Annotated in this window: 101 protein-coding genes, 5 tRNA genes and 2 pseudogenes (2 of these 108 only partly in view); 64 read left to right on the top strand and 44 right to left on the bottom strand. The window is 60.2% G+C overall.

The features are described from left to right. The 4 genes from BN3002_RS07705 to BN3002_RS07690 form a co-directional block, all read right to left on the bottom strand. Positions 1–683: the 5' portion of an ABC transporter permease gene (locus BN3002_RS07705; RefSeq protein WP_058237366.1), read on the bottom strand. It extends 145 nt beyond the left edge of the window; 683 of the gene's 828 nt are visible here — the first part of the coding sequence; the start codon lies at positions 681–683; the stop codon falls past the left edge of the window. Next, positions 680–1,711, bottom strand: coding sequence for an ABC transporter ATP-binding protein (locus BN3002_RS07700; protein ID WP_058237365.1), 1,032 nt, complete (start codon positions 1,709–1,711; stop codon positions 680–682). Before BN3002_RS07700 ends, BN3002_RS07705 begins: the two co-directional genes overlap by 4 nt. Before the next feature lie 162 nt (positions 1,712–1,873). After that, positions 1,874–2,665, bottom strand: a complete 792-nt coding sequence (locus BN3002_RS07695) for an SDR family oxidoreductase (RefSeq protein ID WP_058237364.1) — start codon at positions 2,663–2,665, stop codon at positions 1,874–1,876. Then, a complete protein-coding gene (locus BN3002_RS07690) occupies positions 2,666–3,079 on the bottom strand; it encodes a hypothetical protein (protein ID WP_058237363.1) in 414 nt (137 codons plus the stop codon). A 128-nt stretch (positions 3,080–3,207) separates the two neighbouring features. On the opposite strand from BN3002_RS07690, the gene BN3002_RS07685 reads away from it, so the two are divergent. Further along, on the top strand, positions 3,208–4,005 hold the full coding sequence (locus BN3002_RS07685; RefSeq protein WP_058237362.1) for an SDR family oxidoreductase: 798 nt from the start codon (positions 3,208–3,210) through the stop codon (positions 4,003–4,005). Positions 4,006–4,013: 8 nt separating this feature from the next. On the opposite strand, the gene BN3002_RS07680 is transcribed toward BN3002_RS07685, so the two are convergent. Further along, positions 4,014–4,769, bottom strand: a complete 756-nt coding sequence (locus BN3002_RS07680) for a trimeric intracellular cation channel family protein (protein ID WP_257525576.1) — start codon at positions 4,767–4,769, stop codon at positions 4,014–4,016. Between the two features lie 309 nt (positions 4,770–5,078). Here BN3002_RS07680 and BN3002_RS07675 point away from each other — a divergent pair, with 309 nt between their 5' ends. Both BN3002_RS07675 and ald read left to right on the top strand, forming a co-directional pair. Beyond that, entirely contained in the window at positions 5,079–6,491 is a 1,413-nt protein-coding gene (locus tag BN3002_RS07675; RefSeq protein WP_074026271.1) for an aldehyde dehydrogenase family protein, read from the top strand. An 18-nt stretch (positions 6,492–6,509) separates the two neighbouring features. After that, positions 6,510–7,628, top strand: coding sequence for an alanine dehydrogenase (gene ald / locus BN3002_RS07670; RefSeq protein ID WP_058237360.1), 1,119 nt, complete (start codon positions 6,510–6,512; stop codon positions 7,626–7,628). A gap of 657 nt (positions 7,629–8,285) precedes the next feature. Here the strand turns inward: ald and BN3002_RS07665 are convergent. The 5 genes from BN3002_RS07665 to BN3002_RS07645 all read right to left on the bottom strand — a co-directional run bounded on the left by BN3002_RS07665 (position 8,286) and on the right by BN3002_RS07645 (position 13,162). After that, a complete protein-coding gene (locus tag BN3002_RS07665; protein WP_058237359.1) occupies positions 8,286–9,071 on the bottom strand; it encodes a hypothetical protein in 786 nt (261 codons plus the stop codon). An 11-nt stretch (positions 9,072–9,082) separates the two neighbouring features. Then, on the bottom strand, positions 9,083–10,087 hold the full coding sequence (locus tag BN3002_RS07660) for a transketolase family protein (RefSeq protein WP_058237358.1): 1,005 nt from the start codon (positions 10,085–10,087) through the stop codon (positions 9,083–9,085). 1 nt (position 10,088) lies between these two features. Continuing rightward, complete coding sequence (locus BN3002_RS07655) at positions 10,089–10,952, bottom strand: transketolase (RefSeq protein WP_058237357.1); 864 nt, start codon at positions 10,950–10,952, stop codon at positions 10,089–10,091. Positions 10,953–11,128: 176 nt separating this feature from the next. Beyond that, positions 11,129–12,388 (bottom strand): aspartate aminotransferase family protein, encoded by a 1,260-nt coding sequence (locus BN3002_RS07650; protein ID WP_058237356.1) that lies wholly within the window; start codon positions 12,386–12,388, stop codon positions 11,129–11,131. A gap of 12 nt (positions 12,389–12,400) precedes the next feature. After that, a complete protein-coding gene (locus BN3002_RS07645) occupies positions 12,401–13,162 on the bottom strand; it encodes a hypothetical protein (protein ID WP_154955715.1) in 762 nt (253 codons plus the stop codon). 454 nt (positions 13,163–13,616) lie between these two features. On the opposite strand from BN3002_RS07645, the gene BN3002_RS07640 reads away from it, so the two are divergent. The 3 genes from BN3002_RS07640 to BN3002_RS07630 are packed head-to-tail and all read left to right on the top strand — an operon-like array spanning position 13,617 to position 16,982. Continuing rightward, positions 13,617–14,648 carry an efflux RND transporter periplasmic adaptor subunit gene (locus tag BN3002_RS07640; RefSeq protein ID WP_058237354.1) on the top strand — a complete coding sequence of 344 codons (1,032 nt, stop codon included), beginning with the start codon at positions 13,617–13,619 and terminating at the stop codon, positions 14,646–14,648. A gap of 1 nt (position 14,649) precedes the next feature. Further along, complete coding sequence (locus BN3002_RS07635) at positions 14,650–15,558, top strand: ABC transporter ATP-binding protein (protein WP_082628688.1); 909 nt, start codon at positions 14,650–14,652, stop codon at positions 15,556–15,558. Then, positions 15,555–16,982 (top strand): ABC transporter permease, encoded by a 1,428-nt coding sequence (locus BN3002_RS07630; protein ID WP_058237353.1) that lies wholly within the window; start codon positions 15,555–15,557, stop codon positions 16,980–16,982. The genes BN3002_RS07635 and BN3002_RS07630 overlap by 4 nt, the downstream gene beginning before the upstream one ends. Positions 16,983–17,068: 86 nt before the next feature. Here the strand turns inward: BN3002_RS07630 and BN3002_RS07625 are convergent, their stop codons facing one another. Next, the gene (locus BN3002_RS07625) at positions 17,069–17,953 is read right to left on the bottom strand and encodes an HhH-GPD family protein (protein ID WP_058237352.1); all 885 of its coding nucleotides are present in this window, start codon (positions 17,951–17,953) and stop codon (positions 17,069–17,071) included. 66 nt (positions 17,954–18,019) lie between these two features. Here BN3002_RS07625 and dcd point away from each other — a divergent pair, with 66 nt between their 5' ends. Both dcd and BN3002_RS07615 read left to right on the top strand, forming a co-directional pair. Continuing rightward, positions 18,020–18,613: a dCTP deaminase gene (gene dcd / locus BN3002_RS07620; protein ID WP_058237351.1), complete on the top strand. Its 594-nt coding sequence runs from the start codon at positions 18,020–18,022 to the stop codon at positions 18,611–18,613. Further along, on the top strand, positions 18,606–19,949 hold the full coding sequence (locus BN3002_RS07615; protein WP_058237350.1) for a hypothetical protein: 1,344 nt from the start codon (positions 18,606–18,608) through the stop codon (positions 19,947–19,949). Before dcd ends, BN3002_RS07615 begins: the two co-directional genes overlap by 8 nt. Before the next feature lie 27 nt (positions 19,950–19,976). Here BN3002_RS07615 and BN3002_RS07610 read toward each other — a convergent pair whose 3' ends face one another. Beyond that, a complete protein-coding gene (locus BN3002_RS07610) occupies positions 19,977–22,268 on the bottom strand; it encodes a (Fe-S)-binding protein (protein WP_058237349.1) in 2,292 nt (763 codons plus the stop codon). Between the two features lie 254 nt (positions 22,269–22,522). Here BN3002_RS07610 and BN3002_RS07605 point away from each other — a divergent pair, with 254 nt between their 5' ends. The 8 genes from BN3002_RS07605 to purM all read left to right on the top strand — a co-directional run bounded on the left by BN3002_RS07605 (position 22,523) and on the right by purM (position 32,941). Then, entirely contained in the window at positions 22,523–25,486 is a 2,964-nt protein-coding gene (locus BN3002_RS07605) for a Na+/H+ antiporter subunit A (RefSeq protein ID WP_058237348.1), read from the top strand. After that, on the top strand, positions 25,486–26,004 hold the full coding sequence (locus BN3002_RS07600) for a Na(+)/H(+) antiporter subunit C (protein WP_058237347.1): 519 nt from the start codon (positions 25,486–25,488) through the stop codon (positions 26,002–26,004). The genes BN3002_RS07605 and BN3002_RS07600 overlap by 1 nt, the downstream gene beginning before the upstream one ends. Beyond that, on the top strand, positions 26,001–27,914 hold the full coding sequence (locus BN3002_RS07595) for a Na+/H+ antiporter subunit D (protein ID WP_074026213.1): 1,914 nt from the start codon (positions 26,001–26,003) through the stop codon (positions 27,912–27,914). Before BN3002_RS07600 ends, BN3002_RS07595 begins: the two co-directional genes overlap by 4 nt. Beyond that, positions 27,911–28,969, top strand: a complete 1,059-nt coding sequence (locus tag BN3002_RS07590) for a Na+/H+ antiporter subunit E (protein ID WP_058237346.1) — start codon at positions 27,911–27,913, stop codon at positions 28,967–28,969. Before BN3002_RS07595 ends, BN3002_RS07590 begins: the two co-directional genes overlap by 4 nt. Beyond that, positions 28,966–29,445, top strand: coding sequence for an MrpF/PhaF family protein (locus BN3002_RS07585; RefSeq protein WP_058237345.1), 480 nt, complete (start codon positions 28,966–28,968; stop codon positions 29,443–29,445). The genes BN3002_RS07590 and BN3002_RS07585 overlap by 4 nt, the downstream gene beginning before the upstream one ends. After that, on the top strand, positions 29,445–29,798 hold the full coding sequence (mnhG, locus tag BN3002_RS07580; protein WP_058237344.1) for a monovalent cation/H(+) antiporter subunit G: 354 nt from the start codon (positions 29,445–29,447) through the stop codon (positions 29,796–29,798). The genes BN3002_RS07585 and mnhG overlap by 1 nt, the downstream gene beginning before the upstream one ends. A 152-nt stretch (positions 29,799–29,950) precedes the next feature. Continuing rightward, positions 29,951–31,696, top strand: coding sequence for an amidophosphoribosyltransferase (purF, locus tag BN3002_RS07575; protein WP_058237343.1), 1,746 nt, complete (start codon positions 29,951–29,953; stop codon positions 31,694–31,696). A gap of 27 nt (positions 31,697–31,723) precedes the next feature. Continuing rightward, positions 31,724–32,941, top strand: a complete 1,218-nt coding sequence (gene purM / locus BN3002_RS07570) for a phosphoribosylformylglycinamidine cyclo-ligase (protein WP_058237342.1) — start codon at positions 31,724–31,726, stop codon at positions 32,939–32,941. A 535-nt stretch (positions 32,942–33,476) separates the two neighbouring features. On the opposite strand, the gene BN3002_RS07565 is transcribed toward purM, so the two are convergent. The 4 genes from BN3002_RS07565 to BN3002_RS10785 all read right to left on the bottom strand — a co-directional run bounded on the left by BN3002_RS07565 (position 33,477) and on the right by BN3002_RS10785 (position 35,386). Next, entirely contained in the window at positions 33,477–33,755 is a 279-nt protein-coding gene (locus BN3002_RS07565) for a DUF3073 domain-containing protein (RefSeq protein WP_058237904.1), read from the bottom strand. A gap of 173 nt (positions 33,756–33,928) precedes the next feature. Next, entirely contained in the window at positions 33,929–34,237 is a 309-nt protein-coding gene (locus BN3002_RS07560) for a DUF3618 domain-containing protein (RefSeq protein WP_058237341.1), read from the bottom strand. Continuing rightward, entirely contained in the window at positions 34,234–34,722 is a 489-nt protein-coding gene (locus BN3002_RS07555) for a phage holin family protein (protein WP_082628598.1), read from the bottom strand. Before BN3002_RS07555 ends, BN3002_RS07560 begins: the two co-directional genes overlap by 4 nt. Before the next feature lie 289 nt (positions 34,723–35,011). Further along, the gene (locus BN3002_RS10785) at positions 35,012–35,386 is read right to left on the bottom strand and encodes a hypothetical protein (protein WP_257525575.1); all 375 of its coding nucleotides are present in this window, start codon (positions 35,384–35,386) and stop codon (positions 35,012–35,014) included. Here BN3002_RS10785 and BN3002_RS11485 point away from each other — a divergent pair. Further along, positions 35,327–35,545, top strand: a pseudogene (locus BN3002_RS11485) (YdeI/OmpD-associated family protein); the annotation flags it as partial. The gene BN3002_RS10785 and the pseudogene BN3002_RS11485 overlap by 60 nt on opposite strands. 44 nt (positions 35,546–35,589) lie before the next feature. Here BN3002_RS11485 and BN3002_RS07545 read toward each other — a convergent pair. Further along, positions 35,590–36,558, bottom strand: coding sequence for a Sir2 family NAD-dependent protein deacetylase (locus BN3002_RS07545; RefSeq protein WP_117394373.1), 969 nt, complete (start codon positions 36,556–36,558; stop codon positions 35,590–35,592). A 141-nt stretch (positions 36,559–36,699) separates the two neighbouring features. On the opposite strand from BN3002_RS07545, the gene BN3002_RS07540 reads away from it, so the two are divergent. After that, the gene (locus BN3002_RS07540) at positions 36,700–38,091 is read left to right on the top strand and encodes a DUF2254 domain-containing protein (RefSeq protein ID WP_058237339.1); all 1,392 of its coding nucleotides are present in this window, start codon (positions 36,700–36,702) and stop codon (positions 38,089–38,091) included. Between the two features lie 59 nt (positions 38,092–38,150). Here BN3002_RS07540 and BN3002_RS07535 read toward each other — a convergent pair. The 3 genes from BN3002_RS07535 to BN3002_RS07525 all read right to left on the bottom strand — a co-directional run bounded on the left by BN3002_RS07535 (position 38,151) and on the right by BN3002_RS07525 (position 38,471). After that, positions 38,151–38,226, bottom strand: a tRNA-Phe gene (locus BN3002_RS07535). 25 nt (positions 38,227–38,251) lie between these two features. Next, positions 38,252–38,325, bottom strand: a tRNA-Asp gene (locus BN3002_RS07530). A gap of 73 nt (positions 38,326–38,398) precedes the next feature. Further along, positions 38,399–38,471 (bottom strand) — tRNA-Glu (locus tag BN3002_RS07525). A 128-nt stretch (positions 38,472–38,599) separates the two neighbouring features. Between BN3002_RS07525 and BN3002_RS07520 the strand changes: the two genes are divergently transcribed. The 4 genes from BN3002_RS07520 to BN3002_RS07505 all read left to right on the top strand — a co-directional run bounded on the left by BN3002_RS07520 (position 38,600) and on the right by BN3002_RS07505 (position 42,641). Continuing rightward, positions 38,600–40,708, top strand: a complete 2,109-nt coding sequence (locus BN3002_RS07520; RefSeq protein ID WP_058237338.1) for a mechanosensitive ion channel family protein — start codon at positions 38,600–38,602, stop codon at positions 40,706–40,708. A gap of 109 nt (positions 40,709–40,817) precedes the next feature. After that, complete coding sequence (gene msrB, locus BN3002_RS11325) at positions 40,818–41,222, top strand: peptide-methionine (R)-S-oxide reductase MsrB (protein ID WP_058237901.1); 405 nt, start codon at positions 40,818–40,820, stop codon at positions 41,220–41,222. Beyond that, positions 41,222–42,169 carry an EamA family transporter gene (locus BN3002_RS07510; RefSeq protein ID WP_082628596.1) on the top strand — a complete coding sequence of 316 codons (948 nt, stop codon included), beginning with the start codon at positions 41,222–41,224 and terminating at the stop codon, positions 42,167–42,169. The genes msrB and BN3002_RS07510 overlap by 1 nt, the downstream gene beginning before the upstream one ends. A gap of 214 nt (positions 42,170–42,383) precedes the next feature. Then, the gene (locus BN3002_RS07505; RefSeq protein WP_058237337.1) at positions 42,384–42,641 is read left to right on the top strand and encodes a GlsB/YeaQ/YmgE family stress response membrane protein; all 258 of its coding nucleotides are present in this window, start codon (positions 42,384–42,386) and stop codon (positions 42,639–42,641) included. Positions 42,642–43,538: 897 nt separating this feature from the next. Here BN3002_RS07505 and BN3002_RS07500 read toward each other — a convergent pair. Continuing rightward, a tRNA-Lys gene (locus BN3002_RS07500) sits at positions 43,539–43,614 on the bottom strand. A 173-nt stretch (positions 43,615–43,787) separates the two neighbouring features. On the opposite strand from BN3002_RS07500, the gene BN3002_RS07495 reads away from it, so the two are divergent. From BN3002_RS07495 to pstB, 7 genes are all read left to right on the top strand, one after another. Continuing rightward, a complete protein-coding gene (locus BN3002_RS07495) occupies positions 43,788–44,423 on the top strand; it encodes a hypothetical protein (RefSeq protein ID WP_058237336.1) in 636 nt (211 codons plus the stop codon). Between the two features lie 21 nt (positions 44,424–44,444). Continuing rightward, a complete protein-coding gene (locus tag BN3002_RS07490) occupies positions 44,445–46,907 on the top strand; it encodes an RNA degradosome polyphosphate kinase (RefSeq protein WP_058237335.1) in 2,463 nt (820 codons plus the stop codon). Positions 46,908–47,028: 121 nt separating this feature from the next. Then, a complete protein-coding gene (locus BN3002_RS07485; RefSeq protein ID WP_058237334.1) occupies positions 47,029–48,072 on the top strand; it encodes an NUDIX hydrolase in 1,044 nt (347 codons plus the stop codon). A 232-nt stretch (positions 48,073–48,304) separates the two neighbouring features. Further along, on the top strand, positions 48,305–49,447 hold the full coding sequence (gene pstS, locus BN3002_RS07480; protein ID WP_058237333.1) for a phosphate ABC transporter substrate-binding protein PstS: 1,143 nt from the start codon (positions 48,305–48,307) through the stop codon (positions 49,445–49,447). 14 nt (positions 49,448–49,461) lie between these two features. Next, entirely contained in the window at positions 49,462–50,430 is a 969-nt protein-coding gene (pstC, locus tag BN3002_RS07475; protein ID WP_058237332.1) for a phosphate ABC transporter permease subunit PstC, read from the top strand. Then, positions 50,430–51,416 (top strand): phosphate ABC transporter permease PstA, encoded by a 987-nt coding sequence (pstA, locus tag BN3002_RS07470; protein WP_082628595.1) that lies wholly within the window; start codon positions 50,430–50,432, stop codon positions 51,414–51,416. Before pstC ends, pstA begins: the two co-directional genes overlap by 1 nt. A 135-nt stretch (positions 51,417–51,551) precedes the next feature. Further along, on the top strand, positions 51,552–52,331 hold the full coding sequence (pstB, locus tag BN3002_RS07465; RefSeq protein WP_058237898.1) for a phosphate ABC transporter ATP-binding protein PstB: 780 nt from the start codon (positions 51,552–51,554) through the stop codon (positions 52,329–52,331). Between the two features lie 188 nt (positions 52,332–52,519). On the opposite strand, the gene BN3002_RS07460 is transcribed toward pstB, so the two are convergent. The 3 genes from BN3002_RS07460 to BN3002_RS07450 form a co-directional block, all read right to left on the bottom strand. Then, the gene (locus BN3002_RS07460) at positions 52,520–53,008 is read right to left on the bottom strand and encodes a septum formation family protein (RefSeq protein ID WP_058237331.1); all 489 of its coding nucleotides are present in this window, start codon (positions 53,006–53,008) and stop codon (positions 52,520–52,522) included. A 238-nt stretch (positions 53,009–53,246) separates the two neighbouring features. After that, a complete protein-coding gene (locus tag BN3002_RS07455) occupies positions 53,247–54,311 on the bottom strand; it encodes an inorganic phosphate transporter (RefSeq protein WP_058237330.1) in 1,065 nt (354 codons plus the stop codon). Positions 54,312–54,315: 4 nt separating this feature from the next. Beyond that, positions 54,316–54,945: a DUF47 domain-containing protein gene (locus BN3002_RS07450; protein WP_058237329.1), complete on the bottom strand. Its 630-nt coding sequence runs from the start codon at positions 54,943–54,945 to the stop codon at positions 54,316–54,318. A gap of 320 nt (positions 54,946–55,265) precedes the next feature. Between BN3002_RS07450 and BN3002_RS07445 the strand changes: the two genes are divergently transcribed. From BN3002_RS07445 to BN3002_RS07425, 5 genes are all read left to right on the top strand, one after another. Beyond that, complete coding sequence (locus tag BN3002_RS07445) at positions 55,266–57,095, top strand: phosphoenolpyruvate carboxykinase (GTP) (RefSeq protein WP_058237328.1); 1,830 nt, start codon at positions 55,266–55,268, stop codon at positions 57,093–57,095. Between the two features lie 218 nt (positions 57,096–57,313). Beyond that, positions 57,314–58,312 (top strand): AAA family ATPase, encoded by a 999-nt coding sequence (locus BN3002_RS07440; protein WP_058237327.1) that lies wholly within the window; start codon positions 57,314–57,316, stop codon positions 58,310–58,312. Between the two features lie 21 nt (positions 58,313–58,333). Next, on the top strand, positions 58,334–59,227 hold the full coding sequence (locus tag BN3002_RS07435; RefSeq protein ID WP_058237326.1) for a DUF58 domain-containing protein: 894 nt from the start codon (positions 58,334–58,336) through the stop codon (positions 59,225–59,227). Then, positions 59,217–59,675 (top strand): hypothetical protein, encoded by a 459-nt coding sequence (locus BN3002_RS07430; protein WP_058237325.1) that lies wholly within the window; start codon positions 59,217–59,219, stop codon positions 59,673–59,675. Before BN3002_RS07435 ends, BN3002_RS07430 begins: the two co-directional genes overlap by 11 nt. After that, positions 59,672–60,727 (top strand): vWA domain-containing protein, encoded by a 1,056-nt coding sequence (locus tag BN3002_RS07425; protein ID WP_058237324.1) that lies wholly within the window; start codon positions 59,672–59,674, stop codon positions 60,725–60,727. Before BN3002_RS07430 ends, BN3002_RS07425 begins: the two co-directional genes overlap by 4 nt. 112 nt (positions 60,728–60,839) lie before the next feature. On the opposite strand, the gene BN3002_RS07420 is transcribed toward BN3002_RS07425, so the two are convergent. Beyond that, the gene (locus tag BN3002_RS07420) at positions 60,840–62,303 is read right to left on the bottom strand and encodes a carboxylesterase family protein (protein ID WP_082628594.1); all 1,464 of its coding nucleotides are present in this window, start codon (positions 62,301–62,303) and stop codon (positions 60,840–60,842) included. A 101-nt stretch (positions 62,304–62,404) separates the two neighbouring features. Here BN3002_RS07420 and BN3002_RS07415 point away from each other — a divergent pair, with 101 nt between their 5' ends. From BN3002_RS07415 to purL, 8 genes are all read left to right on the top strand, one after another. Continuing rightward, positions 62,405–63,064: a TetR/AcrR family transcriptional regulator gene (locus BN3002_RS07415; RefSeq protein WP_157886394.1), complete on the top strand. Its 660-nt coding sequence runs from the start codon at positions 62,405–62,407 to the stop codon at positions 63,062–63,064. A gap of 295 nt (positions 63,065–63,359) precedes the next feature. Continuing rightward, positions 63,360–64,358, top strand: a complete 999-nt coding sequence (locus BN3002_RS07410; RefSeq protein ID WP_058237321.1) for a VWA domain-containing protein — start codon at positions 63,360–63,362, stop codon at positions 64,356–64,358. Next, positions 64,348–65,550, top strand: coding sequence for a tetratricopeptide repeat protein (locus BN3002_RS07405; RefSeq protein WP_058237320.1), 1,203 nt, complete (start codon positions 64,348–64,350; stop codon positions 65,548–65,550). The genes BN3002_RS07410 and BN3002_RS07405 overlap by 11 nt, the downstream gene beginning before the upstream one ends. 265 nt (positions 65,551–65,815) lie before the next feature. Further along, positions 65,816–67,153: a phosphoribosylamine--glycine ligase gene (gene purD, locus BN3002_RS07400; protein ID WP_058237319.1), complete on the top strand. Its 1,338-nt coding sequence runs from the start codon at positions 65,816–65,818 to the stop codon at positions 67,151–67,153. 46 nt (positions 67,154–67,199) lie between these two features. Continuing rightward, positions 67,200–68,099, top strand: coding sequence for a phosphoribosylaminoimidazolesuccinocarboxamide synthase (locus BN3002_RS07395; RefSeq protein WP_058237318.1), 900 nt, complete (start codon positions 67,200–67,202; stop codon positions 68,097–68,099). A 58-nt stretch (positions 68,100–68,157) separates the two neighbouring features. Further along, on the top strand, positions 68,158–68,436 hold the full coding sequence (locus BN3002_RS07390; protein WP_058237317.1) for a phosphoribosylformylglycinamidine synthase subunit PurS: 279 nt from the start codon (positions 68,158–68,160) through the stop codon (positions 68,434–68,436). Between the two features lie 8 nt (positions 68,437–68,444). Continuing rightward, a complete protein-coding gene (gene purQ, locus BN3002_RS07385; protein WP_257525574.1) occupies positions 68,445–69,179 on the top strand; it encodes a phosphoribosylformylglycinamidine synthase subunit PurQ in 735 nt (244 codons plus the stop codon). Positions 69,180–69,335: 156 nt separating this feature from the next. Then, positions 69,336–71,735 carry a phosphoribosylformylglycinamidine synthase subunit PurL gene (purL, locus tag BN3002_RS07380; protein ID WP_058237315.1) on the top strand — a complete coding sequence of 800 codons (2,400 nt, stop codon included), beginning with the start codon at positions 69,336–69,338 and terminating at the stop codon, positions 71,733–71,735. 93 nt (positions 71,736–71,828) lie between these two features. On the opposite strand, the gene BN3002_RS07375 is transcribed toward purL, so the two are convergent. Then, the gene (locus BN3002_RS07375; RefSeq protein WP_257525573.1) at positions 71,829–72,563 is read right to left on the bottom strand and encodes a GntR family transcriptional regulator; all 735 of its coding nucleotides are present in this window, start codon (positions 72,561–72,563) and stop codon (positions 71,829–71,831) included. Positions 72,564–72,764: 201 nt separating this feature from the next. On the opposite strand from BN3002_RS07375, the gene BN3002_RS07370 reads away from it, so the two are divergent. Continuing rightward, positions 72,765–73,661, top strand: coding sequence for an ABC transporter permease (locus tag BN3002_RS07370; RefSeq protein WP_058237313.1), 897 nt, complete (start codon positions 72,765–72,767; stop codon positions 73,659–73,661). A gap of 208 nt (positions 73,662–73,869) precedes the next feature. Here the strand turns inward: BN3002_RS07370 and BN3002_RS07365 are convergent. The 3 genes from BN3002_RS07365 to BN3002_RS07355 all read right to left on the bottom strand — a co-directional run bounded on the left by BN3002_RS07365 (position 73,870) and on the right by BN3002_RS07355 (position 75,671). Continuing rightward, positions 73,870–73,945 (bottom strand) — tRNA-Ala (locus BN3002_RS07365). A gap of 52 nt (positions 73,946–73,997) precedes the next feature. Continuing rightward, positions 73,998–74,534 (bottom strand): L-serine ammonia-lyase, iron-sulfur-dependent, subunit alpha, encoded by a 537-nt coding sequence (locus BN3002_RS07360; RefSeq protein WP_371935783.1) that lies wholly within the window; start codon positions 74,532–74,534, stop codon positions 73,998–74,000. Positions 74,535–74,621: 87 nt separating this feature from the next. Next, the gene (locus tag BN3002_RS07355) at positions 74,622–75,671 is read right to left on the bottom strand and encodes a zinc-binding dehydrogenase (protein WP_058237312.1); all 1,050 of its coding nucleotides are present in this window, start codon (positions 75,669–75,671) and stop codon (positions 74,622–74,624) included. Between the two features lie 160 nt (positions 75,672–75,831). On the opposite strand from BN3002_RS07355, the pseudogene BN3002_RS11480 reads away from it, so the two are divergent. The 3 genes and pseudogenes from BN3002_RS11480 to BN3002_RS11430 form a co-directional block, all read left to right on the top strand. Next, a pseudogene (locus tag BN3002_RS11480) lies at positions 75,832–76,038 on the top strand (NAD(P)H-dependent oxidoreductase); the annotation flags it as partial. A 78-nt stretch (positions 76,039–76,116) separates the two neighbouring features. Next, a complete protein-coding gene (locus BN3002_RS07350) occupies positions 76,117–76,494 on the top strand; it encodes a sterol carrier family protein (RefSeq protein ID WP_157843536.1) in 378 nt (125 codons plus the stop codon). A 12-nt stretch (positions 76,495–76,506) separates the two neighbouring features. Beyond that, a complete protein-coding gene (locus tag BN3002_RS11430) occupies positions 76,507–78,891 on the top strand; it encodes an AAA family ATPase (RefSeq protein ID WP_074026210.1) in 2,385 nt (794 codons plus the stop codon). Here BN3002_RS11430 and BN3002_RS07340 read toward each other — a convergent pair. Both BN3002_RS07340 and BN3002_RS07335 read right to left on the bottom strand, forming a co-directional pair. Then, the gene (locus BN3002_RS07340) at positions 78,880–80,583 is read right to left on the bottom strand and encodes a phosphoenolpyruvate--protein phosphotransferase (RefSeq protein ID WP_058237310.1); all 1,704 of its coding nucleotides are present in this window, start codon (positions 80,581–80,583) and stop codon (positions 78,880–78,882) included. The genes BN3002_RS11430 and BN3002_RS07340 overlap by 12 nt on opposite strands. A gap of 71 nt (positions 80,584–80,654) precedes the next feature. Then, positions 80,655–80,903, bottom strand: coding sequence for a DUF4235 domain-containing protein (locus BN3002_RS07335; RefSeq protein WP_058237309.1), 249 nt, complete (start codon positions 80,901–80,903; stop codon positions 80,655–80,657). Between the two features lie 214 nt (positions 80,904–81,117). Here BN3002_RS07335 and BN3002_RS07330 point away from each other — a divergent pair, with 214 nt between their 5' ends. Then, positions 81,118–82,614 carry a type 2 periplasmic-binding domain-containing protein gene (locus tag BN3002_RS07330; RefSeq protein WP_257525572.1) on the top strand — a complete coding sequence of 499 codons (1,497 nt, stop codon included), beginning with the start codon at positions 81,118–81,120 and terminating at the stop codon, positions 82,612–82,614. Positions 82,615–83,421: 807 nt separating this feature from the next. On the opposite strand, the gene BN3002_RS11160 is transcribed toward BN3002_RS07330, so the two are convergent. Together BN3002_RS11160 and BN3002_RS07325 are read right to left on the bottom strand one after the other, a co-directional pair. Beyond that, positions 83,422–83,577, bottom strand: a complete 156-nt coding sequence (locus BN3002_RS11160; protein ID WP_157843524.1) for a hypothetical protein — start codon at positions 83,575–83,577, stop codon at positions 83,422–83,424. 245 nt (positions 83,578–83,822) lie between these two features. Further along, complete coding sequence (locus BN3002_RS07325) at positions 83,823–85,148, bottom strand: DUF4921 family protein (protein WP_058237307.1); 1,326 nt, start codon at positions 85,146–85,148, stop codon at positions 83,823–83,825. Between the two features lie 225 nt (positions 85,149–85,373). On the opposite strand from BN3002_RS07325, the gene BN3002_RS07320 reads away from it, so the two are divergent. Further along, a complete protein-coding gene (locus BN3002_RS07320; RefSeq protein WP_058237306.1) occupies positions 85,374–86,582 on the top strand; it encodes an oxidoreductase in 1,209 nt (402 codons plus the stop codon). On the opposite strand, the gene BN3002_RS07315 is transcribed toward BN3002_RS07320, so the two are convergent. Continuing rightward, positions 86,579–86,995 (bottom strand): ACT domain-containing protein, encoded by a 417-nt coding sequence (locus BN3002_RS07315; protein ID WP_058237305.1) that lies wholly within the window; start codon positions 86,993–86,995, stop codon positions 86,579–86,581. The genes BN3002_RS07320 and BN3002_RS07315 overlap by 4 nt on opposite strands. Before the next feature lie 322 nt (positions 86,996–87,317). On the opposite strand from BN3002_RS07315, the gene BN3002_RS07310 reads away from it, so the two are divergent. Then, positions 87,318–87,776, top strand: a complete 459-nt coding sequence (locus BN3002_RS07310; protein WP_058237304.1) for an Hsp20/alpha crystallin family protein — start codon at positions 87,318–87,320, stop codon at positions 87,774–87,776. A gap of 171 nt (positions 87,777–87,947) precedes the next feature. On the opposite strand, the gene BN3002_RS07305 is transcribed toward BN3002_RS07310, so the two are convergent. From BN3002_RS07305 to BN3002_RS07290, 4 genes are all read right to left on the bottom strand, one after another. After that, positions 87,948–88,751 (bottom strand): LmeA family phospholipid-binding protein, encoded by an 804-nt coding sequence (locus BN3002_RS07305; RefSeq protein ID WP_058237303.1) that lies wholly within the window; start codon positions 88,749–88,751, stop codon positions 87,948–87,950. Next, entirely contained in the window at positions 88,748–89,626 is an 879-nt protein-coding gene (locus BN3002_RS07300) for an aldo/keto reductase (RefSeq protein ID WP_117394372.1), read from the bottom strand. Before BN3002_RS07300 ends, BN3002_RS07305 begins: the two co-directional genes overlap by 4 nt. 85 nt (positions 89,627–89,711) lie before the next feature. Further along, a complete protein-coding gene (locus BN3002_RS07295; RefSeq protein ID WP_058237302.1) occupies positions 89,712–91,775 on the bottom strand; it encodes an ABC transporter ATP-binding protein in 2,064 nt (687 codons plus the stop codon). After that, positions 91,772–93,601, bottom strand: a complete 1,830-nt coding sequence (locus tag BN3002_RS07290; RefSeq protein WP_058237301.1) for an ABC transporter ATP-binding protein — start codon at positions 93,599–93,601, stop codon at positions 91,772–91,774. Before BN3002_RS07290 ends, BN3002_RS07295 begins: the two co-directional genes overlap by 4 nt. Positions 93,602–93,749: 148 nt before the next feature. Here BN3002_RS07290 and BN3002_RS07285 point away from each other — a divergent pair, with 148 nt between their 5' ends. Next, positions 93,750–94,505, top strand: a complete 756-nt coding sequence (locus tag BN3002_RS07285) for a hypothetical protein (protein WP_058237300.1) — start codon at positions 93,750–93,752, stop codon at positions 94,503–94,505. 34 nt (positions 94,506–94,539) lie between these two features. Here BN3002_RS07285 and BN3002_RS07280 read toward each other — a convergent pair whose 3' ends face one another. After that, positions 94,540–95,010 (bottom strand): RNA-binding S4 domain-containing protein, encoded by a 471-nt coding sequence (locus tag BN3002_RS07280; protein ID WP_082628591.1) that lies wholly within the window; start codon positions 95,008–95,010, stop codon positions 94,540–94,542. 177 nt (positions 95,011–95,187) lie between these two features. On the opposite strand from BN3002_RS07280, the gene BN3002_RS07275 reads away from it, so the two are divergent. The 3 genes from BN3002_RS07275 (at position 95,188) to BN3002_RS07265 (ending at position 96,894) form a co-directional block, all read left to right on the top strand. After that, complete coding sequence (locus tag BN3002_RS07275; protein WP_058237894.1) at positions 95,188–95,664, top strand: ribose-5-phosphate isomerase; 477 nt, start codon at positions 95,188–95,190, stop codon at positions 95,662–95,664. Between the two features lie 29 nt (positions 95,665–95,693). Beyond that, positions 95,694–96,218 (top strand): NUDIX hydrolase, encoded by a 525-nt coding sequence (locus BN3002_RS07270; protein ID WP_058237299.1) that lies wholly within the window; start codon positions 95,694–95,696, stop codon positions 96,216–96,218. Between the two features lie 238 nt (positions 96,219–96,456). Then, the gene (locus tag BN3002_RS07265; protein WP_058237298.1) at positions 96,457–96,894 is read left to right on the top strand and encodes an Ohr family peroxiredoxin; all 438 of its coding nucleotides are present in this window, start codon (positions 96,457–96,459) and stop codon (positions 96,892–96,894) included. Between the two features lie 317 nt (positions 96,895–97,211). Here BN3002_RS07265 and BN3002_RS07260 read toward each other — a convergent pair whose 3' ends face one another. Next, positions 97,212–98,522 (bottom strand): M18 family aminopeptidase, encoded by a 1,311-nt coding sequence (locus BN3002_RS07260; RefSeq protein WP_058237297.1) that lies wholly within the window; start codon positions 98,520–98,522, stop codon positions 97,212–97,214. Positions 98,523–98,675: 153 nt separating this feature from the next. Between BN3002_RS07260 and BN3002_RS11425 the strand changes: the two genes are divergently transcribed. Continuing rightward, on the top strand, positions 98,676–99,056 hold the full coding sequence (locus BN3002_RS11425) for a MarR family winged helix-turn-helix transcriptional regulator (protein WP_307781421.1): 381 nt from the start codon (positions 98,676–98,678) through the stop codon (positions 99,054–99,056). Between the two features lie 33 nt (positions 99,057–99,089). On the opposite strand, the gene BN3002_RS07250 is transcribed toward BN3002_RS11425, so the two are convergent. The 3 genes from BN3002_RS07250 to BN3002_RS07240 all read right to left on the bottom strand — a co-directional run bounded on the left by BN3002_RS07250 (position 99,090) and on the right by BN3002_RS07240 (position 101,817). Beyond that, a complete protein-coding gene (locus tag BN3002_RS07250) occupies positions 99,090–99,545 on the bottom strand; it encodes a GNAT family N-acetyltransferase (RefSeq protein ID WP_058237295.1) in 456 nt (151 codons plus the stop codon). Positions 99,546–99,756: 211 nt separating this feature from the next. Further along, positions 99,757–100,539 (bottom strand): CPBP family intramembrane glutamic endopeptidase, encoded by a 783-nt coding sequence (locus BN3002_RS07245; protein ID WP_058237294.1) that lies wholly within the window; start codon positions 100,537–100,539, stop codon positions 99,757–99,759. A gap of 315 nt (positions 100,540–100,854) precedes the next feature. Next, positions 100,855–101,817 carry an RsmD family RNA methyltransferase gene (locus tag BN3002_RS07240; RefSeq protein ID WP_307781420.1) on the bottom strand — a complete coding sequence of 321 codons (963 nt, stop codon included), beginning with the start codon at positions 101,815–101,817 and terminating at the stop codon, positions 100,855–100,857. A 402-nt stretch (positions 101,818–102,219) separates the two neighbouring features. Here BN3002_RS07240 and dnaK point away from each other — a divergent pair, with 402 nt between their 5' ends. The 9 genes from dnaK (at position 102,220) to BN3002_RS07195 (ending at position 113,513) form a co-directional block, all read left to right on the top strand. Then, the gene (gene dnaK, locus BN3002_RS07235) at positions 102,220–104,103 is read left to right on the top strand and encodes a molecular chaperone DnaK (protein ID WP_058237292.1); all 1,884 of its coding nucleotides are present in this window, start codon (positions 102,220–102,222) and stop codon (positions 104,101–104,103) included. Beyond that, the gene (locus BN3002_RS11555) at positions 104,100–104,966 is read left to right on the top strand and encodes a nucleotide exchange factor GrpE (RefSeq protein WP_413772601.1); all 867 of its coding nucleotides are present in this window, start codon (positions 104,100–104,102) and stop codon (positions 104,964–104,966) included. Before dnaK ends, BN3002_RS11555 begins: the two co-directional genes overlap by 4 nt. A 79-nt stretch (positions 104,967–105,045) precedes the next feature. Then, positions 105,046–106,095, top strand: a complete 1,050-nt coding sequence (locus BN3002_RS07225) for a DnaJ C-terminal domain-containing protein (RefSeq protein ID WP_058237291.1) — start codon at positions 105,046–105,048, stop codon at positions 106,093–106,095. Positions 106,096–106,098: 3 nt separating this feature from the next. Beyond that, the gene (locus BN3002_RS07220; RefSeq protein ID WP_058237290.1) at positions 106,099–106,632 is read left to right on the top strand and encodes a heat shock protein transcriptional repressor HspR; all 534 of its coding nucleotides are present in this window, start codon (positions 106,099–106,101) and stop codon (positions 106,630–106,632) included. Positions 106,633–106,806: 174 nt separating this feature from the next. Further along, complete coding sequence (locus BN3002_RS07215) at positions 106,807–108,171, top strand: Mur ligase family protein (RefSeq protein ID WP_074026209.1); 1,365 nt, start codon at positions 106,807–106,809, stop codon at positions 108,169–108,171. Further along, positions 108,164–108,910 (top strand): type 1 glutamine amidotransferase, encoded by a 747-nt coding sequence (locus BN3002_RS07210; RefSeq protein ID WP_058237289.1) that lies wholly within the window; start codon positions 108,164–108,166, stop codon positions 108,908–108,910. Before BN3002_RS07215 ends, BN3002_RS07210 begins: the two co-directional genes overlap by 8 nt. Positions 108,911–109,059: 149 nt before the next feature. Continuing rightward, entirely contained in the window at positions 109,060–111,759 is a 2,700-nt protein-coding gene (gene clpB, locus BN3002_RS07205; RefSeq protein ID WP_082628590.1) for an ATP-dependent chaperone ClpB, read from the top strand. Positions 111,760–111,956: 197 nt separating this feature from the next. Beyond that, positions 111,957–112,697 carry a TetR/AcrR family transcriptional regulator gene (locus BN3002_RS07200; protein ID WP_074026269.1) on the top strand — a complete coding sequence of 247 codons (741 nt, stop codon included), beginning with the start codon at positions 111,957–111,959 and terminating at the stop codon, positions 112,695–112,697. 21 nt (positions 112,698–112,718) lie between these two features. Beyond that, positions 112,719–113,513, top strand: a complete 795-nt coding sequence (locus BN3002_RS07195; RefSeq protein WP_058237891.1) for a serine hydrolase domain-containing protein — start codon at positions 112,719–112,721, stop codon at positions 113,511–113,513. A 133-nt stretch (positions 113,514–113,646) separates the two neighbouring features. On the opposite strand, the gene BN3002_RS07190 is transcribed toward BN3002_RS07195, so the two are convergent. After that, positions 113,647–114,534, bottom strand: coding sequence for an exodeoxyribonuclease III (locus BN3002_RS07190; protein ID WP_058237287.1), 888 nt, complete (start codon positions 114,532–114,534; stop codon positions 113,647–113,649). Between the two features lie 106 nt (positions 114,535–114,640). Here BN3002_RS07190 and BN3002_RS07185 point away from each other — a divergent pair, with 106 nt between their 5' ends. Beyond that, positions 114,641–115,343, top strand: the 5' portion of a protein-coding gene (locus BN3002_RS07185) for an SDR family NAD(P)-dependent oxidoreductase (RefSeq protein WP_058237286.1). Its footprint extends 77 nt past the window's final position; the window shows 703 of its 780 coding nt (coding positions 1–703); the start codon lies at positions 114,641–114,643; its stop codon lies beyond the right edge, outside the window.

Here is a 115,343-nt window from a genome sequence, read left to right as displayed (position 1 = left end):
ATCCCATACATTGGTGTGTACTTCGCGACTTTCTGGACCAATGAGCCCATCTGCTCCATCGGTATGAACATGCCGGACAGGAATGCACTGACCAGCACCGTCATTGAGACGATGAAGTTCGCGGCGTTCTCACCGACAAGCTGGCCAACCGCGAATCCGAATGCCGCCAGGGGAAAACTGCACACGACAATCAACGCGAACGTCACAACCCAGGTAATTCCTGACATTTCAGCGCCGGTGAGTGCCCCTACACCATAGGTCACCAGTGCAGCCAGAGCGCCGACCAGAATTGCCGCACAGATCTGAGCCCACAGGTATGTTGACAGGCTCATTGGAGTCAGTGCCAGTGTGCGCCACCATCCGGTTCGACGTTGCAGCGCGGTGTTGCATGTTGCGCTTGCAGCCGATATGAGCGCTCCGTAGCATGTCAGACCGGCCAGAATGGCTGCCTGAATGTTCGCGTGCCCCACGCTGGTATCTGAGTATTCCTTGCCAACTGCGAACAGGAAATACATCAGAATGGGGATGCCGATGGAACCGCCGATGAACCACGGGTTGCGCAGCGTGTTATCACGCAACGCCATCATGAACTGTGCACCCAGTCCTTTGAGCGGCGGGGGAACAGGTCGGTCTGTCAGGTCTTGTTTCGTCAGGGTATGTGTCGTTGCGGCGTGCGTGCTCATGAATCTGACTCCTCCGTGTTCGCGCCGGTCAGGCGGGTGAACATTTCATCCAGGCTGGTTCGTTTCATTTGGAAATCCTTGATGCCTGCGGTGTTCAGTACCGCAAGAGCAGCCGGTTCAAGCTTTTCTCCGTCGATCGCGATTTGCCCGTCGTCGAATTTGTAGGTCCACTTGTCGGCCCCGGGCAACGCAGTGATCTCATTGACGAGGGCGTCCCTATGCTCTTCTGAAACGGTTGCGCGAATATGGGCACGCTCCGTGTTCAGCAGAGTTCGGGAGCTTTCATCTGTGACAACGTGACCGCGATTCATGATGATGATGCGGTGGGCAACTGCTTCAACTTCTGACAGATAGTGAGTTGCGAACACGACGGTCAAGCCGCCTGTTGTCAGTTTCTCCATCGTCTGCCAGAACTGCATCCGTGAATCCACGTCCATTCCGGCGGTCGGCTCATCCATGATGAGAAGGCGCGGACGTGAAAGCAGGGCGATCGCCAGGCGTACGCGCTGCTGTTCGCCACCTGAACACTTGCCGATTCTGCGCGTTGCCAGGTCGGTGATTCCGGCCAGCTCCAGCACCTCATCCACAGGTGCGGGATCGACGTATGCGCTGGCCAGTGTTGACACTGTTTCACGAACGGACGGTTCGGGCGGCAGTCCGCCAGTTTGCTGAATGACTCCGATCAGGCCGCGCTTGATTGCGTCATGAGGAGCCATGCCGAAAAGCCTGGCTGTGCCCGAATCCTGATGGCCCAGACCCAGAGCGATGTCAATGAGTGTGGTCTTGCCCGCGCCGTTGCGTCCCAGCAGTGCGACGAGTTCACCTTGTTCAACGCACAGGGTGACACCGTAGACTGCGTGGACTTGACCGAACGAGCGGTGAATGTCGACGAGGTCGATTGCTGGTGGAGCGGATTGTGGTGCGCGTGTAGGCGCCGCCGATGATGCCTGCGATGACGTCTGTGCTGTGTGAGCGTTTTCGGATCGCACTGTGGAGCCACGTGTGGTGGCAATCTCATCTGTGTTCATGTCTTCACAGTACAAATGATTACCCGCATGTGGATAGAGCGATTGTCACGATCTATCTATCACAAATGTCATGGGGTGGGTGCGGACACTCTCGTGCCCTGTTTTCGCCACCGTGCTTCCTGGTGTTGTGCACACTTGCGCCTGGCAGCGGTGAGCGTGGCGCTACTTCCAGCGCGAGAACCCGCCTTCAGTGTTGATCACCTGACCCGTGACCCACTGAGCCTCATCACTGAGGAGCCACACAACCAGCCGTGCCGGATCATCAGGGGTGGCCATTCGGCCACCGGGGAACTGCTCGAGCACATGCCGGCGCCCCTCCTCCGTCATGTAACCGGTGTCAACAGGGCCGGGATTGACAGTGTTGACGCGGATGTTCCTGGCCGCAAGCTCATCTGACAGTGTCAGCGTGATGCCGGCGATTGCTGCTTTTGAGGCGGCGTAGGCGATTTCGCCGCGCATCGGCCCCATCGCCTGCCCGGATGTCATGAACACGATCGACCCCTGGTCGCCGGCAACGGCCGCAAAGGCCTGCGCCAGCAGGATTGACGTGCGCGCATTGACACGCCAGTGGGCATCAAGATCGTCCGTTGTGATGTCACTGAGCGCGCCGTCATTGCCAGACAGCGCCTGGTTGCACACAACAGCATCAACGCGGCCATATTCGCTGCGCGCTGTATCGATCAGTGCCGCGGGGGCTCCCTCGTCAGTTAAATCACCACCGACGTCGATCATGCGGGCGCCGGACCGAAGGTGGGATCGGATGCCGGCGCACACGGCTGCAATGTCATCGCTGCCCCACGGCTGCTTGTCGTCATGGGTGCTGAAGTGGTGGCATACCAAGTCAGCACCCCATTCGGCGGCGCGCCGGGCAATAGCGTATCCGATCCCTGCCCGCCGACTCACTCCCGTGATGACGATGACTCGGCCGGCCAGCGGGAACTGATCACGAGGCATTTACTGCGCTTTCTTGTCTTTCTTCATGGTGATCAGAGCCAAACCGATCGCCAGCATGAAGACATCCTTTGAGAGCATCATGCCTTCTTGCGAGGGGCGGATTCCGTCTGCTTCGGTCATCGCAGGGTTGCGGAAGTACATGGTGAGCATGCCCGAGGCGAATGCTGTCAGCGCCAATCCGGCGAGTTTGCGAGGAATAAACGGTGTCAAAAGCGATGCGCCAATTCCGATTTCCGATGCGCAGATGAACTTGCCGAATACCTCCGGGTCAAGTTCACCGAGCTGGGGAATGCCTGTGGCGGCCATTTCCTGCAGTCCGGCAGCGGCCTCGGCATCCAGATGCAGTTTGCCGATACCTGAGTTCAGAATGTAAGCGCCGGTGATGGTGCGCATGATGCCGGATGCAAGTTTCATGGGGGCCTCCTCGCTTGAAAGGATCGTCTTGTTGGTGCTCGATCATTGCCAAGTCGACACAGGAGTGTCGTGCGTCCAGTGTATCGAAGGGGGTGAACAGGCATTGCCCGAATCGATAAGCTGACCCCATGACGATTACGCACGAGCTTTCGACAGATCGACCCATTGCCCTGATCACCGGCGCAACGCGCGGTATAGGTGCAGCCATTGCCCAGGAACTGTCCCGCACACACACCATCATCGTTGGTGGCAGTTCGGACGAATCGGTGGCGGCCGCCTGCGACAGGTTCATCGCAGCACGCCAGGCAGCTGCCACTGGCAGTAATACGGACACCTCCAGCCGAGACGCAGCAGCCACGGTCCGTCCATTTGTCGCAGACCTCAGTGATTTCGAACAGATGCACCAAGCCGTCGAAGACCTGCACCTGGAGCGCCTCGACATACTGGTGCACAGTGCCGGAACAATGGCGCCTTCAAGTACAATCGCCGAAACCATGCCTGACGAGTGGCTCCGAGTCCTGCGCCTGAACGTGGTTGCCGTGGCCGAGCTGACACGCCTGCTGCTGCCGGCTTTGCGCGCTGCCGGTGGCCAGGTCGTTGCGATTAACTCCGGAGCCGGTTATCGCGTGGGCGCTGACAACGCGGTGTACTCAGCCTCCAAGTTCGCCCTGCGTGCCTTCACTGACGCGTTGCGTGAGCAGGAGCGCGGCACAATTCGCGTCACTTCCGTGCATCCGGGTCGTGTTGACACAGATATGCAGGTGGACATTCAGCAGCGCGCCGGCCGCTCCTACCGCCCCAGCGATCACCTGCGCCCGCAGTCAGTTGCCGCCGCGGTGCGCATGGCAGTGGACGCGAGTGAGGAAGCAATGGTGGAGAACCTCGAAATTCGCCCGGTCGTGCCGCGCAGCAAATTGGGTAAGTAGGCGGTCCACTAGTCACCCTCGTCGATGGTGGGGGCGGTGGAATCTGGTTGCACAGGCTTCGAGTTATTCCTGATGAATTGACGAGGGCGCCTTGGCCTCCACTGCTTGAGGCGGTGGATGAATAGGCGGGGACGCACCGACTGACTGCGCTCGTAGTGCTGTTCCTGATAGTCGAAGACAGGCAGGTGCCAGCTGAAGCGAATCGCGAGAATGCGGAAGACGAAGGTGACGATCAGCGTGATGGTCACAGCCCAGTCATCGTGCACGCCCAGTTCGGAAAGTGTGACGTACGTGCAGGTGGCGAGGAATGACACCGCGGCGTACAGCTCTTTCAGGAACACCAGGGGGATGCGGTCGCACAGGAGGTCTCGCAGCACACCGCCCATCACGCCGGTAATCACTGAGGCGACGCAGGCGAGGATGAACGCCTGGGCGGGGCCTTGCTGGATGCCGACGTCCCAGCCGATGCGTGTGCCGAAAATGGAGAACACCGCCAGGCCAAGTGCGTCGAGACCAAGGAACAGCTTGCGGAAATGCTTCATCAATGAGGGAATCAGAACCGAAATCACTGCGGCGCACACGACAATGACCACGTAGTGGGGGTTCTTCACCCAGGTGAGGGGGTAGTGTCCCAGCAAAACGTCACGAATGGAGCCACCGCCAATGGCGGTCACCGCGGCCACCATCATCACGCCGAACAGGTCCATGCGCTCGCGGGCCGCTGACAGGGCGCCTGTCATGGCCTCGGCCGTGATTCCAATCATAAAGAGCACCGTCAGCCACATGCAATGTACTCTAACAACCCTGCCTGTGAGTGCGAGGCAACGCCTGCTGGATACTTGCGCTCCTCACCTGCTTTATTCCTCCGTGCATATCTTGAAGACATAGTTTTTCCTTCTTGGAAACTGGTCGGAGCTATAACCCAGAAAGGGAGTAGGGACGCTGATGGAGCAGATCGGAACAATCTTGAGGAAATTCTCTGGAAGACCCAGCGCCGTGCGTTCCTCGCTAGTAGCATGTGAGTAGTCGCTCACTGATGAGTGTCATTCAATGATGAGTATCAGAGGATGGATATGGCACGCACAAAACAAGAGGAAATCCGCGAGGCAGTCACGCGCGCACGGGAGTTCTTCTTCACTGGGAAAACCCGTGACCTCAGCTACCGCAAACGCACGCTGGCCGCATTTGAAAAATCAGTACGCGCCCACGAACGCGACATTCTGGATGCGCTGCACGCTGACCTGAACAAGTCGGACACCGAAAGCTTCATGACGGAAATTTCGCTGGTCTTGGACGAAATCAGGTTCATGCGCCGGCACCTGTCATGCATGGCAGCGCCGCACTACAAGATTCCCGCGCTTTCGCAGATGCCCGGCGTGCTGTCCGTGACGTATGAACCATTTGGCGTGGCACTGGTGATGAGTCCGTGGAACTACCCCTTCCAGCTGACGATGTGTCCCCTCGCCGCGGCGATCGCAGCGGGCAATACCGTGGTCATCAAACCGTCCGCCTACTCGCCGGCCACGTCCCGCCTCATCCGACAGATGTGCGAGGAGATTTTCGAGGACGGCTACGTGAGCGTCATCGAAGGTGGGCGCAAGGAGAACTCGGCACTGCTGGATGAAAAATTCGACTTTATTTTCTTCACCGGCTCCCCGAACGTCGGCAAAGTGGTGATGCGCGCTGCGGCGGAGCACCTCACGCCCGTCGTCCTGGAGCTGGGCGGCAAGTCCCCGTGCTTTGTCGACAAGACCGCTGACATCGAAAAGACAGCGAAGCGAATCCTGTTCGGCAAGCTGACCAACGGCGGGCAGACCTGTGTGGGCGTCGATTTCGTGTATGTTCACCGCGACGTCAAGGACCAACTGATCGAGGCGCTGAGGCGGGGGATCGACAGCGCATTGCCGACCGAGGAGTATCGTCGCAACTCCTTCGCCAAGGTGATTCACCCCAAGCATTTCAAGCGTCTGTCCGGATTGCTGGAAGGGCAGCGCCTGATCACGTCGAAGTCGCGCGACGCCAAGCCGGCCGATGTGACGCTGGAGGATACGCAGCAGATCATCCCGGTGTTGGTCGACGACCCCGAATGGGACAGCCCCGTCATGCAGGAAGAAATCTTCGGTCCCATCTTGCCGATCAAGGAGTTCACGGATATCGAGGACGTGCTGACGGACTACCAGGATCGCGACAAGCCTTTGGCGCTGTATATCTTCACCAGGAAGAAGCGCTTTGCTCAGCGCGTTGTCGAGGCGATATCCAGCGGCGGCGTGTGCATCAATGACACGTTGCTGCACATGTCCTCATCGAAAGCGCCCTTTGGCGGAGTCGGGAACTCCGGCATGGGCAACTACCACGGGGCCTCGGGCTTCAAAACCCTGAGCCACGAGCGAACGGTGCTGCATAAGAGCTGGTGCTTCGACATTCCGGTGCGGCACCACCCCTATGATTCCAAGTCCTTCTCATTCCTCAAAAAGATACTGGGTTAACACACAAGGGAGGTTTCAATGCGCGTAGGAATTCCAACCGAAGCGAAGAACAACGAATTCCGAGTTTCAATGACCCCGAGTGGCGTCTCTGCACTTGTGCACGGCGGCCACGAAGTCCTGGTTCAGGCGGGCGCGGGTGTCGGATCTGCAATTTCCGATGAGGATTATGCCGCGGTGGGCGCCACCATCGTTGACGGTGCCGACGAGGTGTGGGCACAGTCCGACATGATCGTGAAAGTCAAAGAACCGATCGAATCTGAGTACGGTCATATCCGTGAAGGCCAGATCGTTTTCACCTATCTACACCTGGCTGCGGACAAGCCCGGCACGGATGCGCTGCTGGGAGCTAAAGCGGTTGGCATTGCGTACGAGACGGTGCGTTTGCCTGACGGCCGTTTGCCGCTGCTGATTCCGATGTCAGAGATCGCTGGGCGGTTGGCGCCCCAGGTCGGCTCGTATTTCCTTCAGAAGCCGCATGGGGGCAAAGGCGTCCTGATGGGCGGAGTGACCGGCGTGGAAGATGCACACGTACTGGTCATCGGTGGCGGCACCGCCGGAATCAACGCCGCTGCGGGCGCAGTGGGACTGGGCGCGGATGTCACGGTTGTCGACAACAATATCGACAAGCTGCGCCAGATCACGAACCACTGGGAAGGGCGCGTGTGCACGCGTTATTCCACGCCGCTGGAAATTTCGCGCCTGATCAAGAAGTCCGACGTGGTGGTCGGCTCGGTTCTGATCCCAGGTTCGAAAGCTCCCAAGCTAGTGACCAATGAGATGGTTGCATCAATGCAGCCGGGATCTGTTCTGGTTGATATCGCCATTGACCAGGGTGGCTGTTTCGAGGATTCACACCCCACCACTCATGAGGAGCCCACCTTCAGGGTGCACGACACCACGTTCTACTGTGTGACGAACATGCCGGGCACTGTCCCGGTGTCTTCGACGCAGGCACTGACCAACGCCACCTTGCCCTATATCCATGCGATTGCGGACAAGGGATGGAAGAAGGCTCTGGCCGATGATGTGGCGCTGCGTCAGGGTCTGAACACCTTCGACGGGAAGATCACCTTCCCCGGCGTTGCCGAGGCATTCGACATGGAATGTGCCAGCGCGGAGGAGATCGTCGGAGCGTAAGAGGATTCCACCTTCACGGTTCCAGCCGGGCGGGTGTGCGGGCGCAGAAGCGTCCGTACACCCGCCCGTTTCTATGTATGAGTGTGGACGAACACGTAATAGATCATGCCGGGTCGGCTCGCACGAAGGCCTCGCCTAAGCGACTGTGCCTGCACGAGCACCCAGATTTTCGAGGCTCGCGTACGCGCCCCCATGAATCTCAACGCACTGCGCGAACGACCGCCAACATCTCAAGGCACCGCGCGCACATGCCCCTAGATTTAAGAGGCCCACGTGCACAATCCCCTAGATCTAAGCGCCCTGCGTGCACATACCCCTAGAAAAGAACGGAGTTCTCATGAGACGATTTGCAAACCTGCAGGTCAGAGAGGGTGAGTGTGATCGCGGGCGTCGGGGAGCGCGGTTAATCTAGGGGAATGTGCACTACGAGGGCTTAAATCTAGGGGAATGTGCATAAAACGGCTTCGATCTGGAGCCTCGTGCGCGTCACATGAACAGATAAGCGGTCTCAACGCAGTGGTGCCGGCGTTCGGAATGATCCGAACACCGGCACCTCGTGCAACTCAGGCGTTGGGAGCAGCCCGGCCGGGCTGCAGCTTATTGACGGGCCCGTCTCGACTGGACAGAGCAGCTGCTCAGCCGAGCCTGAGCGTGCGGCTACTTTTGGGCGTACTGCCCGACCAGCATCATGAAATCACCGATCTGAGCACCGAACTCCGGCGCACCTTCCATGATCAGACGCTTCTGTGCAGTCAACGCCAACATGTCCGCTGTCTGCAACAACACGCCGAGCGCCGCATCCAGGTCGGTGAAGCGCATCGTGAAGAAGGGCTGCGACCGCTTGTATGCGCCGCGCGCAGAACGGGTCTTGCCCGCCTTGACATGGATGTAGCCAGCCAGGTCATCGCGGCCATCTACCACCAGGGCGTAGACACGGTCAGGTGACATCTTCGCCCATTTTGCCACCTCCGGGTGTCCAGCCTTATTGAGCTGGCTGATACCCGACGGCAGCAGGTAGAACATGAGCTTGACCATCAGCGCCTTGGTTTCCTCATCAGCCGGCGGCTCCGAAGCGCTGAGCAGTTTCTGCATCTTGAGCAACCCCATGACTACGGGAACAACCCAGTTCAGGTGATGCACGTGACGGAACTGCGGTAACTTCATCGACGTGCCTTTGAAGAAGGCGTTGAAGTGATCGATATCGTTGAACGCCAACTCCACAGTCGGTTCGTCTTCACTGGGTCCAAGCTTCACCGAGATGTCACCCTTGTCGAAAACGAGGTGAGTGGCCCACTTGTCGCCCTCGTGCGGGAAGGAAAACTGGACGATACCGGTCTTTTTGGCGAACATCTTGTGCAGCGAGGTCTCCTCGATGATGACTTTCAGCAAGGGGATCGCACTGTTCAGGAAGATCTTCGCAGTGTAAATAGCTTCTTTATCCATGGAGTGTCGCCCTAAATCTCATCCGCCCAGTCGTCGTCTTCTTCGAAGTCCATCTTGAGCAGTTCATGGACCGCCGTGACGACGCCGGCAGTGTCGATACCGTGGTAGGCCATCAGGTCTTCCTGCAGGCCAATGGGGGAGAACTGGTCTGGAATTCCCAGACGCTTGAACGCGCAGCCCATACCGGCAGATGCGATGACTTCTGAGACCGCGCCGCCCAGACCGCCGATGATCGAGTGATCCTCCACGGTGATGATGCGTCTGGTGTCGTGAACGGCCTTGCGTACCGCTTCCTCGTCCAGTGGCTTGATCGTGTGCATGTCCAGCACGCGCACCTTCACGCCGTCAGCGGCCAGTTCGCGGGCTGCCTGAACAGCTGAGAAGACTGTGCAGCCACACGCAATGATCGTCGCGTCTGAGCCGTCGGCAAGCTGAACAGCCTTGCCGATTTCGTAGCCGTAGTCCGCCTCGCGGTACACGATCTGGTCGAACCCACGGTTGATGCGGATGTAGACCGGGCCTTCCATCTCGTAAGCGGCCTTGACTGCGTTCGCCGTCTCCATACCGTCAGCAGGCACCAGCACGGTCAGGTTCGCCAGCGACCGCATGATCGCGATGTCCTCAATCGAGTGGTGCGTGGAACCGGCCTGTCCGAACGAGGTGCCCGCGTGGGAGCCAATCATCTTGACGTTGAGGTTCTGATAGCAGATATCGGTGTGCACCTGGTCAAGGGCGCGGCACGAGTTGAAGATCGCGAACGAGGATGTGAACGGAATCAGTCCGCAGCTCGCCATGCCGGCCGCCACGCCGTACATGTTCTGCTCAGCGATGCCCAGGTTGTAGAAGCGATCCGGGAATGATTCCATGAACGTGCCGATCTTGGTGGATTTGGCCAGATCAGCGGTCAGAACAACAATCCTGGGATCGTCTTCGCCAAGTTTGGACAGCATCGCGCCGTAAACTTCAGCGGTTGACAGTTTCGTGGTGTCAATACTGGTGTAAACAAGGCCTGCCATCTTACTTCTCCTCCAACTTGGCTAGACGTTCGGCGTGATACTTGTCGAGGCTGGCGAACGCCTGATCGCGCAGCTCGTCGTTGATTGCGCCGTAGTGCCACTTGTAGTCACCGGCAGCGAAATCAACACCTTGGCCTTTCACCGTGTTCAGCACGATGCAGGTGGGCTTGTCTGTTGTGTTCTTCGCCGTTTCGAGGGCGTCGATGATGGCTGCGTGATCGTGACCATCAATGCTCAGTGTGTTGAAACCGAAGGCTGTCCACTTGTCGGCAAAGGGCTCGAGCTTCATGACGTCCTCGGTTGGGCCGTCAATCATGGCCTTGTTGCGGTCCACCATCACGACAACGTTGTGCGCGTTGTAGTTGGCGATTGCCATTGCGGCTTCCCAGATGGACCCCTCGTTGCATTCGCCGTCACCGAGCATGCAGTAGGTCATGAAATCTTTCTTGAGCTGCGTTGCCGCCAAACCCATGCCCAGCGCGATCGACAGGCCGTGGCCGAGCGATCCGGTGGAAGCATCCAGGCCGTTGACCTTGTTGCAATCCAGGTGGATGCCGAGTTTTGATCCTGTCAGGTTGAAGGTCTTCAGCTCGTCGTGGTCAACGAATCCCAGGTCGGCCAGAACCGTGACGAATCCGATTCCTGCATGCCCCTTCGACATGACGAAACGGTCACGATCCTCCCACTTGGCATTCTTCGGATCAATGTTCATCACGTGGTAATACAACACTGTGACTGCATCGATCATGGAGAGTGCGCCGCCGAGGTGGCCGGAGTGCGCGTGGTAAACGGTATCGACGATATCGTGACGCAGGAAATTTGCTTTATCCTCGAGTCGCTTGAGCTCGTCTAGTGATACGGGCATCGTAGCTCCTTTACTACTTTTCTCATATGTGCTGTCAGTCTGCACGCCCGCCTCAGACGTGCAGGTAAACGGGTGAAGATCAGGTGTTTCTGAAGACAGGCCGCCGGTGCGGACAGGTGGGCTGGTGCCGGCTGCATGGCCAAGCGGGCCGCGTCTGTCCGCGCCGACCGGCTTGCCTACAGGATCAACTCATCTTCCTGGGTATGCAGTTCTTTGAATGCTTCTCTGGCAACGTCCCACGTGAACTCAATGTCCTCATCGGTCAGTGAGCAGTTGATGAAGTGGTTGTGGTGGTTGGTGAAGAAGACTCCGCGCTTGACGCAGTTACCGACGAACGCCTGGTGCAGCATCGACGACGGGTCATTATCCAGGCGCATGAACCACATGGACGGCTCACCGGTCACGACCAGTTTGTAGCCTTCTTCCTCAGCGACCTTTTTCAAGCCGTCGGTCAACTTGCGACCTTTCTCCTTCATGACCGTGGCACCGTCGATTTCCTTCATGATTGTCAGGCATTCGATCGCAGCAGCCATCGGTGCTGCCGACAACCAGTAGCTGCCTGTGTAGAACACGGAGGAAGCTGCGGCTTTGAGCTCGTCAGATCCACACAGCGCGGAAATGTTGAACCCGTTGGCCAGAGCCTTGCAGAAGCAAATCAGATCAGCCTTGAAACCGTAGTGGTAGTCACTGCCTCGCTCATCCAGGCGGAAACCGCATCGCACGTCGTCGATGATCAGCACGATGCCGTGCTTGTCGCACAGCTCGCGAACTTTCTGCCAGTATCCCGGTGCCGGAAGCTCATTGTCCACGAACGTAGGGTGATAGTACGGCGTGGAAATGATGCCGGCGATCTGGTTCGGATACTTTGCGATCGCCTTTTCGAGGGCGTCGATATCGTTGAACGGCAGATCGATGACATTGGCGAGGTCAGCGTCGGTGATGCCGGCGTAACCGACGTACTGCATCCACTGCGCCACGCCGTGGTAACCACCGAAGAAGCGGATGATCTTGTCACGCCCGGTTGCGGCGCGCGCGGTCAGGACCGCCATATTCGTCACGTCGCCACCGTTCTTGGCGAAGAACGCCCAGTCGGCGCTGGCGACCTCATCGACCAGCAGTTCAGCAAGTTCGATCATGCGTGTGGTTGGAAGCGTTGTGCAGTTGCCCTGCTCAAGCTGCTTGATGAAGGCTTCGTTGACTTTTGGATGGTTGTAGCCCAGTACGTTGGGACCGTACGCACACATGTAATCAATGAAGCGGTTCCCGTCCACGTCCCAGATGTAGGAATCCTGGGCGTGATCAGCGTAGAACGGGTAGTTCTCGATCGGAATGAAGCAACCTTCGGAGGGGCCGAGGTGTCCGTAGATGCCGGCGGGAATCACCTTCGTGGCGCGGTCGAACAGCTCGCGGCTCTTGGGGTATTCATATGTGTTCATCGGGTGCTCCTCCTACGCCAGATATGTCTGGACTTGACCCAGTAGCTTGTTGAGATTGTCGATCATGGCGATTCGCCCTCGAATCTTCAGGCGACTCTTCCCCAGGCACGCAAATGAGTCGAGCTCACCGCTCAAAATGCCCTGAGCTGTCTCAATCGAATCGAACGACATCAGTGCGCTGATGGGGCGGATCCGGCCCTGGCTCAAGCTCAGCGCGCCACCCTCGGCATGGATCGTCAGTTCGGGGCCGTCCTCAACGTGGACCAGAATGTTGCCATCGGGGATGCGGCCCGCGTTCTTCTTACCGTGATCGTCATAGCGGGCGATCGGGCCGAGCGCGGAAAAGGCGACGTTGGCCGTCAGGATCGTTGAAATTCGTGAGAATTCCGGGTCCTTGAGAGCTTCGGGTGTGGGGCGCAGGAACTCCGTGAGCCGATCGGTGATCTGCATGAACTCGTCCGTCAGGAACTTGATATGAGTGAAGCCCTTGATTGGGATCGGGTTCGCTTTCCCGTCAATCATGCTGTTGAAGTGCTTGGATGATGCAAACACCAGTGAAATCGTCGGCTTTGTTTTTGGCTCGGTCGTTGCGGTGCAGGATCCGTGGTCGAAGATCAAAGTCAGTGGTTGAATACCGGGGATGTGGAAATCGACACTCGTATCAGAGTTCGCCACGATGGAGCGTGCGCGCGAGTCGAGCTCGCACAGCTGCTCAATATTTCGCAAGACAGCGTGAAGATAAACCGCCGCCTTCACTTTCTGCTGATTAGTCATAGTCACCTCATCGTTGAAATCACTCAGGCCCATTCCTGACGACTTCCTAGCACAGGAGGTCTTGTATCCAGTTGTCGCATGTTCGAGGGCGTCTCCGGCAAGCCCCCACCGTGGAATGAGTGGGAACTCAATGCCGCTTCGTTTCAGACTACACTGCCGGGCGCCCTCGGCACGGCAAGTTGAAAATAAAAAGTTGACGAATTTTTCGCGACGGGTGCGCGCGGGTGCAGGTGGGTACGAGGTCGCCGGGCGCGACCGCTCACGGACGCTGTGTGTGACCGTGGCGTCACCTCATCCCTGAGCCGTCCCTGAAAAAACCCTGATTTTGGGCGGGGGATCGCAGAATGTTCGAGGGTGATCCTCCGCGCGTTCTACACTCAGTTTCGTCATGATGCGCACCAACGCCACGGGGATCTTGAGCCGAGGCTGACGTGCCAAGTCTCAAGGAGGATATATGGCAGGCCGGTCCAAAGGCGCGATGGTGCTTTCAATCATCAAAGTCCTGGCGTGGGTGGTAATCGCCGTCGCATTCGTGAAGTTCGCATTCTTCCCCTCGGCCAACAAGCCCGAGGGTGACGCGCTGGATCCTGGCGCGCAATACGGACAGATGACAGTTCTGCCCGAAAAGGGCACGATCACGAACACGCTGTCGCTGGAAGGCACGATCGAACCGGTCGCTGCCACGCCGGTGAAAGCCACCATGATGGGCGAAGTGACTGAGGTGTACGTGCAAGATGGTCAAAACGTTGCCAAAGGCGATCCGATTCTGCTGATTCAACGCGAAGAAACGGGTGAAGACCAGCAGGGCGTCGATGAAGAAGGCAATCCGACCGTCATCCCCGGTGAAAAGTATTGGAAGAGCGAAGTGGTCTATGCGCCGGCAGACGGTGCGCTCGCCTTGAATGCGCTGGTTGAACAGCAGTTCAACGTGGGGGATCCGATCGGCACCATTCAGCCGCCTACCTTTGTTGCCAGCGCGAGCCTCACACCCGACCAGATGTACCGGATGCAGCAAACACCTGAAAAGGCGACGATCACGATCAAGAACGGTCCGGCACCGTTCGAATGCACGGGGCTTCGTATCGATACGCCCAAGGCATCGGGACAGGATTCCGGGTCTGTCCCCAAGATGGATGGCAATTCAGGTTCAACTCAGTCAGGCATTCGCGCCACGTGCACCATTCCCGGTGACCAGAAGGTGTTTGCCGGCCTGCAGGTGACGATGGATGTGGTTGCCGGTGAAGCAGCTGACGTGATGACGCTGCCCGCAACCGCAGTTGAGGGACGCTTCCAGAACGGCTACGTCTACATGCCGACAGATGATCCGGCGAACCCGACGAAGGTGGAAGTCAAGCTGGGAATCACTGACGGCAAACGCGTGCAGATCGTCGAGGGCCTGACCGAGGATCAGGAAGTTCTCGAATTCATCCCAGGCCAGCAGCAGGAACAGGACATGTGTGACCCGATGACAGGTGAAGGGTGCTGACGTGGCACTGCTCGACATTCATGACGTCACACGGACAGTCACGCTGCCCGATGGGGATGATCTCCACATCCTCAGGGGTGTCAATCTGACTGTGGAGCCTGGCGACCACGTCTCCATCGTGGGGCGATCAGGAACCGGCAAATCCACGCTGCTCAACATTATTGGACTGTTGGACAAGCCGACCAGTGGGACCTACAGCATCGACGGTGTTGATACATCGGGCCTGGGCGAGGGGAAACGATCAGCACTTCGAGGATCATCCTTCGGCTTTGTCTTTCAGCAGTTCAACATTTTCAATGCTCGAACAGCGCTGCAGAACGTGGAAGTCCCGTTGCTGTATGCGGCAGGCCGTCAGTTCTGGAACCGTCGCAACCTGGTGGCTGACATGCTCGAGCGGGTTGGCCTGGGCGACCGCCTTGACTCCTATCCCACGCAGATGTCGGGCGGTGAGCAGCAACGTATCGCCATTGCGCGCGCTTTGGTGCGCACGCCGCGCGTCATTCTGGCCGACGAGCCGACGGGCGCACTGGACCCGCATACCGGCCGCATCATTATGGAACTGCTCGAAGACGTGGCTGCGGAAAACAATGCCGCCCTGATCGTCATTACGCACGACATGAATGTGGCGGCGCGAGCGAGCCGCGCGTATTCCCTCTACGACGGCATTTTGCACAATGTTGACGATTTGTCTGAGCACACCGTTGCCGCCGTTTCAGACGGGGTGCCCGTCATGTCGCAGGATGCAGGGCACGATCAGACACCCCAGTCGCCATCGGACATGCCAATGAGCAACGAGGGTGAGGCTTCGGCCGCGCCTGAACTGTGCGACGAAGAAACAGACACAGCCACCATTGAGGAAGTGACCGTCACGGAGGACGGGGAACCGCATGAAAATGAGGTGACGCCATGAGGATCCTGAGCCAGATTGTGGGCGCACTCGTCGAGGCGTGGGGTGAGGTGCGCGTGCAGAAAGCGCGCGTGATCCTCTCCCTGGTGGGTGTCGTGGCAGCTGTTGCCGCCATGTCAACGGTAATTGCGTTGGGTGACATCGTCGGGCAGGCGGACAAGGAAATGAATGAAGCGTTCGACGGCCGGGATATTACGCTGCGGCTCATGCCGCAAAAAACCGGAGACGGCGGTGGCGACACTGCGGGCGCGCCACCTGGTGGCGGCATGGTCGTGGGAAGCGGTGGCGCCGTGGCGTATGCCGACGACGCGGTACCGGATTCAACTGAGCCGGAAGACCAGGACCAGATGGGCTGGTCCGCTCAGGCGACCGGTATCGTGGCCGACCCGGTGTCTACCGCCATGAAAACGCTGGCGGACCGCTTCTCAATTCCGTACTGGTCACGACTGGAAGATTCCTCCATTCAGATCGAAGAAGTCGATCGAGCCCAGCAAACCGGGTCGTTCCGCGGGGTTCCGGTTGTGGAGCCTAAATACGGATTTGGAGGATTGGCACTGCAGGCGGTGGATCCGAATTATCAGGTGCTGTTCCGCCTGAAGCCGGTGCAGGGACGCTGGCTGCAGGACAGTGACATCAACCAGCGGGTCAGCCCTGTTGTTATCAACAGTATTTTGTGGGAATACCTGGGCAAGCCCAACATTGCTGACCCGATTGTGCTGAACGTGACCGGCAAGCAGACACAGCAGCTGCGTGTAGTCGGAGTGGTCAGGGCGAAATCCGCCTGGGATCAGCCCATCATCTACATGCACTACGACGCCTGGCAGCTGACCAAACCACAGGACACGGCCGACCCGACAATGGCAGGAGGCATCGGAGGTTTTCCGACGATGCTGGTGTGGAGCGGTGAAGACCAGGTTGACCAGGCACGCACCGAGCTGCCCGCGGCTCTGAGTGCGATTCTGGGTCAGGGCTGGCGCGTGGATGTGAGTGGCGGCGAGCAGTTCGAAAGTGTGCAGGATCAGACTCAGACGCTGCGCCTGATAGTCATGATCATCGGCGCGATCGTCATCTCTCTGGGCGCATTGGGCTTGCTGAACGTGGCGATCGTGACGGTGCGTCAACGTATCCGGGAAATCGGCATCCGACGCGCAATGGGTGCCTCGGCCGGCAGAGTCTTCTTCGCCGTGTTCATGGAATCAGTGGTCGCGACCTTTGTTGCAGGCATAATCGGGGTAGGCATTGCGATCGTGATCCTGCAGTTCATTCCGCTCGAGTCAATGGACATCATATTGCAGGACCGACCGGCGTTCCCCACTTCCGCGGCCGCCGCCGGCGTCGGGATCGCATCTGCAGTTGGCGCTCTGTGCGGCATTATTCCGGCAGTGGCAGCCATCCGGGTGCGCCCGATCGACGCGATTCGCTACTAATCAGCTACCAAGGGACTGCCTTCTGCGCAGGCCGTCCTGACCGCAAGAGCGGGCTTTATGCGGCCCTCTAATGGGCGGTCAGCGCTCTAGTCAGGCAGGCCATACGTTCCGCGTCGATCCACTTCGATCAACCCGTCATTGACGAGGGCATCCACCACTTGCACTGCCTGGTCGGCTGGAGCGCCGGGCAAGGTGGCCGCTTCAATGACTGCATCGCGGCCGACGCGCTCCGCTGAAGAAGCGTGAGCATCACGCAGCAGCGCCATGACGCGGCCACGAGCCTGACGGTCGGTTCCCGCCCACGCCTGGCCGCGCGGTTTGACCGCATCGGCAGGCTGACCGTCAGCAAGCCATCGGCACCGCTCACTGATCGGGCATTGATCGCACAGCGGTGCGCGCTGCGTACACACCAGTGCGCCAAGCTCCATGATGGCCACGTTCCACAAGGCGCAAGCGTCGCCCTCGTCCGGAAGTAATGACCATGCGCGATCCTGTTCGGCTCGTGAAGGGGCCGATTTTCGGGCGAACTGGCGGCCGTCAAAGACTCGGGTGAGGACCCGACGAATGTTGGTGTCCAATACAGGGACACGTTGGTGGAAGGAGAAGGATGCGACAGCTGAAGCGGTGTAGGGGCCGATTCCCGGCAGTTCCAGCAGGGCATCCATATCGGCCGGGACACGGGAACCGGGGCGGTTGGCGATCACCTGAGCGCATGCATGCAGACGCAGGGCTCGCGACGGGTAGCCCAGGTGGTCCCACGCCACCAGAACATCGGAGCGCCTGGCACGGGCCAGATCAACAGGCGTGGGCCAGCGTTCCATCCACCGCTCCCAGATCGGCTGGACCCGCGGTATCGGGGTCTGCTGGCTCATCACTTCAAAAACCAGGGTGGCCCACGGGCTGACATGGTCAGAACGCATCGGAAGGTCACGCCGATTGTGCCTGTACCAGGTCGTTACCGCGTCAAACATGACTACAGCCTACGGGCAAGTTGCCGTTCAGTTGGAGCTGGGGCGCCGACGTGGGACAATCAACACATGCTCCTGAGTGACCGTGACATTGCTGCCAGCCTGGATTCGGGGCGGATCAATCTCGACCCGCTCGACCGCTCGATGATTCAGCCCGCCAGTATCGACGTGCGCCTCGACCGGCTCTTCCGCCTGTTCAACAACCACCGCTATTCGGTGATCGACCCGGCGGCCGACCAGTCAGACCTGACGCACCTGATTGATGTGGGACCGGACGACCCCTTCGTGCTGCATCCCGGCGAGTTTGTGCTGGGAGCCACCTACGAGCAGGTCACCCTGGCTGATGACATCGCCGCGCGCCTGGAAGGCAAGTCGTCGCTGGGCCGGCTCGGATTGCTGACGCACTCGACTGCAGGGTTCATTGACCCCGGATTTTGTGGCCATGTGACCTTGGAGCTGTCGAACACAGCGACGATGCCGATTCTGCTGCACCCCGGCATGAAGGTCGGACAGTTGTGTTTCTTTGATCTGTCGTCGCCCGCGAAGAACCCGTATGGATCAGCCGCGGCCGGCTCCCACTATCAGGGCCAACGCGGGCCGACCCCGTCCCGCACGCATGTGCGCTTTACCCGCACCAGAATCGAGCGTGGGGCTGATGACTGACACGTCATCACCTGACAGTGGCGCAGAGGCACCCTCGTCGCACAACACTGCGCCTGGCCAACCCACGCGCATTTCAATTCATGACCGCTTCGCCCAGGCGGACCGCCGTGTTGAAAAGCGTGCAGAGCAGCAGGGGGAGGCTGCCGACGCGACCGAAAGTGAACGGGCCGCGCAGCGCGAGGCACCCAGCCTTCTGGCTGACACGTCATTGACGGCGCTGAGCGGCCTGAACGTTTTGACGGATTCGTTCCGCATTGACGAGGGGGGCCGCGCGGCCCGCGATGACTCGGGAGCACCGATCAGCGCGCCGCTGACACGCCTGGAGGACCCGCACCCACTCGACGTGGACAGTGCGCGTGAGCACCATGTGCTGTTGCTCAGCCCGGAGGTCGACCCCGAAGAACTCGAAGCGCTGGCAATTTCTGTGTGGGATGACGCCGGATGGGCCGGGGCAGGAAACTTGACGCTGTGCCAGTCCGCGCGGCTCAATGGCCCGTGGAGCGTGGATGCGGCGACTCGCGCCGAGCTTGGATCGGGCGCGGACCTGACGCGTGCGTGGATCCTGAATTGTCCCGCGTCACGTGGGAAAGCTCCAGATGAGGACATGAAAGAGCGTGACAGGTGGGCGCGCGCATTCCCAGACGGCATGCCGATAGGACTGGAGTACAAAGTCTTGCTGGTCCTGTATCGCATGGCTCGACGCCTGGGTGGTGCGCTGCGCATCGCGACCGACACGTCCGGTGATGTCATTCAGCCTGACCCGGATTCGGCAGTGGGGCTGACCCTGTATTCGAGGCGCTGGCTGGATCCCGATGAACTGATGGAGCTGCTGCACAGGGATTTCCCAACGGTGGTTGACTCGCGGGAATTGGGTGTCAGGCAGCAGCGCCGCCTGACACAGCGTGAAGTTGAAGCTGCGCGCGCGATCCAGAGCTCAACGCCGGCATTGAGAGAAGACATCGCTCAGAGACTCAAACGCGACCGAGCCGAGGCGGCAACCCGCGACCAGGTGCTTGACGGTTACTGCCTGGTCGCGCCGGCTGGTAACCGGTCTGAGTTTTCCTGCGAAGTCACCGTCACGCGCGACATTCCTCGAGTCCTGCGCTGGGAAATATGGGAATCACAGTCGGTGATCTGCTACAGGCTGCACTGGTTGAACCATGCGGATCTGAAAGTGCATGCGCCGACGAATATGCTCACCCGGACAGCCAGGCTTGAGCGGGCACGCTCGGCACGCGACATTGAGCGCGCGGCCGGATTGATCGTCTCCGCAGTGGGTGGCTTCGTGGTTGACGAGGATGACTTCCTGGTCGCCATGAGCGACCAGGGCGACTAACACACCTGCAGACCTGTTCCACTGGTGCTAGGTGATGGCGCCGTCGTCTCCGGCTGCATCGCGGTGACGGTGGACGCCCTCGAGCAGCAACACGGCAACGTCCTTGACTTCAGGCATATTCTCACCGTGCGCCGATCCCAGCATCTGCGAGCAGTAGGGGCACGCAGTTGCCACGACGTGTGCTCCGGATTCACGCGCCTCATCCATGCGGTTATCCGCAATGCGCGTGCCACGTGTTTCCTCCATCCACGCCCGCGCGCCACCTGCACCACAGCACATTGCACGCTCGCGGTTGCGCGGCATCTCCACCATGTCCACACTCGGCAGTGATCCCAGCAGCTCCCGCGGTGCCTCAAAGAGACGGTTGTGCCTGCCCAGGAAGCAGGGATCGTGATACGTAATCGTCTGGTGGCGCTCACCGGGTGCGGGCGGCAGGGGAGTAAGCCTGTTCTCGCGCACCAGACGGTTCAGCAACTGCGTATGGTGGATTACTTCGAAAGTGCCGCCCAGCTGCGGGAACTCTCCGGCAATCGTGTTGAAGCAGTGAGCACACGTCACAACGATCTTCCTCGCGTGAGCCTCGTTCAACGTGTCAATGGCGGCGCTTGCCAGCATCTGGAACAAGATCTCATTGCCGGCACGACGCGCCGGATCCCCAGTACACGACTCGGCGGATCCAAGCACCCCGAACGTCACGCCAGCGGTGTGCAGCAGTTCGGCCAGCGCGGCAGTGGTCTTTTTCGCGCGATCATCGTACGCGCCTGCGCATCCGACCCACAGCACGTACTCCACGTCATCGGCAGACTCAATATCCTCTCCGATCACCGGTACCTCGAAGTCCAGGTTCTTCGCCCACTCCAGACGCTTGCGAGCCGACTGGTTATACGGATTTCCCTTCTTTTCCATCCCGCGGAACGGGCGCGCCAGGTCGCGCGGGAATGCAGACTCCATCAACACCTGGTGGCGTCGCAGATTCAAGATGTCGTCAACGTGTTCAATATCGACCGGGCATTGATCCACACACGCACCACACATCGTGCAGTCCCACAGGACACCCTCGTCAATGACGTCGGGAACGAGTGGCCCGTCGGTGTCGCGCACCCCAAGCGGACCGGTCGCACCAGAGGATGACAAGGCGTGCAGGACGTCGCTGGTGTGCGGGGAGGGAAGGACGCCCTTTTCGATCAGGGTCTTGTCCTCACCCGGGTCAATCTCCTCAGGTACGTCCATGTCGGTCAGTTCCACGCGCGAAACAGATTCCACATGGTCGCGCAACGCCAGGACGAGCAGTTTAGGAGACAGCGGTTTTTCCGTGTTCCACGCCGGGCACAATTCCTGACAGCGGCCGCATTCGGTACAGGAATACAGGTCCAGGCGCTGCTTCCACGTCAGGTCCTGCGCGGTTCCCACGCCGAGCGGCACGTCATCAGGCAGGTCGTCGAGGCGGTCCAGGTCAGTCAGCGGCTCACCATCAACGAGCATCGGTGCTGCCGGCCCCAGTGACTTCGCGCCGTCGGCGTTGCGCCGCGCATACAGGTTGATGATGGCGAGGAAGCGGTGCCATGCCACACCCATTGATGTCTGCACGCCGATTACGACCATCCACAGCATCGACACAAGAATCTTCAGCAGACTGACCAGCACAATTGCCGTGGCGAGCGTGGAAGGAGCCGCCGAGGATGCCAGCGATCCAATCCAACCGGTCAGCGGATAGTGCCACCACGACGCATCGCCTCCATCAGCAACGACGAGGGCGGCCTCCAATCCGCGCAACACCACCACGCACCCGCACACGATGACAATGACCCATTCGACGAAGAGGGCCTGCCAGCGGGTCGAACCGAAGAAACGGGACGTGCGCTTACGCAAGGTGGCGTCGGCCGGTAGCGGCTCGGGGCGGTGTCCGGTGCGGTAACGGATCACCATTAACACGATGATCGCCAGCAACCCGGCCCATGCAAAAATATCGACGAGCCATTGCCACGGCGCCCACGTGCCGATCAGCGGCAGCGACCAGCGAGGGTCGCGCAGATGCGCATAACCACTGATCAAGGTCAGGAAAAGCAGGGGGAAGGAGACCATGACAAACCAGTGCGCGACTTTCACGACTGGTTTGTGTGTGAACTCGCGGTGCGTGATGATCGTGGAGAGCATCGTCCACAGGCGTTTCCCGACAGGACGCATCCTCGTGTGATCCGGCTGGCCCTGTGAGAACTGGCGAACCAGATGGGCGATGCCTCGGCCTAGTGACACCAGGGCAATCAGAGTGACCAGCCAGGCGAAAACCCATGAAACCGTGACGATGACGGGAGAGGCCATGTGAGTTTTTTCCTCCTGGAATGATCGGTCTGTTGATCCTGATGTGTCTCATTATCCTCTCACGCAGAGCCCCTCGCGCATGCGACCGATCAGCTCTGCCCGTGGCTGAGGCCTTTTGGGCAGGGCACGCAGATTATCAGCCGGTGCATTATCCTAGAAATGACCGTTCGTAAATGCGGGACGTACCTGTGTGCTTGCCCCGCGCACGGCGCCCATCTTCCCGCTGAGAACGACGACCGCTGCGGAGGTTCTGAATGATTACGCTGCTTGCCGCGCATATATGCGCGGCAATTGTAGCGCCGTGGCTTGTCGGGCGATTGCATCGCATTGCGTTCATGTTGTTGGCCCTGGTGCCAGGATCAGCATTCGTGTGGGCACTGGTCCATACCTCCCAGGTGTTGTCGGGCAATGCTGACACGATTCCAGCTGAACACGTGATGTGGGTTCCGGGACTGGATCTGGACATCTGGTTCCGCATGGACATGCTGTCGTGGCTGATGACGATGATCGTGGGAGGCGTGGGTGCCCTCGTCCTGCTGTACTCGTCACGGTATTTTGGGCACTCAGCGGTTGGAAGCAGGCGATTCGCAGCAGTCTTTGTCGGCTTTGCCGGAGCCATGCTCGGCGTGGTCACCGTTGATCACACGATGGGCCTATACACCTTCTGGGAAGCCACATCGCTTTTGTCATTCCTGCTGATTGGGCACCACTTTGACCGCCGGCCTGCACGAGCTGCAGCCCGGCAGGCACTGCTGATCACCACATCAGGCTCACTGGCCATGTTCGCAGGCTTCGTCATGTGGGGTCTGGCTCCCGGTGGCTCCTTCCGCCTGTCCGAGCTGGCCGCGAACCTGGCCGACGGCACGATGGATGCCGGATCGCCGCTTGTGGCGACCGCGGCTGTCCTCGTCCTGCTCGGCGCATTCACAAAGAGCGCGCTCTTCCCTGCTCACTTCTGGCTGCCCGGCGCGATGGCTGCACCCACACCTGTGTCCGCATACCTGCACGCGGCGGCAATGGTCAAAGCAGGTGTGTACCTGGTTGCCCGCCTGACACCCGGTGCAACCCAGATCGCTTTATGGTCCCCGCTGATCGTGACTATTGGACTGATCACGATGGTTCTGGGCGGGTGGCGCGCACTGCGTCAAACAGACCTCAAACTCGTATTGGCATTCGGCACCGTCTCGCAACTGGGGCTGATCACAGCGACAGTCGGGTTCGGCAGTCACGGCGCAATGGTGGCAGGACTGATCATGCTGGTCGCTCACTCGTGCTTCAAATCCACGCTGTTCCTGACAGTCGGTGCGGTTGAATCCTCGACCGGCACGCGCGATCTTCGCCGTCTGACCGGTCTGGCGCGACGCCTTCCCGTGCTTGCCGTAGCTGCCGCGCTGGCATGCCTGTCAATGGCGGGTGTTCCCATCACAGTGGGATATGTCGGCAAAGAATCCATGATCTCCACCCTTTTGGGAGGTTCAGGAGCGCCGTGGACGGGGGCGCAGGCCGCATACTCGGGGCCAACCCTGTTTGACCTTATTGTTCTTGCCGTGATCGCAATCGGATCGATGCTGACTGTCGCATACTCATGGCGCGCATGGTGGGGCGCATTCGGGACGCGCACACTGACCCCGACCGAGCAGAAGAAAAACACCGAAGGATCAGCTGCTGTGACCCAGAAATCAGCCCCTGAGGTCGATGCGAACGGTCAGCTGGTGCGCGTCAAACCCGTCCCGTTGTTGATGCTGATCCCGATTTGCCTGCTTTCCTTCGGCGCACTGATCGGGCTGGCGCCGACCGGGCTGGAACACGTGCTCAGACTACACGGGGCGTACGACCTGGACGGCCCGGCACACGTGGCCTGGTGGTCGGGCTGGGAACCGGCACTGATCACACTCGCCATTTTCGCAGGTGGCGCGCTGCTGGCAGCGTTTGGATATTCGAGTGGGCTGATCTCACCCAAGCCACGCTCCCCGCTGTCCGCCATTTACATCTACTCCTGGTCGGTGCGTGAACTGGAAATCATCGCAACACGCGTCACCCGACTTATCCAGCGCGGTTCGCTGCCCTGGGACCTGTCGACAATCGTCGTGACAATGCTGATCGGTGTGGGCTCTGCGGTGTTGATCTTCCGACCCAGCACCTACGTCATCCGTCCGTGGGACTCCATACTGCAGGTCGGCATCGGTATTGTCATCATCATCTGTGCTCTGCTCACCGCCCGCTCCAGGCGACGCATGCGTGCCGTCTTCGCGCTCGGTGGCGTGGGCCTGGGTGTGGCGGTGCTGTATGCATCGCAGGGCGCACCTGACCTGGCATTGACGCAGATCGTTGTTGAATCGGTGTCGATGGTGATTTTCGTGCTCGTGCTGCGCCGCCTCCCACGCTTCTTCTCCGACAGGCCGCTGGCACGTTCACGCTGGTGGCGTTTCATCGTCGCCCTGCTCATGGGGATCGGCACTGTGTTTGTTGGGCTGTATGCCTCGTCTGCGCGCGTCCACTCCGCAGTGTCGGAGCTGATGCCTAACGAGGCCTCCGAATTCGGCTACGGCGAGAACATTGTCAACGTGATCCTGGTGGATATCCGCGCCTGGGACACGGTTGGTGAGCTGTCAGTCCTGCTGGTCACGGCAACAGGTGTCGCCTCGCTGATCTACGTGTCCTCACGTGTCGGACGGGTGGAGCGTGCCCCGCGTGACTTGACGAGGGAATCCACCTCTTTCCTGCCTGCAGCAACCGCCCTGCGTTCCCAGGACCGCTCAACTGTTCTGGAAGTAGTGACCCGCCTGCTGTTCCCGACCATGATTGTCGTGTCGTTGTGGCTGCTGCTGATCGGTCACAACAATCCGGGTGGTGGCTTCTCTGGCGGTGTGGTCGCAGGCCTGGCTTTTGTCCTGCGCTACCTGGCAGGTGGGCGCTATGAGTTGGCTGAAGCGATCCCGATTCCAGCGGGCCGCGTCCTGGGCACGGGCCTGTTCGTGGCTGCCGGCGGTGCGCTGATGCCATTGCTGTATGGCAACTCGGTGCTCCAATCCACGCCGCTGACCATTGACGTCGGCGTGCTGGGCGACATTCACTTCACCACCGCCATGATCCTGGATGTCGGCGTGTACATCCTGGTGGTCGGCCTGGTGCTGGACCTGGTGGCCTCGGCCGGTGCTGAAATCGATCAGCAGGCTCCGACCCCGATTTCACAGCAAAAGACAGGGAGGAAACACTGATGAGCGTTGCTTCCCTGACGATGCTGGTGATCGCCGGAGTTTTGGTGGCCACGGGCGTGTACTTGCTGCTTGAGCGCACCCTGTCACGTATCTTCATCGGCCTGAGCCTGATCACACACGGCGTGAATGTCTTGATTTTGTCCGGCGGTGGAGCAGCCGGACGCCCACCCCTGCTGGGCAGTGAAGACCCGACGGCAATGGCTGATCCACTGCCGCAGGCTATGATCCTCACCTCCATCGTGCTCTCGTTGGGCACCACCGCTTTCGGCCTGGCACTGGCGTACCGCTCCTGGCGACTGCTCGGACACGATGAAGTGGTCGATGACGTGGAAGACCGCCTGCTGGCGCGCCGCACCGAAGCTGAAATTACCGAGGCTCAGGATGTGGCCTCCTCCGGTGATGAGGACGAAGACATTAACTACGATGAGGATTCCCAATCTGACGAGGATGACGCGGACGGCACTGACGACGCTAACGGCGTTGATGGCGCTGACGACGCAGAGGAGGCCCGACCATGACCTCCCTGGACTGGCTCGTTCCCATTCCCGTGGCACTGCCCCTGCTGAGCGCAGGACTGGCGCTGGCGCTGTCACGGCACCCGAAGATCCAACAGCTCATCGCCCTGGTCACATTGTCACTGACCACCGTTTCATCGGTCGTCCTGGCAGGTGCGGCGCACACCGGTCGCGTCGTCCTCGACGTGGGATCGTGGGCCGCTCCCATCGGCATCACGCTGGTCGTTGACCGGGTTTCCGGCGCGTTCCTGGTGGTCTCTCAGATCGTGACGCTGGCCGTTCTGGTCTATTCCCTGGCTCAGAATCTGGCTGATGACGAGCCGAACATGCCGATCGCCATCTACTTCCCGACGTTCCTGGTTCTGTCAGCAGGCGTGGCTAACGCATTTTTGACCGGTGACCTGTTCAACCTGTTCGTGGGTTTTGAGATCCTGCTGGCCGCCTCGTTCGTCCTGATCATGTTGGGCGGCACGCGAGGGCGAGTGCGTGCGGGCGCTGTGTACGTGGTCGTCTCCCTGCTGTCATCGTCGATTTTCCTGGCCGGCATCGCATTGACCTACGCTGCCACCGGCACGGTCAACATGGCGCAACTGGCGCTGCGCCTACCGGAGATTGATCAGAACGTGGCCACGATGATCCACATGCTGCTGCTGGTGGCCTTCGGCATCAAGGCAGCGTTGTTCCCACTGCAGGCCTGGCTTCCTGACTCCTACCCGACGGCACCGGCGCCCGTGACGGCAGTGTTCGCCGGCTTGATGACGAAGGTAGGCGTGTACGCGCTGATCAGGCTTGAAGTCCTGCTTTTCCCCGGTGATCGCTTCGCCCCGATACTGACAGTCGTCGGCATTGCGACCATGATCGGCGGCATTCTGGGGGCTGTTGCCCAGGATGACATTAAACGTCTGCTGTCCTTCACGCTGGTCTCGCACATCGGCTTCATGATGTGGGGCCTGGCGATCTCCTCGCGCGTGGGTGTCGCGGCAGTCATTTACTACGCAGCCCACCACATTCTGGTGCAAACGGCACTGTTCCTGATTGCTGGTCTTATCGAACGACGAGCGGGAACGACATCGCTGGCCAAACTGTCCGGTTTTGCCAGGAGCGCCCCCATCGTGTCGATCATGTTCTTCATCGCCGGTGTCAACCTGGTGGGTGTTCCGCCCCTGACCGGTTTCATCGGGAAGTTCGCCCTGGCGCAGGCATCTGTCGAAGCGGGCACGTTCAGCGCATGGGCACTGCTGGCAGGCGGCATCATCACCTCGTTCCTCACGCTGTACGTCGTCATCAAATGGTGGCATCAGGCGTTTTGGCAAACAGAAGATGATGCGCCGCTCGCATTGGCTTCCTCTCTGCCCATTCCGGGTATGTCATCGAATAGCTCGTCGCGCCTGTCACGCCAGTTTGACCGAGCCCAGCGCACTATGCGCAGCTCCCTCCAGCACTCTCAGGAAGTGGCTCGATCCGCGCTGACTGAAGCGGAAGCGAAGTCTGGAGGAACCTCACGACTGATGTCGGCAACCGTGGCCGTCCTTGTCGGCGTGCAAATCGCGATGGCCGCACTGTCCGGACCGATCTGGAATTATGTGGAAGAAGGCGCGCGCGACCAGCTGGCACGCACGCCCTACATCAACGCCGTTCTGGGAGGAGACGGGCGCGGTAGCGGCACGTCAGATACGGAATCGGGCGGCACCACGCCGGTCGTTCCCTCACCTGACCCCACGGCTTCACCCATTGAAGATCAGCAAAGTGAGGGCGAGGGCGACGCGCCTCAGTCGGATCACGATTCTCAGTCGGATTCGGCCCAGTCCGGGCGCGATGCACAATCGGGTCAAAGCGGCCAGTCAGATGCCGGTAACCAAAGTGGCGAAACGCGTGGGCAGGTTGGTACATCGCAGGATGGGAGGCGATCATGACAGCCTCACTAACCTCGTCGAACCCGGCCGGGCCGGAACCGCACGTGTCACGACGCCACACCCCTCTGGGTAAGCGCCTCTCCATCGCGATGACGCTGTGGCTGACGATCATATGGTGCCTGATCTTTGGACATTTTGACTGGTTGACGATTATTTCAGGTGTGCTGGTCGCCCTCGCCGTCCAGGTGGCGTTCCCACTGCCGCACATCACTCGCCTGTGGCATATCCGTCCGCTGTACGTGCTGTGGGTGCTGCTGACCTTCACGCGCGATGTCATCGTGGCCGGGCTGCAGGTGTCAAAAGTCGTGCTGCTCAATAAGCGCGTGGACAATGCGATCGTGCGAGTCGATCTGCGATCATCGAACCCGGTACACCTGACGATTCAGTCGGCAATGACGTCACTGGTGCCAGGGACCGTCGTGCTGCGCGTGGACAGGCTTTCAGCCGGGCTGTACCTGCATGTGCTTGACGTTCCGGCTCAGGGCGGTATCGACGGGGTCAAAGAGTCGATTCGCGCTCAGGAAGCACGCATGCTGCGTGCCATTGCAGCCAGCGAGCACCTGGAGCAGTGGGGGATTGACCTGCCGGTGAAGCCGATTTGGTCGTGGAGCAAGAAATCTCCGACTGCCTCGGAGAGGTGCGTTCCCGTCGAAGACACAGTTGAGACGACTCAGGCTCAGCCGCCGCTGCGTGAGGTGACGCCCACCGGCGAGGACCATCATGAGGAACCCGCATCCGGCGAAGGAACGCAGAGGAATCACGGCGACGATGTGCGAGACACTGTTGATCACGCGAAGGCTTTGCGCGATGCCACGCAGGGAGACATTTCCGGAATGGTGGATCTGACAAAGGTCGTGCCGGAAGAAGAGCGTGGGCTGGACGTAACAGAAACGACGAAGTCTGGGGAGGGTCAAGGCTTGGGTGATGCTTTTGCCTCGGACACTGCCGGTGAACCTGGCGATGCCCATGCCTCGGGCAATGCCGAAGAGCCCGGTGATGCTTATCCCTCGGACACTGCCGGTGAACCTGGCGCGCGCGGTGAGGAGGATCAATGATCGGCGACTTTTCAGCGCTTGACCTCCTGCATGCCCTGACAGGACTTATGACCGTGCTCGCGGCAGTACTCGCCACGATCCGCATTGTCAAAGGCCCCGGTCTGCTGGACCGAACCGTCGCATTCGACGTGTTGACGGCCGCGGGAATCGGGATGATCGCCGTGATGATCGTGTGGTGGCATCGCTACGACCTGAGCGTCCTGCTCATCATTCTGGCGCTGACCGCATTCATGTCCGGCGTCGTGGTCTCACGCTTCGCCACACGTATCGACCGCAGCCAGCAGCGCATCCTGAGTGAGGAAGAGGCCCAGGAGCAGGTAGCTGAACGTGAGCGGCAGGCTGAAGAAGCTCAGCGTGAAGAAACTGAGGACGCTCAGCGCAGCGTGCACGATGCCCGCCAGACGGGAGCCGTTGACGCAGCGCACGACCTGGAACTGGTGCATGACCCCGAACACGGCACGCAGGAGGAACACTGATGGTGATGGAATGGATCGGCGCCATCCTGGTCTTTATCGGCGTGGCCTTTACATTGATTGCAGCGATCGGCCTGATCAACATGCCGGATCTGTTTACGCGCATGCATGCGGCATCAAAACCTCAGCTGCTCGGACTGATGTTCATCTGCGTTGGCATGGCGGTCGAATTACATAACTGGCGCTGGGCAGTGCTCGCCGTCGCAGTCCTCGTCCTGCAGGTCATTACCGCGCCCGTGTCGTCGCACCTCGTGGGTCGAGCGACCTATCTCACGGGGAATTGGGATTCAGAGCATCTTCTGGTCGATGATCTGACCGATGACATGTCCTCCTCGTCGATGATTGACGCGCCCTGATCGTTTCCTGTCGAGCTTCCTCGGCCTGCTCTCAGAATGGGATGACGCCCCGCCAACTTCAGCCACGCTCCGACAGTCCTAAAAAGGGTGCAATCTCATGGTCTGAAGATTGGCTCTGCGACCAGTGGATATGACACAGTAGAGGCGTGACTATGAGCATGTCGCTTCCTGACGACACTGACGATCATCCACACGACCATTGCGGCGTTTTCGGCGTGTGGGCGCCAGGCGAAGATGTTTCACGCCTGACATATTTTGGCCTGTACGCGCTGCAGCATCGTGGCCAGCAGTCGGCGGGTATTGCCGCCTCTGACGGTAACAACATCCTCGTGTACAAGGATCAGGGCCTGGTCAACCAAGTGTTCAACGAGCAAACCCTGACAGGTCTGCGTGGACACATCGCCCTCGGACATGTCCGCTACGCCACCACCGGTGCAGACAACTGGCACAACGCCCAGCCCACGCTCGGCCCGACACCGTGGGGCACAGTCGCGCTAGGACATAACGGCAACCTGATCAACACGGCTGCGCTGAGCACCCTCGTCGATGAAATCAGTCATGGCGAACGCCGGGCAGACCGAAATTCGACCACTGACACCTCGATCATTACTGACCTGCTGGGTAAAGCTGACCGGTTGCCCGCCCCGTGGCGCGGCGAAGAAGGGGCTGTTGAAGATGTGGACGAGGGCGACGCAGCCACGTCCGCTGCACCCACTACCGCACCAGCCTCTGCCAAGCCTGCCACGCGGACCGCGCTCGACTCCGAGCCCACCACGTCCACCGCACAAGCCGATACCGCGCCCGCAGGAGCAGACAACGCGCAGCCCGGCCGCCCTTCTGAAGCCGCATTCCAGGCCGCACGCCGCGCATCCGGAGAAATCGATCCGGGCGCCCTGTCAGAGGCGATACGCCAGGCCAGGGAAGCCGGCGACGATGAGGACCACGGTTCACTGGTGCCCTCCGCGCTCAAGGTTCTGCCACTGCTGCGCGGCGCATTCTCACTGGTGTTCATGGACGAGCACGCCATGTATGGTGCGCGTGATCCGCACGGATACCGCCCACTCGTGCTGGGACGCCTGCCGCGCGGATGGGTGCTCGCCTCGGAAACGTCTGCACTGGATCTGGTGGGCGCCTCGTTCGTGCGAGAAATCAAGCCGGGCGAACTGGTGGTCATTGACTCTTCTGGAGTGCGTTCCTACACGTTTGCGCAGGCCGCCAGCGCAACATGCGTCTTTGAATACGTCTACCTTGCGCGCCCCGACACGGTGATCGGGGATCGTCAGATCGTGGCGGCTCGTCGGCAAATGGGAGCAATCCTGGCTAAGGAGAATCCGGCCGAGGCTGACTTGGTCATGCCGACACCCGAATCGGGAACACCCGCTGCGATCGGGTACGCCGAAGAATCAGGCATCCCTTTTGCACAGGGACTTGTGAAGAACTCCTATGTGGGCCGCACGTTTATCCAGCCCACGCAGTCGCTGCGTCAGCTGGGTATCCGACTCAAGCTCAACCCGCTCAAGGAAGTTATCGCCGGCAAACGACTCATCGTCATCGACGATTCGATCGTGCGCGGGAACACTCAGCGCGCGTTGGTGCGTATGCTGCGCGAAGCAGGCGCGCTGGAAGTTCATGTGCGTATCTCCTCGCCGCCGGTGCTGTGGCCCTGCTTCTTCGGCATTGATTTTCCGACGAGGGCGGAACTGATTGCCTCGTCGATGGATGTGGACGAAATCTGTCGCTCCATTGGTGCTGATTCGCTGGCCTACCTCTCACTTCCCGGCATGGTCCGCGCAACCGGGCAAGGCGATAACCTGTGCGTAGGGTGTTTCACCGGCGCGTACCCCGAACCTGTCACACGCGGCACACCCATCCCCGGCACGCCGGGCGCAACGGTCTAGTCACACAGCTACAACTCGGAGGATCTTGTGAGCGAGCATCTTGATTACGCGACAGCAGGCGTGGACACTGCGGCCGGTGACCGCGCGGTGGAACTGATGAAGAACGCCATCAGCCGCACGCATAACTCCACCGTTGTAGGAGCAACCGGCGGGTTCGCCGGCATGGTTGATGCGAGCGCTCTGCTCGGAATGACGCGCCCGCTGCTGGCCACCTCTACTGACGGTGTGGGCACGAAGATTGCGTTGGCGCAGGCGCTGGATATTCACGACACCATCGGCCAAGACCTGGTAGGCATGGTCGTTGATGACATCGTCGTTGTGGGTGCGCGGCCGTTGCTCATGACTGATTACATCGCGTGCGGCAAGGTTGTGCCGGAAAAGATCGCGGCGATCGTGCACGGCATCGCCCAGGCGTGCGAACAAGTCGACTGCCCGCTGGTGGGCGGCGAAACTGCTGAGCATCCCGGAGTGATGGATCCGGACGATTACGACATCGCCGGTGCTGCAACCGGCGTGGTGGACGCGGACAAGATGATCGGCCCTGACCGCGTGCGCGAGGGTGACGCCGTGATCGCTCTGGCATCATCTGGCCTGCATTCCAACGGTTATTCGCTGGTGCGACGCGTTCTGGACATCTCCGGAACCTCTCTGGAATCGCAGTGCGCCGACTTCGGTCGAACAGTGGGGGAGGAACTGCTTGAACCCACACGTCTGTACACCCGTGTGTGCCTCGACATGCTGGATTCTCTTGGTGTTGACGAGGGTGGCCTGCACGCCCTGAGCCACGTCACCGGCGGGGGATTGGGAGCCAACTTGTCCCGAGTCATTCCCAGCGGTTTGTGCGCGACTGTGGATCGTGGTTCATGGACTGTGCCTGCCGTGTTCGAGTGGGTGCGCCGCAACGGTGACGTGACATGGGAAGCTCTGGAGGATTCACTGAACCTGGGTGTTGGCATGGTCGCTGTAGTCGGGCAGTCCACTGCTGACCAGTGCATGTCGCTCGCTGCCGACGCTGGGATAGAGGCGTGGGTGCTGGGCGAGGTCATCGCCTCAGAGGGTTCCGCTGCAGAACGTCCTGCTGCAGAACGCACCGCTGCTGAAGGCTCTTCCGTAGAACGCACTGCTGCAGCGGGCCATGCCACAACGGGAGCCGCCTTGAGCACGTCCCAGCCGCGACTGATCTGCGGTGCCAAGGGAGTCGATGCCGGGGCCGTGGCGCTATCCGGCAGTTATCGCGTGAGCTGAGCGGCTTCGGTAGCAGGCTGATGCCAGCGGCTATGGTGGAGTGCGCCGCGTTCGCTGCACCGCGTGCAGGCCGTCGTCCACCGGTTGTCGCACACCAGGCCCCGCGTTCGCTGCACCCTATGCACAACCCCCTAGATTTAAACAGTTTTCTCGCACAATCCCCTAGATCTAAAGTGATTTGTGCACGATCCCCTAGATAAACCCCACCTGCGGATGCGCGCGGCAGTACATCTGGCTCCTGACCTGCGCATATGTAAAACCCGAGAAATGAACTCCGGTTAAATCTAGGGGGTTGTGCACGCAAATCGGAAGATCTAGGGGATTGTGCGCGCGAACGGGTTAGAACTAGGGGTTCGTGCACGCGGTGGCTTAGATCCAGGGGGTTGTGCACACAGCTCAGTTAGATCCAAGGGAAATGTGCCGTCAATCCGCGGACTCCGGGCGCCGCGTCGCGCGCAAACATAAAACGAGGACGGTGCGTAGCGCGCCGCCCTCGTCAATCGTGTGAAACAACGTACGTCACAGTGGACGTCACTCAGCGTGAACTCTGGTCGCTTTCGTATGCGCCGTAGTCGTCGTCCTCGTCATCCTCATCCGCGAACATGTCGGCGTAACGGTCTTCGTACAGATCCTCATAGGAATCATCCTGCTGATCGTCATCGTCGATGTATTTTGCGTATGGGTCATCTGGATCGGCTCCCTTACGCTCGGCAGCCAGCTCTCTCTGGAGGGCTTCCAGATCAGTATCGGGACTGAAATACTTCAGCTTACGTGCGACTTTCGTCTGCTTGGCCTTCTGACGGCCGCGCCCCATGGCGTCGACCCCCTCCACGGTGTGCGGATCCGCGTAAAGCGGTGTCCTATGTTGGTCAAAATTCTGTCGTGTCCACATCATAGCGTGTTCAAAGCCATGTCACCTATTCGTGTGACATGAGACATCGTGTCGCCTGCGGGCCGAGAACCTCTACACGAGGATGACGTGGCGATTCAGCGTTTGACGATCCTGAAGATCACGAGGCCCACGAGGGCGCTCACGCCCACCGCTGCCGCCGCAACTTTCATGATGGCGTCTGAATCACCCGCACGGGCATCGTCGACCAGTAACTGTGCTTTGGCCTGGTAATCCTTGGCCTTCTCCTGTGCAGCTTCTTTCGCGAGGCGAGCCTGGTTGGACGGGCTGATGGTTTTCACCAGTTCGTCAACGGTGACGCTCATCTGTGCGCGGGTGCGCTCCAGTTCGCGCTCAATCTCCTCGGGGGAACGACCTTCAGCTTTGCGGGGTTCTGACTGGCTCATTTACCCAATCCCTTCTTCAGCGCATCGACGTCATCTTTCAGGCCTTCCTGAGGAGCAGGCGTGTCTTCCTTTGCCTTCTTCAGGGCGGAGACACCAACCAGCGCCAGAATCAACACGATGATGAGGAGAATTCCGACAACGATCAGCGATGCCGCCCAACGAGGCAGAGCTTGTGCAATGCCGAGCTCGATCGTGTGGAAAATCCAGCCCAGCATGAACAGGGCGAAAACGGCTGCTCCAGCGAGCAGGCCGCCACCCATGCCGATCTTTCCCAGGAATGCGGTTGCCTTCGTCTTCGTCAGTTCAATCTCACCACGCACCAACGTAGTGAGCTGAGCGGACAGGGTGGCAAAGAGCTCACCGATGGTCGGCCCTGATTTTCGTGATGCATTCGCGTCGGTTGCTGTATAGGACGTCCGGGTTGTATCGGACGTCGAAGTGACCGGCTGCGCGCTCGAGTTCGAGCGGAAGCGGTTCGTCGACATGGATGATTCTCCTTCGCGCCGTCAGTGATTTCGGCCTTCTAACTCGCCTGTTAGAAGTGTATAAACCCAAGTGTTGCAGATTTGGAGCTTTTTGGTGCAGTGGACAGTAAAATCCGACCGGATTTCCTCCATGCGCGCAACGGGAGGTAGGTCGTGCGCGGGCGGCGGGTTTTAAGCGAGATCTAAGCCTTGTGCGGGAGTCCTCTGCGGCCGGGAGACAGCTCGTGTGCAGGCGGCGATCCGCGACCGAGAGCTAGGCCAGGCGCCGGCAGCCAGAGCGGTTGCTGCGTCAGCGTTCAGGTGCGATAGGCCCTGGCAGCTGCGAGAAGACTTCCTGCGCTTTCTCAAGGACGCGCCGGCTTTCCTCAGGCAACTCGCTCATATGATTGTGGGTGCTGCGATCGGCCGCAGACAGCTCACCACCGTCGCCGCCCGCTTCATTATCCGCATCGTCAGATTGACGAGGGTGGCTGGGCGAGTCGCCATCTTTGCCCGAAGGGGTAACTGACTCGTCCATTTCAGTGTTCGATGACCCGTCCGGCTCAAGCTCCAGCGTCGACGACTCGGACGCGGTATCGTCGGTTGCGGACTGATCCACTGATGAATGGCGGAACCACGAACAGGGCCGCCACCACCGTTTCCGAAAGCCGCGCGAATCAGACATAGACCTATTGTGCCCCGAAAGGGTCGCAAAATTCTCGCTACGGCTGAAACCGCGTGGCGTGACATCACCACCCTTGCGCGCAACGAATTTATCTGCTGGGTCACCAGTGCGAAGCAGGAAGCTACGCGCCAGCGACGCATCCGACGCACTCTTGAAGAGCTTGATGAAGGCAAACGCCGCCTGTGTTGTTGGCCGGGGTGCCCTCATCGCGAAAAAACAGGCCGCGCCTGGCGCGGGGCGGCAGAAGCGTGGAGCCGTTCAGCCAGATACGGCAGGGCCGTTGACGTCCCTATGTTGACCCTCACCTGTGCGAAACGATCCCCCCGCGTCGCGCCGCGATTGATAATCGCGATGGGCTTGTCCTCGTGATGAGCCTGGCGCACGAAACGCATCGCTGAGCCTACGGCAAGGGATGAGCCTGCCACCAGCAGCGCATCAGCTTTCTCAACCAGGGTGCGCGCCGCGCGGACAATATGTGGACGGACGGTGCCGCCGAAGAAAACAACGTCAGTTCGCAAAATGCCGCCGCACGCCGGGCAGTTGGCGATGACGAAACCACTTGTGTCGCCCACATCCAGATCGGCATCGGGCGCGACGTCCCCCTCGTCAATGCTGATCTGCCACGTGGGGTTGAGTTCAACGAGGCGCTTGTGCAGGGCCGCCCTCGGAAAAATTCTGTGGCAACTGGTGCACATGACGCGGTCAAAGCGGCCATGCAGGTTGACCAGTGAGTGGGTGCCGGCTCGGGCGTGCAGCATGTCGACGTTTTGCGTAATGACGCCGTCGATGATCCCGTCACGTTCCATCTGCGCCAGGGCGAGGTGGCCGGCGTTGGGTTGTGCGCGCAGAGGCGCGAGCCAGCCGGAATGGTTGCGCGCCCAGTAATGACGGCGGTACGACTCGTCAGACATGAACTGCTGCAGTGTCATGGGGTGTCGGTCAACTGCGCCGGGGGATCGGTAATCCGGCAGGCCGGAGTCCGTGGAAATTCCCGCACCGGTGATCACCGCGATGAGCTTACCGTCGAGCAGCTCGACAACAGGTTCGAGGGCGGCCGACACATCCGTGGGATCGGGTCGCGCATCTTCAGCCGGAGGCACGGGCGTGTTCTTGATCCGCAGGTTAGGGATGTTGCCGTCGGGGAAGTAATCCTCAATCGAATGGTGAGCCACGCTGTCAGACTATCGTGAGTGAGCAGAACGCGTGTTCTGGCCTGGCTGCTGCCGTCTCGTCTTTCAGCGCGGTCCAAGCGAAGCGTAGTCAATGCAGGCCAATGGAAGCGGGCACAATCTGGTCTCTAATACTATGGCGCTATGACCTTCTTTCGCCGCATCAAGTATCTGGTATCGAATCAGCTGTGGGTGCCCCCGCTCGTAGCCGCCCTCCTTGCCACGATAGCGGCGGGAGTCCTGGCACCGATCTCATGGCCCACTCACTGGCTCATTTCTCGAATCTTCTGGCCCGGAGATATCTCGGCAGCATCCTCTCTGTTGGGCTTCATCGCCTCCTCCATGCTGACGGTGCTGACGACCACGGTTTCCATGACACTGATCGTGTTGCAGGTGGCTTCTGGTCAGTTTTCCCACCAGTTGCTGCGCGACTACATCCAGTCCCGGGCTGTGAAAGGAATCTTTGGCGTATTCATCGGCGTATTCGTCTACGTTGTTGTGTTGCAACGCTCGGTATCAGCCGAGTCACGCGAGACCCCTCCGCAGCTCGCTATGGCGATCGCAATGCTGCTGGTATTTCTGGCTATCGCGACCTTCGTCTGGTATGTCAGCGCGGTGGTGCGAATGGTGCGAGTGGACGCAATTATTGAGCAGGTAGCCACGCGTGCAGAACGTCTCCTGGATGCGCACCGAGAGAAATGGGACGTCGCCTGCCAGATCCCCGAGATCCCACCGCACGCGCATGACGTTCGTGGGCACTTCTCGGGATATGTGCGTTCCATTGATGTGGAAGCGGCGGCAAGGTGGGCTCGCAAACACGGACAGCGCGTCGTGTTCACCGTCGCGCCCGGCGATGCAGTCAGTGCCGGACATACCTACGCGTGGGCGTGGGCTGAACGACGTGGGACATCTGCTGCTGACTCCTCAGACAGTGAGCTCGGTGGCGACGAGCTTCGCAAACTGGCCGACTCAGCGGTGTCTGTTGAAGCTGAACGCGTGTCCGACCAAGATTTGCGCTTGTCTTTTCACCAGTTGGCAGACATCGTCGTGCGAGCGTTGTCCACTGGAACCAACGACCCGTCAACTGGGCGACACGTGATCACCAGAGCAACACCGGTGCTGCGAGGCCTGGTTGTCTCACCTCCGAATCATGAGGTGATTCTGAACGATAAGGGGCAGCCCGTTGCATCTGTGCCGACCCCGACTGTGCGAGATTTCTTGAAAGATTTTGTCGTTCCCATCCGAAGGTTCTGTTCCCACAGCCCGGATGTCACATTCGAACTGCTGAGACTGCTGATCATCATTGAAGAAGCGCTGAAGAAAGCTTCAGGTGTTGATATTGCAGAGGTGCAGGAATTTGTCGAAGACGAACGCCAGCGACTGATCGAAGGGGCGGAGCAGGGATTCGTTCATCAACACGATGTGGAGCTCGCACAGCAACTGACTTCCGTCGAAAGTGTGCGTTCCATGCTCAGAGTTGAGGGACCTCGTGAAGAAATCATTGACGACGAGGAAGCGCAAGACGATGAAGACTGACGTGAAATGGCGCTTGATTATCAGAAAGAAACTCGCGTAAATCTCGCGAGCTGAAGCAGTGGTGGCTCCGACCGGCGTCGATCCGGTGACCTTTCGATTTTCAGTCGAACGCTCTACCAACTGAGCTACAGAGCCAAAACCCCACCAAAAGGTGGGTCAGCGACCCCGACGGGACTTGAACCCGCGACCTCCGCCGTGACAGGGCGGCGCGCTAACCAACTGCGCTACGGGGCCTCGAAAAAGTGAGACCTGAAAAGTCTACCTTATTCACTTGTTGAACCCGTCCCAGCAGGGCTGACACGGATCGTACCCCCAACGGGATTTGAACCCGTGTCGCCGCCGTGAAAGGGCGGTGTCCTAGGCCTCTAGACGATGGGGGCCTTGTCCACGAACTTGTCGTTCGGCGACGAGTAGAATAATAAGCAGGAATGACCTCCGAGTGCAAAACGGATCCATGTGAAGCCTCTCACCGAACGCAAATGAGCCTGGAAGCTTCTAGGCTAGGGGTATGACAGTTTTCGGACCTGATTTCTCCGCCGTTCTCACGGGCTGCCGCGCGCAGTCAAGCCTCGTTTTCGGCACAATTATGCCGATCGGGGACCCCTCTGCACCTGCCGAAGCTGTTGAAACCGCATTCGATGTGGCTGGCGTATTCCTCGGAATTGTTGTCGGCATCCTCGTCGGAATTGTGGTCGCATTCATTCTTGCGCGCGTCAGCCGATTTGCGCTCCGCAAACTCCGACTACTTAAAGCCTTGCAGCGCCGCATCCATGCGCCTTCGTACTGGGCACTCATGGCGTGGGGCGCGCTTGCCGGATGCGCTGTTGCGCTGGGAAGCACCGATGTCAGCAATCAGCCCACGTGGGTGAAATATCTCGACCACGGGTTGTTGATCCTCGCACTCCTGGCAACGACATGGGTCATTGCCGCCGCCGTGTGGGTGATCGAAGACGCCGCGCACGTGCGCAACCGCTCCGATCACGGACGCTCGCGCAGATTCAAGACTCAGGCTCAGGTTCTGCGCCGCGTCCTGCAGGTCGTGGTCTGGATCCTCGGGTGTGCCGCAGTCCTGTTTACATTCCCCGGGGCTCAGCAGGCGTTGACGACGGTGCTTGCTTCGGCCGGCATTGTCTCCGTGATCGCCGGTCTTGCTGCCCAGTCCACGCTCGGCAACGTGTTCGCCGGCCTGCAGCTGGCTTTCACGGACGCCATCCGCGTTGATGACATTGTCGTCGTGGGGGACAAGGGAACGATGGGTGTGGTCGAGGAGATCACTCTGACGTACGTTGTCCTGCATATCTGGGATGATCGCCGCCTGATTGTGCCGTCCTCGAAGTTCACGTCGTCTGCTTTTGAAAACTGGACCCGCAAAGCCACCAAGCTCCTCGGCACGGTTGAGATCTACACCGACTGGGCAGTGCCGGTGGCGGTGGTGCGTCAAAAAGTTGAGCAGCTCCTGAACAGCACGGATCTGTGGGATCGCCGCTCCTGGGCCGTGCAGGTGACTGATTCGACTGATCAGACCGTCACCGTCAGGGTCTCCCTGTCAGCGTCGAATTCGGGCAACTTGTGGGATCTGCGCTGCTTCATGCGCGAGCAGCTCATCGCGTGGATCTCGAAGGAATACCCGTGGGCGCGTTCCGCCCGCATCATTCAGCCGCGCGAGGTCAAGGAAGTGACGAAGGATGAGTCCCAGGAACTGATCGCGCGCCTGGCCACTGAACTATCCGGTATTGCAGGTTCAGATACATCCGGTGGGTCCCCCTCGGACACCAAGACTGACGAGGGTGACCACGGCGATGCTGCTACGCATGATGGTGACAAGCGAGACCCGTTCGACCCTGTGCACGCTGCTCGTATGCTGGCGGCGCGCCAACGCGCGAAGATGGCGCGTCGACGGGCCATGTCGCAGCGCAACCGCGACCGCCTCGAAAGAGCAGAGAACGCCGGGTCTGGAGCGGAGGACGGACCAACAGCAGCTGTGAAACGGACTGGCCGCGGGGGAGCGAACGCTGCAGCGGATGCTACTCAGACGAACGGCACGGGCACGACCCACGTGTTCACGCCAGAAGAGGTTGACAAGATCATTGCGCAGGCGCAGGGGCATCTGCGTGTCAAGTCCGATGCTGGCAGCGGGGCTCCTGGTCAGGCTAACCAGGCGTCGGAAGCAGCGTCTGCAGAGGGAGCGGCTCAGATAGCTCGTTCTGCGTCAGGCGTAGCGGAAACTGCCGTGATGCCGGCCATTGGGGCAGATGGCAAGCCCAAGAAGCAGGCCGATGACGATGGCGCGGAAGCGGGCAGTAGTGCGCCCACCAGCGGTGCACAGGCTGGCGATGCGAGCCCTGCACGTGCGGACAATACGAGTGTGGATCTGGCCAGTGCGAACCAGGTCGGCAGCGACCCCGACGGTGCAGTGGCAGACGCGACTGGTCGAGCAAACTCGGACGATGAGACAACCACGACGGGGGAGCGGGTCTTTTCCGGCTCGCCCGACGCGGAAGAGCGCAGTGCCGCATTTTCGGGCCCTGACCCGGAAGTACTGGAAGAAAGAAAACGTGAGTCGCAGATCCGCCAGGAAAAGGGCTCAGGACTACTGGGAGGATCGAGCCGTGAGTGAAACGCAGAATGATCAAGGCGCCCGCGACCTGCGGGAGAGCGGTGACAACGACGGCGGGGCGGTTAATGGCAACGCCGACGAAGCGGTTGCTGACAGTAACGGCAAAGCGATTACCGACACTAACGGCAAGGTAGTGCGCAGCGAGGAAGAATGGCGCCGCATACTCGACCCCATGGAATACCACGTCCTGCGCGAGGGCGGCACTGAGATGGCGCACACCGGTGCACTGCTCCACGAGGATCGCGAGGGTATCTACCGCTGTAAAGCGTGCGGCGCGGAACTGTTCCGCTCAACCACCAAGTTCGATTCTCTGTGCGGCTGGCCGAGCTTCTATCAGCCAGAAGATGCAGCTGTGACCACCAGTGAGGACCGTTCACACGGCATGGTGCGCACGGAGGTGCGGTGCGCTCGCTGCGATTCTCACCTGGGTCATGTCTTTGACGATGCTCCCCGTCAGCCAACAGGGCTGCGTTACTGCATGAACTCTGTCAGCCTCGACTTTGAAGAGCACTGATGCCGGGACCGGAACCGTTATCGGCACACCGACCTGCTTCCGTACACCGACCTGCATCCCGAGGTAAAGGCTCCGCTCTGCGAGCTGCTTCAATCGCGATTCCCGCGCCTTTCTTTCAGGTCGGATCGGGGCTCACGCAGTACCTCGGTGCAGCGCTGGCAGTGACCCTGTTCGCCGTTATGACACCCGCTGAAGTAGCATGGGTCCGCATCGCAACGGGTGCGGTTGTGCTGCTGGCGTGGCGCCGCCCTCGTATATGGCGCTTCAATCCGCGTGACCTGGCTGCGTCGGCCCTGTTCGGCATCGTGCTGGGCGGCATGAATATCTGCTTTTACGAGGCGATCCACATTCTGCCGCTGGGCGTGGCGGTCTCCCTGGAGTTCCTCGGCCCGGTCACGGTTGCGGTGGTGACCTCCGGGGGCTGGTCCGGACGTATCGCAGGAGCGCTGGCTTTTGCCGGAGTGGCCTGCATCGGTGGCCTCGGACTGGATCTGAGCGACACCAGGCAGCTCGTTGGTGCGGCCTGGGTGCTCGGGGCTGCAGCCCTATGGGCGGGGTACATCGTGATGGGGCAGTCGATCGCGTCGCGCCGCTCAGGCATCACGAATCTGGCGCTGGGCTGTGGCACTGCCGCACTTGTGTTCGCCCCGTTCTTTTCGGTCGGAGCGGTCAGCGCGTTGAATTCACCGAAACTGGTCGTCATGGCGGTCGGTGTCGGAGTCTTGTCAACGGTGATCCCGTACTCGTTGGAGGCGCTCGCCATGGGCCGCCTCAGTGCCGCCATGTTTGCCCTGTTCAACTCCCTGTTGCCGGCAACGTCGGCGCTGATCGGTGCGGTGACATTGCGGCAACTGCCCAGTGCCTGGTCTCTGGTGGGTCTTGTGTTGATTTCAGTTGCTGTCGGGCTCGCCTCCTACCCGCCTCAGCCGCATCATCGACGAGGGTGACGCTAGCGCCGCTACTACCTGCCTGAGCTGTTCCAGGTCGACTGCCTTGCTGTGACCTTGCAGCGCGAGCAGCTTGCGTCAACGCCGACTTGACGGGGCAGATGCGGGCGAGATGTCCGCTAGACCAGAACTGGCCGTATTCGGTCTCGCATTGACGCAAAACGTATGAGATCATGAAGATGTCTCTGCTGATCAACAGAATGAGAGAACGATCATGTTGGACATCTTGTGGATGATTATTGCCGGCGCCGTTATCGGTGCAATCGCTCGCGTCTTCATGAAGGGCGACGAGGGTATGGGCATCATCTGGACTATTATCCTGGGTGCTGCCGGTTACGGTATCGCCGGATGGATCGCTGGTGCGCTTGGAGTGGGCACAGTGCTTCGCTGGATCATCGGCGCAGTCGTGGCATTCCTGCTTATCGGTGTCTTCCTCGCAATTCAGGGCAAGTCGAACTCCCTGACGAAGTAACGTCAGCGGATCCGCAGACTGTGGAAAGGCTCGGTCAGAAATGGCCGGGCCTTTCTTTATGTCTGCTCGCCGCTTGAGGTCGCTTGGCGATTAAGCCTGCTTGTCGTCTGTTCGATGCTTAAGCCCGCGTGGCGTCTGCATGGCGCTTCAGCTCGCCTGACGATTAAGCTCGTTTGGCGAGCTTCTGTATGAGTGTTTGCATCGCCGTACCTTCCGAAGCTTTGTACCTGCGTGTGGCCTTGGCGTCTGCGTCCGTGCGGCCGTATCTCGGATTGATGCCTGGCTCTGTCTCGGATTGATGCCGTCTCCGTCTTGGAGCACTGTGCGCAGGTTGTACGCTTTTCTCCGCTTTAAACGGCTCGGTGTACATCCCCTCAAATAGACGCGCATTTGTGCACATTCCCCTAGATCTTAGGCGTGACCGCGCACATTCCCCTAGATCTTCCCTGCTTTGGTGCACATTCCCCTAGATTTGACGCGAATATTGCACATACCCCTAGCTAAAGTCGGCACTCTCAAGGGAGAAATCCCGTTTTCGCAGGTCAGCCGTCAGTAGCTTCCGGCGGCCTCGAGCCTCACGCGTTAAATCTAGGGGATTGTGCATTTTTACAAGACTTTTTAGGGGTATGTGCACGCGGAGGGCTTAAATCTAGGGGTATGTGCACGAGGTGGGGCTAGAACTAGGGGTATGTGCACGAGGCGAGGTTAGAACTAGGGGTATATGCACACGGAGGGCTTAAATCTAGGGGATTGTGCGCGTTCTGGTGTGTTGTGGCCGGACAGCAGTCGCATTCCACCGAGTGATCTGCGGTTAGGGCATACGCGGCAAGGTCGGCCATATAGTGAAAGACCGGGACACCGCTAACTGATTGTCAACGATGCCCCGACACATCATAATGGTAGGCCCAGGGGGAATCGAACCCCCAACCCACGGATTAAAAGTCCGTTGCTCTGCCAATTGAGCTATAGGCCCATGAGAGCATGGTAATGCATCAGTCCCACGTTGCACTAATCAACGTGACGTGGGAAAAACCACGATCCCCCTCGGATCAGGATTGGCGAGGGTGCCCACTCCGTTCAACTACTTGATCAACGCCGTTCACCTTCAGGCGGTAGGCTCGTCATATCACCGAGAAGGAGTCACAGATGAACAGCCAACAGCGTCGCCCTCGTCGGCCAGCAATGTTGGACCCGGCCGACGCCGAACAAATCGTCGGCGACTCCGACCCTGCGGAAATGTCTGCGATTGCGCACTCGTCAGCATGGGCTTTGATGGGAGTCAGTGACGACGACTTCGGGCCTGACGAAATCGAACGCCTGCGCACCGCCGTGCGCACGGAAGGCGTGGACGTGCTGGCCGACATGTGGTCACGCAGCCCGGAATTCACATTGCCCGGAGCCTTGTGGCGACTCTACCTGTGGTCGCGCTGGTACCACCGCGACACTGCGTTGGTGCGCGACCGTTTTGTGCGCGGAAGCCATGCGGACATCATCCCCGGCCTTGAACATCCCGTTGACATTCCCGATCTGGAGCACGTGGTACACGAGGTTGACCAATTGCTCGAAGGGCGCCGCCACGATGACGACCTGGCTGCCATCATTACTGCAACGTCACGGGCGATGCGGATCGTTGCAGCTGGAGACGCCGAGGGCGGCAAATGGATCGTCGACCCGCGGGACCCGTTGGCATACCCCGTCACCACGCGCGCCCGCGCGCTGATTCAGACCGCAGATGAACTTGACCGATCAGCTGAAGAAGCGCACATCGGTGCGCTCAACTAGTCGCCAGTGTGAGGAAGAATGATGACGAACCCGGAACATGCAGGCAATTCGGACCAACCATTCTCGGCGCCAGATGAACACTGGCCAGCAGACGACACCAACGGCGAGGGTGACGCTCACAGCGCTCACGTCACCAGTGGCAGTGCGGTTGAGGCTGCCCTGGCGAGCGAATTGGTGATCCCTGCCGACAATGAACAGCTCGTCGGTGTCGAACACGAAGACTCCGAATACGACGAGGAAGACGAAGCTACCGACGGTATCCAGGATGGTGAGCACATCACGGTTGGCGCTGACGCGAACTCCTATGAGGAGCGCGCTGAAGATGCCCAGGCCAGCTCCGCACCAGCCTCGACCGTTGAAGATTTCGGCGAGCTGCCGGACAAACGCTTCGCAGACCGTGAACTGTCGTGGATGGCGTTCAATGAACGCGTCCTAGAGCAAAGTGAAGATGAGGATTTGCCGCTGCTGGAACGCGGATGGTTCTCCGCGATTTTCTCCTCCAACCTTGATGAGTTTTACATGGTGCGTGTGGCCGGACTGAAGCGCCGCATCAACGCCGGCATTGCCAAACCGTCTGCCGCTGGTCTGTCCCCGCGTCAGGTCCTGGACGGTATCCAGATGCGCACGCGCGAACTCAGCGAGCGTCAGGCACGCGAGTTCCAGAACGACATCCTGCCCAAGCTGGACGAGCAGGGGATTCATCTGCGCGGGTGGGATCAGCTCACAGATGACCAGCGCTCCAAGATGACGACTTATTTCCGTCGGCAGATTTTCCCCGTCATCACGCCACTTGCCGTGGACCCGTCGCACCCCTTCCCATACATTTCGGGGCTGTCACTGAACCTCGCGGTCGTGGTGCGCAACCCGATTACCTCGAAGCTGCACTTCGCGCGCATCAAGGTGCCGCCGTCGATGCCGCGCCTGATCAACATCGACTCCGCAATGGGCGAGGGGAACGCGGAAAGTTATGTCGACACTGATGAGGGCGCCACGTTCATCACCCTCGAATCAGTCATTGCCGCGCACCTGGACCACCTGTTCCCAGGTGTTGAGATTGTCGAGGCACACTCGTTCAGACTGACCCGTAACGAGGACCTCGAAGTAGAAGAGGATGATGCGGAAAACCTGCTGACCGCGATGGAAGAAGAACTGCTGCGCCGAAAGTTTGGGCCGGTGGTTCGCCTCGAAGTTGAGGATACGATCTCACGCTTCGTACTGGACTTTCTGATCAGCAAGCTGGAAATCACACCCGCTGACGTGATTATGGTGCCGGCACCGCTTGACCTGACGCTGTGCAATGAGCTGCAGGCACTCGATATTCCGCGCCTGAAGTATGAACCGTATGTGCCGGTGACTCCTGCCGGACTGGCAGAGGTTGAATCGGCGCGCCCGACGGATATTTTCGGCGCGATCCGGTCGCACGACGTGCTGCTGCACCACCCGTATGATTCTTTCGCCACCTCCATCCAGAACTTCATCACGCAGGCTGCGCGTGATCCCAATGTGCTGGCCATGAAGCAGACGCTGTACCGCACCTCGGGCGATTCTCCGATTGTGTCGGCGCTGATCGAAGCGGCCGAGAACGGCAAGCAGGTGGTCGCGATCGTGGAGATCAAGGCCCGTTTCGACGAGGAAGCCAACATCGAGTGGGCGCGCAAGCTTGAACGCGCCGGAGTGCACGTCGTCTACGGCATGGTGGGTCTGAAGACGCACTGCAAACTGTCACTGGTGGTGCGCCAGGAGGGCGATCAGCTGCGACGCTATTGCCACGTGGGAACCGGTAACTACCATCCGAAGACGGCGCGCGGCTACGAGGATCTGGGGTTGCTGACCTATAACCGCGATGTGGGTCAGGATCTGACGCGACTGTTCAACCAGCTGTCCGGCTACGCGCCACGCTCCACGTTCCACCGCCTGCTGGTCGCACCGCTGGAAATCCGACCCGGTTTGATCGAGCGGATTTACCAGCAGATTGAGCGCGCGCGGAACGGTCAGCCTGCCTGGATCGGTTTCAAGGTGAATTCGGTTGTTGACGAAGCAGTGATCGATGCTCTGTATCGCGCCAGCCAGGCCGGTGTTCAGGTGGATGTGCTGGTTCGAGGTATCTGCGCAATTCAGGCCGGAGTGCCCGGCTTATCGGAGAATATTCGGGTTCGCTCCATCCTGGGTCGCTTCCTGGAGCATTCGCGTATCTACGCGTTTGGCCCGGAAGGCGAAGAGGAAGTATGGATCGGGTCGGCTGACCTGATGCACCGCAATCTGGATCGCCGCGTGGAGGCTCTGGTGCGTATCGTGGATCCGTCGCAGGTCAGTTATCTTGCTGACCTGGTGCGTCGAGGCGTGGCGTCGACAACCTCTTCATGGCATCTGCAAGCTGACGGCACGTGGAAGCGGCACAACCGCGATGACGAGGGCAAACGTCTGGAGGATCTGCAGGAAACACTGATGGCGGAGGCATCGGCCCGCGTCGTCGGCCGCAGCTAAGGGACACGCGGACGGGGTTTGCGCCACAGTGCGCAGCCTCGGCGGCCCGCCCACCGCGTGGAGTCGATCGTATTTTTGCCCATCGTCGGCATCATGGCACTGGGTCAGATACGCTTATGACGTGTCCCGTTCCCATCCGTCACCGATACCGAGCCGGCTAGTCAGAGCCGCCGGTGCATTGGTGTGGAGATTTACGCAGTCTGACCGCGACGCCACCCTCGGTGACGTCATTGATCCCGATGACATAGAGGTCCTGCTGGTCCATCGGCCGCGCTACAACGACTGGTCGTGGCCCAAAGGTAAGACTGAACTCAACGAGCCGCTGCCGGTGGCCGCCGTGCGGGAAGTGGAAGAAGAAACCGGCCTGCCGGTCACGCTGGGAGCGCCACTGACCATTCAGCGCTACCGACTTGGCGCGGGCCACATCAAGGAGGTCCACTACTGGGTCGGACAGGCCTGCCAGCCCGATTCTCCGGCACTGCTCAGCCGCCCGCCTGTCCATCAGGCCTCCCGCCGCGAGATCGACAATACGCGCTGGGTGAGCCCGTCACTTGCACGCCGCACGTTGACCCGCCGAGGCGATCGTCGTCTGCTGGATGAGCTCGTAGCTCTGGCTGAAAGCGGTGGACTTGTCAGCTCCACGCTGGCCATTGTGCGCCACTCAAAGGCCGTGAAGCGCGGGCGTTGGGAAGGGTCGGATGCGGATCGCCCCCTGGCGCGTATCGGCGTTCGCCAGAGCATCGACTTGATCGATCTCATGTCAGCATTTGGCATCACGAAGGTCCTGTCCTCGTCGTGGCGACGCTGTGCGTCCACCGTCGGACCGTACGCGTCACTGACCGGCATCGGCATGGAGCTGTTCGACGAGCTGGATGAAAGCGCGATGACAGACAACCCGGCCGCAGGCTCCGCCCTCGTCAATGAAGCAATTGAAAACCCCGGGTCCGCGCCGACGATTATCTGCGCGCACAGGCCCACGCTGCCTGCCCTGTTTGAGCCGATACGCTCGTACTCGCCCTCATCGTTGCACGCCGCGTTCCCAGCGGAGTCGCCGTGGCTCAAGACTGCTCAGATGCTCCTGGCTCATATCGTCATGCACGAGGGCGGCCCGTGCGTTGTTGCCGTGGAAACGTATCGCCCTCTCACCAAGCTGGCGACGCTCTGATGGGCGCAAATCGCGTCCGGAATTGTCACGTTTGAATGAATTTCAGGCCCTAAAAACCGGGCAAAGGTTACAACTTTATAACTGTGTGGGCACCCTCACGTGCAAGTTCACCATTTGTTCATCTTTAACCGGCTTTGCTGTCACTTCCCCCTCTTAGCGTGAGCAATATCCGGGACATTCCGGGTCTATCGTCAACGCGCCGCCACAGTGGCGGCAGAACGGAAGATGATCAATGACAGTGCATGCTCGTACAAAGCTTCTCGCCACTCTGGCAGGTGCCACCACCATGACGCTCGCTCTGGCTGCTTGCGGCGGCGGAGACAAAGCGGAAAGCACAGGCGCGGACAACGGAGCATCCGGCGACTCTCAGTCAGCTCAGGATGAAGTTGCACCTGCGACTGACCTCTCAGGTTCGGTTGCCGGTTCGGGTGCGTCCTCCCAGGAAGCCGCGATGGAAGCTTGGAAGGCAGGCTTCAACGAACTTAACCCTGATGTGACTGTTTCCTACGAGGCAGTTGGCTCAGGTACCGGTATCACACAGTTCACCAGCAAGCAGGTCGCATGGGCCGGATCGGACGCCCCGCTTGAAGGCGACGAGATCGCAGCAGCCGAAGCACGCTGTGGTGGACCTGCATGGGACCTTCCGGTGTACATCTCCCCGGTTGCCGTCATCTTCAACCTTGAGGGTGTCGACTCCCTGAACATGGATGCCGCAACCATCGCCAAGATCTTCGCCGGCGAAATCACCAACTGGAACGATCCGGCAATTGCCAAGGCAAACCCGGATGCGAAGCTCCCAGATCTCGCCATCACCCCTGTTCACCGTTCCGACAAGTCAGGTACGACCGAGAACTTCACCGACTACCTGCACTCAGCTGCTCCCGAGGCATGGCCGACGGATCCAGGCAAGGAATGGCCAGTCTCCGGTGGCGAATCCGGTGACAAGACCTCTGGACTTGTCCAGGCCGTCCAGGCCGGTAACGGCACCATCGGCTACGCCGATGCTTCTCAGGCCGGCAACCTCGGAACTGTCGCACTGGCAGCAGCCGACGGAACCTACGTCTCCTTCTCCGCTGAGACAGCAGCCAAGGCCGCTGAAACGGCTGAGCGCGTTGCGGATCGCGATGCCAACGACATCGCACTGTCCGTGAACCGCGTGCCCGAGACGAACGACTCCTACCCGCTGATTCTGATCTCCTACTCAATCGTGTGCTCCACCTACGAGGATGCGAACGAGGCCGAACTGGTCAAGGCATTCATCGGATACCAGGCTTCCGAGGAAGGCCAGCAGATGGCAGCCGACAACGCTGGTGCGGCTCCCATTTCCGAAGCAATGCGCAGTGAAATCAACGGCGTTCTGGACCAGATCAAGTAAGGTACAGGTTCGCGTTGGTTACGACACCTACAACAACGAAGAATAAGAGCTGGGAGAGAACGCCAGGGAGAATCGGTAACAAGGTTTTCGCTGGCCTCTCAACCGCCGCTGCTTCGTTAATCTTGTGCACGCTCGCAGCAGTAGCGATCTTCCTACTGCTGCGGGCGTGGCCCGCGATTTCCGACCCTTCCCTGCGTTTCAAGATGATGGGGTCGGCTGAGGAAGTCACGATTTGGAAGTTCACGGCGCCGCAGATATTCGGCACGATCCTGGCAGCAGTGCTGGCACTGCTCCTGTCCGTTCCTGTTGCAGTCGGTGTCGCCCTCTTTATTTCCCATTACGCACCTCCGCGTATCAGCCAGGTTCTTGGATACCTCGTTGACCTGCTTGCGGCAGTTCCGTCCGTTATTTACGGCCTCTGGGGTGCGATCTGGTTGATCCCGATCCTCATGCCGCTCTATGACTTCCTGGGTAAGTACTTCGACTGGTTCCCACTCTTCGCCGGCACAGTGTCCCCAACGGGCCGTGTACTCGCCTCCGCGGTGGTGATCCTTGCTGTCATGATTTTGCCCATCATTACTTCCGTGTCGCGAGAGGTCTTCCTGCAGACCCCGCGCCTGCACGAAGAGGCTGCTTTGGCCCTTGGTGCCACGAAGTGGGAAATGATCAAGATGGCCGTTCTGCCGTTCGGACGCTCCGGTATCGTGTCAGCGTCCATGCTGGGCCTTGGCCGAGCTCTTGGTGAAACAATGGCTGTCGTCATGGTGCTGTCAGTCGGCAGCAATATTTCATGGCACATCCTCGAGGCAGGTCAGCACTCCACGATTGCGGCCAACATTGCCTTGCAGTTCCCCGAATCAACGGGCATCAACTCGTCGGCTCTGATCGCAACGGGTCTTGCTCTGTTCGCGATCACCCTCATCGTCAACTCGATTGCGCGCTGGATCGTCTCGCGTCGAGCCGCATTCTCAGGAGCGAACTGATGAGCACAGCAACACTTGGTACGAACACTTCGCCGAAGGACGTTTCCGATTCAGACAACAATCGCGGCCATCAGAGCCCGATCCATGAGTCGCTGCCAATCGGAAGAAAACTCACCAATGGCTTCGTGACAGTTCTGGTGACTGTCGCATTCGCTCTTGCCATGATTCCGCTGGTCACGGTGTTGGTCACGGTGATCAGTAATGGCTACCTGCGCACCACGTGGGAATTCCTCGTCAGCGATATGGTCGGCATGTTCGGCGGTAAAGTGGGCGGCGGTATCGCCCACGCACTGGTCGGAACGACCCTCGTGACGCTGTGGGCGACACTGATTTCTGCGCCGATCGGTATCTTCACGGCAATCTACCTGGTCGAATACGGTAACAACGGGCTCCTGTCGAAGGCCACGACATTTTTCGTCGACGTCATGACCGGCATCCCCTCGATCGTTGCTGGTCTGTTCGCCGCCTCGATCTTCATGTTGTACGACCCCTCCTATCGAGCAGGCATCATCGGCGCGATCGCCTTGTCGGTGTTGATGATCCCGACAGTGGTGCGTTCCAGTGAGGAAATGCTGCGCCTGGTTCCTAACGAACTGCGTGAAGCTGCCTACGCTCTGGGCGTGCCAAAGTGGCGTGTCGTGGTGAAAGTCGTACTGCGTACCGCTGCAGCAGGCCTGACTACCTCCGTCATGCTGGCTATCGCCCGCGTCATCGGTGAAACAGCCCCGCTGCTGATCACCGCAGGCTTCATTGGACGCATGAACGTCAATGTGATGGACGGCCGCATGGCGACACTGCCGGTGTACATCTACCGACAGTACTCGCAGGGCCTGGCCACCTGTCGAGAAGGTGTCGCTAACTGCGTACCCACCATCAACTATGAACGCGCGTGGGCGGCCGCCCTCGTCCTCATCCTGTTGGTGATGGTTCTGAACCTGATTGCCCGAGTGATCGCCAAGATTTTTGCTCCCAAGGGAGGACGCTAAACGATGAGCACAATGGATAATCCCGCGGGGCAGGGCACACAGACAGCCGTGGCAACGCAGACGGAACGCGCTCACGATGAGCCACGTGACGCGTCGCCTTCAAATCTGACAGTGAAAAAAGACGGAGTTAAAACGATGACGACGTGTTTCAATATCACCGATGAACAGATCTACTACGGCGATTTTCTTGCCGTGAAAGATGTGACGGTGGAAATTCCACGCCACGCGATCACCGCGTTGATTGGCCCATCAGGATGTGGCAAGTCGACATTCCTGCGTTCCCTGAACCGCATGCACGAGGTGATCCCCGGTGCGCATGTGGAAGGCAAAGTTGAGCTGGAAGGCGTCGACATCTACGACAAGAAGATCGACCCCGTCCAGGTGCGTCGCCATGTCGGCATGGTGTTCCAGCGCGCCAACCCGTTCCCCACGATGTCGATTCGTGAGAACGTGCTCGCTGGCATGAAGCTCAACGCGCGACGTATGAACAAGGCGATGCAGGACGAGATCGTTGAAAAGTCACTTCGCGGTGCGAACCTGTGGAACGAAGTTAAAGACAGGCTGGACATCCCGGGATCTTCACTGTCTGGTGGCCAGCAGCAGCGTCTGTGTATTGCACGCGCCATCGCGGTGCGCCCCGAGGTCCTTCTGATGGACGAGCCGTGTTCGGCTCTCGACCCGATCTCCACGCTCGCCATTGAGGACCTGATGAACGAGCTGAAGTCGGAGTACACGATCGTTATCGTCACGCACAACATGCAGCAGGCATCGCGTGTGTCGGACAAGACCGGTTTCTTCAACCTGAAGGAAACGGGCGGCTCCGGCGAGCTCGTCGAATTCGACGACACCGAGACGATCTTCTCGAATCCGTCCAAGCAGGCGACCGAGGACTACATCTCCGGACGCTTCGGATAAGATCGCGGGCTTCCTGGCCCGGCAATGCTTCCGGCGGGCAGCTTCTCACCACTTATGAGGCCTCGCGGCCTACTGTCAGACATAGGGTGAGGGGTTGCCCGCCGGGTTTTGTATGCCGTGGGGCGCCCACGTCAATCACTGGCGAGGGCGCCCCACGATTATCGCGTTTTCAACCTTTACGCGGAGCATTACATCTTGGAATCCCTAACTGACTGATTCAGTGTCTGGCCAGTCTCGTGGAAAATGAGGCAGGAAACCACGCGGTCGCCTTCTTTCCATGAATCTTCAGATGGGCTCAACGGCGCCACGTCCAACTGCGAGGCTTCCAAAGGGACACCGACATATTCTTCGAAGTGCTTCGCGCACTCAACGGTGGCCTCATCCGACAGCGACTCAGAGTACTCCGGGGCGTCAATCTCATAGTCGTACATGACTTCGCCGACATGGGGTTCCGAGCATTCAACCACGGGCAGGGATTCCACGATCTCATCTTCAGGCGGGGCCTCGATACACTGGCCAACCTTCAGGTCAAAAGCTGACGTGTCGTTACCCGATCCGAGGAACGAACACCCGGCCAGCATGGATGCCGCCACTGCGAACCCGCATGCACTCAATGCTGCACACACGGTTCGTGATGTCGGGCGATGCGAAGAAGAAAGGTCTTGAAAGTTCAGCATATCGTTCTCACTTAGCGTCGCGCAGTCGCCCTCGTAAATGAGTGGATGAGAGGAAAACGCCACCTGCAACGGAGGCGACAGCTGAGTTGTCAGGACACTTTCATGGTATCGAACGGGGTATGAAAAAGATAGAGAATTTTCGACGAAAACCGGCGCGAAATTGTCGAAAAGTCCGGTGCGGACGCTCAGAGGGAGCACGTGTGATTCGGCGGGGACTGCGCAGCGAGCGTACGTGCTTCTAGACGATGCCAACCAGACCGTGGATGGCGAAGAACAGCACTGCCGCCACTGCCGCCGCAGCGGGCAGTGTCAGGAACCATGCGATCACGATGTTTCCAGCCACGCCCCAGCGCACCGCTGAGAATCGCCGGGTTGAACCCACGCCCAGAATTGCCGAGGTGATGGTGTGCGTCGTCGAAATCGGTGCGTGGAAGACGAACGCCGACAGGTAGAGCACGGCGGCAGAAATGGTCTCCGCAACGAAACCGCGTGCAGGATCCAGGTCGATGATTTTGCGGCCAAGGGTGCGCATGATTCGCCAGCCGCCCGAGTATGTGCCCAGCGAGATTGCGCCAGCCGCGGCGAGCTTGACCCACAGAGGAATCTGCATGTCGCCGGTGGCAGGGTCGAACACCTGGTGGGTCTCACCGTAGCCGCCTGCAATGAGGGCCATGACGATGACACCCATCGTCTTTTGAGCATCCTGCAGACCATGACCCAATGCCATTGCTGCAGCTGACAGTGTCTGCGCCAGGCGGAAGTTACGCATCGTGCGGTGATACGGGAAGTTTGCGAACAACCACAGCACAACCTTCATGAGGATGAAACCCAGCAGGAAGCCAATGACGGGGGAGGCAAACATGGGGACGATGACGTGCTGCACGATACCGGTCCACTTCACGGCAGTCGCGGACGCAAGCCCGGCACCGACCAGACCGCCGATCAACGCATGCGATGACGAGGACGGCAACCCAAACCACCACGTAATCAGGTTCCACGTGCAGGCCCCCACCAGGGCTGCCAGAACAATGACGAGGCCCTCGCGTTGCAGACCCGTATCCGTTGACAGAGAGTAGTGAGAGATGTCGATGATGCCTTCACCGATAGTCTTGGCTACTTCCGTGCCCATGAGCGCGCCGAAGATGTTCATGACGGCGGCCATGATCAAGGCGACGCGGGGGGTCAGCGCGCGGGTCGACACGGACGTCGCGATTGCGTTGGCAGCATCGTGAAATCCGTTGGTGAAGTCGAAAATCAGGGCGATGACGATCACCATTACGACAAGGATCAGATTGAGATCCACCGCTTCAGGACTCCTTCACGGCAATGGCTTCAATACCGTTGGCGAGGTCCTCAAATGCGTCGGTTCCTCGCTCAAGAACCTGCACGACGTCTTTGAGTTTGATGATGGTGACTGGATCCAGAGAGGAGTCGAACAGTGCTGTCAGAGTGTGACGGTAGGCCTTGTCACCCTCGTTTTCGAGGCGGTTGATCTCCACCCAGTAGTCACGCAGGTCAAGTGGAGACTTCAGGCCGGGCAGAGCGGTCGCGGTCTGATCTGCGCAGCGCACCAGAACGTTGATCTGTGCTGCGAGCAGCGTGGCGACGTCCTCGGGAATGTCGTCGAGGCCGTACAGCACGATCAGGTCGCCAGCCTCGTCCATGTAGTCCATGCAGTCGTCGAGCCGACCGGCAAGGAAGCCGAGGTCTTCACGGTCGAACGGGGTCACGAACGACATATTGAGCTTTTTCGTTAACGCATGGTTAAGCTCATCTGCCTCGTGTTCAATTTCGTGAAGCTTGTCGCGGAGGGCGACTCGCTCCAGGGGCAGTGAGCCGAGCATGGATCCCAGAAGATCGACAGCTGATACTAAAAGTGCTGCTTGCTTAGTGAGTAGATCGAAAAACGACGGCCCATCGGACTTACGTAAAGGCATACGGACTCCCAGTATTCACATGTCTGTCAGACATAGTTAACATTAGGGCAAATCGCTGCAAGTTTCACACAAGCAGTTAATTTCGCGAAATCCTCGCGCATACGTGCAGGTGTGCTGGCGAGCTAAATAAGGATTTTCGCACGCGTTTATTCTAAGGCTGGCGCGGAATCGTGCGCCAAACCGGCGGTGAATGTGGAGTCGGACACACCAGCGGTGGGACTATTCGCCCTAGCGAAAACCCCTATGGTGCGAGATGATGGGATCGTAGATCGAGGGCGTGACCGCGCCCTGGAGTACCGAGTGCCTCAGGAGGCAAAAGTATGTCCGTGACCGAACAAGATGTCCGCTCCGCAGCGCCATCAAATGCTCCCGAAGACGTCGTGAGTTGGGTGGCCGAGATTGCTGCTCTGACCACACCTGATGCCATCGAGTTCTCTGATGGCTCCCAGGAAGAATGGGATCGTCTGACTGAGCAGATGGTTGACTCAGGCATGTTCACGCGTCTGAACGAAGAGAAGCGCCCCAACTCCTTCCTGGCTCGTTCTCTGCCGTCTGACGTCGCCCGTGTCGAATCCCGCACATTCATCTGCTGCGAGAAGGAAGAAGACGCCGGCCCGACGAATCACTGGGCAGATCCCAAGGAGATGAAGGCAACTCTGAAGGAGAAGTTCACCGGCGCGATGAAGGGACGCACCATGTACGTGGTGCCGTTCTCCATGGGACCGCTGGGTGGCCCGATTTCCCAGCTCGGCATTGAGATCACCGACTCACCGTACGTTGTGTGCAACATGCGCATCATGACCCGCATGGGTGCCAAGGCTATGGACCTCATCAACGAGGGCAAGCCGTGGGTTCCTGCAGTTCACTCCGTCGGCAAGCCGCTTGCCGAGGGCGAGACCGATACCGAGTGGCCGTGCAACGACGAAAAGTACATCACGCACTTCCCCGAGACCAACGAGATCTGGTCTTACGGCTCCGGTTACGGCGGCAACGCTCTGCTGGGCAAGAAGTGCTTCGCACTGCGTATTGCATCGACGATGGCTCGCCGCGACGGCTGGATGGCGGAGCACATGCTCATCCTGCGCCTGACCTCTGAGAAGACCGGCGAGCAGTACCACATCACCGCTGCCTTCCCGTCAGCATGTGGCAAGACCAACCTCGCTATGCTGCAGCCGACCATTGACGGCTACAAGGTTGAGACCGTCGGTGACGATATCGCATGGATGCGCCCCGGTCCCGATGGCACCCTGCGCGCCATCAACCCGGAAGCCGGCTTCTTCGGTGTTGCCCCCGGAACGTCCTACAAGACCAACCCGATGGCAATGGAAACCGCCAAGGCCAACTCCATCTTCACCAACGTTGCACTGACTGACGATGGCGACGTGTGGTGGGAAGGCATCGACGGCGACGTGCCTGAGCACCTGATCGACTGGCACGGCAAGGACTGGACGCCGGAGTCCGATGCACCGGCAGCACACCCGAACTCACGTTTCACGGTTCCAGCATCGCAGTGCCCGATCATCTGCCCCGACTGGGAAGCACCAGAAGGCGTGCCGGTCACCGCAATCCTGTTCGGCGGCCGCCGCGCTTCCAACGTTCCGTTGGTTGCTGAGCAGTACGAGCCTGCACACGGTGTGTTCATTGGTGCATCCGTTGCATCCGAGCAGACCGCTGCTGCTGAAGGTTCAGTCGGCTCCCTGCGCCACGACCCATTCGCCATGCTGCCCTTCTGCGGATACAACATGGCTGACTACTGGGGCCACTGGCTGGAGATGCAGAAGGAACTGGGCGACAGGTTCCCGAAGGTCTACCAGGTCAACTGGTTCCGTAAGGACGAGGACGGCAAGTTCATGTGGCCGGGATACGGCGACAACTCCCGCGTTCTCGACTGGATCGTTCGCCGCGCAGCCGGCGAGGTCGAAGCCATCGAAGGCGTCACCGGCCTGTACCCGAAGTTCGAGGACTTCAACCTTGAAGGACTCGATCTTGACAAAGAGGCTTGGGACAAGCTGTTCTTCATCGATCCTGAGGCGTGGGAAGCCGAAATGGATGATACCGAGAAGTACTTCGAACAGTTCGGTGATCATCTGCCGGCAGAAATTACCGAGCAGCTCAAGAAGTTCCGCGATCGCATTGCAGCTGCCAAGTGACGATGCGATCTGCAGAACCCGCAGATCGGTGGTGCGTAGTCTCCCAGTGAGACTCGCAGCCTGAACGTTCAGGGGCTCGTCTGGGAAACCGGACGGGCCCCTTCGTCTTTATCTAGCCATCGTGATCTTCTCGAACGTAGACTAGCCTCAGCGGCGCATCAACCAAAGTGAGACAATGAGTGCGTCGATCGCACAGTTGAAGAAGAAAGATACTGTTCATGAGCCAGAGCCCGAACTATCTGACTGACGAGGAACTCTCCCACGCCAGAGACCTGCTGTCTCGGGTGGAACGCATTTTCGCTTCCCGTGTGGTGGGACAGGATGACCTGCGACGTGCACTGATCGCGTCACTGCTGGCACGCGGGCACATCCTGCTTGAATCCGTCCCTGGCCTGGCCAAGACAACAGCAGCCCAGACCCTGGCTTCAGCAGTATCCGGATCCTTCAGGCGTATCCAATGCACACCTGACCTCATGCCCAATGACATTATCGGCGCGCAGGTCTATAACCAGGCGACAGGCGAAATGGTCACGCAGCTCGGACCTGTTCACGCCAACCTCGTGCTCCTGGACGAAATCAACCGTTCCTCAGCGAAAACCCAGTCAGCCATGCTCGAGGCCATGCAGGAAGCTCAGACAACGATCGGCGGCGTGAACTACCCATTGCCCAAACCCTTCATGGTCATGGCTACGCAAAACCCCATCGAAGAAGAAGGCACCTACGTTCTGCCCGAAGCTCAGATGGACCGCTTCCTGATGAAGCAGATTATCACCTACCCTCAGCCTCGTGAAGAACTCGAAGTCCTCGAACGCATCGACGCGGGCACGATGGATGCGCAGATCCAGGAAGAACCGATCAGCCTCGAGGATCTGACAACGCTGCAGAAGATGACGAACCGCGTCTTCATTCACCACACCCTGAAGGCTTACATCGTTGACATCATCAACACCACGCGCGGCCAGGGTCCTCGCTACGTCGAGCCGGTGAGCAAACTGCTGCGCGTAGGAGCCTCCCCGCGTGGCGGTATCGCCCTGATGCGCGTCTCTCAGGCCCTCGCCTTGATGTCAGGTCGCAACTACGTCACCCCTGAGGAAATCAAAGCGATGCGCCATGCAGTGCTGCGTCACCGCATGATCCGCACCTATGATGCGATCGCTGACGGTGTGGACGTGGATCGCCTGATCGATTCTGTCTTCAACGCCGTCCCGGTGCCGTAAACACCCAGAAGGATCTGCATCATGGCATCAGGCACGTCTCGCGGCACGCTCCAGGCAATCGGCACTCGCGTCGAATTGCCTGTCATGCGGCGTCTCCTGTCGGTGATGGAAGGTCGGCACTCGTCCGAACGAACCGGGCGGGGCATGGAGTTTCGTGACATGGCGGTCTACCAGCGCGGCGACGATGTCAAGGACATTGACTGGAAAGCGACCGCCCGAGCCGGGGAACCCATCGTCAAGCGTCGTGAAGCAACCGCCAACGTGCAGATGATGCTGGTGGTCGACGCCGGGCGATCCATGGGCGCCCTCGCACCTTCGGGGGAGTCAAAGAACGAAGTAGCCCTGGAAGCGTGCCGCATTGTCGCGTGGCTGGCTTCCATGCGCGGCGACCAGGTAGGTATGGTTGCGGGCGATTCACGTCGTTTGCGGCACGTGCCCGCTCGCTCCGGCAACCAGCATGCGGAGATGATTTTGCGCCAGCTCAAGGCGAACATCGACCTGACAGCGCCTCCCTCGGACATGCACAGGCTATTGACGAGGGCGTTCGCCGCAACCCGCCGCCGATCCCTGATCGTCATCGTGACAGATGAGACGCGCCCGCAGTTGTCCGATGAGCAGGCCCTGAAACGCCTCACAGTGCGTCACCGCGTGATCGTCATGCAGGTGGGGGACATGCTGGCGGCATCCTTGCCGAAAGGGACTGAAGTGATCGACGTCAACGCCGGTCAGCTGCCTGAATTCGTCATCGGTGACAAGAAACTGGCGGAGCAGGCCGCGATCGTGGCGCGTCAACGCAAGCAGGCAGTGTCGGAGATGCTGGCGCGAGTGGGGGTCACTCAGGTGTCGATGGATTCGGTTGCGGCGGTGCCTGGTGCCCTTGTCACAGCGCTTGAAAGGAGCGGTCGTGCCCACTGATTCGCTGCAGGATACGCTGACCTACCCGCATTGGATGTGGATCACCGGCTGCGTCCTGATCCTGCTGGTCATTGCATGGCTGTCGATCTGCCTGTGGAGGTGGCGCAATGCGCGCGAAGCGGACCACCCCGAACTGATGACGATTTCACAGGCCGAAAAGAAACGCTACAACGAACTTCTCACGCAGATTGCCGCCCGGCAGGACGAGGGCGACCTGGACACACGCGGCGTGCACCTGGCCGTTGCCGGTTTGATGCGTGCGCTGGGAACTCAGCGAACGGGGCGTGACCTGGAAGTGGCCACCGTTGAAGAGATCCGCCAGCTGGTGCCCACGTGGACAGAGCTGGCTGACGTGCTGAACGCGTGCGAAGACCCCTCGTTCCAGGAGGAGAACCAGGCTGACACGCGTGCCGTGATTGCTCAGGCGCGGCGGGTGGTGGACTCATGAAATTCCCACTGTTTATTGCCGTCGTCATCGGCATTGTCGTTTTAGGGGCGCTGACCAGCTGGATCTTCTTTCGTGACCGGTCGCGCGCTCACCGCCACGAAGCGTGGGTTGCCAACAGTGGGTTCGTGCGGACGTTGCCGAAGTACCGCCAGCTGCAAAACCTTTCGCGCCTGGCGTTGCTGGGTGTGGTGATGCTGCTGCTGGGTTTGACGTTGAGCACTGCCGTGGTGGCGGCATCGCCGGTTGATCGGCGAGTGGATAACCAGAGCGTGCAGTCTCGTGACATGATCATGTGCCTGGATGCGTCAGGGTCGATGCTGCCATACGACATGCAGATCATTGAAACCTTCGATTCGATTGTGTCGGGATTTGCCGGCGAGCGTGTCTCCCTGCAGCTGTGGTCGGGCCGTTCCTGGATTGTGTTTCCTCTGACCGATGACTACGACATGGTGCATGAAGTCTTTGCCGAGATTATTGACACGATCGATTCCGGCAACTTCAACATGCCGGACAGTTTCTGGGTCATGACACCGGAGGTGGAGCGTTTATTCCGCCACATCAATGACCCGAAGATCTGGGATATTGACCCCAACGACCCTGATCCGGACACCTCCGACATCGTCTCCTCGCAGTCGGGTGACGGCCTGGCGTCCTGTGTGTACGGCTTCGACCACACAGACAAGGAGCGCTCACGCACGGTCCTGTTCGCCACCGACAACATGATTCAGGGCACGCCTTTGTATACCCTGCAGGAGGCCACTGACCTGGCGATCGAGTACGGCGTGACTGTCACGGGCCTGTACCCGGACCTGTCCCTGAGCTTCGGTGAAGCAGAAGAGATGCAGGAGCAGGTCGAACGCACCGGCGGGCAGATGTACACGCTGGGTGATCCGAGCCTGACAGATTCGGTGGTGCAGGAGATCGAGGATGAGCAGACCGCCGAACTGTCAACGGGTGAGGTTGTGGAAACGGACCGGCCTGAAGGTGCTTTGTCGTTCGGCGGCTGGTGCCTGCTCGGCCTGCTTGCATTGGCGGCATGGATGCGCATCTAGCACCACTACCGCTCGTCAGGGTCATTGACGAGGGGACCGCGGCGCCACTGTCACGTGTGGTTGCTGAGAGTGCGGGCGCAGATGGCGCTGGAAAGGCGGACGCTGCCGGTCGCTAGAAGTACAGGCGCACCTGCGCGGAATGCGGATCCCACTGCGGCCACGGCGCACTGTGGTGGCGAATGAAATACACCCAGTCCTCATGCATGGAGAGACTGTCCGCGTCCAGTTCCCCGTCATAAACCGGCGCGTCGAAACCGTTGCGCAGCCTGGTGAGCGCGGATTGCGGCGGCTCGATGTCAGTGGGGAAGCGTACCAGCGCGGTCTGGGCTTCTGGATTGTGGTGCACATCGAATGAGAACGGCAGATCGAAGCAGTGCTGGGAGAGTTGACGCGGCCACGGCCATTGAAAACAGTAGCGCCAGGTAGCAGCGCCACCCTCGTCCCTGGACTGCAGGCAGCGACGAAGCGGGGCGTGGACGAGCGGCTCGGTGCTGATCGCTTGGTTCAGGATCTGGCGAGGGGCGCGCAAGGCGCTCCAGCGTGCGACGAATCGCCGGGCATCGTCCGCGGTCCAGCCGCACGTCTGCAGCGCGGAGGCAATGGCTGCGGCCTGCTCGGTGGTGGCCGGGTTAGTGCCTGTGCCGTTTTCACCTGCGAACTCGTGCGCCGTCGAACCGATCAGCAGTGGCACCGAGGTGTGGCCGGGCGTACGCGCAATTACGGCCGGGTGATCAGGCAGGACCGGGTCTCCGATGACGGGGCCGAAGGGGGAACGCTGCGGGCATTCGATGGTGAGCGGATCGCAACCGTCAGCGTCAACCTGCATCTGTGCCGTCTCGCCCAGCGCGATGATGAGGTGCTGTTGAGCGGAGTAGATGGTTTCCTCGCTCAGGGAACACCAACCGTCGAGGGTGGCGGGGATACCCGCTGCGAGGGCCATGTGTACGGCCGTGACGTGAGAGTCGTCAACGGTCAGCGTGATGGGCAGGGGAGATTGACAGATGGCGGCGTGGAATAGTCCCTCGGCTTGCCCGGATGCCATGAGTGCGTGGATGCAGGCTGCTCCCGCGCTGTGACCTGCCACGGTGACGTTATCGGGGTCACCGCCAAAGCTCGCGATATTGTCTCGCACCCAGGTCAGCGCCATGATCAGATCGAGCAGCGCTCTGTTCGTGGGCGCATCGGAGCCGTCGACCCAGCCGAAACCGTCGAAGCCAAGGCGATACGACACGCTGACCGTCACAATGCCGTCGCGGTTGAAGGCGTTCCCGTCGTGCCAGGGGGACGAGGGAGACCCTGCGACGTATCCACCGCCGTGGATCCACACCATGACGGGTGCGCGCGCATCGGTGCGGCCGGGATGAGGCGTAAAAACGTTGACCAGAAGCGTGTCATCGCCGGCGATTGACGGTTCAGGGATGGTGGTGACATCAAGGAGCGCGTGCCTCTGCGCAGTGGCGCCGGGGCGCGTGGCGTCGATGGGCTGCTCCCAGGGTGAGCGGCGCCGTGGGGCGAGGAAACGCAGAGGACCGGTCGGTGGCTGCGCGAAGCGTGAGGAGGCACTGGCGCCCGCAATATGGCCGCTTTGTTACTGTTTTGTAGCGTGACAGCATGTCGAAAACCGGTGAGCTGCGCATGGTGATTGAAAATGAGCCATCCTCGGGGAACAATCACACTATGGCCACACGCGAAGAACCACGAAAGCGCCGTCAGCCGGGACGTCCTCCCGCCGGCAGTGAAGACAAGCGCGCCCGAGTCCTGCACGAGGCGGTCGAGCTTTTCGCTCATCAGGGATATGCGGGAACATCTCTGGCGGAGATCGCGCGGGCAGCGGAGATCTCCAAAGCCGGGTTGCTGCATTACTTCCCGTCCAAGGATGCGCTTTTCGCGGCCGTTCTGACCCAGCGTGACCAGAAAACTCACGAGGAATTCCTCCTCGATTCGACCGACGACCCGTGGAAGCTCCTTGACCAGTGGGTGCACCTGATTGAACGGAATGTGCAGGATCCCACCGGGGTGGCGCTCTACTCGGTGATGAGTGGCGCTGCCGTGAGCGATGAGCATCCGGCTCATGAATGGTTTACCGGTCACCTCGCCACAACGATTGAAATGTTGACCCGCGCTTTTGACGAAGGGAAGAAAGCGGGAACTGTAAGACCGGATGCGCCGTCTCGATCTCTCGCGCGCTGTCTGGTAGCTCTTTCTGACGGACTGCAGGTGCAGTGGCTGGCGGCCCGAGCGTGCCACGACAAAGACAAGGCCACCGTGTTCGGCACGGATCTGGTCACCGAAACCCGCATGCTTGCGCAGGCGATCCGCAGCACGTGGGGCATGTAAGTCGAAACTGGTCGGGCGCTTCTTTGCGGGTCGCACCAATGTACTCGCGCAAGGGTGAGGCAGCTGTGATGACACGAGCGTAACGGATGGAAAACGACTTGAGCATCATGGGTCGTGACGGATGTTCCAATTTTCTGATTTCCGCTACTGTGGTACTTGCAGACCTGAGTTTCTGCGCGAGAAGTCCCCTATGGCGGAAGCGACCTTCACGGGGAGCATTCCTCGCAGGAGGTTTCCACTTGTGGGAACGGGTCGGCGCACCAGACAACCGAGCTGAGGCGAAGGAGATAGACGCGTGATTTTCCGCCCCATTATCTCCCTGTGGGTCCTCGCCATCTTCTTTATTGCATGCGTGGCACTGTGCGTCTGGGGCGCTCGCAGACGTGCGATGAGTTCGCGCGTGAATCTGGTTCGCCGCCTTCTGATCGTCTCACTCATGACATTCATGCTTGCCGGCCCGTCCATCAGGCAGGAGTCGCACAGCACCACCTCGGATGTTGAACTGTGGTTCGTCATCGACCGCACCGGATCGATGGCGGCCGAAGATTATGGTCCTGACCGTTTGCCGCGCCTCGACGGCGTCAAAGCGGATGTTGCCACGATCGTTGACCACATGCCTGCCGCCAGGTTCTCAATCTTCACGTGGGATCGTGACATTGAGCGTGTTTTGCCCGTCACCAGCGACATCGGCGCGATCGACTCGTACATGCAGATCATGGGCCAGGAACTGTCCTCCTCGTCCCAGGGCTCATCATTGGCGCGCCCTGTGAGTGACCTGCGCAGCTACCTCACCAAAGCTCAGGAATCGCGCGGCGGAAACTCGCGCTATGTCGTCGTCATGGGCGATGGGGAGAACACCGAGGATGCCTCGCAGGGAGTTGGGGACTGGCGTTCAGTGGCAGAGGCATGTGACGGTGCGCTGGTCATTGGGTATGGAACTGCCGAGGGGGGCCGGATGAAGGCGCGCTCACTCGATCAATCCCAATCCGGCTACATCCCCGACCCGCAGGACCCTTCCAGGGACGGGATCTCATCTGCTGATGAAGGTGCCTTGCGTGAGGTCGCCAGTCAGCTCGGTGCTGACTATGTCCATTCGCCCGATAACGGGTCGATTATTGACCATGCTGCTCAGTTCAACTCTGAGGGCAAGCTGATATCGGAGTCACGTGACACAGTTGAGGTGTACCGCTACTACGTCTGGCCGTTCGCATTGGTGTTTGCCGTGTTGCTGGCATGGGAAGCCTCGGCAATCGTGGCCCGCATGCGCAAGATGAGGAGGGCTCATGTCATCTGATCAGCCACCGTACGACTCTGCTTGTCCGCAATCCTCTGCGGGCGGAGCCAGTGCGCAGGCTCCACATGACGATGCCAGCGCGCATCCTTCGCGTGCAGGTGCGTCGTCACACGGTGGGCGCTCTGCCGGTAAAGCTGCGTCGAAGACCCGTGCCCGCGGGTCGCTCGCATTATTGTGGTGGACGTTGCCGCTCATGCTGATCGTCTTGCTGGCAGCGGCATTCCTGATCGGATTGACACTGTGGTCGCACGCATCTGGGGTGGCATACCGCTCCGGAAACTACGACAAAGCGATGGGCGGCTACGACGGTCAGATGACGGTCACTCAGCGCGGACCGGAGCGGTGGCTTGCGTTCTACAACAAGGGCACGACTTTTCTGGCTGAAGGCGAGGTTGACGGCGGTGTTTCTCAGTTGTCGACTGCGTTCGAGCTGGTGCCCAAGGCCGTCAAGAACGAGGACGGCACGATCGAGCCTTACTCCTATGAATGCATGGTCAGGAACAACCTGGCCGTTGGAAAAGAAATCATGGCTGACGGGCTGGAAGCTCAGGGTGATCATCTGGACGCACGTGATACCTACGACGAGGCGCTCGAGCTGATTCAGATTTGCCGGGCGCCCGATGACACCAGTCGGCCGCAAAGCGGTGACCAGTCTCAAAGCGGCGACGAGCCGCAAAGCGATCAGTCACAAAGTGGCGATAATTCCCAAAGCGGTGATCAATCCCAGAGCAGTGATCAGTCGCAAAGCAGCGACCAGTCGCAAAGCGGTGGCGGGTCAGATTCGGACTCCGGCTCAGATTCAGATTCCGACTCGGATTCCGACTCTGACTCACCTTCTGGTTCGCAGTCCGATCAGCAGTCCTCGCCGGCGGATCAGACAAATGACCGCATTTCACCTAAGCGCGATCGTGCGAATGACCAGCTGCCTGACGGTCAGAAGGATCGAAAGGACGGGGAACAGGACGATTCTGATGGCCAGGGTGGCGGCACCCGTCAGCCCCAGCCGAAGCCCGATCAAGGCAATGATCCGAACTCCACGCCTGCTCCAGAAAAGCGCGAAGATCCGTACGCGGATGAAACCCAGGAGGAGAAGGACCGCCGCGAGGAACTCAACCGGCGCTCGAAGGAAACCAACAGTGACGTCGATCCGTTGGATGGCAGCCGCGACACCAGGCCGAACGGGAAGTGGTGACACGACCGGCTCGGGCACCTCGGCGCGCTCGCTTCGCATGATGAGGGTGGCGGTTGAGCCTGTGCCTGCTCCACAGCTCGCAGCCGGCAGACTCTGTTCACGCTACACACGCATTGCAGCCGGCAACCCCCTCAGGCTGCTCCACATTTGTCCGGTCATATGTACTCGACATAGGACATGACAAAGCCTGTGGGGGTGACTGGTCTAACCGAAAGTAGGGGACTGAGGCGTCGTTTACGGCCTGACAGTTCGGTAGGCTGAAGGTGTGAAGGTTCTGCTCATTGGCAATGGTGGGCGCGAACATGCCATCGCGCGCGCACTGATCCGTACTGGCGCACACTCCCGTGTTCTGGCTGAACGCGGCACACCGCTTGAACTGTTCGCTCAAGCCGGAAACCCCGGAATCGACCGCATCGCCACGCCCGTGGACTTCGGTGATGCCAACCCCGCTGACCCGAACAGCTCGGACGCCATCGCGCAGCGCGCACGCGACCTGAACGCTGACCTGGTCATCATCGGACCGGAAGCCCCCCTCGTCGCCGGACTGGCTGACGCGGTTCGCGCGCAGGGCATCGCATGCTTCGGCCCAGGCAAGGAAGCCGCCCGCCTCGAAGCATCAAAATCTTTTGCCAAAACTGTCATGGACGAGGCCGGCGTCGCCACTGCCCGCTCCTTCACCTGTCAAACAATGGATGAGGTCGACCAGGCGCTCCGCACATGCACCACCCCTCACGTTGTCAAAGACGATCAACTGGCCGCAGGCAAAGGTGTGCTGGTTACCGCTGACTCTGACGCTGCACGCGAACATGCGCGCCACTGTCTGGATCGTCCCGACGGTGCCGTTGTCATCGAGGACTACCTCGATGGGCCGGAAGTCTCCCTGTTCTGCATCAGCGACGGTACACACGTCGTCCCACTGGTTCCGGCACAGGACTTCAAACGCCTTCAGGACGCCAATGAAGGGCCGAACACCGGTGGAATGGGTGCCTACTCGCCGCTGCCGTGGCTCCACGACGGACTTGCCGACGAGGTTGTTCGCACCATCGCAGAACCAACGGTGCGCCGCATGGCGCAGCGCGGTACGCCGTTCACCGGTCTGCTGTACTGCGGGCTGGCGATGTCCTCGAACGGAGTGCGTGTCGTCGAATTCAACGTCCGCTTCGGTGACCCGGAAACACAGGTCGTCCTGGAGCGCCTCGAATCCCCACTGCTTGACCTGCTCGACGCAGCATCGCGCGGTACCCTTGACCAAGTCGCGGCCCCGACCTGGAGTGACGATGCGGCAGTCACCGTCGTCCTGGCCTCACCTGGATACCCCGTTCGTGCGCGCACCGGCCAAACGATCCGCGGAGCCGAAGCCGCAGAGGAACTCCCCGGAGTCCACCTCATCCACGCCGGCACGAAAAGTGTCGGCGCAGCGCAGGACAGTGAAGCGCACGCCACCCTCGTCGCTGATGGGGGACGCGTACTGGACGTCGTGGCGCGTGCAGCAACCATTGACGAGGCGCGGCGCGCAGCGTACGAGGCAATCGGGCGCATTGACTTTCCTGAATGTCAATTCCGGCGCGACATCGCGCAATGGCCAGACGGACTCAGCGCCTAGGCGCACGCATATCAGCAGTTCAGCGCAAGGAGTGAGGGAGAAGAAAATGAGTGAGGCAGTCGAACTGGACGGGTGGACACACGTTAATTCTGGCAAGGTGCGTGACCTGTACCAAAGTGAGGACGGGCGCGTACTCCTGATGGTCACGTCGGACCGTATCAGCGCCTACGACTATATTCTGCCCACCGAAATCCCCGGCAAGGGCCTGGTGCTGACAGGACTGTCGACGTGGTGGATGAACAAGCTCGATTCGATTGTGGGGAACCACCTGCTTGATGAGCCGGTGCCCGCCCAGGTCGCAGGGCGCGCAGTAGTGTGCAAGAAGCTCACCATGTATCCCATCGAATGCGTGGTGCGTGGATACCTGACCGGCTCCGGTCTGGCGGAATACAAGCAGTCCGGCACAGTGTGCGAGATCCGCCTGCCGGAAGGCCTGACCGAAGCTTCGAAACTGCCTGAACCGATCTTCACCCCCGCAGCCAAGGCTGAACTGGGTGAACACGACGAAAACATCTCCTTCGAGCGTGCAGCCGACATGGTGGGGCGCGACGTGGCGGCAGCGCTGCGCGACACGTCCATCAAGCTGTATTCGGAGGCGGCGCGCATCGCTCGCGAGCGCGGCGTCATCATCGCTGACACCAAGTTCGAGTTCGGTGTGGATCCTGACAGTGGCGAGCTGGTCCTGGCTGATGAGGCACTCACGCCGGACTCGTCGCGTTTTTGGCCCGCCGACCAGTGGGTTGAAGGCCAGGTGACCCCCAGCTTCGACAAACAGTATGTGCGCGACTGGCTGACCTCCGCAGAATCCGGGTGGGATCGCGCCAGTGGCGAGCAGCCGCCGCGCCTGCCTGACCGGATCGTTGAGGCGACACGTCAACGCTACGTCGATGCGTACACGCTGCTCACCGGTCAGGCACCGGAACCGGGCAACCAGCCACGTCAGTGAACCGTTTGACAGAGCTACCACATTAACCGCCGACACCTTAAGAAACCAGGAGGACCCAGTGGGCCGAATCATTGTTGAAGTGATGCCGAAACCAGAAATCCTTGACCCGCAAGGAAAAGCAGTCGGATCCGCACTGCCGCGACTGGGAATTTCCAGTTTCACATCTGTGCGTCAGGGCAAGTGCTTCCACCTGGATGTGGAGGGCGCCGTCACGGATGAGCACCTCGCCCAGGCACGCCGCGCCGCTGAAGAAGTCCTGTCAAACCCGATTATTGAGGACGTCGTGCGCGTCGAAGAACTTCTCGTTGACGAGGGCGCTCACGGTGATGCGCAATGAGTCCGAAGGTGAAAATCGGAGTCGTGACTTTCCCGGGCACGCTCGATGACCAGGATGCGGCTCGCGCTGTGCGTCTGGCCGGAGGTGAGCCGGTGCGCCTGTGGCACAAGGACACGGACCTGCAGGGCGTGGGCGCAGTAATTCTGCCCGGTGGCTTTTCCTACGGTGACTACCTGCGGTGCGGCGCCATTGCAGCGGTGTCCGCCATTATGGGGCCGATCGTTGACGCGGCCCGCACAGGCATGCCGGTGCTGGGCATCTGCAACGGTTTCCAGGTTCTGTGTGAGTCACACCTGCTGGAAGGCGCACTGATCCGCAACACGCACCAGAAGTTCATTTGCCGCGATCAGACGCTGCGTGTGGAGAACGCGGACACCGCGTGGACCTCGAGCCTGACGCAGGGACAGACGATCACAGTCCCACTCAAGAATGGCGAAGGCTGCTTCCAGGCTGACGCCGACACGATCAAGCGGCTTGAGGATGAGGGTCGCGTCGTGTTCCGCTACGTGGATGTCAATCCGAACGGGTCGGCTCACGACATTGCCGGCATCACGAATAAGCAGGGCAACGTTGTTGGCCTCATGCCGCACCCCGAGCACGCCGTGGAAAGCGGTTTCGGACCGGTTCGTCGCGCGCAGCGCTCGAAATCATTCGGCGGGGACGGCTCCGTTGAGGTTTCCGGACATGGCGGCACCGACGGCCTGACACTGTTCGCTTCCGCACTGGCCACATTGGTGGGGTAAGTGAGGCATGACGACGCAGCGGCGTTCGCCCTCGTCCATGACCCCGCTATCCACAACCCATACACAATTTGATCCACAGGGAAGCAGGCGCGACGGCGCCACCGTCCACAAGCATGTGGACACAGCCTGTGGACAACTGAGAATCTGGAGCTTGACATGACCCCCACACATGACGCTGACCGCGGCGCGGCAGGCGCGCCTATCCCGGTCGAAACCCCCGACACCGTTGAGGACGCCGCGCGCACGCCCGACACAGCGATGCCCTACCGCGAACTCGGCCTGAAAGACGACGAATACCAGCGCATCTGCGAGATCCTGGGACGCCGCCCCACCAACGCGGAACTGGCCATGTACTCGGTGATGTGGTCCGAGCACTGCTCATACAAGTCCTCGAAGAAACACCTGGGCGAACAGTTCGGCAAGAAAACCACTGACGACATGCGCGAACACCTGCTGGTCGGCATGGGACAGAACGCCGGCGTCGTCGACGTCGGCAACGGCTGGGCTGTGACATTCAAAGTCGAATCGCACAACCACCCCTCATTCGTGGAACCCTATCAAGGTGCTGCCACGGGTGTGGGCGGCATCGTCCGCGACATCATGTCGATGGGTGCACGCCCGGTAGCCGTGATGGACCAGCTGCGTTTCGGCGCACTCGACCACCCGGACACCGCCCGTGTCGTGCACGGCGTGGTGGCCGGTGTCGGCGGATACGGCAACTGCCTGGGCCTGCCGAACATCGGCGGCGAAACCGAGTTCGACCCGTCCTACCAGGGCAACCCGCTGGTCAACGCCCTGTGCCTGGGCGTGCTGCGTCACGACGATATCCACCTGGCGAACGCGTCCGGTGAAGGCAACCTGGTGGTGCTGTTCGGTGCACGCACCGGTGGCGACGGCATCGGCGGCGCCTCGATTCTGGCGTCGGAAACCTTCGACGACGGCATGCCCACTAAGCGCCCCTCGGTGCAGGTCGGTGACCCCTTCATGGAAAAAGTGCTGATCGAATGCTGCCTCGAGCTGTTCGACGCAGGCGTGGTGCAGGCCATTCAGGACCTGGGCGCGGCGGGAATCTCGTGCGCCACCTCGGAACTGGCTGCCAACGGCGATTCCGGTATGCATGTGGATCTTGAGAACGTGCTGCTGCGTGACCCGACCCTGACAGCCGGTGAGATCCTCATGTCCGAATCGCAGGAACGCATGATGGCGATCGTGACCCCTGAAGATCGTGAGCGCTTCTTCGAAATCATCGACAAGTGGGACGTGGAAGCCGCCGTGATCGGCACGGTCACCGGTGATGGCCGCCTGACGATCGACCACTTCGGCCAGCGCATCGTGGATGTGGATCCCAAGACCGTGGCGAATGAAGGACCGGTCTATGACCGCCCGTACGCGCGTCCCGCATGGCAGGACGAGCTGCAGGACAACACTGTGGAGGCAGCCGGCTTGGCGCGCCCGCAGACTGCCGCCGAGTTGGATGAGGCGCTGCGCACGGTGCTGTCGGACGTCAACCAGGGGTCGAAAGCGTGGGTGACAGATCAGTACGACCGTTACGTGCAGGGCAACACGGCGCTCGCGCAGCCCGATGATGCCGGCGTGGTGCGCGTCGACGAAGAAACCGGTGCGGGCGTGGCGCTGTCAACGGACGCGAACGGCTGGTTCACCAAACTTGACCCGTACGAGGGTGCCCGCCAGGCGCTCGCGGAAGCCTACCGCAATGTCGCGACGGTGGGTGCTCGCCCCGTGGCAATCACGAACTGCCTGAACTTCGGTAATCCGGAGGATACGGACGCGATGTGGCAGCTGGTCACCGCGATGGAAGGCCTGGCTGACGGTTGCGTGGAGATGGGTGTGCCGGTGACCGGCGGAAACGTCTCCCTGTACAACTCCTCGGGAACGGAAAAAGGTCAGTTTGATTCCTCGATCAACCCCACCCCGGTGGTCGGCTTGCTGGGCGTGATGGATGACGTGCGTCGCGCAAATCCGTCTGGCTGGACCGCTGAAGGGCTGGCTGTGGTGCTGCTCGGCTCCACCCGCGATGAGCTGGACGGGTCGGCGTGGGCACGCATCGTGCATGATCACCTCGGTGGCCTGCCCCCGAAGGTTGATCTGGAAGCCGAGATGGCATTGGGCCGAGTCCTGGAAGCACTGTCTGCGGCTGACGGCCCTGATGGACAGCCTTTGATCCGCGCGGCACATGATCTGTCGAATGGTGGTCTGATCCAGTCGCTGGTGGATTCGGCGCTTCGTTTCGGCATCGGCGGCAGTTTCGACATCGCGCAGGCAGCTGGCATCGCAGGCGTGGATGACTTCGTCATGTTGCTGTCTGAGTCGCAGGGCCGAGCGATGGTGGCCGTGGCCGAAGAATCCTTGCCGGCGGTGTACGCAGCTGCAGAGGCTGAGGGCGTGCAGGCGGCGCGCATCGGCACGACCGGTGGCGACATGGTGGTGATCACCGGCGGTGACGTACTGACTGATTCAGGCAACGGCAACGGCTGGATGGCTGACATCACCGAGCTTCGCGACATGCAGGAAAGCGCGCTGCGTTCGCGTTTCTAGGTCGCCGGTTCGCGGCGGTCGGGCGCCCTCGTCAATAACTCTTTTTGGAGAATTGGCGAGGGCGACGCCGTGTGTTGATCGAATCGTCGGGCGTCAGTTGGATCGCTGCGCGCGGACGACGCGTGCGCTCATCACTGCCGGGTTCTGATAGATCAGCGTGACGGCAACGGCCAGGCCGTCGCGCACTTCGGCGGTTTGAGTGGATCGCAGGATGGGGGTGCGCAATTTGATGCCGAGCGTTTCGGCAACTGCCAGCGGAGCGCATATGGCTTCCACAGTCGCGTCGTTGCGTTCGATGCGGATACCCCATTCGTCGGTGAGTTTGGTCAGCGTGGTCACTGACTCGATCATCGGGCTCGGATCCAGGTCAACGCCGTCAATGCTGAGCGGAATGTGATCGTAGACCAGCATTGCGGGAGCCCCATCCACACCGATGACGCGCGTGATGCGCCAGCATTCCTTCTCAGAGGTGGGTGGCAGAAGCGCGCGCACAATCGTGGGTGGCGTGACTTTTTCGCACGCGGTATCCAGGTAGGAAACCTGGTGGCCGCGCTGGACGAATGTGCCGAACACGGTGTCGATTGACTGGACGTCGACGAAGACCTGGTCAATGTGCTGAGGGAGCTCGGCGGATTTGCGCACGAATGTACCGGCACCCCAGCGGCGTTCCACTTTGCCTTCAAGCCAGAGCTGTTCGAGGGCTGCGCGCACAGTGGTACGCGACACCGACAGCAGTGTGGCGAGGTCTTTTTCCGAGGGAAGACGGTCACCGGGCTTCAGATGCTGGTCGATGTGAGATCGCAGTTCCTGGCAAGTTCTGGCCGACAAGTGTGTTTCTTGCATCGCAGCCAGTTTAGGGCAACAGGAACGGTTTCGCGCTTCAAGCCCCGTCAACAAGGAACTCCGGCAAGGCCCTCATGAGTTCCTGCGTACGAGTCATACAGGCTGTTCTTATTGGTTCCTGTTGAACGCTCAACATAGGTGTGCTCGATACGCTCATCCAGCTTCGGATATTTGAGGTTCTAATTATTGTCATTCGCGCTTGCCTGCTTTGCAGAGTACGGCGGGTTCATCACGATGACTCGGATCGGGGCTTCGCGCTGGCGCTTCGCGCGCTCCATGTTCGCCTGGAAATCGCCGAGTGGGTGCTTGTTCTGGCTCGCGACTACACTCGGCAGCGTGGACTGGTCAGTGTGGGAATGGGTGAGATTTGGCCTCGGGCTAGCCGTGATAGTCGGAGCGGTGATTGTCGTCCTGCGGGCTCACGGCGTCAAAATGGGTTGGGCCCCTGCGGTCGCGATCATCCGCGCGTGCCTCCAACTGGCGCTCATTTCAGTGTTATTGGGTGCGGTCATCAAGTGGCCGTTGCTGGTACTGGCCTTCATCCTGCTCATGCTCACGACGGCGTCGCTCACGGGGGCGAAACGCGCGGCTGATCTGCCGGGCGGCAGGCGCAACGCCGTGATGGCGGTCGTCGCGGGCGGCTTGGCCGCGACGGGATCATCGCTGGCGCTGGGGCTCGTCGGCTTGGATGTGCAGCAGATTATCGCGGTGGCGGGCATCTCTATCGGCAACGCGATGGCGGCGTCGACGCTGACCGCGCGCAACTATCTTGCGGCGCTGCGCTCTGGCGTCGGCGAAGTGGAGGGCTGGCTGGCGCTTGGCGCCACACCGCCGCAATCGACGCTGCGCCTGCGGCGAGACTCCATTCGGGAAGCGCTTATCCCCACTATCGATCAGACCCGCAACACTGGGCTTGTCACGCTGCCGGGCGCGTTCGTCGGTGCCTTGTTTGCTGGGCTGAGTCCGGTGGCGGCGGGCGTGTTCCAGGTGGTGGTGTTGGCCGCGGTTCTGCTCGCCAAGTCTGTGACCGCCACGGTGTTCTCCACGCTAGCCGGACGGGCGCGCCAGCTGCCGAGCCCCTGAGCGCCTCGGGGCTGGGGGCGGCGGGGAAGCTAACCCGATATCCACACTCGTTTCTTGAAACAGCCGATTTCGGCCAGTTTTGGCAAACGCGTGTGGATATCGGGTTAGGAATGCGGTGGGTCACCGGGCAGTGCAGGCAAAGTGAGCTTGTTGAGGCAATCGCTAGGCGAAGGCGAAGACTCTTGCAAGAGACAAATTGGGTTCAGGCTGGTGGAGCTAATGGGATTCGAACCCCTGACCTTCTCATTGCGAACGAGACGCGCTACCAACTGCGCCATAGCCCCAGGCGAAGAGCTAATTTACCATGCCTCAGTGTGGGGAACCAACCGGGGTGGTTCAGCACTCGATGACGTTGACGGCAAGCCCGCCCTCGGATGTTTCCTTGTATTTGCTGAGCATATCTCGGCCGGTGTCGCGCATGGTGCGAATTGCGGTGTCGAGAGAAACCTGGTGACGCCCGTCGCTCCACATCGCCATGCGTGCGGCATTGATGGCCTTCACCGCAGCTATTGCGTTGCGCTCGATACAAGGAATCTGCACTAAGCCGGCCACTGGGTCGCATGTGAGCTCCAGCGAATGCTCCATTGCAATCTCGGCAGCGCTTTCGACCTGTAGCGGTGACCCGCCGAGCGCCTCGGCGAGCCCGGCTGCGGCCATCGCCGATGCCGAACCAACCTCGCCTTGGCATCCCACCTCGGCACCCGCGATGGATGCGTTGGATTTGATGATTGACCCGACGGTGGCCGCAGCCAGCAGGAAGCGGCGGAGCCCGTCGTGATTGGCTCCCAGAATGAAGCGTTCGTAATACCGCAGCACGGCTGGGATCACGCCTGCGGCGCCGTTTGAACTGCTCCCCATTAGTCGGTGTCTGATTTCTCAGTCCAACTAAAGGGGAGCAGTTCACTTCTCAGCGATGCGTTCCTTCACGCATCGTGCCGCCCTGCTGGGGTCATTGGGGAACTATTTCCACGGATCGACGAGGATTCGAATCGGGTTTCCCTCCTTCGTTTCCATCATTTCAATACCGCGTTCGATCTCGGACAACGGGACCACAGCAGAGATCGATTGCGACAGGTCAAGACGCCCGTCCTTCAACAGCTCTGCCAACAGGTAAATGTCGACAGGTTTGTAGCCCAGGTGGCCGAACGCCTGCTTGCGCTGCAAACCGAAAGACAAGATGGGGCCAGCGTCAATTTCCTGACCTGACAGGCCAACGAGGACAGCTCGCCCATTGAAATCCAACGAGGCAATGGCCTGCTTGAACGTGGCCTGCAAACCAACGGCGTCGAACGCGACATCGATTTTTCGACCGCCCGTCGCTTCCGTAATCTTCTCCATCAAGTCCGGGTCATCTGACCGGAATGTGTAGTCAGCACCCAACTCCTTCGCACGTTCCAAGACCGCGTCGTTAATGTCAATCCCGATGACCGGGATAGCGCCGGCGAGCTTGGCGAGCTGAACGATATGCGTTCCCACGCCGCCCAGACCCCACACCGCAACCGCATTGCCGATCGACACTCGACCTGTGCGCTTGACCGCGCTAAAAGGTGTAGCAACAGCGTCAGCCAGAATCGCTGCCTGATCCATCGGGACGCCCTCGGGAACACGCGTGAGGCCAGCAGCAGGAGTGATGGCGTACTGCGCCCAGGCGCCGTCATAGGCGAATGCCATCAGCTCAAGATTCTGGCAGGCTCCTTCGTTGCCGCGGCGACATTCACGGCACTCGCCGCACGACCTGCCGGACACGGGAATAACTTTGTCGCCTACTTCCCACCCGGTGACACCTTCGCCCAGCTCTGCGATTTCACCCGAGCATTCATGGCCCTGCGTCACCACGTCAACTTGTGGTGGAAAGTTCCCGTCGATCAGTGACAGGTCAGAGTGGCAGATGCCGCAGTAGGCAACTTTAATGAGGACCTCGCCTGGTCCGGGGGAGGGGATCGGGATGTCTTCAACCTTCATGGTCTTGCTGTCGGCGTAGAAGCGCTGGGCGCGCATTGTTCCGTCCATGTTGATACCTTTCTGGTTGTTTTCAGCTCAGCGACGAGGCGACGGTGCACGGCAGACTCATGCTTCCTTGCTTTCATGCCCCTCGCGTCTCAACTGTGAAACTCGCTGTGCAGGTTCATTTTAGCGCAGTCTAGGTAGAAAGTCCTATGTTGAGAGAGCAGACGCCGTACTGATCGTGACCCCGGAGTACAACCGATCCATTCCCGGAGCTCTCAGGAACGCCCTCGACTGGATGTCGCGACTCTACGGATCAAACCCCTGGGGAACAAGCCCACCATCATTGCCGGAGCCAGAGAATCGCCCTACGGCACAGCGATGGCACAAAAAAACCTGCGCTCACAGCTCGCATACTTCAACGCATACCTGATGACACGGCCCGAGCTGTATATCAGCGCCTAGAATGGTCGCCGTGACGCCTCGACGAAAAATCGACTTCGATGCCGGCATGGATGCACTGCGCACGTGGTGCGGACAGGGCGATGACACCCCGCGCCGTCAGCAGATGACGGCAGTGCGTTTCTGTCTGGAGGAGCTCGAGCAGCGTCACCCCGGTCGCGCGGTCGAAGTGCGCGTCCCACCGGCCGGAGCCGTCCAGATTCTGAAAGGTACCACTCACCGCCGAGGTACCCCACCTGCCGTTGTCGAAATGTCGATGCCCACGTGGCTGCGCCTCGCAACCGGCGACCTGTCGTGGGACGAGGGGGACGCCGCCGGCCTGATCCAGGCATCCGGCCAGCGAACAGATCTCGCCGCGCTGTTGCCGCTGTTCGATGGCCGCGACCTTGCCGTACACTCGCAGTCCGCAGATGCCGGTGGGCTGTGAGACCATGACCCTGTGAGCACCTCACCCATCGAGATCACCGACGAATTCCGTCGGGCACTCGACATGTTGGAAGCCGGCAGGTCCCTGTTCCTGACCGGCAACGCCGGCACGGGCAAATCCACCCTGATCCGCTACTTCATAGCCTCAACCGAGCGTAAAGTCGTGGTCGCCGCGCCCACCGGAGTGGCAGCGCTCAACGTCGACGGCTATACCCTGCACCGCCTGTTCTCATTCACCCCGCATACCACTATTGACGACGTGCGAAACGGCACGTATAAGCCTTCGCGGTTCTCGCGTACGCTGGCCTCAATCGACACCTTGATTATCGATGAAGCGTCGATGGTGCGAGCCGACCTGTTCGACAAGGTGTGCCTCGCCCTCGAAAAATACGGGCCACACCCTGGGGAGCCTCTTGGAGGAGTCCAACTGGTCCTGGTCGGAGACCTCTACCAGCTGCCGCCCGTGGTCAACACGGGAGAAGAAGACTACTTCGCGTCCGCTTTTGGCACCCCGTATTTCTTCTCTGCCAGCGCGTACAGTGCCGATCGGTTTCCGACCGTCAACCTGACGAAGGTTTTTCGCCAGCTCGGTGATTCTCAGATGACGCAGATGCTCAACGCGATCAGGTCGGGGCGCATGACGCGGTCGATCACCAGCGTCCTGAACAGCAAGGTCAACCACGATTTCACGCCACCAGAGGACGAGTTTTGGCTCACGCTCGCCACGACAAACCGGATCGTCGGTGCGCGCAACCGGCGACACCTTGATGATTTGCCGACACCGCTCATCCAGTGCCACGGAGCGCAATCAGGCAACCTCGACAAGTTCGAGCCGCCGACCGACCCCGTGCTGTCATTCAAAGTTGGCGCCCAGGTCATGATGCTGACCAACGACCCGGCTGACAGGTGGGTGAACGGCTCGCTCGGGCGCATCGTTGGGATCGACGGGATCGGAGGAGCCGACGGGATCGACCAGGCCGCGTCCGACCCCATCGCTGCAGGTACCGTGCCCGATACTGCCCGTACGGTGCCCGGCCGCGTTCCCACTTTCGACCCCACCGCCGCGACCGCCGCGACTGACTCGATCGAATGCAGTGTCGATGACGACATTGAAGTGTTCGTTGAACTGCGCGACGGCTCGACAGTCAGCGTTGAACCACACGCGTGGGAGATCACCCACCCCACCGTCGAAGGTGGAGTCCTGCGCCACAGCGTCGTCGGCTCCTTCACGCAGATGCCGTTCAAACTGGCGTGGGCCATCACGATCCACAAATCTCAGGGCCAAACCCTCGACCGTGCCGTCATCGACCTGTCGGGAGGCACATTCGCCGCCGGCCAACTCTACGTAGCGCTGTCACGGTGCCGCAGCCTCGACGGCCTCGTGCTGACACGCCCCATCTACCCGCGCGACGTGAAAATCGATCACCGCATCCGCTCATTCCTGGCAGACACAACCGGCCTGCCCACTGGCCGTCGCGCATACTGCGGCGCGCTCACCTGCGGTCACGGCGACGGATTCATACGCCCCCTCGAAATCGCCTTCACATTTGACGAGGGTGCCCCACTCACCTCACTGATCAATCCGACGCGTGACATCGGAGATGCCGCAGCGACCTATGACATTCACGCAGCCGACCTGCAGGTAGCGCCGCGCCTGGCTGATATCTGGCCTGCCGTTGAAGAACGCATTTCCGGCCACGCCCTCGTCGCACCGGCACACGACGACATGCTGCGAATCTGGGATGACGAGCTCAAACGCACCGGCATCGTCGCACCCCTCGAATCAGTGCTCACTGTTCAGGTGCCACAAAGCGCAGCAAGCGCGCTCACACGAGCCGAAAAGCTGCGCGACGCAGCACATGCAGCAGATGCGAGTCTGCCCGAACGCGCACCGGCATACACGCCGGTCGACGAGCCTCGAGCCGCATGGCTCCTGCCGCGCTCACCGCGACAAATCGTGCCCTACGGGGATCCGGTGGAAGTGGCCGCACTGATCGAAGAGCGTGTCGCTGGGCTTACGCTCGGTGACAGCGCCGCGCAGCTCATTGACGATTTTTGCCGGCGGTACGAAGTGGCGATCAACTACCGCACTCGGGGCGAGCAAACCACGTGGGCGCAGTTCATTGAGGAACACAGCGGTGATGCGGCTATACCCGTGCGTGTGTGCTTCACCGGCACGGCTATGTGTGACGGTGAGGTGTGGTCGCGCGAGCAGATGGAAAACCTCGCACACACCTGCGGCCTGGCTGTCGCGCCCAATGTGTCAAAGACGCGATGCGACGTTCTGATCGCTGCGGACGTGACCAGCATGTCCGGCAAAGCCAGGAACGCCGCAAAGTGGGGCAAACCCGTCTACTCGGCCGACGAGTTCATTTCCTGGGCGCGCTCAGTGAGCTGATGCGAGCGGGGGGAGTTGGGTACGGGCAAAATGACGCGCCTCTCCTGGGCTGGTTGCCTCACGGATGGCTACGGAAGCTGCCTGGCACTGCTCGAGTGTCACTGACGCCAGACGAGCACCCACCGGTGGGATAGCCGGGCATGCCATCGACAGAGACTGCACACCCATGCCGACCAGGACACACGCAAGCAAGGGGTCAGCAGCAGCCTCACCACACACGCATACATCTGTGCCGGTCTCGCGGCACACCTTCGCAGTGTGGGCAATGAGGCGCAGCACCGACGGCTGCCACGGGTCGGTGTACTCGGCCAGGTGGGGCGACATTCTGTCAGCAGCCATCACATACTGCGTCAGATCATTCGTCCCGATCGACACGAAATCCACCAGTGGCGCAAACTTGTCAATCATGATGGCAACGGAGGGAACCTCCACCATGATGCCGGCTTTCAGGCCGCGATCATGGACAAGGCCGGCAAACCACTGGGTTTCCGCAACTGTGGAAATCATCGGTGCCATCACGCGCACATGCTCATGCCCAACAGAAGAAGCTGCCAATCTAATCGCGTCGAGTTGGCGGGGCAGAAATTCCTGGTTGTGGCCAGTGGTGCGGATACCGCGCACACCCAGAGCCGGGTTTGCTTCCTCCAGCAGCGGGGCGAATGGGACAGGCTTATCGGAGCCGGAATCCAACGTGCGCACCACAACCTTTGATTCAGGGAACTCCTGCATCACCTTCCCGTACAGCACAGCCTGATCGTCCACGCTGGGTTCGACCTGAGTGTTGAGGAAGTACAACTCTGTGCGGAACAGGCCGATACCTTCCGCATCGCCAGAGTGTGCCGCCAACCTCGTCGTCACATCGTCCTGCACATTTGCCAACAGTTCAACACGCACATCGTCGCGCGTGCGTCCCGGCCCGTGCCAGGCACGGATCGCCGCCAGGCGTTCAGCTTCATGAGCAACTGCGTCGTGAGCGTCACAGTGGCGGGCGCCCGTCGTAATTGTTCCGGTATGCGCATCGACAAGCACATGGACACCCTCGGCAATTTGCCCAATGGTGCGGGCCGCCACGATGCACGGGATGCCGAGCTGGCGAGCAATGATCGACGTGTGCGAGGTCGGGCCGCCGAACTCTGTGACGATCGCGGAATACATCGAGGGGTCAAGCCCTGCGGTATCAGCAGGAGAGAGATCATCAGCCAGTAACACTACCGGGTGATCAGTGCGCGGAATGCCTGGCTCGGGCTCCCCGCGCAGCTCAGCGATGACGCGGTCACGCACATCGCGCAGGTCAGTGGTGCGTTCGGCCAAAATGCCGCCGGAGCGTTCAAAGGAATCAATCAGTTTCGCGGTAGCACGTACCACTGCCTGAACAGCGGGAACGCCTGCCTCGATGTACCTGACTGTCTCCTTGCGCCATGATTTGTCGGTCGCCATTGACGCGGTGACGGCAAGAACCTCGGCCGCGCTGCCTTCAGAGTGCTCGGCACGCTCAAACAGGCGCTGCGCCACCACGTCAGTTGCCGTCATGTACGCGTCGATTGCGCCTGGCCGCTGATCAGGCGTCAGCTCCGCCTCGTCCTGCGCGGGCAGCGTCGGGCGCCTGGCCCACGCCGAGGGCGCCCACGCCACACCAGAGACAACCGGAGTGCCGTAGTGAACGCACGGCGACCCCTCATGAAACTCACTCACTGAAAACTCCGATCACCATGCGGGACTACGCATTATTCACCATTCGTCGTGCCCACACATCGTCGTGGTGATCAGTCGTCAATCTGACCAGGTCCGTACCACTTCTTCGCACCCTTGATGGCGTAACGCTGAATGAACGACACGCACACCGCTGACAGGGCTGCAAACGCCAGAAGCTGCACAATCTGGACATTGTCATCGTCTTCGCGTGGAATCGGCTTGCCGGTGACAAGCTTCCAACCGCCTTCGACCAGCTTGTTCGCCACCATTGCCGACAGAGCCATTGACCCGGCGCTTGCAATCTTCCACCCGATATCCATAGTGTTCTCCGTTTCCTCAACGTGTTGTCAAAAAGGCGAACAACGCAGCGCCAGCTCAACGCGTGGCGGCGTGGCTCTGATGTAATCATGCCCCATTTGCGTGCGCGGCGCGTGATAAAAAGAATATCGCGTTCGCAAAATACGCTCCGGATGCGCCGCCACCGCCCGCGCACAGGCGACAATGGAACCAGAAACGACAAGGGAGGCTGCCGCGATGAACACTGCGCCACAAGGACGCTTCAGCACAGCGCGCCTACACCCATCCGCGCGCCGACCCATGTGTCTAGGCGCGGCAGCGTGCGTGAGCGTCGCCCTTGCACTGAGCGCTTGCACCGCCTCAGTCGATCCAACCGCGGTGACCGACCCGTTCGCGTCGAGCCAGTCAGTCGGGTCGGCCGATGGCGCGTCTCCCTCGTCAATGTCGGGCGCAGCAGGCGATACCAGCCAGTCCGCTGATTCGCTGCGCCAGTCGTGGCCCGAGGGTGCCCCTGGACCTGACGAAGGCCCTGCCGTTACACGCGGAACAGGAACCGTGCGCATCGGCGTGGTAGCAGATAGCAAGGCTTCGCTCCCCCCGCGTCTACTTGAGGAATTCACCGAACGCAGCGGCTTCAAGGCCGAAATTCTCCCCATCAGCCGCAGTGGTGAAGCTGGCAGCCTGTTGTCCGCTATTGACGAGGGTGCTCCCGACGTGCTGATGGGACTGGATCCGGCCGACCTGGCCGATCTGGGACTGAAAGACGCAACGGTCTATGGCCGTGACGATGTGTGCGCCGCGGTCGACCGACTGTTTATCGAGGCTAATCGCGGGAAAGCTGCCGCCTCCTTTGATGAGCTGATTGATGACGCGCATGCCGTGCTGTTTACTGTTCCCGACCCGGTGACCTCTGCTGCCGGCAGAGCATTCATGCTGGCAACGGCGAGCGTGAAGGGTGACAAAGCTCCGACCTGGTGGAAGGACGCCGCAAAGCGTGGCGTGAAAATCATCAAGGGCAGTGGCGCGACCTCGTCGTGGAGCGCGCTTGGCCACGGGGCACCTGTGAGTGCGGACAGCCAGGGGGTGGGTGGCCAGCGCGCAACTGGAGACAGCGCCACGGGCGATAGTGCGACTGGAGACAGCGCCACGGGCGACAGCGCGGCGGGAACTCAAAGCCCGCGCGGCCAGGCGGCCGGGTCTCAAGGTGAGCAACCGGCCTCGTCTCAAAGCAACCCAGCAGCCTCGTCGACAGCAGCGCCGTCCTACTATTCCGTGGTCGCCGCCTCTGACTTGGCGCATACGCCGCTGCTGCTCAACACCGGCGTTGAATCATATGGTGCGCTGATCGGTGGAACTTGCGTGAAGCGCTCCATGTTCGTCGCGCCCTGGCCGGGTGACCAAGCTCCGACCGGGGCTCAAGCTACTGCGGGCACTGTTCCTACTGCCAGCTCCCTGCCTACTGCCAGCTCCCTGCCCGCTGTCAGCTCCCTGCCCACTGCCGGGGCACAGGCGTGGATCGACTTCGTGCAAGGCGCAATGGCACAGCGCATTATGGCGCTTGACGCTGTTGCCTGGCCGGCCGCATGGTCGGGTGACCAGGCGGCCGCTCTGGCAAGCGACAGCGTATTGAGTTGGGTGGCAGCTCCCGTAGATAGCGCGTTGGAACTGAGTGAGGAGCAGTGGTCCGCCTCGTCAAACCTCCAACCGAAGTGGTCGAGTGCTTTCGATTCCTGACGGCTCCAGCTCGGGGGCTTTCGGTTCCCTGTAGCTTTCAGCGCTTGGCGGCTTTCCCGGCATTGCAATATCGGTGCGGTGCGCGGCCACGGTGCCGATCCGCCCCGAAATGCGTTATGTCGTCAATCGGTCGGCGCTTGTCGCGGCCGGTTGATTCTTGCCTCAGTCGGTTGATTCTTGCTCGGCCGGTTGCGTCGTGGTCCTGTCACGGGGTCGAGCAGTGATCGGATCATGGCCTGTGTGCTGCACGGTGCCCTGGATTCTAGGCTCCGTCGCGCACAAACCCCTAGATCTTAGGGCTGTGTGTGCACGAACCCCTAGATCTTAGGGCGGTGTGTGCACGAACCCCTAGATCAACAGCGGGCGGGGCCACCCTCGAAAAATAGAATGCCCGGTGACCTGCATGTTCACAAACGCGGTGAAATGTGCGGGCGTTAGATCTAGGGGATTGTGCAAAAAGGAGCGAGAATCTAGGGGAATGTGCACTTGTGAAGGTTAGATCTAGGGGAATGTGCGCTCGCGAGGGGTAAATCCAGGGCATCGTGCGCGCAGGCACGCAGATACCAGGAAGCACTGCCTGCCGGAGAGCTGAAAATGGGGGCGCGAGGCGAGCAGATGGCGTGGTGCGGTCAGTTTGCGGATCGTGAGTGCGAGAGGGAACGTGAGTGCGAGAGGGAACGTGAGCGGGTGGAGGAGATACGAGAGATGGGGTGATAGTGACAGAAGGTGCCCCTGCTGCTTCGAAAAACAGCAGGGGCACCGGGGTTACGAATAGCTCAGTCGCTGATCACTCGCAGAGCGATGGGGTCAGCTCTGGGTCGTGGTGTCCGTAGTTACCTCTGACTGGCCCGGCACTGACATGTCGCCGCCGTCTGACGCACCGCCACCTGAGCAGCCCGCGACTGCAAGACCTGCAATGGCCAAAACAGCTCCGATTCGTGCGATCTGTGAACGTGAAGCCATGATGTTTCATCTCCTTCGGTGGGATGATTACCGGATCACCCCTGATCGGAATAACGTTCTCCACACAGTAGCTGGCATCAAATCCATACTCAAGAGTTTTCAGGTAATTCTCAGATTAATGGGGGAATATGCCCAAATTGCGAGACACCAGCGGCACACTGCTCGAGGGTGAGGCGCACGGCGCTGTGCTCTGCTGCCCAGGAATTGTGGAGTGGAAGGTCGGACCGCGTCGCGCGGACAGAACGTCACCCCTCGCCGTGCAGCAGGCTCGGATCAGCCGAACATTCATCACCGATCTTCATCGGTGCAATCGTGCCCTTTTCGCGCTCTTCGAGCAGACGCTTCACAACGCGTTCGCGCACAGTCCACGGGTCGATCGTGTTGAGATAGATGCGAGTGCCGCCCTCGAAACCGGCTAACGTGGAGATGCGCCACTTGAGCAAAATCCTCCACCGCATCGGCGTCGACACCCCGGGCGGTCGGTGATACCACTCCTCGTTACATGGTACGTCGACCCCGGTGGCCACGTGCGCAGCATGCAGCAAGTCAGAAACTCCGCGAACCTGTTCATCGGAGGCGTGCCATGGGTTGACCGGCTCGCCCAGCGGCCAGATCGCAATGGTGGGGTAGCGGTGACCAAAACCGGCCAGCGCAATGGCGTGCTCATTCTGCGCAATCAGCAGGCGTCGCGTGACACCGACCGAGAAAATGTCGTCGTATAGATCCGGCTGCGCTCGCAGGCGGGAAAGCTCTGCCTCAGTCTGAACCGCGTGAGAGTCAATTGCGACCAGCTGTTTATGCAGGTGATCGAAACTCGCGCCGGCGGGTTTCAGCCAGTTCTGGAACGCCGCCACATACTTGACAGCAGGATCCAACCCGTACAGGTCAGCCATCGCGCGGGTAGTGAATGCCGTGTACTGATAGTGCTCCTCCGGGGTGAGGGTGCCAGACCCCGCCAGCTGCGTATTATCCGTCGCGCCATCAACATAGTGTCGGCGCGCAACGATCACGTCGTGACCACCGGAGAAAAACCCGTTCGCCTGTTGGAGCTTTTCTGAATCGGACAGAGCATCGAAGTCCTCCTCGGACATGCCGCCCGCCATCATCCGCGCGCGCACAACCCGCATCACGTGGTCATAGCCTGTCGAGGAAGCCAGGTATTCAGCCATTCGACGGTGCTCAGCTTCAGATGGAACGTGACCGTGGTTGAGGTGCCAGTAGTTGTAGGACACGATTTCGAAGAGGTTCGGGATGCGGCGGAACTCAGCGACAGTCGACGTCAGCTCATCGGCTGGCAGTGCTTCGAGCTGTTTCCAGTTGCCGTCCTCGTCGCGAATCAGACGAGCCTTTTCGGGCGGAGTCTCCAGATAGCGCTGTTCACAGAAGGCGCAGTATTTGCCGTGCTGATCTGGGTCGAGCTGCTCGGGCGTCTCAACTGGCACGGATAAAGGGCGGTGTCCCCGGCCGGGAACGGTCCACACTTCAGTGCCGGACAGCAGGTTCGTCTGTTTGACGGTGCCATCAGCTAGCCGCACAATGGCCCGGTCGTGGGTCTCTTGCTCCTTCGCCATACCTCCTAGCGTAGTCGCACTCGCCCTCATCTGACGGGCCCGGCACAGGCTCGACAGCAATTTCCTGTTCTCTTGCGGCGTATGTTCACCCTCTCATCAGGGGTAACGAGGCAGACGCCGCTTCGTGGCGGCAGCTCCCCCGATTCCATGTATGCGCTCAGTGAATTCAGTGGTGCACTGCTGTCGGGCTATTGTGAGGACGCCGAACATCGGTAGGGTGGAGGCATGGCTCGCGTGCGTTTGTTTGAACCGATTGAAGTGGGAGCGCGCCGAATTGCACACCGCGTGTGGATGCCTCCGATGTGTCAATACTCCGCCCTCCCGTCAGGCCCCACAATGGGGCAGCCGACCGACTGGCATGTGGTGCATTATGGTGCGAGGGCGCTCGGCGGTGCAGCAGCCGTCATTGTCGAGGCGACCGGGGTCGTGCCCGAGGGGCGTATCTCCCCGTACTGCCTGAGCCTGCATTCGGACGAGCAAATCCCGGCCTTTGCGCGCATAGCTGACGCGATCCACGCTGGCGGTTCAACTGCCCTGATCCAACTCAGCCACGCCGGACGGAAGGCGTCAGATCCGATGGATTGGGCGGTGGAGCATTCTCGCCGCTGGGCACGCCAGGCAGGGCGTGACCTTCCGATCTCGGATCAACGCGACCATGAACTTGAGTGGCAAACCGTTGCCCCGTCGGCCGTGGCATTCAACGAGCGGTTGGGGACGCCTCGTGAGTTAACAGGTGAGGAAATTGACGGCCTGATCCGCGCGTTTGGTGACGCGGCAGAGCGGGCCATGCGCGCAGGTTTCGACGGCGTGCAGATCCACGGCGCTCACGGCTACCTGATTCACGAGTTTCTCTCACCATTTTCCAACAAACGCACTGACAAGTGGGGCGGTGACTTCGAGGGCCGCACGCGTTTCCTGCGCCGCATAGCACAGGAAATCCGTTCACGTATTGGCGACGAGGTCGTCCTGGGCGTGCGCCTGTCGGGCACTGACTGGACGAAGGAATACCCCGAGGACGGTCGCGACGGCTGGACACTGGAAGAAACAGTACGTCTTGCCCGTGAACTGGCACGCCCCGGCACTGAGTTCAGTGCTCACGAAGGCGCTCGCGGCGTGGACATGATCAACATGTCGACCGGAGGCAACGTGCCTGACGCGCATATTCACGGCGGCGTGGGGTACCAGGTGTTCGCCGCGGAGGCTGTCCGCACAGGCCTGCATGATGCAGGAATTACCGATGTGCCGGTGTCAGCCGCGGGCCTTATTACGGGAGCTGAACAGGCTGAACAGATTTTGGTGGACGGTCGCGCCGACATGATCGAAGTGGGGCGCCCGCTTCTGACTGATCCGATGTTGCCGCACGTATGGGCGATGCGTCTTCGCTCCGAGATGGCGTGGCCAGATCCGTATCTGCGCGGCACCGCGCGTTACTAGGCCTGGGCTGGTGGCAGCCAGCCTCGTGCCTGACGTGCCAGATTGTCGAGGATGGATGCCGCTTCCGTTGCTCGATCCACGTGAACAAAAAGGTGGTCGTGGTAGTAGCCGGCGATCACGTTGCAGCTGATGGATCGCGATGCGAGCGTCTGGGTGATGGTGGCGGTCATGCCCACTGAATCCAGTGCGGAATGCACGCCCAACGTGATCAGTGCATAGCGTTCGTCCATCGGCAGGCCAGCCTCGCGCGCATCGTCTTCAGCGACGACAACGGTGATGCCTTCGTCTTCCTGGATTGTTGCGAAAGGCTGTAGCCCTTCGGGAATGGAGTGAACTGACGCAAAGACGTAGACACCCTGTGGGGTGGCGTCAAGCGCTGCAAGAACTGAATCAAGATCTTTTAACCCGGACATGTCTTCGACAATACCGATCGCGTCGTCTGTTTGCGAGGGTGTCTCACAATGAAGACCTGTGAGTTAAAGGGGTTTCGTTGGAGGATATTGGCCTGCATTTCGGCGACCCATCACAGGGAGTGATCCACAAGCGCAACTACTTTTGAAAGTTGAGTCTAGGTGTGTCAACTTTCAGCCTTGAGTGAAAGAGACTCAACTTTGCTTGCGGAGTCATCCTCGTCGATGCAGACTAGAACCATCAAGCGAACAGAGGCTCTGGGAGGAGCCACCAAGGTGCGGTCACGAGGGGGCCGAGCGCCTTGGACAAGTGAAGGAGATTGTTATGGTGACTCGTTTTGATCCCATGCGTGACATGGACCGTATTTTCAACTCAGTGATGCGTGAGGCTCCGGCCAACCCCGGCATGCCGCTGGATTTGTACCGCAGCGGCGATGAGTTCATCGCGAAGATGGATCTGCCCGGCGTTGACCCCTCCACGATCGACATCGACGTGGAAGAGCGCACGCTGACCATCAGTGCTGAGCGCAAAGCCGAGACCGCGAAAGACATTCAGTGGCTCTCTCACGAGCGCCCATCCGGTGCGTTTGCCCGTCAGCTGACACTGGGCAACGGAGTGGCACTGGACGGAATTTCCGCGTCCTACCGCGACGGCGTTTTGACGCTGACCATTCCGGTCGCAGAAGCTGCCAAACCGCGCAAGATCGCTGTTGCGGTGGAGGACAGTGCTCATGACGGAGCGCAGACCATCGAAGCCGACGCGCACGACTCCGACGAAAACTGAGGTCGGCCTCTGTGCGAGGAGTCGAGGAGCTGAGGGCGGAAGGCCGCGGCACTGAAGCGCTGCCTGGCCGGGATCCGCATCGATCCGACGACTAGCTGAAGAGAGAACCACCCGCTTGCTGGGATCTGAAATAAGTCCGGCAGGCGGGTGGTTTCTTATGCGGTTTTGCAATTATCGGAAGAGCGTTTCCAGATCGATATCAGCGCCGGTCAGCGTTGCGGTGATCTGGCCGCTGTCCGAGGTCTGCAGTGACGAAATCATGAGCCCGGATGGCAGCGGATCCAGTGGAACGCGCAGATCGTCCAGATTGAATTCCGTCAGCAGGTCATCCAGCGGAAGATTGAGCGCTCCGGCCTGAATGGTGGTGGGCGTGATCACCAAGGATCGACCGTTGTCACCGATCGCCAGTGTTGCCATCGCCGTGACCTGCTGGCCCAGGATTTCCATGCCGAGGCTCACGCCTTCATCGGTGACGCTGACAGTAGCGGGCATTGAGATGTACTGAGGCAGCTGATCATCCAGAACCTGCTGCAACGAATCCTGATTGACCCGCCCGGTGCCTTCAACCGACTGCGCGTGGTAGGGCGAGGACGTCCCGACATTGTGCACGCTGATGTCGATATCGTTCAGCCGTAACTGGCTCCCGGACACATCCACGTCCCATCCGGGCACATGCACATCCAGCGTCGAAATCGCCCCACCCAGAACCTGCGTGAGGAACGGGATATCGGCAACTGACACGTCAACACCATCCTCGCCGTCAGCAGCGCCCCCCTCGTCCGTGGTTCCCTGAGGGGCAGTGACGGCACCAGGCGCACTTTCAACCCTGGACGCGAGGTCACTTTCGACGCGGTGCGCCAGGTAGCGGTCTGCACCCACCAGTGCGGCGGCGAGCGCGACGATCACTACCAGCGTGATCCACAGGCCTGTGTGCGAACGTGACTTTTCCGGCGCGTAGGGAGGTGGCGCGCTCACAGACGATCCATCACGTCAGGATGAGCACCCGTGCGGCCTTCTTCCCCTTCGTCGAGGGCGGCCACCGCAGTCATCTGCTGATCGGTGAGCTCGAAATCAAAGAGCATCATGTTGGCACGCTGTCGCTCCGGTGTCACGGACTTCGGGAAAATGACATCGCCGCGCTGCAAAGCCCAGCGAAGAGCCACCTGAGCAGCTGACACGTCGCGCTCCGCCTGCTCACTGACCTCGCGCGCGATTTCACTGAGGCGGTCATCAGATGCTGCCCGGCCACGCGCCAGCGGCGACCACGCTTCAGTGATGATCGAATGCTTGTCATCGAAGTCATGCACCTCCTGGTTGAGCAGGTAGGGGTGTGACTCGATCTGGTTGACCATCGGGACGACACTGGACTGCTCCAGCAGTACCTCCAGGTGGTGCGGCTCAAAGTTGGACACGCCAATGGCGCGGGCTCGGCCGTCTTCGTAGAACTCCTCGAGCACCTTCCACGTGGTGACAAAGTCGCCGCCGTAGAGCGTGGGCAGTGGCCAGTGGATCAGGAACAGGTCCACATAATCGGTGCGCAGATCCTTCAGTGACTGTGCGAACGCGGCGCGCGCCACATCAAGCTCGTGGTTGGGGTTGTCCAGCTTGGTCGTGATGAACAATTCTTCACGCGCAACGCCTGACTGCGCCCAGGCCTGCCCGACTTCGGCCTCATTGTGGTACATCTGTGCCGTATCGAGATGGCGGTACCCCAGGGCAAGCGCGTTGGACACTGCTTCGACGACATGCTCAGTGATCTTGTAGGTTCCAAAACCCAGCTGAGGAATCGTGGCTCCTGTGGCCAGGGAAAGCGTGGGGATCTGTGGAATGTCTGCCGATGCGGTCGCCATGATGGCTGGCTCCTCTCATGATCTGTCAACATGCTCGGGCACGTGCTCCACTTCAGCTTACGTGCCCAGGCGTCCATTCATGAGCCTATGCGATATCGTCCTCGTCCGTCACTGCTGGGCCCGCAAACTGAGCCTGGTAGAGGCGGGCATACGCCCCGCCGCGTTCCAACAGTTCCACGTGACGGCCAGTTTCCACCACGTCGCCGTCTTCCATCACCAAAATGAGGTCCGCATCGCGAATCGTTGACAGGCGGTGCGCAATGACAAACGAGGTGCGATCCTGGCTGATTTGATCCATCGCCTTTTGTACCAGTGCCTCGGTGCGCGTATCAACCGAGGATGTTGCCTCATCGAGGATCATCAGGTCCGGGTGTGCGATGAATGCGCGGGCAATTGTCAAAAGCTGGCGCTCACCGGCCGAAATCTGGTCGTCCTGGTCGGCAACCTTCGTGTCATACCCATTGGGAAGTTGCGTAATGAGGCGATGCGCCGCCGTCTCCTTCGCGGCTTGCCTGACGTCCTCAGGTGTGGAGCCCTCACGCCCAAACGCGATGTTCTTCTCAATCGTGCCTTCGAACAGCCATGTATCCTGCAGCACCATTCCCATATGGGAGCGCAGAACATCCTTGTTGATCGTCGAAATATCCACGCCGTCGATCCGAATCGCACCGGAGTCCAGCTCGTAGAAGCGCATGAGCAGGTTCACCAGCGTGGTCTTTCCGGCACCCGTTGGCCCGATGATCGCGACAGTTTGGCCAGGCTGTACCTCCACCGACAGATCCTTGATAACGGGCTTATCTGGCGAATAGCCGAAGCGCACGTGGTCAAAGACGATGTGCCCGCGCACGTGCTCATTTTCTGCCGTGCTTGCCTGACCGTCCCAGGATGTCTGGCTGCTGGCAGCTTCTGGCGTTTCATCAGTGGCCTCCACATGGGCCAGCGCGAACGAGGACGCCCCGTTATCCGGCTCCATCTCAGGTGCATCGAGGAACTCAAAGATGCGTTCAGCCGAAGCGATACCGGACTGCAGGGAGTTCGCCATCGACGCCAACTGGCCCAGAGGCTGCGAGAACTGACGCGAATACTGGATGAAGGCCTGAACCTGGCCCAACGTCATTCCACCGTTGGCGACCATCAGCCCGCCACCCACGGCGACCACCACGTACGACCCGTTGGACAGTAACCCCATCAACGGCATCATCAGGTTGGAGATGAACTGCGCCTTGAACGATGAGTGATACAGCCGCGTATTGGCGTCGTTGAATTCGTCGGTGAAACGCTCTTCCAATCCGTACAGCGCAACGACCTCGTGCCCCGTCATCGCTTCCTCCACGACGCCGGAAACCTCGCCGGTCGCATTCCACTGCTCAACGAACTGCGGCTGCGCCTTCTTCATCAGGTAGACGGCGATCGCTGCACCGAAGGGAATGATCACCATCGCCAACAACGTGAGCTTCCACGACATCGACACCATCATGGCGACAATGCCGACGACGGTGAGGACTGACTGGAAGAACTGGGAGAGCGTCTGGTTCATGACCTGCGTGACGTTGTCGACGTCGTTGGAGACGCGAGAGATCAGATCACCGCGCGAATGCTGATCGAGGTAGCTCAGCGGCAGCCGTTCGATCTTGCGCTGAATCTCATCGCGCATCCGCCACCCGGCGTTCTGAACGGCAATGCGCAGCAGAATCTCACCGACCAGCCCCACCAACGCTGAGGCGGCGTAGATTGCGCACACCGTCAGCAGGACCTTGCCCAACTGGCTCATGTCGATTCCCTGGCCGGGCACGACGTCCATCGCAGAAAGCATGTCAGCGAAACGATCATGACCCGAGGCGCGCATCGCCTCGATTGCCGCTTCTTTCGAGGGCGCGTCCGCCATCATCTTCCCGATGACGCCGTTAAAGATAATGTCTGTGCCGCGGCCGAGGATCTTCGGTGCAATCACTGACAGAACCACCGACGTTGCAGATGCCAGCAACGTGATGAAAAGAATGAATGCATCGGGTCGCAGTGACTTGATCAGGCGTTTCAACGAGCCGGAGAAGTTCTTCGACTTGCCTCCAGGTGCGACCCCGCGGTTGCCGCGAGGACGGTTGGACTGCCCGCCGCGGCGCCGGCGCTGTGGCTGAGAATCAGTGCTCATGCTGCCTCCTCCTCGCTGAGCTGTGAGGCAACAATTTCCTGATACGTCGTACAGCTTTTCATCAAGTCCTCATGCGTGCCGCGACCGGCGATGTGACCATCTTCCAGCACGATGATCGTGTCGGCGTGCCGAATCGATGCAACGCGCTGCGCCACCACCACGATCGCTGCGTTGCCGGTGTGATCAGATAAACCTGCCCGCAGGCGCGCATCTGTGGCGTAGTCCAGCGCGGAAAAAGAATCGTCAAAGATATACAGGTCGGCATCGCGGTACAGGGCACGCGCAATCGACAGGCGCTGGCGCTGACCGCCGGAGAAGTTCGACCCGCCCGGATCGACGTCATAATTCACACCGCCATCAAGCTTGGAGACGAACTCTGTGGCCTGAGCGCCCTCGAGTGCGCGCTCCACCCTGGAAAGCTGCTCGTCTGTCAGGTTGTCGGTTCGTGTCACGTCCAACAATCCGGACACTGTCTGCGCAATGGTGCCGGAAAACAGGTACGCATGCTGCGGCACCATCGCGATGCGCTGGCGTAGCTGAGCCAGGTCTATGTCGCGCGCATCGACGCCATTGACCCGGATAGTTCCGCCTGTGGGATCCATCAGGCGCGGCAACAGGTTCACCAGCGTGGTCTTGCCTGAAGCAGTTGAGCCGATGATTGCAGTTGTCGTTCTTGGTTTCAGAGTGATCGAGATGTCATCCAGGACTGGTGAGAGTGCCCCGTCGTAATGCACGCTGACGTGGTCAAGGCTGAACACCCATTGGCCCTGGTCAAGGGTGGTGTCGTGGTGAGAATCTTCGGATGCGGCAGCGTCGCCCTCGTCAATGTGCGTCGCCATGTTCGAGGGGGACTGGGCTTCCGCGGGCGTGACAACTGTGGGAGCTGCGTCAAGAACCTCGGTGACACGGTGTGCGGCGACGCCGGCGCGAGGCACCATCACAAACATCATGGCGGCCATCATGACGGCCATGAAGATCATGCCGAGGTAATTGATGAAGGCGAAGAGCGCGCCGATCTGCATGTTGCCGCTGTCGATCAGGGATCCGCCGAACCACACCACTGCAACCGATGACATCGAAATGATCAGCGTCACCGAGGGGAACATGATCGAAAAGAGGATACCGATGCGCAGGTAGACCGACCGTACAGACGCGTTGACCGAGTCGTAGCGCTCGCGGATAAACGGTTGACGCACGAATGCGCGGATGACGCGGATGCCGGTGAGTTCTTCGCGCAGGACAGTGTTCATCGTGTCGATGCGTTTTTGCAGGCGGGCGAACTGCGGTGCGAGGAACGCCATGATGATGCCGACAATGACCGCGAGGATGGGGACGACGACCAGGAGCAATAGTGAGAGGCGTTGATTTTGGCGCACAGCCATCAGGACTCCACCGATGCCGTTAATGGGTGCCTGCACCATGATAAGGAAGGTCATCAGGGTGACCATCTGGATTTGCTGCACATCGTTGGTGGAACGCGTGATCAGGGAAGGGGCACCGAAGTCATGCATGTTCTGAGCGGAGAACGACTGCACATGAGTGAAGAGCCGGTGACGTGCCCAGGCGCCCAGACCCATCGCCGTACGGGCGCCGAGGTAGACAGCGAACGCAGTGGTGACCACCTGGACGAGAGTGATCCCCATCATGATTGCGCCGAGTTTCCAGATCAGGTCAGTGTCACCTTGTGCGACGCCTTCATCGATGATGCGGGCGTTGAGGCTCGGCAGATTCAGTGCGGCTATGGTTGCGATTACCTGCAGCACGATAATGCCGATCACTTCAAGAAGGCGTGTACGCAGATAGCGCCAAACAAAACGAAAAAGCACGCGTTTTCCATTCCATCGAAGTGCGTGACGTTTTCACGCACTCACATATGGTAAGAGACGCTGTGTCATCATGCTCACGATGGCGTTTTTGCGCTGTTGCGTGACCGATGGACATTTCAGGTTAATCGAGTAAACTTCCGACGTGCCCATGTTTACGTCATACAGAACACCTGCTTTTTCACCTGATGAGCTTATTGCAGGTTTTTGGTTGGTGCTCGCCTATGTTCATGCCGGGAAAGTGGCTGAATATGTTGCGAATAATGGTGAGCCGACTGAAGCTGTTCCTCTGACCGAGGGTGGCACGCCTCACGCCTGGCACGAAATTGACGATATTGTTGAGCCTGTTATCCGTCATCATGGTCTCGACCACCCGGATGAACTTGCGGAGAAGATCGCAAAAAACATCGTTCGTACTGTGTGGTGGGTCACACAGGTGAATGACAAGGTGTCTGGTGAGACCTCTCAGGCGTCGATCTCTGTGGCTGATTTTGACCGCGCCCGCTCGGCTCTGCTGGAAGCCTGGAAAGTAGGATCGATCGCCGGAATGGCGCTGTGGCCACCGACCGCCCGCACTGTCGCCACGCGTGTTGGCGATGGCAGGTGGAACACAGCTCTGTCCCGTCTGGGAGTTGCGACGTATTCAGGCAGGCGGGTTGGAGCCACGCGCTTCAGTGATGAGGACATCATGAAGGCGTTGCGCAAATTTAACGACGAACTGCGCGAAGAATCCGGTGAGGAATCCTCCAGCTCGCAGGTGTCGGATCGTCTGACCTATCAGAACTACTGCGAGTGGGCCTCTGAGCAGCGGGCTGCGGGCGAGCGGATCGTGTCAGGCGCCACGATTCGCCAGCGCTACCGGTCGTGGAAAAAGGCACTGCATGAGGCCTTTGAGCAGGAGGGCTGAGCGCGGCGCGGCGTGCTCAGCTGAGCGAGGGTGGCTAACGCCAGCGGATCGATGAGTCGCGTCCGCGCAGGCGATCAAGTTCGCGACGCTCTTTCTTGGTGGGGCGACCTGTACCCTTTTCGCGCCGAGCCACCGGAATTGAGAGGCGAGGCCGAGGAAGCGACAAATCAACGTAGCACTGCCGCGCAATAGGGGCGCCCATCCGTTTAGCCAGGAGGTGACGCACCTCCAGCACGCGATCGAATCCTTCGACGCGCAGGCGCACTTCGTCGCCGACTCTGACTTTCTGTGCGGCTTTCGCTGCCTCACCGTTGACTTTCACGTGACCGGCGCGGGCGGCAGCCGTCGCAGCCGAACGCGATTTCACCTGCCGAGTCGCCCACAACCACGTATCGACCCGCACGAAGGGCTGGTCGCTGAGTGCGCCCGCAGGGATCGGCACTTCCGCGTGCGCAGGATCAGCGCTCTCAGCCGGAAAACCGTATTCAGCATCGTGGTTGCTCATAGACAGATCCTAGAACGAGAAGAGCCGCTCTACCTTCCGCACCTTGAGCGGGTGGCGGACGACGCACACAGGTGCGAACCGATTGGGATCCCGCCGATGCGATGGCTACGATTGGAACAGGTCACTGTACAGACCTCACGTCAGCAACGCCGCTTCACCATGATGAAAGGACTCGACATGAGTACTCCTCGTATCGTCCACATTGCTACAGATCACGCGGGGCTCGATGCGTCGCATGCGATTCAGGAACACCTGCGGGAGCGTGGATTCGAGGTTCACGACCATGGCCCTCAGTCCTACGATCCGCAAGACGACTACCCCGCTTTCTGCATTCACGCCGCGCAGGCCGTTGTCGCGGACCGGCAGGCAGGAAAAGACGCCCTCGGCATCGTGCTGGGTGGGTCCGGAAACGGTGAACAGATCGCCGCCAACAAGGTCGATGGTGTGCGAGCCGCCCTCGTCTGGAACGAATCGACCGCGCTGCTGGCCCGCCAGCACAACGATGCGAATGTTGTCGCGCTCGGAGCCCGTCAACACCCCGAGGAGGAAATGATTCACCTGATCGACCTCTTCCTCGACGAGCCTTTCTCCAACGAGGAGCGCCACGTCCGCCGTATCGGTCAGATCAGCCAGTTCGAGGCAGAGCGGGGTTAGCTTGCGTCACGAGCCACTAGGGTAGATGCATGGCAACTCCTCCTTTCATCCTTGAATTACGCTCCAAAATCGGCCACGCACCGCTGTGGATACCAGGGTGCACGGCAGTCGTATTGCGTCCTGCTGCGTCTTCCTCATTGACGAGGGTGACCGGCGCGAACGCTGACCTGGCTGATATTGAAGTGCTGATGGTCAAGCGTGCTGACAACGGCAAGTGGACGCCCGTGACGGGAATCGTGGATCCAGGCGAGGAACCGGCTGCTGCAGCTGAACGTGAAATTCGTGAAGAAGCCGGTGTTGAAGCGGTTGCGCAGCGCCTCTTGTCGGTGGAGGTCGTGGGGCCTGTGACCTACCCGAATGGTGATGTGTCGAGTTATCTGGACTGCTCATTCGTGTGTGAATGGAAGCAGGGCGAGCCGTGGCCTGCCGACGGCGAGAACACAGAAGCGGCGTTTTTCCCAGCCAATGACCTGCCTCCCACTAATGAGCGCTTCCGAACTGCAATTAAGCGGGCACTGTTAGGTGAAGACGGGTCGGCGGTGTTCAATCGGTAGTACTCCATAGGCCCAAAGTGTGCAGCTTCTAACCGTTCGTAGATAGGACAGTGTGAGACACAACCACTTCCGCTCGAGGCGTGCAGATTCTCCGTGCGTGCCGGTTATGGGGGATTAGTGGAGAGATTGGGGATTAGCGGAGAGCACGCTTGGCCAGCAGGGTAGATAGCGTGTGGCACTGTTTCACCGACTGGAACGGCACTTGCCGACAGATCGGGGACGTGGTGAGATTGAGCTCATGACACATACACCTCAAAAAATCGTCTACAGAGTTGAAGCCGAATGCACGGGAGGTCGCGACGGAGCCGTCACGATTCCGACGCTGGACTTCCAGGCCGATCTGCGCGCCCCTGAAAAGATGGGTGGCCCCGGTGGGGGACTGAACCCAGAAGCGCTGTTCGCCGCAGGCTACGGCGCATGTTTTCAAAGCGCGCTTGCACTTGCTGGAAAAGAACTCGGAGTTGACACGTCTGATTCGCTGGTTACCTGCTCCGTGGGGATCGGGCCTGAAGGTGAATCCTTTGCGCTGTCAGTCATGATCAATGTTGAGATTCCTGGCCTCGACGATGAGACGGTCAAGCGCGTGGCGACTCGCACGCACCAGCTGTGCCCGTATTCCAAGGCCATCGCTGACAACGTTCCGGTTCAGATCACAACCGGCCAAAAGTCGAAGTAAGGTCTTGTTCTTGTCAGTTCTCTAACTTTGTGTCAGGTGCGGGCTGCAGCGCGTGAGCTGTAGCCCGCACCTGTTGTGTACGTCCATTTTCATTGACCCAACTGTCGATCTCGGTCGACTATAGGGCGGGGGTGTTGCAACCCTGCCACTGTTTGTGCAGGTCAGGAGCTTTTGTCTGCGCGCACATCAGTCGACGCGTCGTCCAAATCGACAGTTGGGGACAAGAGGGGGAGTGGAGACAGCCGGGCGCGAGAGGAAGCTGGAGGAAGGCAGCTGGGAGCCAGAGCGCAGGGCGCTGCGCAGAGCGCTTTCGTGCCTCAGGCTCCGCGCCAGTAGGCCTCCAAAATTGCTGACAAAGACTCAAGATCTGCAACGTGACTCATTTCCCGCGCCGAATGCATCGACAGCAATGCCACTCCGACGTCAACCGTGCAGATTCCCAGACGCGTCGCCGTGATCGGGCCGATCGTGGTGCCGCACGGCATCGCATTGTTGGACACGAAGTCTTGCCATGGTGCTCCTGCCGCCTGTGCGGCTCTTTTCCACAGTGCGATCCCGGGTGCGTCCGAGGAATACCGTCGGTTGGCGTTCAACTTCAACAGTGGACCGCGACCCATCACCGGGCGGTTGTCAGGGTCGTGCCGATCAGCATAGTTGGGATGCACGCTGTGCCCGGCATCAGCAGAGATGCACGATGAGGCGGCCATCATCCGAGCCGTCCCGTCAAAGTCTCGACCCAGGCTCGCCGCCGTGCGACGCAGAATATCTTCGAGGAACGGCCCGGCCGCCCCCGAACTGGTTGACGATCCTACTTCCTCATGATCAAAGCAGGCGAAAATCAGTACGTCGTTGCCACTGATGCCGTCAGCCAGCAGGCGCTCCATTGCGGTGAGGCCGCTGTGCACCGATGACAAATTATCCTGACGGCCAGCAGCGACAAACTGTCCATGCGATCCGAAGACGGCAGGCCCCTGCGAGGGAGTCAGGATTAGATCAAAGGATGCGATCTGATCGGCGTCATCCAGATCGACCGTATGAGCCACGAGATCAAGGACCGACGCGTCGTCCTCGTCAACAGTCCATACGGGCTTCATGTGCTGTTGCTTGTCGAGCACAAGGCCCTTGTCACTCACCGTACGGTCCAAGTGGATGGCCAGCTGCGGGATGCGTGCGAGTGGGCCGGTTGCGACCAGGCGCTGCTCGCCACCCTGCGTGAGAACGCGTCCAGCGATCTTGAGTTCGCGATCCAGCCACGAGTTCAGCAGCATTCCGCCGTAAATCTCTGCGCACAGCTGCCCCCACCCGTCGGCGGTGGTGGCCTGCACAGACGGCTTGAGCACGAGAGCAGGGGAGTCAGTATGCGCGCCGACGATGCGGAACGCAGACGAGTCAGTGACAGACTCGGGGATCACATACGCAATAACGGCACCGTCGCGGACAACCACGTGTCCACCCGGTGCCGTATCCCACGCGTCAGTTTCGCGCTGGCGCACGCACCCCGCATCCTCCAAACGTTGAGCAATGAGGTCAGCAGCGTGGTACGAGGACGGGGAATCGCTCAGAAAAGACAGGTAATCGCAGGTAAAGGCACTGGCCGTCGCTGTGCCGACAGGTTTCACATTGGACATGACTCCATGGTAGGCGATGGAACAACGCCGGTGGAGTCGCCCTCGTCAATTCTGCCGAACGAACCGGCGACGGCCAGTAAGTAACTGCGTCACAGTGTGCTCGAGGCGACGCGAACCGCCGTCGAACACGCGAGTGAGGCTCAGGAGTTCAGCTTGTCGGCGATCTCGACTGTGCGGCGAGCCATGTGGTCGAGCGCAGCCAGTGTTTCCTCCGAACGCGTGTCGGTGTTCACCCGCTCAGGAATGACACGCGCGATCGCCCGTCTGGAAAAGCTTGGCCTTGTTGAGCGCACCCCGTCACCCTCGGACAAACGATCAATGCTGGTGTCGTTGACGCCCGAGGGAAAGTGCACGCAGCAAGAAGCCGCTGTCATCACTCAGGAGCACGGCGCTCAGCTATTCGGTGCAGTCGCCACTGCAGATGAACGTCGCCGCGTTGAGCAGATTGGTCTGGATCTGCGCGCAGAGATGGGGGCGCGGCAAAGTGAAATGATTAAACAGGAAGACGAGGACGCCTCGACGTGCGGCCGCTGATAACCTGCTTGCCGGCAAAGAACCGCTGACGAACTACTTGCCGGCGGAGAAGCGGTACACGTTCGTCTCGCGCAGCTCGAAACCGCACCGCTTGTACAGGCGGTTAGCTGCTTCGCGCGAGGGACGCGATGTCAGGTCAATCGTGCGTGCGCCAAGCTCCTGGGCAAAGTCAACCGCTGCTTCAACCAGCTTCTGGCCGGCACCCTGGCCGCGCGTACTGCCATCAACGACCACATCTTCTACCCAGGCACGCAAACCGGTGGGAATCGTGAAAGTAGCCAGCGTGAGCATTCCGGCGATCTGACCGGCGGCTAAATCGCCCGCTGCCTCATCGGTGCGATAGATAAACAGATACACACCTGGTTGAGAAATAAAGTCGCGGATAGAGTCTTCCTCCATCGGCGCTGATGAGCGGGACAGCTGAGGGATGAGCAGCTTCATTGCTTCGGTCAGTTCGGGCGAAAAATCATCGACGCGTTCGATCGCCATGAGGCCTCCTGTGGGTTGCGCAATCTCCCTAGCATTGTGACACGATCGCCCGCCGTGCGTGCCAGTGACGCTCGGGCGCGTGGTGCTCAAGCGTGTGACGCTTGGGTGCGTGATGCTCAGGCGTGCGATGCGTGGGCGCGTGACGCTCGCGCTTGCGACGGTCGGGTATGTGACGTTCACATGTCTGTCGGCGCTCTGAGAGGCAACGCCTTCAGTGGGTCAGATCCTGCCTCTCGTGCAGCTGCTGATCCTCGCGCACGCGCAGGTTCTTCAGGCAGAAGACGCAGTACGCCAGCAAAAGCACAACGCAGAACGACAGGAGCGCTGCGTTGAAGGCCGTCTCGCTCATTGATAGCGACGAGGCCGCATCGGCGCTCGTTTTTTCGATGATGGCCAGAGAATTATTCAGGCTGTGGAAGACGATACATGGAACTAAGCTCTTTCCGTTGTAGAACAGCAATACAAGGGTGAAGCCGACGACGATTGCAAAAACGATCTGCATGAGTGTATTCATCAGCGGGGCGCCGTTGAGCAGGTTGACGATATGTCCCAGCCCGAACGTCAATGACGACACAATAATGGCTGCCATCAAATTGCTTTTCGCCATTGCCAGGAAGAGGAAACCTCTGAAGATTACTTCTTCCAGGAAACCGATGCACGTCATCGAGACAATGAAAAGGATGGTTTCGACAGCGGTGTACCGGAAGTCAAAACCCGTGATCAATCCGCTGGTGGCAACGATCAAAATGGGGAGGAAAAACCAGGCTCTGTCGGCAGGATAGGGCGGCTTGATAAGCCCGTACTTTTTCGCCAGGCCATTGGAGATAATCCAGTACGCAAGAACTGCGACAAGGGCGATATGGAAGATCGCCGGGATCAACGCTGTGATCCCGATCTGGTCGGTGAGTTGCTGTGCAACGAGGGTCCCGCCGACGTAGATAGCAATCATGATGATTGCGAACGTTATTTCACTTTTCTGATACAACGCCTTCATTGTGACGCCTCGTTTCGTGGACGCGGGGATCGAGGAGTTGAACGACCTCACGTATGAGCCCGAAAGAGCATGACATGACCTTCTCGCAAAGCCGCTAATCTCAATGGTGTTTTCAGTGTAACCAGCGCGAATCAGGCCGTCGGTAACAAAATGATAAATGCGCGTCGGCTCATGTGGATGGGGAAGTTGTGTCGCTCCTTGTGGGGGTTGTGTGTATTTCAGGGGGCGTCCGCGCTCCTATCGAGCAGACTTGAGCAGTCAAACGTCTTTCAAGCAGGTCCGCTCCCTTATCGTATATTGAGCAAACCTTCGCCCTTACTGTGTTTCAAGCAAAACCGCACACTCGACATGGCGGGTGTGCGCGAACATGTCAAAAATGCGTCCCTGACTCACTTGATACGACGGCATGTGCGCGAGATCCTCAACCAGTGTTGCCGGATTGCATGACGAGTACACGATGTGGTGCGCTCCGCACCCGTTGAGCCACGTCGCAAGCTCCTCACCCAGCCCGCGTCGGGGAGGGTTGACCACGATAGCATCTGGAACCGTGCGTTCGGACTGCTCTCGCGCCCACTTGGTCGCATCCGCCGCAATGAAACGCGTGCGCACACGCCTTGCTGCCACCTCCAGGTGCTGCGCAGCGTTCTTCGCAGCCTCGACAGCATCGCCGGAAATCTCCACGCCCGTCACATCCTGGACACCCGCGGCTGCAGCATTTAACGCAAACCCGCCCACGCCGCAATACAGATCCCACACGCTGCGAGCATCTACATCCGTCAGCCAGCTCGCCACCTGCATGTACAGTGCTGAAGCCACCCGCGTGTTGGTCTGAGTGAAGGAGCGCGGCCCAACCTGCAGTCGCGTCCGTCCAACCGTCATCGGCAGTGTTACCTCGTCGGTGAGGACGTACTCATCCGGCCCTTCGACCAATGCTGCGTGCGTGGGATGAATGTTGGCCGTCACCACTCGAATGGTCGGCACCGCCTGTCTGATTGCATCAAGATGAGTGCGCAGAGTCGACATGTGGCGGCGCGAGCGCAACACGAAGCGCACCATTAGTTGTCTGTCATCGCCTGCCGTCACAATGACGTACTTAAGGTCGCCTCGACGCCGTTTGACGCTGTACGGTTCGATGCGCATGCGCTCGATCAAACGGGCAAGTCGGGGGAGCTGATCGCGGATTGCAGGCACGACGATCGGGCAGTCTCGCAGGTCCTGCACGTTCAAATCCGCCCCCAGTATTCCCAGCCGCATGTTCAAGGGTGTCCCTCCCGCCACGAGTTTCACCTTGGAGCGAAAATCCCTCTGATGCGATGCAGCAGGTGCCAGCCACTGCAGATCGGGCGTGCCGAATTCAGTGAGGGCGCGACGAACCTTCGCATCCTTGTCTGCAAGTTGACGTTCGTACGGTGTGGGTAGCAGGGTACACGAATGGCACAGCCCGGCCTCGAAATACCCACATTGCATAGGGGAATTGTGTCACGGTGCCTGCGAGGGTGCCCGATCGCAAGGTGATGTGTCCGGAGGCTGTGTCGGCTTGCTCACATGTGACGAGGGAATAAACCTCACCGTGATGAAGTTGAGCATATTAGACTCAAGTTTGAGGTCGTAGGACTTGCCATGGCGTCATCCCCCCTCTAAACTTGAGTGCAACAGACTCAACTTGGAAGGATAGATTCAATGGCACGAGCAATTGGCATTGACCTGGGAACAACGAACTCCGCTATTGCGGTGTTGGAAGGTGGCGAGCCCACCATTATTGCCAACGCCGAAGGCGCGCGCACCACTCCCTCGGTCGTCGCATTTTCAAGCACCGGCGAAGTCCTCGTCGGAGAACTGGCCAAGCGGCAGGCCGTCACAAACGTTGACCGCACCATCTCGTCAGTCAAGCGCCACATGGGCACCGACTGGAAAGTGTCCATCGACGATAAGGATTACACCGCGCAGGAAATCTCCGCGCGTATCCTCGGCAAACTCAAGCATGACGCGGAAGAATACCTCGGTGAACCGGTGACCGATGCGGTCATCACCGTCCCCGCATACTTCTCTGATGCGCAGCGTCAGGCCACGAAGGAAGCCGGCCAGATCGCCGGACTGAACGTTCAGCGCATCGTCAACGAGCCAACCGCAGCAGCTCTGGCGTATGGCTTGGAAAAAGGTAAGGAAGATGAACTGATTCTGGTCTTCGACCTTGGCGGTGGCACGTTCGACGTGTCCCTGCTGGAAATCGGCAAGGATGATGACGGCTTCTCCACCATTCAGGTGCGTGCAACTGCCGGTGACAACAAGCTCGGTGGTGACGACTGGGATCAGCGCATCGTTGACTGGCTCATCCAGCAAGTCAAGTCCAAGTCAGGCGCTGACCTGTCGAAGGACACCGTCGCGCTGCAGCGCCTCAAGGAAGCAGCTGAGCAGGCCAAGAAGGAGCTGTCCTCGGCCTCGACCACGAACATTTCACTGCAGTACCTGTCGATGACGGCTGACGGCCCCATCCACCTGAACGAATCGCTTTCGCGCGCCAAGTTCGAGGAAATGACCTCTGACCTGCTTGACCGTACGAAGCAGCCGTTCCACGACGTGATTCGTGACGCAGGTATCCAGGTCTCCGACATTGACCACGTTGTGCTGGTCGGTGGCTCCACCCGTATGCCGGCAGTGGCTGAAGAGGTCCGCAAGCTGACCGACGGTCGCGAACCGAATAAGGGTGTCAACCCCGACGAAGTTGTGGCAATCGGCGCAGCCCTGCAGGCCGGCGTCATCCAGGGCGACCGTAAGGACGTTCTGCTCATCGACGTGACCCCGCTGTCCCTCGGCATTGAAACCAAGGGCGGGTTCATGACCAAGCTGATTGAACGCAATACCGCGATCCCGACGAAGTCCTCGGAGCTGTTCTCCACAGCGGAAGACGGCCAGACATCCGTGCTGGTTCAGGTCTACCAGGGTGAGCGCGAGTTCGCCCGCGACAACAAGCTGCTGGGAACCTTCGAACTGGGCGGCATCGCCCCGGCACCTCGCGGCAAGCCGCAGATCGAGGTCACCTTCGACATCGACGCCAACGGCATCGTGCACGTCTCTGCAAAGGATCGTGGCACAGGCAAGGAACAGTCGGTGACTATTACCGGTGGATCTGCCCTGCCTAAGGATGAGATCGACCGCATGGTGAAGGAAGCTGAAGCGCACGCCGCCGATGACAAGAAGCGTCGTGAGGAAGCTGAAACACGCAATACGGCCGAGCAGAAGGTCTACATGACCGAGAAATTCCTCAAGGATGACGGCGACAAGGTGTCAGAAGGTACGCGCAACGAGGTCCAGACGGATATCGACGCGGTCAAGAAGGCGCTCGAGGGTGACGACATCGAAGCAGTGAAGTCGGCTATGACCAAGCTCGACGAATCATCACTGAAGATCGGTCAGGAAATCTACGCCGCGCAGCAGGCCGAGGGTGACCAGGCCCAGGCTCAGGCAGACGCTCCGCAGGCCGGCGCCGGCCAGGCAGATGCATCATCGAGCGATGACGACGTCATTGACGCTGAAATCGTTGATGAGGAGGACGACGACAAGTGAGTGAGACACCGATGAACGACAAGAGCCAGACCGGGCCCTCCGAGTCTGATCCGCGCGTGTCGCCATCGGGTCCCACCGACCAGAACGCGTGTGCATCCGGCAAACAGTCAGATGCACACGCCGAGGGCAACGGCACCGGCAGCGCCTCACAGCATGGCGCTGCCGCCCGTGAGGCCGATGCGTCGCACACAGGTGATGCGTCTGAACCAGCAGGCTCAGCACGCGAAAACTCAGATGTAGACGATTCAGCTTCGACCGCCCCTCGCGATGGCACCACGTCCAATGAATCTGACGGCACCTCCGATGTCTGCGCAGACGATGTAAATAGCGAATTGGCTGATGGCGCCAATGCTGCGCCAGCAAGTACCGACGATATGTCCGCATTTGAGGATGATGTCGAAGATACCGAGCTGGCCAAGGCAATGGCACGAATCGGAGAGCTGGATGACGACCTGGCTCGGGCACGCGCCGACCTGTACAACCTGAACCAGGAGTACGGCAACTACGTGCGCCGTTCCAAGGAAGCTGCATCCGCCCACCGCGTGAGCGGTCAGCAGGAAGTGGCAGAAGCGCTGATTTCCGTCCTCGATGATATTCACGCAGCGCGTCAGCACGGCGACCTCGAAGACGGACCTTTCGCAGCGATCGCTAACAAACTTGAAGAAGTTCTCAAGAGTCAGTTCGCGATGGAACGCTACGGTGTGGAAGGGGACGACTTCGACCCCTCGCTGCACGAGGCGCTGATGGCACAAGCTAGTGAGGATGTCGACCACCCTGTGATCGGCCAGGTTCTGCAGCCCGGATACCGCATGGGTGAGAAGGTTCTGCGCCCCACGAAAGTGATGGTTCACAACCCACAGTGACACGTACAAGGACGGGCATTAACCGATGCCCACGAGAAAACGAACTGCTCACAGGCAGACAACCGGGAGATGAGGTGACATGAGCGGACAAGATTGGTTGGAAAAAGATTTCTACAAGACTCTGGGAGTCGGGAAAGACGCCGACGCGGCAGCCATTAAGAAGGCCTACCGCAAGCTTGCCCGAAAGTGGCACCCCGATCAGAATCCTGGAGATGCGAAAGCCGAAGAGCGTTTCAAGGAAATCGGTGAAGCCTACGCCGTCCTGTCAGATCCTGAACAGCGCAAACAATACGATGCGCTGCGCTCAATGGCAGGTGGCGGGGCACGATTCCAGGCAGGCCCCGGCGGCGCGGCTGGCGGAGCGGGCTTTGAAGACCTGTTTTCCAACCTGTTCGGCGGTGGCGGTGGGCCGGGTGGTCAGACCCGAGTGCGCTACAGCACCCAGGGCGGCGGCGGAGCAGGATTTGAGGATATGTTCTCGAACCTGTTCGGCGGCAGCGCCGGCGGACAGTCTGGCCCCTACGGGTCGGGCTCATTCGGTCAGGGAGCGCCCGGAGCAGGTTTTGGTGGTCCTCGACCCCAACGTGGAAATGACCTGCGTGCCTCCACTACACTGACGTTCCGCCAGTCCATGGAAGACACCACCGTGCGGATGACCGTTGACGGCCATTCGATGACGGTGCGCATCCCTGCCGGCGTGAAGGACGGTCAGAAGATCCGTCTGCGCGGCAAGGGGCGTCCCGGCTCAAATGGCGGGAAGAACGGTGACCTGATCGTCACGATCAACGTGGCTAGGCACCCTGTTTATTCGCGCGACGGTGACAACCTACGGATGCAGCTGCCGGTGACGATGTCGGAGGCAGCATTGGGCGCCAAAGTCAGCGTGCCTCTTCCTGACGGCTCACATGTCGCCATGAAGATCCCCGCAGGCACTCAGTCAGGCGCCGTATTGAGACTGCGCCACCGCGGAGCGCCCAACGGGAAGCGTCGTGGTGACCTGATGGTCGAGGTGCAGGTTGCTGTCCCCACGAAGCTCACGAAACAGCAGCGCGAGGCGCTCGACGCCTTCAGCGCGTCGCTGGGTGACTGGGATCCACGCGCTGACCTTGCAAAGCGGGCGGAGGCGTAAGACATGCTGCCTTCTCACTCGCAAACGACGTTCGTGATTTCTGTGGCGGCAGAACTGGCAGGCATGCATCCGCAGACGCTTCGGCAGTATGACCGCCTGGGCCTGGTGACGCCTGCCCGCACCAAGGGACGAGGGCGGCGCTACACGCACCGTGACATCCAACGTCTGCGCGCCGTCCAGGTCATGTCCCAGGAAGAGGGCATTAATCTGGCGGGAATTCGCAGAATCCTCGACCTGGAGCGGGCACTCGAACAGCTTGAAGGCGAACGTGACGCGCTCGAACATCAGCTCGATGAAGTCAGGCGGCGACGCGACCGTGTCTTTGCCGCCTCACCGACAGGTGAAGTCTCTTCACTGCGTCGTGGCGAGCGTCCGGGTTCGGCCCGGCGAGGTGCTGACACGCCGGTGGACACAGGCGCATCAACAGGGACTGAACTGACGTTCCACGGTGGAGCACTGGTCAGATGGGCGCCTACTCAGCTGATGGACCTGGTGAGTTTCTGGATGAATGACTGGCAAGCGCGTCGCGACGGCTAGGCTCAACCTCTACGCCTCTCGGGACGGGCAGGACCCGACCGATGCGCCCCACGAGGCGAGACCTCAGCGATATGCCCCACCATAATCGACATGGAAGCGCATGTGCTTTTTCAAGGTCCGCACCACACCAGCTGAAAGTGGAGGTGCGGGCCTTTGCCGCGCTAATGTGACCTCATGACAGTGCCTCATGATTCGACCCGACCATCGTCGAACTCGTCGCGATCCCTTCGCTCCCGCGTGGCAACGGGAATTGGATCGCTGGCTCGCACCGCCTCTCGTGCTCTGGGACGAGGTTCAGGCGGAATGATCGGTGGGAGAGTCGCCCTCGCACTGGCTCCAAACGTTCTTTCGGAAGTGTCCCGAGGGTGCCGTTGCGTCACAGTCACCGGCACGAACGGTAAATCCACGACGACGCGAATGATTCGCGCAGCGCTGTCCACACGCGGGCAGGTTGCCTCGAACGTGAACGGCGACAACATGCCGCCCGGCATTGTCAGTGCGTTCATGATGGCGCCTCGCGCACAATTCGCTGCACTGGAAGTCGATGAAATGCACCTGCCGATCGTTGCCGGACAGGTCAACCCTGCAGTGATGGTGCTGCTCAACTTGTCACGCGACCAGCTGGATCGTGTCGGTGAAATCGGCACAGTGGAGCGGCGGCTGCGTCAGGCAGTCAATGCCCACCCCGATGCAACCATTGTTGCGAACTGTGATGATCCCCTGATCGCTTCAGCCGCATGGGATGCGAAGTCGGTGATCTGGGTGGCAGCCGGTACCACGTGGGGGGCGGACTCAGCAGGATTTCCCCGCGGCGGCAGGCTCGTGCGTCAAGGCGATGATTGGCATGTAGTCGGGGCAGACCACCCCTATCGGCGTCCCGAACCTGACTGGTGGCTGGAAAAGGTCGAGGCGTCCGGCCAGGCGACACTTCGTTCGCGCGAGGGCCACGCCACCGACGTGAAACTGAATTTGCCTGGAGCAGCGAACCTCGGCAACGCGGCGCACGCGATCGTGGCTGCGCATCAAGTGGGCGTCGACATTGACGGCGCGAGTCGGGCGATCGGTGAGGTCAGAGAAGTAGCAGGGAGGTATTCCACTCACGAGGTCAATGGTCGCCGCGTGCGTATGATGCTGGCGAAGAACCCGGCCGGGTGGCAGGAAGCCATGACGATGGTGGATGCCACTGCGAACGGACTGGTCATCGCGGTGAACGGGCAGATCCCTGATGGCGAAGACCTGTCATGGCTGTGGGACGTGGACTTTTCAGTGCTCCAACAGTATCCGTGCGCCGAACGCGTCGTGGCGTCGGGGGAACGCGCGGCGGATCTGGCTGTGCGCCTCGAATATGCAGGCATCCACTGTGAATGTGTGCCCGACACGATCGAGGCATTGACGCGCTGTGCTGAAGGACGCATCGAATTCCTGGCAAACTACACGTCATTTCGTGACACGAAACGTGAAATTGACCGGCGCGAAAAAGAACGCCACGCCGGTACGCAGAGCACGCAGACGACGGCCGAGGGAGGACGCGATGAGTGAATCAACCTTGCGGATCGGTGTGCTCTACCCCGAAGTACTGGGCACGTACGGCGATACCGGCAACGCGGTGGTGCTGTGCGAACGCGCACGCAGGCGCGGAATTGATGCTGACATCATCAGCGTCGACCTGGACACATGCGTGCCTGAAGACCTTGACCTGTACACCCTGGGTGGGGGAGAGGACACCGCCCAGGCTCTCGCCGCTCGAAAAATGAGTGACGGCACCGGGCTGAAACGCGCTGTTGAGCGGGGTGCCCCCATTCTGGCGATCTGCGCCTCCCTGCAGGTGCTGGGCCAATGGTACGAGGATGCTAACGCAGTGCGCGTGCCCGGTTTGGGATTCCTGGACGTCACCACCGCACCTCAGGGCAGCAGAACTATCGGTGAGATTCTCACCACGCCCCGAATCGACGGGCTGACCGACCTGCTCACAGGATTTGAAAATCATGGCGGTGCCACAACATGCGGACCGGATGCCACGCCACTGGGAACCGTCATCCGCGGAACGGGCAACGGCGTCAATACAGGCGACGGAGCATGCGACGGTGTCCACCAGGGGTCTATCATCGCCACCTATATGCACGGCCCCGTCCTGGCGCGCAACCCGCAGCTGGCTGACTACCTGCTGAGCCAGGCAATGGGAATAGCGATGACAGACCTGTCTGAACTGACTGTTCCCGGCGTGCAGCGCCTGCGCGAAGAACGCCTGCAGGCTGTGCACAGTGAGGTCGGCAACTGAACTCCTGAATCACAAAGTTGAGTGGAATAGACTCAAGGCGTGTGTCGTTGTAATGAGTAGATCAGACAACGAAGCCCGTCAGACTCCCTCGTTGACCGAAAACTAACGGTCCGGAAGGTGGCTGAGGGGCAACACTTTAGGAGGTACACGTGAGCGAAGAGTTCACAACGAAGGCTCAGGAAGCCATCGGATCGGCGCTGCAGTCAGCGGCAGCCGCATCCAATCCGCAGGTCGAGCCCCTGCATCTGCTGGGCGCACTGCTCGAACAAAACGAGGGTATCGCCCTGTCCCTGCTGGCAAGCGTTGGAGCAGACCGGAAGGTCGTGGGCGCACGCACCCGCAGCGCTTTGGTGAAACTGCCCTCCACACAAGGTGCCACGACCACTCAGCCCGCCACATCCCGCACGCTGCTCACCGTCATCACCGACGCGCAGCGCAGGGCGAAAGAGGGCGGGGACCAGTACACGTCAACCGAACACCTGCTCATCGCGCTCGCAGCCTCGGGCACGGATGCAGGAAAGATCCTGACCGATCAGGGGGCGACGGAAGAAGCGCTGACCCGTGCACTTTCGCAGCTGCGCCCTGACCCGATCACGTCGGCCAACCCCGAAGGCTCATTTGAAGCACTCGAGAAATACGGTCGCGACCTGACGCAGGTGGCGCGTGAAGGAAAACTCGACCCGGTCATCGGCCGTGACAACGAGATCCGCCGCATCATTCAGGTCCTGTCACGACGCACGAAGAATAACCCTGTGCTGATCGGTGAACCCGGTGTCGGCAAGACCGCTGTGGTCGAAGGCTTGGCGCAACGAATTGTTGCCGGTGACGTGCCCGACTCGCTCAAAGACAAACGAGTCGTGTCACTGGACATCTCATCGATGGTGGCAGGTGCCAAGTATCGTGGCGACTTCGAGGAGCGATTCAAAGCCGTTCTCAACGAAATCGCACGTTCGGACGGGCAGATCATCACTTTCATTGATGAGCTGCACACAGTTGTTGGCGCCGGTGCCGCTGAAGGATCAATGGATGCGGGCAACATGCTCAAACCCATGCTGGCGCGCGGCGAGCTGCGGATGGTGGGTGCCACCACACTGGACGAGTACCGCGAAAACATCGAAAAGGACCCTGCACTGGAACGCCGTTTCCAGCAGGTCTTTATCGGGGAGCCGTCAGTGGAGGACACCATCGCCGTTCTGCGCGGCATTGCACCCAAGTACGAAGCACACCACAAAGTCACGATTTCCGACGGTGCCCTCGTCGCTGCTGCGCAACTGTCCGACCGCTACATTACCGGGAGGCAACTACCCGACAAGGCGATTGACCTGATTGACGAGGCCGCATCCAGGCTGCGTATGGAACTGGATTCCAGCCCCGTGGAAATTGATCAGCTGCGTCGCCAGGTGGACAGGCTGCGCATGGAGGAATCCTACCTTGCCGAGTCCGATCCCGATCAGGGGGATGCTGCCACGCAGGAACGCCTGGTGAAGCTGCGCAAGGACCTGGCTGACCGGCAGGAAGAACTCAACGCGCTGACCAGCCGGTGGGAGGCTGAAAAGGCCGGGCACAACAAGGTCGGTGACCTGCGTGTCACGCTCGATGACCTGCGCACTCAACTGGAGCTGGCGATCCGCCAGAACAAATGGGAGGAAGCCGGTCGCTTGCAAAACGGCGAGATCCCCGCTGTCGAACACCAGATCGAGCAGGCCGAGTCGGAAGCCGAACGTGACGCGGCAGACGGCAGCACGCCTGAGCCGATGATCGCGGAGAAAGTCGATGCCACCACCATCGCGGAAGTTGTCGAGTCATGGACCGGAATTCCTGTGGGGCGCCTGCTCCAGGGGGAAACCGAGAAACTGCTTGAGATGGAAGACGTGATCGGCAAGCGACTGATCGGTCAGAAGAAGGCTGTTCGCGCCGTAGCCGATGCGGTGCGTCGTTCGCGCGCCGGGCTGTCTGACCCGAACCGTCCCGATGGATCATTCCTGTTCCTCGGACCCACTGGTGTCGGTAAGACCGAGCTGGCACGCTCGCTGGCGGACTTCCTCTTCGACGATGAGCGCGCCATGGTGCGAATCGACATGAGCGAGTATTCCGAGAAGCATTCGGTTGCTCGCCTGGTCGGATCTCCGCCCGGATATGTCGGATACGAGGAAGGCGGTCAGCTCACCGAGGCCGTTCGCCGCCGCCCGTACTGCGTCATTTTGTTGGACGAGGTCGAGAAGGCCGATCCTGAGATCTTCAACATCCTGTTGCAGGTCCTGGACGACGGGCGACTGACCGACGGGCAGGGACGCACGGTTGACTTCCGCAACACGATCCTCATTCTGACATCGAACCTGGGCTCACAGTTCCTCGCCGACAGCGCGCTGTCACAGCAGGAACGCCATGACGCGGTCATGCAGCAGGTGCGGATGGCATTTAAACCTGAGTTCCTCAACCGTCTTGATGAGGTCCTCATGTTTGAACCGCTCACCAGTGAAGAGCTGGCGCAGATCGCAGACCTTCAGGTTGCGGCGCTTGCCCGTCGATTGGCTGACCGGCGCATCGCGCTGACGGTGACCGAACCGGCACGCCGATGGCTGACTCGTGCAGGATACGATCCGGCCTATGGTGCTCGTCCGTTGCGTCGCACTGTTCAGCGCGAGGTGGGGGACCGACTGGCCACGATGATTCTGTCCGGCCAGGTGCATGACGGTGACGAAGTGCGCGTGGATGTCAGCGAGGATCTCAGATCCCTGACGATGCAGCGCGTCAGGCCATCCGAGCCTGATGGCGACGAGTATGGCGATCATTCGCCGGACCACAGCGCCGAGCAAAGCGAATACACGCCGGACGACAGCGCCGAGTAAGCGTCGGGAAATCCTGCACCCGCCGATCCTGACAGGTAAAATCGCAAGTGAATAATTGGTGGGGTGATCACTGGTGCCGCCTTCGTCTAGTTTGGCGAGGGCGGCTCAGTTTGATGCCGAGTTGCAGATAGACTGGGGACGGATCTATCCGTGGCGCATTCAAAGCACCGGTTCAAAGACATGTTGAGGTGGCAATCGTGACGACAGGGCGCAAGAATCGCGGTTCATACTCGACTGGCCTGGCCACCCGCGAATCTATCCTGAACGTGGCGATGTCGCTCATCTCGCGCCGTGGCTTCGCCGGCATATCATTGCGTGACATCGGTCGTGAAGTGGGAATATCCCATCCTGCGGTCATCTACCACTTCCCATCAAAAGAAGCGCTGCTGGGTTCTGTGATCAACCGCATGGAGGAACGAGCGGGGCTGGTTGATTTCGTGGAAGACGCCGAAAATGGCCGGACCGTTCAGGCGCGCGTCATTCCCGAAACGCTGTTCGACTTTGCGATCGCCATGATGAGATTGGCGAACAACCCGGATGTCTCGATGATTATTGACCTGGAGTGCATTCTTGCAGTTGAAGCAGCATCAACGACGCACCCTGTTCACGATCACTTCGTCGCGAGGATCTATGCGATCCACGATTTCCTGCGCGACGAGGTGACCCGCTTGGCATCTGAGGGCATTGTCAAGACCGATCTCAGTCCGGCGTTCCTGGCGAAAACCCTTATGCAGATATGGTTCGGCCTGTCTCTGCAGGCCCGCTACTCCGACGATGAGGAGACGGGGCTCCAAACAGTGGCTATCTTCCTGGCACAGACCCACCGACTCCTCGGACTGGATTCGGACACAACACTGAAAGTGGGCCAGGCGATCCCTGAAGAAGTCGGTGACGTTTATGCACGTTTCCTGCGAGTGGCAGGGACTCTCAGTTCGTAACCTGGAGGCATAGTGGCTGACATGGATCTGTACCCCGTCCCGTTCGAACACGCGCTCGCAGTGCTGCGCAGCGACCGCACGCTGTATGTGCAAGGCGATGAGTCAGTGGTCTACCCTCTGGCATCGGTCACGAAAGTCATCGCCTCACGCGCCATCCTTGTGGCAATTGACCAGCACCTGATGAACCTTGATGATCCGCTGGGGCCGACAGGATCTACCGTGCGTCACCTGCTGGCTCACGCCTCCGGAATTGCAGCCGACTCGCGCGAGGCGCAGGTGCCCCCAGAAACGGTGCGGATCTATTCCAACGCAGGCTTCGACATCTTAGGGGAGGCAACAAGCGAGGCCACAGGTGAAGAACTCAGTCGCTGGATCGAGCTGAGTGTCCTGGAGCCGCTGGGAATGACAACAGCAGATGCGCCCGGATCTCCTGCTTATTCCGCGGTTGGAAGTGCGGCGGATCTGATTGCTCTGGCTCAGGAGCTCCTCGCTCCCACGCTGATCAGCGAGGACCTTGATCAACAATCCGTGTCAGTGCAGTTCCCTGATCTGGATGGCTTCGTGCCTGGATACCGTAAGCACCGCCCGTGCCCCTGGGGGCTGGGCGTGGAGATCCGCGGCCACAAATCGCCGCATTGGACATCTCAGCATGCCGACCCCGCCACGTTTGGGCACTTCGGAGTGTCCGGCTCGTTCATCTGGGTTGATCGTGGTCGAGACCTGGCGGCTGTATTCGTCGGCACAGAGAAGTTTGGCAGTTGGCACAAGAAGAATTGGTGCCTGCTCAATGATCAGATTCTTGAGCGCTTCGCATAAGGGCACTGCTGGCGACGCCTTGCAACGGTGCCCTGCTGGCGACAGCCTCCGATAACGCTCTGCTGCCGGCCCATTTGTCTGCGCTCCACGCATCGAGAGTATGCGTCGTGCGGCCACCTCGGGCAGAGGCACCCTAATGTGCGATCTCAACGATGACCGGCACGTGGTCAGAGGCCCCTTTGCCTTTGCGTTCATCGCGATCAATCCACGCCTGCGTGATGCGGGCGTCAAGTGCAGGCGTCGCATACATGAAGTCAATGCGCATTCCTTCGTTACGAGGGAAACGCAGCTGCTGGTAGTCCCAGTACGTGTAGTTCGTGACGCGAGGACGAGTCGCTTCCACCCATCCATCGGCTGCAAAAGCCTCAAAGGCGGAACGCTCTGGCTGTGTGACGTGGGTACGGCCGTCGAAGAAGTCGATATCCCACACGTCCTCATCGCGCGGTGCCACATTCCAGTCGCCCACCAGCAGTGCGCTCGGTGAGCCGCCCTCATCCGATGCCGTTGCAGGTGGGACAGCGCCGCCCTCGGCCAGTGAGTCCTCACCCGGGGCATCGCCCTTGGATACCCCGCTGGAATCGCCTGCAACGTAAGGTGAAACGGCAGCGCGCAGTGCGGCGAGCCACTGGAGTTTGTACTGGTAGTGCGGGTGGTCAATCTCGCGGCCGTTCGGAACATACAGACTCCACACATCCAGTCCTTCAGGCGTTCCATCGTCGATCCGCACTCGCAGGGCACGCGCTTCGACGCGCGCAGGATCTCCCCATGTGGGCGCTCCCGGAAAGTCGCGGGATACGCTGAGAATGGGAAGCCTGGAAGCGATCGCCACGCCATTCCACTGGTTGAGTCCGTGAACCTCCACGCGGTAGCCGGCATCGGTGAACGCGTCAATCGGGAACTGACCCGGCTTGCATTTGATCTCCTGCATTGCCAGTACGTCCAGATTCCACCGCGCGCAGCACTCGATGACGCGGTCGACGCGGGTACGGGCTGAGTTAATGTTCCAGGTTCCAATCCTCATGTCTCCACCCTACCGGCGCAGGCCAAGCGTTGAGCGAGCATGGATCCGTCGGCGCATGCTGGTCACTGAGCGAGCATGCATGCGCCGGCGACCTTACGATGAGGTTATGGGTACAGCTTTAGTCACGGGAGCAACATCAGGTCTGGGAGAAGAATTCTGCTGGCAACTTGCCGAGGCGGGACATGATCTGGTTCTGGTTGCCCGCACGCAGGAAAAACTCGATGACCTGTCCAATCGTCTGGAGCAGATCGCGAACATCACGACCGAGGTGATCGCAGCTGACCTGTCGCAAACCGGGGACGTACAGCGGGTTGCCGAGCGTCTCGACGTTCAGCCTGATGATGAATCTGGATGTGCACCGGTGGGCCTGCTGGTCAATAACGCAGGGATGGGTCTGGGGGAGGAGTTCCTCGACAACGAACTGGAGACGGAAGAGCAGGCCCTGGATGTGATGGTGCGAGCCGTCATGGTGCTGTCGTACCACGCTGGTCGTGCCATGCGCCGACGAGGAGTAGGCGCCATCTGCAACATCTCCTCCATCGCTGCAGAGACCGGGATGGGTACCTATAGCGCGCACAAAGCGTGGGTGAAAGCCTTCAGCGAAGGATTGGCGTTCGAACTGGAAGGAACCGGGGTGACTGTCACCGCTGTATCACCGGGCATGACGCGCACAAACTTCCACAAGGCAGCTGATGTTGATGTGTCCGACACACCGGGATGGATCTGGTCGGATGCGGAAACGGTGGTCTCGCAAGCTCTTGAGGCCGTTCGTCGAGGGCGGGTGCTGGTGACGCCGACTGCGCTGTATA

The sequence above is a fragment of the Actinomyces ihuae genome (genome assembly GCF_001457875.1).
GTDB lineage: Bacteria > Actinomycetota > Actinomycetes > Actinomycetales > Actinomycetaceae > Pauljensenia > Pauljensenia radingae_A.
Note: the sequence above shows the minus strand (reverse complement) of the source record. Positions and strands in the feature narration are given on the sequence as shown.

What these genes read in the sequence shown, in the direction of transcription:
- BN3002_RS07700 (WP_058237365.1), bottom strand. Translation starts at nt 1,711, where the DNA reads ATGAACACAGATGAGATTGCCACCACACGTGGCTCCACAGTGCGATCC.
- BN3002_RS07695 (WP_058237364.1), bottom strand. Translation starts at nt 2,665, where the DNA reads ATGCCTCGTGATCAGTTCCCGCTGGCCGGCCGAGTCATCGTCATCACG.
- BN3002_RS07690 (WP_058237363.1), bottom strand. Translation starts at nt 3,079, where the DNA reads ATGAAACTTGCATCCGGCATCATGCGCACCATCACCGGCGCTTACATT.
- BN3002_RS07685 (WP_058237362.1), top strand. Translation starts at nt 3,208, where the DNA reads ATGACGATTACGCACGAGCTTTCGACAGATCGACCCATTGCCCTGATC.
- BN3002_RS07680 (WP_257525576.1), bottom strand. Translation starts at nt 4,769, where the DNA reads ATGATTGGAATCACGGCCGAGGCCATGACAGGCGCCCTGTCAGCGGCC.
- BN3002_RS07675 (WP_074026271.1), top strand. Translation starts at nt 5,079, where the DNA reads ATGGCACGCACAAAACAAGAGGAAATCCGCGAGGCAGTCACGCGCGCA.
- ald (WP_058237360.1), top strand. Translation starts at nt 6,510, where the DNA reads ATGCGCGTAGGAATTCCAACCGAAGCGAAGAACAACGAATTCCGAGTT.
- BN3002_RS07665 (WP_058237359.1), bottom strand. Translation starts at nt 9,071, where the DNA reads ATGGATAAAGAAGCTATTTACACTGCGAAGATCTTCCTGAACAGTGCG.
- BN3002_RS07660 (WP_058237358.1), bottom strand. Translation starts at nt 10,087, where the DNA reads ATGGCAGGCCTTGTTTACACCAGTATTGACACCACGAAACTGTCAACC.
- BN3002_RS07655 (WP_058237357.1), bottom strand. Translation starts at nt 10,952, where the DNA reads ATGCCCGTATCACTAGACGAGCTCAAGCGACTCGAGGATAAAGCAAAT.
- BN3002_RS07650 (WP_058237356.1), bottom strand. Translation starts at nt 12,388, where the DNA reads ATGAACACATATGAATACCCCAAGAGCCGCGAGCTGTTCGACCGCGCC.
- BN3002_RS07645 (WP_154955715.1), bottom strand. Translation starts at nt 13,162, where the DNA reads ATGACTAATCAGCAGAAAGTGAAGGCGGCGGTTTATCTTCACGCTGTC.
- BN3002_RS07640 (WP_058237354.1), top strand. Translation starts at nt 13,617, where the DNA reads ATGGCAGGCCGGTCCAAAGGCGCGATGGTGCTTTCAATCATCAAAGTC.
- BN3002_RS07630 (WP_058237353.1), top strand. Translation starts at nt 15,555, where the DNA reads ATGAGGATCCTGAGCCAGATTGTGGGCGCACTCGTCGAGGCGTGGGGT.
- BN3002_RS07625 (WP_058237352.1), bottom strand. Translation starts at nt 17,953, where the DNA reads ATGTTTGACGCGGTAACGACCTGGTACAGGCACAATCGGCGTGACCTT.
- dcd (WP_058237351.1), top strand. Translation starts at nt 18,020, where the DNA reads ATGCTCCTGAGTGACCGTGACATTGCTGCCAGCCTGGATTCGGGGCGG.
- BN3002_RS07615 (WP_058237350.1), top strand. Translation starts at nt 18,606, where the DNA reads ATGACTGACACGTCATCACCTGACAGTGGCGCAGAGGCACCCTCGTCG.
- BN3002_RS07610 (WP_058237349.1), bottom strand. Translation starts at nt 22,268, where the DNA reads ATGGCCTCTCCCGTCATCGTCACGGTTTCATGGGTTTTCGCCTGGCTG.
- BN3002_RS07605 (WP_058237348.1), top strand. Translation starts at nt 22,523, where the DNA reads ATGATTACGCTGCTTGCCGCGCATATATGCGCGGCAATTGTAGCGCCG.
- BN3002_RS07600 (WP_058237347.1), top strand. Translation starts at nt 25,486, where the DNA reads ATGAGCGTTGCTTCCCTGACGATGCTGGTGATCGCCGGAGTTTTGGTG.
- BN3002_RS07595 (WP_074026213.1), top strand. Translation starts at nt 26,001, where the DNA reads ATGACCTCCCTGGACTGGCTCGTTCCCATTCCCGTGGCACTGCCCCTG.
- BN3002_RS07590 (WP_058237346.1), top strand. Translation starts at nt 27,911, where the DNA reads ATGACAGCCTCACTAACCTCGTCGAACCCGGCCGGGCCGGAACCGCAC.
- BN3002_RS07585 (WP_058237345.1), top strand. Translation starts at nt 28,966, where the DNA reads ATGATCGGCGACTTTTCAGCGCTTGACCTCCTGCATGCCCTGACAGGA.
- mnhG (WP_058237344.1), top strand. Translation starts at nt 29,445, where the DNA reads ATGGTGATGGAATGGATCGGCGCCATCCTGGTCTTTATCGGCGTGGCC.
- purF (WP_058237343.1), top strand. Translation starts at nt 29,951, where the DNA reads ATGAGCATGTCGCTTCCTGACGACACTGACGATCATCCACACGACCAT.
- BN3002_RS07565 (WP_058237904.1), bottom strand. Translation starts at nt 33,755, where the DNA reads ATGGGGCGCGGCCGTCAGAAGGCCAAGCAGACGAAAGTCGCACGTAAG.
- BN3002_RS07560 (WP_058237341.1), bottom strand. Translation starts at nt 34,237, where the DNA reads ATGAGCCAGTCAGAACCCCGCAAAGCTGAAGGTCGTTCCCCCGAGGAG.
- BN3002_RS07555 (WP_082628598.1), bottom strand. Translation starts at nt 34,722, where the DNA reads ATGTCGACGAACCGCTTCCGCTCGAACTCGAGCGCGCAGCCGGTCACT.
- BN3002_RS10785 (WP_257525575.1), bottom strand. Translation starts at nt 35,386, where the DNA reads ATGTCTGATTCGCGCGGCTTTCGGAAACGGTGGTGGCGGCCCTGTTCG.
- BN3002_RS07540 (WP_058237339.1), top strand. Translation starts at nt 36,700, where the DNA reads ATGACCTTCTTTCGCCGCATCAAGTATCTGGTATCGAATCAGCTGTGG.
- BN3002_RS07520 (WP_058237338.1), top strand. Translation starts at nt 38,600, where the DNA reads ATGACAGTTTTCGGACCTGATTTCTCCGCCGTTCTCACGGGCTGCCGC.
- BN3002_RS07510 (WP_082628596.1), top strand. Translation starts at nt 41,222, where the DNA reads ATGCCGGGACCGGAACCGTTATCGGCACACCGACCTGCTTCCGTACAC.
- BN3002_RS07505 (WP_058237337.1), top strand. Translation starts at nt 42,384, where the DNA reads ATGTTGGACATCTTGTGGATGATTATTGCCGGCGCCGTTATCGGTGCA.
- BN3002_RS07495 (WP_058237336.1), top strand. Translation starts at nt 43,788, where the DNA reads ATGAACAGCCAACAGCGTCGCCCTCGTCGGCCAGCAATGTTGGACCCG.
- BN3002_RS07490 (WP_058237335.1), top strand. Translation starts at nt 44,445, where the DNA reads ATGACGAACCCGGAACATGCAGGCAATTCGGACCAACCATTCTCGGCG.
- pstS (WP_058237333.1), top strand. Translation starts at nt 48,305, where the DNA reads ATGACAGTGCATGCTCGTACAAAGCTTCTCGCCACTCTGGCAGGTGCC.
- pstA (WP_082628595.1), top strand. Translation starts at nt 50,430, where the DNA reads ATGAGCACAGCAACACTTGGTACGAACACTTCGCCGAAGGACGTTTCC.
- pstB (WP_058237898.1), top strand. Translation starts at nt 51,552, where the DNA reads ATGACGACGTGTTTCAATATCACCGATGAACAGATCTACTACGGCGAT.
- BN3002_RS07460 (WP_058237331.1), bottom strand. Translation starts at nt 53,008, where the DNA reads ATGCTGAACTTTCAAGACCTTTCTTCTTCGCATCGCCCGACATCACGA.
- BN3002_RS07450 (WP_058237329.1), bottom strand. Translation starts at nt 54,945, where the DNA reads ATGCCTTTACGTAAGTCCGATGGGCCGTCGTTTTTCGATCTACTCACT.
- BN3002_RS07445 (WP_058237328.1), top strand. Translation starts at nt 55,266, where the DNA reads ATGTCCGTGACCGAACAAGATGTCCGCTCCGCAGCGCCATCAAATGCT.
- BN3002_RS07440 (WP_058237327.1), top strand. Translation starts at nt 57,314, where the DNA reads ATGAGCCAGAGCCCGAACTATCTGACTGACGAGGAACTCTCCCACGCC.
- BN3002_RS07435 (WP_058237326.1), top strand. Translation starts at nt 58,334, where the DNA reads ATGGCATCAGGCACGTCTCGCGGCACGCTCCAGGCAATCGGCACTCGC.
- BN3002_RS07425 (WP_058237324.1), top strand. Translation starts at nt 59,672, where the DNA reads ATGAAATTCCCACTGTTTATTGCCGTCGTCATCGGCATTGTCGTTTTA.
- BN3002_RS07415 (WP_157886394.1), top strand. Translation starts at nt 62,405, where the DNA reads ATGGCCACACGCGAAGAACCACGAAAGCGCCGTCAGCCGGGACGTCCT.
- BN3002_RS07405 (WP_058237320.1), top strand. Translation starts at nt 64,348, where the DNA reads ATGTCATCTGATCAGCCACCGTACGACTCTGCTTGTCCGCAATCCTCT.
- BN3002_RS07395 (WP_058237318.1), top strand. Translation starts at nt 67,200, where the DNA reads ATGAGTGAGGCAGTCGAACTGGACGGGTGGACACACGTTAATTCTGGC.
- purL (WP_058237315.1), top strand. Translation starts at nt 69,336, where the DNA reads ATGACCCCCACACATGACGCTGACCGCGGCGCGGCAGGCGCGCCTATC.
- BN3002_RS07355 (WP_058237312.1), bottom strand. Translation starts at nt 75,671, where the DNA reads ATGGACGGAACAATGCGCGCCCAGCGCTTCTACGCCGACAGCAAGACC.
- BN3002_RS07350 (WP_157843536.1), top strand. Translation starts at nt 76,117, where the DNA reads ATGGATGCACTGCGCACGTGGTGCGGACAGGGCGATGACACCCCGCGC.
- BN3002_RS07335 (WP_058237309.1), bottom strand. Translation starts at nt 80,903, where the DNA reads ATGGATATCGGGTGGAAGATTGCAAGCGCCGGGTCAATGGCTCTGTCG.
- BN3002_RS07330 (WP_257525572.1), top strand. Translation starts at nt 81,118, where the DNA reads ATGAACACTGCGCCACAAGGACGCTTCAGCACAGCGCGCCTACACCCA.
- BN3002_RS11160 (WP_157843524.1), bottom strand. Translation starts at nt 83,577, where the DNA reads ATGGCTTCACGTTCACAGATCGCACGAATCGGAGCTGTTTTGGCCATT.
- BN3002_RS07325 (WP_058237307.1), bottom strand. Translation starts at nt 85,148, where the DNA reads ATGGCGAAGGAGCAAGAGACCCACGACCGGGCCATTGTGCGGCTAGCT.
- BN3002_RS07320 (WP_058237306.1), top strand. Translation starts at nt 85,374, where the DNA reads ATGGCTCGCGTGCGTTTGTTTGAACCGATTGAAGTGGGAGCGCGCCGA.
- BN3002_RS07315 (WP_058237305.1), bottom strand. Translation starts at nt 86,995, where the DNA reads ATGTCCGGGTTAAAAGATCTTGATTCAGTTCTTGCAGCGCTTGACGCC.
- BN3002_RS07310 (WP_058237304.1), top strand. Translation starts at nt 87,318, where the DNA reads ATGGTGACTCGTTTTGATCCCATGCGTGACATGGACCGTATTTTCAAC.
- BN3002_RS07300 (WP_117394372.1), bottom strand. Translation starts at nt 89,626, where the DNA reads ATGGCGACCGCATCGGCAGACATTCCACAGATCCCCACGCTTTCCCTG.
- BN3002_RS07295 (WP_058237302.1), bottom strand. Translation starts at nt 91,775, where the DNA reads ATGAGCACTGATTCTCAGCCACAGCGCCGGCGCCGCGGCGGGCAGTCC.
- BN3002_RS07285 (WP_058237300.1), top strand. Translation starts at nt 93,750, where the DNA reads ATGTTTACGTCATACAGAACACCTGCTTTTTCACCTGATGAGCTTATT.
- BN3002_RS07280 (WP_082628591.1), bottom strand. Translation starts at nt 95,010, where the DNA reads ATGAGCAACCACGATGCTGAATACGGTTTTCCGGCTGAGAGCGCTGAT.
- BN3002_RS07275 (WP_058237894.1), top strand. Translation starts at nt 95,188, where the DNA reads ATGAGTACTCCTCGTATCGTCCACATTGCTACAGATCACGCGGGGCTC.
- BN3002_RS07270 (WP_058237299.1), top strand. Translation starts at nt 95,694, where the DNA reads ATGGCAACTCCTCCTTTCATCCTTGAATTACGCTCCAAAATCGGCCAC.
- BN3002_RS07265 (WP_058237298.1), top strand. Translation starts at nt 96,457, where the DNA reads ATGACACATACACCTCAAAAAATCGTCTACAGAGTTGAAGCCGAATGC.
- BN3002_RS07260 (WP_058237297.1), bottom strand. Translation starts at nt 98,522, where the DNA reads ATGTCCAATGTGAAACCTGTCGGCACAGCGACGGCCAGTGCCTTTACC.
- BN3002_RS07250 (WP_058237295.1), bottom strand. Translation starts at nt 99,545, where the DNA reads ATGGCGATCGAACGCGTCGATGATTTTTCGCCCGAACTGACCGAAGCA.
- BN3002_RS07245 (WP_058237294.1), bottom strand. Translation starts at nt 100,539, where the DNA reads ATGAAGGCGTTGTATCAGAAAAGTGAAATAACGTTCGCAATCATCATG.
- dnaK (WP_058237292.1), top strand. Translation starts at nt 102,220, where the DNA reads ATGGCACGAGCAATTGGCATTGACCTGGGAACAACGAACTCCGCTATT.
- BN3002_RS07225 (WP_058237291.1), top strand. Translation starts at nt 105,046, where the DNA reads ATGAGCGGACAAGATTGGTTGGAAAAAGATTTCTACAAGACTCTGGGA.
- BN3002_RS07220 (WP_058237290.1), top strand. Translation starts at nt 106,099, where the DNA reads ATGCTGCCTTCTCACTCGCAAACGACGTTCGTGATTTCTGTGGCGGCA.
- BN3002_RS07215 (WP_074026209.1), top strand. Translation starts at nt 106,807, where the DNA reads ATGACAGTGCCTCATGATTCGACCCGACCATCGTCGAACTCGTCGCGA.
- BN3002_RS07210 (WP_058237289.1), top strand. Translation starts at nt 108,164, where the DNA reads ATGAGTGAATCAACCTTGCGGATCGGTGTGCTCTACCCCGAAGTACTG.
- BN3002_RS07195 (WP_058237891.1), top strand. Translation starts at nt 112,719, where the DNA reads ATGGATCTGTACCCCGTCCCGTTCGAACACGCGCTCGCAGTGCTGCGC.
- BN3002_RS07190 (WP_058237287.1), bottom strand. Translation starts at nt 114,534, where the DNA reads ATGAGGATTGGAACCTGGAACATTAACTCAGCCCGTACCCGCGTCGAC.